91 protein-coding genes and 2 pseudogenes (2 of these 93 running past the window's edge) are annotated in these 114,946 nt (G+C 73.0%); 46 read left to right on the plus strand and 47 right to left on the minus strand.

What is annotated here, in order from left to right; genetic code table 11:
* Window positions 1-1,030, plus strand: partial view of an MFS transporter gene (locus AB0O07_RS09200; protein ID WP_365629396.1) — the 3' portion only. Its footprint begins 242 nt before the window's first position; the window shows 1,030 of its 1,272 coding nt (coding positions 243-1,272); the start codon falls outside the window, past its left edge; its stop codon occupies window positions 1,028-1,030.
* 141 nt (window positions 1,031-1,171) lie between these two features.
* Here AB0O07_RS09200 and AB0O07_RS09205 read toward each other — a convergent pair whose 3' ends face one another.
* Window positions 1,172-1,645, minus strand: a complete 474-nt coding sequence (locus tag AB0O07_RS09205; protein ID WP_365629399.1) for a carboxymuconolactone decarboxylase family protein — start codon at window positions 1,643-1,645, stop codon at window positions 1,172-1,174.
* 309 nt (window positions 1,646-1,954) lie between these two features.
* Between AB0O07_RS09205 and AB0O07_RS09210 the strand changes: the two genes are divergently transcribed.
* Together AB0O07_RS09210 and AB0O07_RS09215 are read left to right on the plus strand one after the other, a co-directional pair.
* Entirely contained in the window at window positions 1,955-2,314 is a 360-nt protein-coding gene (locus AB0O07_RS09210) for a hypothetical protein (RefSeq protein WP_365629402.1), read from the plus strand.
* A gap of 26 nt (window positions 2,315-2,340) precedes the next feature.
* Complete coding sequence (locus AB0O07_RS09215) at window positions 2,341-3,084, plus strand: maleylpyruvate isomerase family mycothiol-dependent enzyme (RefSeq protein ID WP_365630315.1); 744 nt, start codon at window positions 2,341-2,343, stop codon at window positions 3,082-3,084.
* A gap of 106 nt (window positions 3,085-3,190) precedes the next feature.
* Here AB0O07_RS09215 and AB0O07_RS09220 read toward each other — a convergent pair whose 3' ends face one another.
* Window positions 3,191-5,647, minus strand: a complete 2,457-nt coding sequence (locus AB0O07_RS09220; protein WP_365629405.1) for an excinuclease ABC subunit UvrA — start codon at window positions 5,645-5,647, stop codon at window positions 3,191-3,193.
* 253 nt (window positions 5,648-5,900) lie between these two features.
* On the opposite strand from AB0O07_RS09220, the gene AB0O07_RS09225 reads away from it, so the two are divergent.
* Window positions 5,901-6,179, plus strand: a complete 279-nt coding sequence (locus AB0O07_RS09225) for a DUF6332 family protein (RefSeq protein WP_365629408.1) — start codon at window positions 5,901-5,903, stop codon at window positions 6,177-6,179.
* Here AB0O07_RS09225 and AB0O07_RS09230 read toward each other — a convergent pair.
* Both AB0O07_RS09230 and AB0O07_RS09235 read right to left on the minus strand, forming a co-directional pair.
* On the minus strand, window positions 6,140-6,805 hold the full coding sequence (locus AB0O07_RS09230; RefSeq protein ID WP_365629411.1) for a response regulator transcription factor: 666 nt from the start codon (window positions 6,803-6,805) through the stop codon (window positions 6,140-6,142). The two genes, AB0O07_RS09225 and AB0O07_RS09230, sit on opposite strands and share 40 nt — an antisense overlap.
* The gene (locus AB0O07_RS09235; protein ID WP_365629414.1) at window positions 6,802-8,118 is read right to left on the minus strand and encodes a sensor histidine kinase; all 1,317 of its coding nucleotides are present in this window, start codon (window positions 8,116-8,118) and stop codon (window positions 6,802-6,804) included. Before AB0O07_RS09235 ends, AB0O07_RS09230 begins: the two co-directional genes overlap by 4 nt.
* A 264-nt stretch (window positions 8,119-8,382) precedes the next feature.
* Between AB0O07_RS09235 and AB0O07_RS09240 the strand changes: the two genes are divergently transcribed.
* A complete protein-coding gene (locus AB0O07_RS09240) occupies window positions 8,383-8,958 on the plus strand; it encodes a DinB family protein (protein ID WP_365629417.1) in 576 nt (191 codons plus the stop codon).
* A gap of 142 nt (window positions 8,959-9,100) precedes the next feature.
* Here the strand turns inward: AB0O07_RS09240 and AB0O07_RS09245 are convergent, their stop codons facing one another.
* On the minus strand, window positions 9,101-10,474 hold the full coding sequence (locus tag AB0O07_RS09245) for a geranylgeranyl reductase family protein (protein ID WP_365629420.1): 1,374 nt from the start codon (window positions 10,472-10,474) through the stop codon (window positions 9,101-9,103).
* Window positions 10,475-10,591: 117 nt separating this feature from the next.
* Between AB0O07_RS09245 and AB0O07_RS09250 the strand changes: the two genes are divergently transcribed.
* Window positions 10,592-11,971 (plus strand): dipeptidase, encoded by a 1,380-nt coding sequence (locus AB0O07_RS09250; RefSeq protein ID WP_365629423.1) that lies wholly within the window; start codon window positions 10,592-10,594, stop codon window positions 11,969-11,971.
* A 291-nt stretch (window positions 11,972-12,262) separates the two neighbouring features.
* Here the strand turns inward: AB0O07_RS09250 and AB0O07_RS09255 are convergent, their stop codons facing one another.
* The gene (locus AB0O07_RS09255) at window positions 12,263-13,303 is read right to left on the minus strand and encodes an NUDIX domain-containing protein (RefSeq protein ID WP_365629426.1); all 1,041 of its coding nucleotides are present in this window, start codon (window positions 13,301-13,303) and stop codon (window positions 12,263-12,265) included.
* Window positions 13,304-13,527: 224 nt separating this feature from the next.
* Here AB0O07_RS09255 and AB0O07_RS09260 point away from each other — a divergent pair, with 224 nt between their 5' ends.
* Window positions 13,528-13,728, plus strand: coding sequence for a hypothetical protein (locus AB0O07_RS09260; RefSeq protein ID WP_365630318.1), 201 nt, complete (start codon window positions 13,528-13,530; stop codon window positions 13,726-13,728).
* Between the two features lie 107 nt (window positions 13,729-13,835).
* Entirely contained in the window at window positions 13,836-14,300 is a 465-nt protein-coding gene (locus AB0O07_RS09265) for a hypothetical protein (RefSeq protein WP_365629429.1), read from the plus strand.
* Between the two features lie 36 nt (window positions 14,301-14,336).
* On the opposite strand, the gene AB0O07_RS09270 is transcribed toward AB0O07_RS09265, so the two are convergent.
* Window positions 14,337-15,296, minus strand: coding sequence for an ROK family protein (locus tag AB0O07_RS09270; RefSeq protein WP_365629432.1), 960 nt, complete (start codon window positions 15,294-15,296; stop codon window positions 14,337-14,339).
* A gap of 351 nt (window positions 15,297-15,647) precedes the next feature.
* Here AB0O07_RS09270 and AB0O07_RS09275 point away from each other — a divergent pair, with 351 nt between their 5' ends.
* Window positions 15,648-16,640, plus strand: a complete 993-nt coding sequence (locus AB0O07_RS09275) for a LacI family DNA-binding transcriptional regulator (protein WP_365630321.1) — start codon at window positions 15,648-15,650, stop codon at window positions 16,638-16,640.
* A 25-nt stretch (window positions 16,641-16,665) separates the two neighbouring features.
* Here AB0O07_RS09275 and AB0O07_RS09280 read toward each other — a convergent pair whose 3' ends face one another.
* The 4 genes from AB0O07_RS09280 to AB0O07_RS09295 form a co-directional block, all read right to left on the minus strand.
* A complete protein-coding gene (locus AB0O07_RS09280; protein ID WP_365629435.1) occupies window positions 16,666-17,949 on the minus strand; it encodes an aldolase in 1,284 nt (427 codons plus the stop codon).
* 218 nt (window positions 17,950-18,167) lie between these two features.
* Window positions 18,168-19,130, minus strand: coding sequence for an electron transfer flavoprotein subunit alpha/FixB family protein (locus tag AB0O07_RS09285; RefSeq protein WP_365629438.1), 963 nt, complete (start codon window positions 19,128-19,130; stop codon window positions 18,168-18,170).
* A gap of 289 nt (window positions 19,131-19,419) precedes the next feature.
* Window positions 19,420-20,214, minus strand: a complete 795-nt coding sequence (locus AB0O07_RS09290) for an electron transfer flavoprotein subunit beta/FixA family protein (protein WP_365629441.1) — start codon at window positions 20,212-20,214, stop codon at window positions 19,420-19,422.
* 244 nt (window positions 20,215-20,458) lie between these two features.
* A complete protein-coding gene (locus tag AB0O07_RS09295; protein WP_365629444.1) occupies window positions 20,459-21,016 on the minus strand; it encodes a flavin reductase family protein in 558 nt (185 codons plus the stop codon).
* A gap of 471 nt (window positions 21,017-21,487) precedes the next feature.
* Between AB0O07_RS09295 and AB0O07_RS09300 the strand changes: the two genes are divergently transcribed.
* Window positions 21,488-22,216, plus strand: a complete 729-nt coding sequence (locus AB0O07_RS09300) for a lysophospholipid acyltransferase family protein (protein ID WP_365629447.1) — start codon at window positions 21,488-21,490, stop codon at window positions 22,214-22,216.
* Window positions 22,217-22,355: 139 nt separating this feature from the next.
* Here the strand turns inward: AB0O07_RS09300 and AB0O07_RS09305 are convergent, their stop codons facing one another.
* Genes AB0O07_RS09305 through AB0O07_RS09315 form a run of 3 tightly spaced genes read right to left on the minus strand, consistent with a single transcriptional unit; the run spans window position 22,356 to window position 25,731 of the window.
* Entirely contained in the window at window positions 22,356-23,423 is a 1,068-nt protein-coding gene (locus tag AB0O07_RS09305) for a low specificity L-threonine aldolase (RefSeq protein ID WP_365629450.1), read from the minus strand.
* Between the two features lie 8 nt (window positions 23,424-23,431).
* On the minus strand, window positions 23,432-24,250 hold the full coding sequence (locus AB0O07_RS09310) for an SDR family oxidoreductase (RefSeq protein WP_365629453.1): 819 nt from the start codon (window positions 24,248-24,250) through the stop codon (window positions 23,432-23,434).
* Between the two features lie 26 nt (window positions 24,251-24,276).
* On the minus strand, window positions 24,277-25,731 hold the full coding sequence (locus AB0O07_RS09315; protein WP_365629456.1) for a DUF6421 family protein: 1,455 nt from the start codon (window positions 25,729-25,731) through the stop codon (window positions 24,277-24,279).
* Between the two features lie 289 nt (window positions 25,732-26,020).
* Here AB0O07_RS09315 and AB0O07_RS09320 point away from each other — a divergent pair, with 289 nt between their 5' ends.
* On the plus strand, window positions 26,021-26,671 hold the full coding sequence (locus AB0O07_RS09320; RefSeq protein WP_365629459.1) for a glycerophosphodiester phosphodiesterase family protein: 651 nt from the start codon (window positions 26,021-26,023) through the stop codon (window positions 26,669-26,671).
* Window positions 26,672-26,737: 66 nt separating this feature from the next.
* Here the strand turns inward: AB0O07_RS09320 and AB0O07_RS09325 are convergent, their stop codons facing one another.
* Complete coding sequence (locus AB0O07_RS09325) at window positions 26,738-27,316, minus strand: N-acetyltransferase (RefSeq protein WP_365629462.1); 579 nt, start codon at window positions 27,314-27,316, stop codon at window positions 26,738-26,740.
* 131 nt (window positions 27,317-27,447) lie between these two features.
* Here AB0O07_RS09325 and AB0O07_RS09330 point away from each other — a divergent pair, with 131 nt between their 5' ends.
* The 6 genes from AB0O07_RS09330 to AB0O07_RS09355 all read left to right on the plus strand — a co-directional run bounded on the left by AB0O07_RS09330 (window position 27,448) and on the right by AB0O07_RS09355 (window position 32,512).
* Window positions 27,448-28,134 (plus strand): ThuA domain-containing protein, encoded by a 687-nt coding sequence (locus tag AB0O07_RS09330; protein WP_365629465.1) that lies wholly within the window; start codon window positions 27,448-27,450, stop codon window positions 28,132-28,134.
* Window positions 28,119-29,210 carry a Gfo/Idh/MocA family oxidoreductase gene (locus AB0O07_RS09335; RefSeq protein WP_365629468.1) on the plus strand — a complete coding sequence of 364 codons (1,092 nt, stop codon included), beginning with the start codon at window positions 28,119-28,121 and terminating at the stop codon, window positions 29,208-29,210. Before AB0O07_RS09330 ends, AB0O07_RS09335 begins: the two co-directional genes overlap by 16 nt.
* 93 nt (window positions 29,211-29,303) lie before the next feature.
* The gene (locus AB0O07_RS09340) at window positions 29,304-29,954 is read left to right on the plus strand and encodes a DUF5134 domain-containing protein (RefSeq protein ID WP_365629471.1); all 651 of its coding nucleotides are present in this window, start codon (window positions 29,304-29,306) and stop codon (window positions 29,952-29,954) included.
* Between the two features lie 116 nt (window positions 29,955-30,070).
* On the plus strand, window positions 30,071-31,006 hold the full coding sequence (locus tag AB0O07_RS09345) for a M56 family metallopeptidase (RefSeq protein ID WP_365629474.1): 936 nt from the start codon (window positions 30,071-30,073) through the stop codon (window positions 31,004-31,006).
* Window positions 31,007-31,152: 146 nt separating this feature from the next.
* Window positions 31,153-31,782: a phosphatase PAP2 family protein gene (locus AB0O07_RS09350; protein ID WP_365630324.1), complete on the plus strand. Its 630-nt coding sequence runs from the start codon at window positions 31,153-31,155 to the stop codon at window positions 31,780-31,782.
* A 19-nt stretch (window positions 31,783-31,801) separates the two neighbouring features.
* Window positions 31,802-32,512 carry an HAD-IA family hydrolase gene (locus tag AB0O07_RS09355; RefSeq protein WP_365629477.1) on the plus strand — a complete coding sequence of 237 codons (711 nt, stop codon included), beginning with the start codon at window positions 31,802-31,804 and terminating at the stop codon, window positions 32,510-32,512.
* Between the two features lie 99 nt (window positions 32,513-32,611).
* On the opposite strand, the gene AB0O07_RS09360 is transcribed toward AB0O07_RS09355, so the two are convergent.
* Window positions 32,612-33,511: a UTP--glucose-1-phosphate uridylyltransferase gene (locus AB0O07_RS09360; RefSeq protein WP_365629480.1), complete on the minus strand. Its 900-nt coding sequence runs from the start codon at window positions 33,509-33,511 to the stop codon at window positions 32,612-32,614.
* 180 nt (window positions 33,512-33,691) lie between these two features.
* Between AB0O07_RS09360 and AB0O07_RS09365 the strand changes: the two genes are divergently transcribed.
* Entirely contained in the window at window positions 33,692-34,291 is a 600-nt protein-coding gene (locus AB0O07_RS09365; RefSeq protein WP_365629483.1) for an isochorismatase family protein, read from the plus strand.
* A 27-nt stretch (window positions 34,292-34,318) separates the two neighbouring features.
* On the opposite strand, the gene AB0O07_RS09370 is transcribed toward AB0O07_RS09365, so the two are convergent.
* Window positions 34,319-34,891 carry a TetR family transcriptional regulator gene (locus tag AB0O07_RS09370; protein WP_365629486.1) on the minus strand — a complete coding sequence of 191 codons (573 nt, stop codon included), beginning with the start codon at window positions 34,889-34,891 and terminating at the stop codon, window positions 34,319-34,321.
* Window positions 34,892-34,986: 95 nt separating this feature from the next.
* Between AB0O07_RS09370 and AB0O07_RS09375 the strand changes: the two genes are divergently transcribed.
* The 6 genes from AB0O07_RS09375 to AB0O07_RS09400 all read left to right on the plus strand — a co-directional run bounded on the left by AB0O07_RS09375 (window position 34,987) and on the right by AB0O07_RS09400 (window position 41,775).
* Window positions 34,987-35,883 (plus strand): SDR family oxidoreductase, encoded by an 897-nt coding sequence (locus tag AB0O07_RS09375; protein ID WP_365629489.1) that lies wholly within the window; start codon window positions 34,987-34,989, stop codon window positions 35,881-35,883.
* A 238-nt stretch (window positions 35,884-36,121) separates the two neighbouring features.
* A complete protein-coding gene (locus tag AB0O07_RS09380) occupies window positions 36,122-36,835 on the plus strand; it encodes an FCD domain-containing protein (RefSeq protein ID WP_365629492.1) in 714 nt (237 codons plus the stop codon).
* A 490-nt stretch (window positions 36,836-37,325) separates the two neighbouring features.
* A complete protein-coding gene (locus AB0O07_RS09385; protein WP_365629495.1) occupies window positions 37,326-38,201 on the plus strand; it encodes an NAD(P)-dependent oxidoreductase in 876 nt (291 codons plus the stop codon).
* Between the two features lie 13 nt (window positions 38,202-38,214).
* Complete coding sequence (locus AB0O07_RS09390; protein ID WP_365629498.1) at window positions 38,215-39,612, plus strand: MFS transporter; 1,398 nt, start codon at window positions 38,215-38,217, stop codon at window positions 39,610-39,612.
* A gap of 154 nt (window positions 39,613-39,766) precedes the next feature.
* Window positions 39,767-40,786 (plus strand): transketolase, encoded by a 1,020-nt coding sequence (locus tag AB0O07_RS09395; protein ID WP_365629501.1) that lies wholly within the window; start codon window positions 39,767-39,769, stop codon window positions 40,784-40,786.
* Window positions 40,783-41,775, plus strand: coding sequence for a transketolase C-terminal domain-containing protein (locus AB0O07_RS09400; protein ID WP_365629504.1), 993 nt, complete (start codon window positions 40,783-40,785; stop codon window positions 41,773-41,775). The genes AB0O07_RS09395 and AB0O07_RS09400 overlap by 4 nt, the downstream gene beginning before the upstream one ends.
* Before the next feature lie 75 nt (window positions 41,776-41,850).
* Here AB0O07_RS09400 and AB0O07_RS09405 read toward each other — a convergent pair whose 3' ends face one another.
* Both AB0O07_RS09405 and AB0O07_RS09410 read right to left on the minus strand, forming a co-directional pair.
* A complete protein-coding gene (locus tag AB0O07_RS09405; protein WP_365630327.1) occupies window positions 41,851-43,767 on the minus strand; it encodes a cellulase family glycosylhydrolase in 1,917 nt (638 codons plus the stop codon).
* A gap of 223 nt (window positions 43,768-43,990) precedes the next feature.
* Entirely contained in the window at window positions 43,991-44,587 is a 597-nt protein-coding gene (locus AB0O07_RS09410) for a rhodanese-like domain-containing protein (protein WP_365629507.1), read from the minus strand.
* Between the two features lie 82 nt (window positions 44,588-44,669).
* On the opposite strand from AB0O07_RS09410, the gene AB0O07_RS09415 reads away from it, so the two are divergent.
* A complete protein-coding gene (locus tag AB0O07_RS09415) occupies window positions 44,670-44,951 on the plus strand; it encodes a metal-sensitive transcriptional regulator (RefSeq protein WP_365629510.1) in 282 nt (93 codons plus the stop codon).
* Window positions 44,952-45,040: 89 nt separating this feature from the next.
* On the opposite strand, the gene AB0O07_RS09420 is transcribed toward AB0O07_RS09415, so the two are convergent.
* From AB0O07_RS09420 to AB0O07_RS09480, 13 genes and pseudogenes are all read right to left on the minus strand, one after another.
* Entirely contained in the window at window positions 45,041-46,000 is a 960-nt protein-coding gene (locus AB0O07_RS09420; RefSeq protein WP_365629513.1) for a sulfite exporter TauE/SafE family protein, read from the minus strand.
* Window positions 45,997-46,392, minus strand: coding sequence for a rhodanese-like domain-containing protein (locus tag AB0O07_RS09425; RefSeq protein ID WP_365630330.1), 396 nt, complete (start codon window positions 46,390-46,392; stop codon window positions 45,997-45,999). Before AB0O07_RS09425 ends, AB0O07_RS09420 begins: the two co-directional genes overlap by 4 nt.
* Before the next feature lie 51 nt (window positions 46,393-46,443).
* Window positions 46,444-47,793 (minus strand): annotated as a pseudogene (locus AB0O07_RS09430) (MBL fold metallo-hydrolase); the annotation flags it as partial.
* A gap of 209 nt (window positions 47,794-48,002) precedes the next feature.
* Window positions 48,003-51,575, minus strand: a complete 3,573-nt coding sequence (car, locus tag AB0O07_RS09435; RefSeq protein WP_365629516.1) for a carboxylic acid reductase — start codon at window positions 51,573-51,575, stop codon at window positions 48,003-48,005.
* Window positions 51,490-53,190 (minus strand): carbamoyltransferase N-terminal domain-containing protein, encoded by a 1,701-nt coding sequence (locus tag AB0O07_RS09440; RefSeq protein WP_365629519.1) that lies wholly within the window; start codon window positions 53,188-53,190, stop codon window positions 51,490-51,492. The genes car and AB0O07_RS09440 overlap by 86 nt, the downstream gene beginning before the upstream one ends.
* Before the next feature lie 15 nt (window positions 53,191-53,205).
* Window positions 53,206-54,444: a cytochrome P450 gene (locus tag AB0O07_RS09445; RefSeq protein ID WP_365629522.1), complete on the minus strand. Its 1,239-nt coding sequence runs from the start codon at window positions 54,442-54,444 to the stop codon at window positions 53,206-53,208.
* A 27-nt stretch (window positions 54,445-54,471) separates the two neighbouring features.
* Window positions 54,472-55,866: a 3-deoxy-7-phosphoheptulonate synthase class II gene (locus tag AB0O07_RS09450; RefSeq protein ID WP_365629525.1), complete on the minus strand. Its 1,395-nt coding sequence runs from the start codon at window positions 55,864-55,866 to the stop codon at window positions 54,472-54,474.
* A gap of 40 nt (window positions 55,867-55,906) precedes the next feature.
* A complete protein-coding gene (locus AB0O07_RS09455) occupies window positions 55,907-56,836 on the minus strand; it encodes a diiron oxygenase (RefSeq protein WP_365629528.1) in 930 nt (309 codons plus the stop codon).
* Entirely contained in the window at window positions 56,833-59,001 is a 2,169-nt protein-coding gene (gene pabB, locus AB0O07_RS09460; protein WP_365630333.1) for an aminodeoxychorismate synthase component I, read from the minus strand. Before pabB ends, AB0O07_RS09455 begins: the two co-directional genes overlap by 4 nt.
* Complete coding sequence (locus tag AB0O07_RS09465) at window positions 59,001-59,849, minus strand: arylamine N-acetyltransferase (protein ID WP_365629530.1); 849 nt, start codon at window positions 59,847-59,849, stop codon at window positions 59,001-59,003. The genes pabB and AB0O07_RS09465 overlap by 1 nt, the downstream gene beginning before the upstream one ends.
* Window positions 59,846-60,742, minus strand: a complete 897-nt coding sequence (locus tag AB0O07_RS09470; protein WP_365629533.1) for a UbiA family prenyltransferase — start codon at window positions 60,740-60,742, stop codon at window positions 59,846-59,848. Before AB0O07_RS09470 ends, AB0O07_RS09465 begins: the two co-directional genes overlap by 4 nt.
* Before the next feature lie 10 nt (window positions 60,743-60,752).
* A complete protein-coding gene (locus AB0O07_RS09475; protein WP_365629536.1) occupies window positions 60,753-61,907 on the minus strand; it encodes a cytochrome P450 in 1,155 nt (384 codons plus the stop codon).
* 14 nt (window positions 61,908-61,921) lie between these two features.
* Window positions 61,922-63,004 carry a polyprenyl synthetase family protein gene (locus AB0O07_RS09480; protein WP_365629539.1) on the minus strand — a complete coding sequence of 361 codons (1,083 nt, stop codon included), beginning with the start codon at window positions 63,002-63,004 and terminating at the stop codon, window positions 61,922-61,924.
* Between the two features lie 377 nt (window positions 63,005-63,381).
* On the opposite strand from AB0O07_RS09480, the gene AB0O07_RS09485 reads away from it, so the two are divergent.
* A complete protein-coding gene (locus AB0O07_RS09485; RefSeq protein WP_365629542.1) occupies window positions 63,382-64,641 on the plus strand; it encodes a cytochrome P450 in 1,260 nt (419 codons plus the stop codon).
* 214 nt (window positions 64,642-64,855) lie between these two features.
* On the opposite strand, the gene AB0O07_RS09490 is transcribed toward AB0O07_RS09485, so the two are convergent.
* Window positions 64,856-65,686 (minus strand): methyltransferase domain-containing protein, encoded by an 831-nt coding sequence (locus AB0O07_RS09490; protein ID WP_365629545.1) that lies wholly within the window; start codon window positions 65,684-65,686, stop codon window positions 64,856-64,858.
* Window positions 65,687-65,783: 97 nt separating this feature from the next.
* Entirely contained in the window at window positions 65,784-66,653 is an 870-nt protein-coding gene (locus AB0O07_RS09495) for a methyltransferase domain-containing protein (RefSeq protein ID WP_365629548.1), read from the minus strand.
* 314 nt (window positions 66,654-66,967) lie between these two features.
* Between AB0O07_RS09495 and ispH the strand changes: the two genes are divergently transcribed.
* The 3 genes from ispH (at window position 66,968) to ispG (ending at window position 70,945) form a co-directional block, all read left to right on the plus strand.
* Complete coding sequence (ispH, locus tag AB0O07_RS09500) at window positions 66,968-67,918, plus strand: 4-hydroxy-3-methylbut-2-enyl diphosphate reductase (protein ID WP_365629551.1); 951 nt, start codon at window positions 66,968-66,970, stop codon at window positions 67,916-67,918.
* Window positions 67,919-67,985: 67 nt separating this feature from the next.
* Window positions 67,986-69,806 (plus strand): 1-deoxy-D-xylulose-5-phosphate synthase, encoded by a 1,821-nt coding sequence (locus AB0O07_RS09505; RefSeq protein WP_365629554.1) that lies wholly within the window; start codon window positions 67,986-67,988, stop codon window positions 69,804-69,806.
* A complete protein-coding gene (gene ispG, locus AB0O07_RS09510) occupies window positions 69,803-70,945 on the plus strand; it encodes a flavodoxin-dependent (E)-4-hydroxy-3-methylbut-2-enyl-diphosphate synthase (protein WP_365629557.1) in 1,143 nt (380 codons plus the stop codon). The genes AB0O07_RS09505 and ispG overlap by 4 nt, the downstream gene beginning before the upstream one ends.
* Window positions 70,946-71,049: 104 nt before the next feature.
* Here the strand turns inward: ispG and AB0O07_RS09515 are convergent, their stop codons facing one another.
* Entirely contained in the window at window positions 71,050-71,334 is a 285-nt protein-coding gene (locus tag AB0O07_RS09515) for a LuxR C-terminal-related transcriptional regulator (protein WP_365629560.1), read from the minus strand.
* A 218-nt stretch (window positions 71,335-71,552) separates the two neighbouring features.
* On the opposite strand from AB0O07_RS09515, the gene AB0O07_RS09520 reads away from it, so the two are divergent.
* Window positions 71,553-71,888 (plus strand): hypothetical protein, encoded by a 336-nt coding sequence (locus tag AB0O07_RS09520; protein WP_365629563.1) that lies wholly within the window; start codon window positions 71,553-71,555, stop codon window positions 71,886-71,888.
* A gap of 85 nt (window positions 71,889-71,973) precedes the next feature.
* Here the strand turns inward: AB0O07_RS09520 and AB0O07_RS09525 are convergent, their stop codons facing one another.
* Together AB0O07_RS09525 and AB0O07_RS09530 are read right to left on the minus strand one after the other, a co-directional pair.
* Window positions 71,974-73,143: an MFS transporter gene (locus AB0O07_RS09525; RefSeq protein ID WP_365630336.1), complete on the minus strand. Its 1,170-nt coding sequence runs from the start codon at window positions 73,141-73,143 to the stop codon at window positions 71,974-71,976.
* A gap of 172 nt (window positions 73,144-73,315) precedes the next feature.
* Window positions 73,316-74,275, minus strand: coding sequence for a helix-turn-helix domain-containing protein (locus tag AB0O07_RS09530; RefSeq protein ID WP_365629566.1), 960 nt, complete (start codon window positions 74,273-74,275; stop codon window positions 73,316-73,318).
* A gap of 573 nt (window positions 74,276-74,848) precedes the next feature.
* Here AB0O07_RS09530 and AB0O07_RS09535 point away from each other — a divergent pair.
* Window positions 74,849-75,490: a helix-turn-helix domain-containing protein gene (locus AB0O07_RS09535; protein ID WP_365629569.1), complete on the plus strand. Its 642-nt coding sequence runs from the start codon at window positions 74,849-74,851 to the stop codon at window positions 75,488-75,490.
* Window positions 75,491-75,508: 18 nt separating this feature from the next.
* On the opposite strand, the gene AB0O07_RS09540 is transcribed toward AB0O07_RS09535, so the two are convergent.
* The gene (locus AB0O07_RS09540) at window positions 75,509-77,005 is read right to left on the minus strand and encodes a hypothetical protein (protein ID WP_365629572.1); all 1,497 of its coding nucleotides are present in this window, start codon (window positions 77,003-77,005) and stop codon (window positions 75,509-75,511) included.
* 180 nt (window positions 77,006-77,185) lie between these two features.
* Between AB0O07_RS09540 and AB0O07_RS09545 the strand changes: the two genes are divergently transcribed.
* Entirely contained in the window at window positions 77,186-77,848 is a 663-nt protein-coding gene (locus tag AB0O07_RS09545) for a DUF305 domain-containing protein (RefSeq protein WP_365630339.1), read from the plus strand.
* Between the two features lie 45 nt (window positions 77,849-77,893).
* Here the strand turns inward: AB0O07_RS09545 and AB0O07_RS09550 are convergent, their stop codons facing one another.
* Together AB0O07_RS09550 and AB0O07_RS09555 are read right to left on the minus strand one after the other, a co-directional pair.
* Window positions 77,894-78,691: a DUF6214 family protein gene (locus AB0O07_RS09550; RefSeq protein WP_365629575.1), complete on the minus strand. Its 798-nt coding sequence runs from the start codon at window positions 78,689-78,691 to the stop codon at window positions 77,894-77,896.
* A 71-nt stretch (window positions 78,692-78,762) separates the two neighbouring features.
* Window positions 78,763-79,116 carry a helix-turn-helix domain-containing protein gene (locus tag AB0O07_RS09555; RefSeq protein WP_365629578.1) on the minus strand — a complete coding sequence of 118 codons (354 nt, stop codon included), beginning with the start codon at window positions 79,114-79,116 and terminating at the stop codon, window positions 78,763-78,765.
* A gap of 146 nt (window positions 79,117-79,262) precedes the next feature.
* Between AB0O07_RS09555 and AB0O07_RS09560 the strand changes: the two genes are divergently transcribed.
* From AB0O07_RS09560 to AB0O07_RS09575, 4 genes are all read left to right on the plus strand, one after another.
* Window positions 79,263-80,342 carry an NADH:flavin oxidoreductase/NADH oxidase gene (locus AB0O07_RS09560; protein WP_365629581.1) on the plus strand — a complete coding sequence of 360 codons (1,080 nt, stop codon included), beginning with the start codon at window positions 79,263-79,265 and terminating at the stop codon, window positions 80,340-80,342.
* Between the two features lie 143 nt (window positions 80,343-80,485).
* Complete coding sequence (locus AB0O07_RS09565) at window positions 80,486-81,163, plus strand: uracil-DNA glycosylase (protein ID WP_365629584.1); 678 nt, start codon at window positions 80,486-80,488, stop codon at window positions 81,161-81,163.
* A 46-nt stretch (window positions 81,164-81,209) separates the two neighbouring features.
* On the plus strand, window positions 81,210-82,190 hold the full coding sequence (locus AB0O07_RS09570) for a BadF/BadG/BcrA/BcrD ATPase family protein (RefSeq protein ID WP_365629587.1): 981 nt from the start codon (window positions 81,210-81,212) through the stop codon (window positions 82,188-82,190).
* A gap of 95 nt (window positions 82,191-82,285) precedes the next feature.
* Window positions 82,286-83,209 carry a hypothetical protein gene (locus AB0O07_RS09575; protein ID WP_365629590.1) on the plus strand — a complete coding sequence of 308 codons (924 nt, stop codon included), beginning with the start codon at window positions 82,286-82,288 and terminating at the stop codon, window positions 83,207-83,209.
* A gap of 76 nt (window positions 83,210-83,285) precedes the next feature.
* Here AB0O07_RS09575 and AB0O07_RS09580 read toward each other — a convergent pair whose 3' ends face one another.
* On the minus strand, window positions 83,286-84,434 hold the full coding sequence (locus AB0O07_RS09580; RefSeq protein ID WP_365629593.1) for a lactonase family protein: 1,149 nt from the start codon (window positions 84,432-84,434) through the stop codon (window positions 83,286-83,288).
* A complete protein-coding gene (locus AB0O07_RS09585; RefSeq protein WP_365629596.1) occupies window positions 84,431-86,014 on the minus strand; it encodes a ricin-type beta-trefoil lectin domain protein in 1,584 nt (527 codons plus the stop codon). The genes AB0O07_RS09580 and AB0O07_RS09585 overlap by 4 nt, the downstream gene beginning before the upstream one ends.
* 381 nt (window positions 86,015-86,395) lie before the next feature.
* Here AB0O07_RS09585 and AB0O07_RS09590 point away from each other — a divergent pair, with 381 nt between their 5' ends.
* From AB0O07_RS09590 to AB0O07_RS09610, 5 genes are all read left to right on the plus strand, one after another.
* Window positions 86,396-87,325, plus strand: coding sequence for a sterol desaturase family protein (locus tag AB0O07_RS09590; protein WP_365629599.1), 930 nt, complete (start codon window positions 86,396-86,398; stop codon window positions 87,323-87,325).
* A gap of 215 nt (window positions 87,326-87,540) precedes the next feature.
* Window positions 87,541-97,056, plus strand: a complete 9,516-nt coding sequence (locus tag AB0O07_RS09595) for an amino acid adenylation domain-containing protein (protein WP_365629602.1) — start codon at window positions 87,541-87,543, stop codon at window positions 97,054-97,056.
* Complete coding sequence (locus AB0O07_RS09600) at window positions 97,046-98,713, plus strand: NAD(P)/FAD-dependent oxidoreductase (protein ID WP_365629604.1); 1,668 nt, start codon at window positions 97,046-97,048, stop codon at window positions 98,711-98,713. Before AB0O07_RS09595 ends, AB0O07_RS09600 begins: the two co-directional genes overlap by 11 nt.
* Window positions 98,714-98,871: 158 nt before the next feature.
* Entirely contained in the window at window positions 98,872-100,509 is a 1,638-nt protein-coding gene (locus tag AB0O07_RS09605; protein WP_365630342.1) for an NAD(P)/FAD-dependent oxidoreductase, read from the plus strand.
* 87 nt (window positions 100,510-100,596) lie between these two features.
* The gene (locus tag AB0O07_RS09610; protein WP_365629607.1) at window positions 100,597-101,826 is read left to right on the plus strand and encodes a cytochrome P450; all 1,230 of its coding nucleotides are present in this window, start codon (window positions 100,597-100,599) and stop codon (window positions 101,824-101,826) included.
* Between the two features lie 45 nt (window positions 101,827-101,871).
* Here AB0O07_RS09610 and AB0O07_RS09615 read toward each other — a convergent pair whose 3' ends face one another.
* From AB0O07_RS09615 to AB0O07_RS09635, 5 genes are all read right to left on the minus strand, one after another.
* Window positions 101,872-103,263 carry an MFS transporter gene (locus AB0O07_RS09615; protein ID WP_365630345.1) on the minus strand — a complete coding sequence of 464 codons (1,392 nt, stop codon included), beginning with the start codon at window positions 103,261-103,263 and terminating at the stop codon, window positions 101,872-101,874.
* Between the two features lie 45 nt (window positions 103,264-103,308).
* Window positions 103,309-104,229, minus strand: a complete 921-nt coding sequence (locus AB0O07_RS09620) for an amidohydrolase family protein (protein WP_365629610.1) — start codon at window positions 104,227-104,229, stop codon at window positions 103,309-103,311.
* Between the two features lie 185 nt (window positions 104,230-104,414).
* Window positions 104,415-105,098, minus strand: a complete 684-nt coding sequence (ligK, locus tag AB0O07_RS09625; RefSeq protein WP_365629613.1) for a 4-carboxy-4-hydroxy-2-oxoadipate aldolase/oxaloacetate decarboxylase — start codon at window positions 105,096-105,098, stop codon at window positions 104,415-104,417.
* Window positions 105,099-105,125: 27 nt separating this feature from the next.
* On the minus strand, window positions 105,126-106,151 hold the full coding sequence (locus AB0O07_RS09630) for an amidohydrolase family protein (RefSeq protein ID WP_365629616.1): 1,026 nt from the start codon (window positions 106,149-106,151) through the stop codon (window positions 105,126-105,128).
* A complete protein-coding gene (locus AB0O07_RS09635) occupies window positions 106,148-107,596 on the minus strand; it encodes a 4-oxalomesaconate tautomerase (RefSeq protein WP_365629619.1) in 1,449 nt (482 codons plus the stop codon). Before AB0O07_RS09635 ends, AB0O07_RS09630 begins: the two co-directional genes overlap by 4 nt.
* 238 nt (window positions 107,597-107,834) lie before the next feature.
* Between AB0O07_RS09635 and AB0O07_RS09640 the strand changes: the two genes are divergently transcribed.
* The 5 genes and pseudogenes from AB0O07_RS09640 to AB0O07_RS09660 form a co-directional block, all read left to right on the plus strand.
* The gene (locus AB0O07_RS09640; RefSeq protein ID WP_365629622.1) at window positions 107,835-108,557 is read left to right on the plus strand and encodes a GntR family transcriptional regulator; all 723 of its coding nucleotides are present in this window, start codon (window positions 107,835-107,837) and stop codon (window positions 108,555-108,557) included.
* A 110-nt stretch (window positions 108,558-108,667) separates the two neighbouring features.
* Window positions 108,668-110,161 (plus strand): CoA transferase, encoded by a 1,494-nt coding sequence (locus AB0O07_RS09645; RefSeq protein WP_365629625.1) that lies wholly within the window; start codon window positions 108,668-108,670, stop codon window positions 110,159-110,161.
* Window positions 110,162-110,451: 290 nt separating this feature from the next.
* Window positions 110,452-112,455 carry a beta-N-acetylglucosaminidase domain-containing protein gene (locus AB0O07_RS09650; RefSeq protein WP_365629628.1) on the plus strand — a complete coding sequence of 668 codons (2,004 nt, stop codon included), beginning with the start codon at window positions 110,452-110,454 and terminating at the stop codon, window positions 112,453-112,455.
* A gap of 180 nt (window positions 112,456-112,635) precedes the next feature.
* A complete protein-coding gene (locus AB0O07_RS09655) occupies window positions 112,636-113,748 on the plus strand; it encodes a LacI family DNA-binding transcriptional regulator (protein WP_365629631.1) in 1,113 nt (370 codons plus the stop codon).
* Between the two features lie 11 nt (window positions 113,749-113,759).
* Window positions 113,760-114,946 (plus strand): annotated as a pseudogene (locus AB0O07_RS09660) (sugar ABC transporter ATP-binding protein) (its annotated part continues 292 nt past the right edge of the window); the annotation flags it as partial.

The raw sequence follows: 114,946 nt of genomic DNA on the forward strand, positions 1-114,946 counted from the left end.
GACCATGGTCTTCACGGGCCGGCTCTGCGGCCGGTTCGGCAGCCACCGGGTGACGGTGGCCTGCGGGGTGCTGCTCTCGCTCACCGTGATACCGCCCCCGCACACCCACTCGGCCCTCGCCCTGGGGCTGACACTTATCCCCTTTGGCATGTTTTACGGCGGTTTGAATGTCGCGATGAACAGCGCCGCCGTCGATCTGGTGGCCGTTCTGCGCCGCCCCATCCTGCCCGGCTTCCATGCCGCGTTCAGCCTCGGCGGCATGGCCGGCGCGGGGCTCGGCGGGCTCCTCGCAGGCCGCCTCTCCCCCGCCGTCCACCTGGCGCTGCTCGCCGCCCTCGGCCTGCTGGTCAGCGCGGTGGCGGGGCGGGCGCTGCTCCGTATCCCGCCGCCCGTGCCCGGTCCTGGGGCCGCCCCCGAGGCGCCCCGGGGGGCCGCTCAGGGGTCCGCCCGGGACCGTACCGACGCCATCGCCGACCGGTCCCGGCGGAACCGGCGGCTGGTCCTCCTCTTCGGTGTGATCGCCCTCTGCACGGCATACGGCGAGGGGGCGATGGCCGACTGGGGCGCACTCCATCTCAGCCAGGACCTCGGCGCCTCCCCCGGGGTGGCGGCGGCCGGTTACGCGCTCTTCGCCCTCACCATGACGGCCGGGCGGCTCTCCGGCACCGCCCTGCTGGAACGGTTCGGCCAGACCCGCGCCCTGGTCCTGGGCGGCACCCTCGCCGCGTTCGGCGCGCTGCTCGGCGCGCTCGCGCCCACCGTCTGGCTCATCCTGACCGGCTTCGCCGTGGCGGGGCTCGGTCTCGCCAACATCTTCCCCGTCGCCGTGGGCCGGGCGGGCGCGCTGGCCGGAGCGGGCGGGGTCGCCGCCGCCTCCACCCTCGGGTACGGGGGCCTGCTGCTGGGCCCGCCCGCCATCGGCTTCCTCGCCGACTGGTTCTCGCTCCCGCTCGCGCTGACCACGGTGGCGCTGCTCGCCGGGGCTGCCGCCCTCATCGGCCACGCGGCCCGCGCCGCCGGTCCGGAGTAGGCCCGGCCGCCGGTCCGGTACGCGGCCACCGCACCGACGAGGGGTATCCGGTCCGGACCGGATACCCCTCGTCGTACCCGTGTGCCCCGTTACGCGTACGCGTGCACCCCCGTTACCCGCGTACGCGTACGGACGGCGCCGTCATCCGTGCATGCCGACCTCGTAGTGGCCGGCCGGCTGCCGGGTCATGACGTTGCCCCGGTTGAAGGCGTTGATCACGGCGATGCAGGAGACCAGGGCGACGAGCTGCTCCTCGTCGTAGTGCTTGGCGGCGTTCGCCCATGCCTCGTCCGTGACCCCGCCGGCCGCGTCCGCGAGCCGGGTGCCCTGCTCCGCCAGCTCCAGCGCCGCGCGCTCGGCCTCGGTGAAGACGGTGGCCTCGCGCCAGGCCGCGACCAGATGGAGACGTACCGCGGTCTCACCCGCGGCGGCGGCCTCCTTGGTGTGCATGTCGAGGCAGCCGGAGCAGCCGTTGAGCTGGCTCGCGCGGATCTTCACCAGCTCCTGGGTGGCGAGCGGCAGCGAGGACTCGGCGAGCGCCGTGCCCGCCGCGATGATGTGCTTCCAGACCTTGGCGGCGACGGGGCTGCCGAACATGTTCAAACGGGCGTCCATGGTGACACTCCTCAATGGTTCTCATCGATCGCTGGTTTCTCGTCGATCGCTGGTTTCTCGTCGACCGGTTCTCGTGGCCCGCATCCCGGTGGATGCCTGCACCCCTACGACGGAGCGACCACCCCGGGATGTGACATCGGGCCGGAAAAGATTCCGGGGCAGCGAGAAAGAGGGGCACGGGGCGGGGAGAACAGGCAGCGCGGGATGAGTAGGGGTACTCAGGCACGGGCGTTCGGGCTGGCCCACTCTGGAGTCAGACAGCACGGCACCCCGCCCACCGGCGGGGGCCCCAACTCCAGGGAGAACATGATGGTTTCACGACGACTGGCCCTTCTCGCGGACCTCGCCTTCAAGAACCGCGCGTCCCAGGTCTATCTCGCCCTCGTCGCCGTGGCGGTCGTGTTCGTCACCGTGGTCACGCTCTCCGCCCAGCAGCAGGGGGACGCCTCGCTCGCCGGGGTGTGGCTGGGCCTCCTCGCCGCCCCGACCGTCTTCCTCTTCTTCTCCGTCGGCGAGCTGGTGGGCGAGGACTTCGCCACCTCCATCGGGTTCCTCGTCCCCGCGCTGCTCATCTCGTACCTGATCCAGTCGATCGCGCTGGGCGCCTTCGCCCGGCTGCTGAAGCGCGCCCCGAAGGCCACCTCCGAGGGACACCCCGGCAAGGCCTGACTGGCACAATGACCGTCATGACGACCATGACGATCGCGGAGCATCTGCGCCAACTGGCCGACGAGGGCGCCCTCCTGGGCGAGGCTGCGGCCAAGGCGGACCCCGGTGCCGAGGTCCCCACCTGCCCCGACTGGCGAGTGCGCGACCTGCTGGGGCACATCGGCCGGGTGCACCGCTGGGCGACGCGGACGATCACGGAGGGCGCCGCCCAGCCGGCCCCCTTCCCGGCCGAGCCGGAGCTCGCCGGGGACGCGCTGGTGGAGTGGTACCGCGAGGGCCACGAGGGGCTGGTCACGGCCCTGCGCACAGCCCCCGCCGACCTGGCGTGCTGGACCTTCTTCCCCACGCCGGACCCGCTCGCCTTCTGGGCGAGGCGTCAGGCACACGAGACCGCCGTCCACCGCGCGGACGCCGAGTCCGCGCTCGGCGGCGGCCTCTCGCCGGTGGAGACCGGCTTCGCGGCGGACGGGATCGACGAACTGCTCCGCCTCTTCCACGGCCGGGACCGCAGCCGCCTCCGCTCGCCGGAGCCGCGGGTGCTGCGCGTACGGGCCACCGACACGGACGACGTCTGGACCGTACGGATCTCCGCCGACCCGGCGGTCACCGTCCGTACCACGGCGGCCGCCGAGGCCCCGGCCGACGGCGAGCTGAGCGGCCCGGCCGGGACGCTCTATCTGGCCCTGTGGAACCGGCTCCCGCTGGACACCCTCACCGCCACGGGCGACCCGGAGCTGGTCCGCCTCTGGCGCGAGACCTCCGGCGTCTGACCCGCGTCACGCGGGGCCGTACGTCATCCGCGTACGGCCCCACATCCGGGTACGGCCCCACATCCGCGTACGGCCTCCTCCGTACCGCGCGCCGCTCCTCCCGTCGCTACCCGCCGACGTACGCCGCCAGATGCTCGGCCGTGAGGGTGGAGCGGGCCGCGACCAGGTCGGCCGGGGTGCCCTCGAAGACGATCCGGCCGCCGTCGTGGCCGGCGCCGGGGCCGAGGTCGATGATCCAGTCGGCGTGGGCCATGACCGCCTGATGGTGCTCGACCACGATGACCGACTTGCCGGAGTCCACCAGCCGGTCGAGGAGCCCGAGGAGCTGCTCCACATCGGCGAGGTGCAGCCCCGTGGTCGGCTCGTCCAGAAGGTAGACGCCGCCCTTCTCGCCCATGTGCGTGGCCAGCTTGAGCCGCTGCCGCTCGCCGCCCGAGAGCGTGGTGAGCGGCTGGCCGAGGCCGAGATAGCCGAGGCCGACATCGGCGAGCCGGCCGAGGATGGCGTGGGCGGCCGGGATACGGGCCTCGCCCGCGCCGAAGAACTCCTCGGCCTTCGTCACCGGCATGGCCAGCACCTCGCTGATGTTCCGGCCGCCGAGCCGGTACTCCAGCACGGAGGCCTCGAACCGCTTCCCCTCGCACTCCTCGCAGGTGGTGGCGACACCCGCCATCGTCGCCAGGTCGGTGTAGATGACCCCGGCGCCGTTGCACTGCGGGCAGGCGCCCGCCGAGTTGGCGCTGAACAGGCCCGGCTTCACCCCGTTGGCCTTGGCGAACGCCTTGCGGATCGGGTCGAGCAGCCCGGTGTACGTGGCCGGGTTGCTCCGCCGCGAGCCGCGGATGGCGCCCTGTCCGACCGACACCACCCCGGCGGACGCCGGCACCGAGCCGTGCACGAGGGAGCTCTTGCCGGAGCCGGCGACCCCGGTGACGACGGTCAGCACCCCGAGCGGGATGTCGACGTCGACGTCGCGCAGGTTGTGGGTGGCGGCGCCGCGGATCTCCAGGGCGCCGGTGGGCTTCCGTACGGTCTCCTTGAGGACGGCCCGGTCGTCCAGATGGCGCCCGGTGAGGGTGTCCCCCGCGCGCAGCCCCTCGACGGTGCCCTCGAAGCAGACGGTGCCGCCCGCCGTACCGGCGCCGGGGCCGAGGTCCACGACATGGTCGGCGATGGCGATCGTCTCCGGCTTGTGCTCCACGACGAGCACCGTGTTGCCCTTGTCGCGCAGGCGCAGCAGCAGGTCGTTCATGCGCTGGATGTCGTGGGGGTGCAGACCCGTGGTGGGCTCGTCGAAGACGTAGGTGATATCGGTGAGCGAGGAGCCGAGGTGCCGGATCATCTTGACGCGCTGCGCCTCACCGCCGGAGAGCGTGCCGGCCGGCCGGTCGAGGGCGAGATAGCCGAGGCCGATCTCGACGAACGAGTCGAGGGTGGCGGCGAGGTTCGCGATCAGCGGGGCCACGGACGGGTCGTCGACGGAGCGCACCCAGACGGCGAGGTCGCTGATCTGCAGGGCGCAGGCGTCGGCGATGCTGACCCCGTCGATACGGGAGGAGCGGGCCGCCGCGGTCAGCCGGGTGCCCTCGCAGTCGGGGCAGTCGGTGAAGGTGACGGCCCGGTCGACGAACGCCCGGATGTGCGGCTGCATCGCCTCCCGGTCCTTGGACAGGAAGGACTTCTGGACGCGCGGGATCAGCCCCTCGTAGGTGAGGTTGATGCCGTTGACCTTCACCTTGGTCGGCTCGCGGTGCAGGAGGTCGTGGAGCTCGGTCGCGGAGTACTCCCGGATCGGCTTGTCCGGGTCGAGGAAGCCCGACTCGGTGAAGATCCGGAGGGTCCAGTGGCCGTCGACCTTGTAGCCGGGGATGGTGATCGCGCCCTCGGCGAGCGACTTGGAGTCGTCGTAGAGCTGGGTGAGGTCGATGTCGGAGACCGTGCCCCGGCCCTCGCAGCGCGGGCACATGCCGCCGGTGACCGAGAAGGTCTTCCGCTCGGCCTTGGCGTTGCCGCGCTCGACGGTGATGGCGCCGCTGGCGCGGACCGTGGGGACGTTGAAGGAGTACGCCTTGGGCGAGCCGATGTGCGGGGTGCCGAGCCGGCTGAAGAGGATGCGCAGCATCGCGTTGGCGTCGGTGGCGGTGCCGACCGTGGAGCGCGGGTCGGCGCCCATCCGCTGCTGGTCGACGATGATCGCGGGGGTCAGCCCCTCCAGGACGTCGACCTCGGGGCGGCCCAGCGAAGGCATGAAGCCCTGCACGAAGGCGCTGTACGTCTCGTTGATCAGCCGCTGCGACTCGGCGGCGATGGTGTGGAAGACCAGGGAGCTCTTCCCCGAGCCGGAGACGCCGGTGAAGACCGTCAGCCGGCGCTTGGGTATCTCGACGGTGATGTCCTGGAGGTTGTTCTCCCGCGCGCCGTGCACCCGGATCAGGTCATGGCTGTCGGCGGCATGCGACGCGGACGCCTCGGGGGCCGCCGGGTCGGAGGTCCCGGGGACCTCGGAGGCCGTTCCCCGGGTACCCCCGGCTCTTCGCCGGACCGGTCCTGTGGCCGTGCTCATCGTGTCGTCTCTCCATCCGGGTGTCCGCGCGGGCCCTGCTCCGCCGGTCGCGGGGGCGCGACCGCGGGACCGCGCTGCTGTCTCCGCTCGTTTCCGCGACCGATCATAGGCAGATCGCAGAGATCACCCATAGGCCCGGTTCCTTCCGATACGACCACTTCTCTCCGTCATGCGGCGATCGCACGATGTGACGGAGGGCGTGACGGACGGCGTGCCTTGCCGCGGGGATACGGCCCGGGGCAGACTCAGGGCCATGGGGACACGCAGCGGGGCGGAACGGGACGCCATCACCGTCGAGATCGTCTTCGCCGCGGTGACGGGGGTCGTCGCGGCGGCGCTGGTGTTCGGCGCCATCGCCGGCGCGGGGTGGTATCTGGGGCTTCCCCCGGTGGTGACCCGGATCGCGGGGGTCGTGGCGGGCCTCGTCTTCGTGGCGCGAGTCGTCCAGGTACTGCGGCGCTTCACTCCGGGAGCACCGGGCGGAGCCGCCGCTCAGCCGAGCCATCCCGGCCGTACCAGGCCGGACTCGTAGGCGAGGACGACCAGTTGGGCGCGGTCGCGGGCGCCCAGTTTCACCATCGTGCGGCTCACATGGGTCTTGGCGGTGAGCGGGCTGACGACCAGTCTGCGGGCGATCTCCTCGTTGGAGAGGCCGATGCCGACCAGGGCCATCACCTCCCGCTCCCGGTCGGTGAGTTCGCTCAGCCGGGCCGCGTCCGTGGGGGTCTTGGAGCGGGTCGCGAACTCGGCGATCAGCCGGCGGGTCACCCCCGGGGAGAGCAGCGCGTCGCCGCCCACCACGGCCCTGATCGCGCGGATCAGCTCCTCCGGTTCGGTGTCCTTGACCAGAAAGCCCGAGGCGCCGGAGCGGAGTGCCTCGAAGACGTACTCGTCCAGTTCGAAGGTGGTCAGCATGACCACCTTGACCTGGTCGCACCGGGCGTCCTCGGTGATCCTGCGGGTCGCGGCGAGGCCGTCGAGGCGGGGCATCCGGATGTCCATCAGCACGACGTCGGGGGCGACTTCGCGGACCTGGGCGAGCGCCTCCTCGCCGTCCGCCGCCTCGCCCGCCACCTCGATGTCCGGCTGGGCGTCGAGGAGCGCGCGGAACCCGGCCCGTACGAGCGACTGGTCGTCGGCGAGCAGGACCCGGATCATGGTGTCTCCTCGGTCGTCAGGGGCAGTGCGGCCCGCACCCGGAATCCGCCGTCGGGGAGCGGCCCGGCCTCGATGGTGCCACCGAGGCCGGCGGCCCGCTCTCCCATCCCCACCAGCCCGTTGCCACTGCCGCCCGCGTCCCCGCCGGTCGCCGGGCCCGGGTCGTCGACCAGCAGGTCGAGCCGTCCGGCCGCGTATCCGACGCGTACGGTCGCGGTGCGCGCCCCGGAGTGGCGCACCACGTTGGTCAGGGCCTCCTGGACGATGCGGAACGCGGCGAGGTCGGCGCCGGGCGGGAGCGGGGCCGGGGTGCCCGTGCGCCGGATCTCGACGGCGAGCCCGGCGGACGCGGCCTGCTCGGCGAGTTCGGACAGGCGGTCCAGGCCGGGCGCGGGGGCGCGGGGCGCGTCGCCGGGGGTCCGCAGGGTGTCGAGGACCTGCCGTACCTCGCCCAGCGCCTCCTTGCTCGCCGCCTTGACGGTGGTGAGCGCGGAGCGGGCCTGCTCGGGGTCGGTGTCGAGGAGGGCGAGCCCCATGCCCGCCTGGACGTTGATGACGGAGAGGGAGTGGGCGAGGACGTCGTGGAGTTCGCGGGCGATCCGCAGCCGCTCCTCGTCCCGCCTGCGCCGCTCGGCGGCGGCCCGCTCGGCACCGCGCCGGGCCCACTGCTCACGCCGTACGCGGGCGAGTTCGGCCCCCGCGCAGAGCGCCAGCACGAACGCGGAGATGACCAGCTCCTGCCCCCAGGGCGCGGCGTGGTCGCCGGGCGGCGGCAGCCAGCGGTAGAGCCAGTGCCCGATGAGCAGATGGCCGAGCCAGAGGAGGCCCACGGCCCACCAGGCCGCCTTGCGGTGGCCCGCGGCGATCGCGGCGAAGCAGGCGACCGCGACGAGCAGGAAGACCGGCCCGTACGCGTACCCGCCGGCGAGATAGCCGAGCACGGCCGCCGAGACGCCGGCGACAGCGACCACGGGGTGGCGGTGGCGGATCAGCAGCAGGGCGCCGCCGACGATCAGCGGCAGCCGGCCGAGGAGGTCCAGCGGGACGCGTTCGGGCTGCTGGCGGGCGGCGAAGGCGGTGCCGACGAGGACGAAGACGGTGAGCAGCACGGTCGACGCCCACGGCAGCCGCCCGCTCTCCCCCTCCCCCGCGCCGGTGAACCGGGGCGGCCGTTCCCCCTGCCCGCCCCACCCCTGCCCCCAGGGCGCGTGCGCCCCGTCCCAGGGCCAGGGATGCCCCTGCCACGCCCCGCCCCGCCGGCAGGGGAAGGCGCCACCCCGGAACCGGCCCCGCCGGCCGTGCTGCTCGTCCATACCGGCCACGCTAGACGGCGGGGCCCGCTCCGGTCGTCCGCCGGACGTGGTGATCACCGGTACTCCCCGGGGAGTACGGGGCGGGGCGGCGGGGCCGCGCGGGGCGCTGAGGTCTTCCGGATGTCACCCGTCCTGCCCGGAGTAGCGGTCATCCCCTGTCCGCCATGCCTGCGAAGGTCGTTCCCGTAAGGCCGTACGGGACCCGCAGGGGCTCCCCACGGCCTTACGGGAACCACCGGCAGACACCCCGAAAGGCTGATCACCATGACCACCGCCGACACCTCCACCGCCGCCGGCATCGAGCGGACCGAACTCCTGGCCGCCCTGGCCACCGCGCGCGCCGCGCTGACCCGCACGGTGCTCGGGCTCACCGACGAGCAGGCCGCGGCGTCCCCGACGGTGAGCACGCTCTGTCTGGGCGGGCTGGTCAAGCATGTCGCGGCCATGGAGGACACCTGGATGCGCCTGGTCACCGAGGGCCCGTCCGCGATGCGCTACGACCTGCCCGACGGCGTCACCTGGGCCGATCTCGCGGCCGGCACCGCCCGGGAGCTCCCCCGGTGGGCGGTCGACCACGAGGCGCGCTTCCGGATGGCGCCGGGCGAGACGCTCGCCGGGATCCTCGCGGATTACGAGAGGACGGCGGCGAGGACCGAACAGGTCGTCGCCGCCGCACCCGACCTGTCGGCGACGCGCCCGCTCCCGGACGCCCCCTGGAACGAACCGGGCGCGGTGCTCAGCGTGCGCGGTGTGCTGGCCCACCTGATCGCGGAGACCGCGCAGCACGCCGGCCACGCGGACATCCTCCGCGAAACCCTGGACGGCCGGAAGGCGAACTGACGGACCGGCCGGTACGGGGCTCAGTCCCGGGACCCCGGCCGGTACGCGCCTCGGTCCCGGGACCCCCGGCCGGTACAGGCTTCAGTTCCGGGACCCCCGGCCCGTACAGGCCCCAGTCCCGGGACCCCGGCCGGTACGGGCCTCAGTCGCGGGACCCCCGGGCGTCCCGGGTGTCCGCTTCCGGGACGTTCGCCGGGTCCGGCTGCTCCGGGGGGTGTTCCGGGGTTCCGGGGCCGGCCGGGGTGCCCGACTGGCGGCGGTCGAGGACGTCCAGGGCGCGGCGGGCCAGCGGGCGGTTCCGTACGATGCCCGCCAGGGTCGTGGAGCCCCGGGTGATGTCCGCGAACGCGTTCCACGCCGGGCGCAGGCCGGTGACGGCCGCGTGCAGCACCCCCGGTCTCCGCTCGAAGATCGCGAGGATGCGCCGCCCGACGCTCATCTCCACGCCCAGGCCCGCCTTGATGGCGAACGCGTAGTTGAGCGCCTGGCGGCGGGCGTCCACCGCGTCGTGCGCCTCGGCGATCCGCACCGCCCACTCCCCCGCGAGCCGCCCCGACCGCAGCGCGAAGGAGATGCCCTCCCGCGTCCACGGCTCCAGCAGGCCCGCCGCGTCGCCGCAGACCAGCACCCGGCCACGGGAGAGCGGGGAGTCCTCGCTGCGGCAGCGGGTGAGATGGCCGGAGGAGACCGAGGGTTCGAACCCGGCGAGCCCGAGCCGGGCGATGAAGTCCTCCAGATACCGCTTGGTCGCCGCGCCCTCGCCGCGCGCCGAGATCACCCCGACGGTGAGCGTGTCGCCCTTGGGGAAGACCCAGCCGTAACTGCCGGGCAGCGGACCCCAGTCGATCAGCACCCGGCCCGCCCAGTCCTCGGCGACGGTCGGGGGTACCGGTATCTCGGCCTCCAGGCCGAGGTCCACCTGGGCCATCTTCACGCCGACATGCGCGCCTATCCGGCTGGCGCTGCCGTCAGCGCCGACGACGGCGCGGGCAAGCAGCGTCTCGCCGTCGGAGAGGACGACCGCGACGGTACGGCGGTCGGGCACGGCGGGACCGTGCTGCTCGACCCGGGCGACGGTGGCGCCGGTCCGCACCACCGCCCCGGCCTTCTGCGCGTGCTCCACCAGACTCGCGTCGAACTCCGGCCGGTTGATGAGCCCGAAGAGCATCCGCTTGGAGCGGCGGGTACGGGTCATCCGCCCGTTGAGGGAGAACGTCACCGCGTGCACCCGGTCCTTGAACGGCAGCTCGAAGCCGGGTGGCAGCGCGTCCCTGGAGGGCCCGATGATCCCGCCGCCACAGGTCTTGTACCGGGGCAACTCGGCTTTCTCCAGCAGCAGCACCCGACGGCCCGCGACCGCCGCCGCGTACGCCGCGGAGGCTCCCGCGGGCCCTGCGCCGACCACGACGACATCCCACACCGGCTCGTCGTGCACGCTTCCGGCGTCTGCGTTCTCGCTGCTCACGATGTGCTTCTGCTCCTGATCCGCCCGGTCACCCCTGCTGTTCCACCGCATCCTACGGCGCTGGCGGGCCGGACCCGTTGTGGGAGGATCACAACGGCTTCACCCATCCGCCCGACGCGCGACGCGCGCCGGCCCCCCGGCCCACCGGAACCCACCAGGAGCGTCCCCATGACCGCGCATCCGACGACCGAGCATCCGATCGCCCGGACCGTGGCGTCCCTCATGCCCCGCGCCCGTACGGAACTCGCCGAGCTGGTCGCCTTCCGCTCGGTCGCCGACCCCTCCGTCGAGCCGAGGAGCGAGTGCGAGGCCGCGGCGGCCTGGGTGGCGGGGGCGCTGCGCGCCGAGGGGTTCCAGGATGTCGCGGTCCTCGAAACCCCGGACGGCACCGAGTCCGTGTACGGCCTGCTGCCGGGCCCGGAGGGCGCGCCGACGGTGCTGCTGTACGCGCACTACGACGTCCAGCCGGTCGGCGACGAAAGCGCCTGGCTGACCCCGCCGTTCGAGCTGACCGAGCGGGACGGCCGCTGGTTCGGGCGCGGCGCCGCCGACTGCAAGGGCGGCGTCCTGATGCACCTGCTCGCGCTGCGCGCGCTGAAGGAGAACGGCGGGGTGCCGGTGACCGTCAAGGTCGTCGTGGAGGGTTCGGAGGAGCAGGGCACCGGCGGGCTGGAACGGTACGCCGAGGCCCACCCCGGACTGCTCGCCGCCGACGCGGTGGTGATCGGCGACGCGGGCAACTTCCGGACCGGGCTGCCCACGGTGACGGCGACCCTGCGCGGGATGACGCTGCTGCGCGTACGGGTCGACACGCTCGAAGGCAACCTGCACTCGGGGCAGTTCGGCGGTGCGGCGCCCGACGCGCTCGCCGCGCTGATCAGGGTGCTCGACTCGCTGCGCGCCGAGGACGGCTCGACCACGGTGGACGGGCTGGCCGACGGGGCGGCGTGGGAGGGGCTGGAGTATCCGGAGGAGGACTTCCGGCGGGACGCCAAGGTGCTCGACGGGGTCGGGCTGATCGGCCATGGCCCGGTGGCGGACCGGGTCTGGGCGCGCCCGGCGGTGACGGTCATCGGCATCGACTGCCCGCCGGTGGTCGGCGCGACGCCGTCGGTGCAGGCGAGCGCGCGGGCGACGGTGAGCCTGCGGGTGCCGCCGGGCCAGGACGCGGAGGCGGCCACCGATGCGCTGACGGCGCATCTGACGGCGCGTACGCCGTGGGGCGCGCGGGTCGAGGTGGAGCAGATCGGCCAGGGCCAGCCCTTCCGCGCGGACACCTCGGGCCCGGCGTACACCGCCATGTCCGACGCGCTCCGGGTGGCGTACCCCGGCCAGGAGATGCAGACCGCGGGCCAGGGCGGCTCCATCCCCCTCTGCAACACCCTGGGCACGCTCTACCCGGAGGCGGAGATCCTCCTGATCGGCCTGAGCGAACCGGCGGCGCAGATCCACGCGGTGAACGAGAGCGTCTCCCCCGACGAGCTGGAGCGCCTGTCGGTGGCGGAGGCGCACTTCCTGCTCAACTACGCGGCCACCGAGCGCGGCTGAGGCACGGGCGCGACCGGGGGCCGCGCCGGGGGGCGAGCGGGGGCCGCGCCAGGGCGCGGCCGGGTACGAGACGGGCGCGGCCCGGGTGCGGGACGGGCACGGCCCGGGTGCGGGACGGGCGCGGCCCGAGTACGGGACAAGCACCGGCCCGGGTGCGGGATAGGCACGGGACGAGCGCGGCCGAGTACGGGACGGGCACGGCCCCGGGTGCGGGACGGGCACGGCCCGAGTACGGGACGAGCACGGGACGGGCCCGGGACGGGCGCCGGTCGAGCGCGGCCCCGGGCCCGGTCAGCCGACCGGGACGCCGTCCTCCAGGTTGAGCACCGCGCCGCGTTCGCGGGCCCGCAGGGCCCAGCGCAGCCGGGCGTAGCGTACGGGGGGCAGGAGCCGGGACGCCTCTTCCTCGTCCACGAAGCGCCAGGCCCGTAGCTCCGGCCCCGGCAGGAGCAGCCGGCCGGCCTCCTCCGCGGGGAGGGGCCCGCCGTCGAAGAGCAGCCGCAGCCCTCCGTACCCCGGAGGGCGCGGCGGTTCCCAGTCGACGACCAGCAGTTTGGGAACGCCGCGGAGTTCTATGCCGATCTCCTCCGCGACCTCGCGTATCCCCGCGCGGGCGGGCGCCTCGCCGCGCTCCACGACACCGCCGGGGAACTCCCACCCCGGCTTGTAGGTGGGGTCCACCAGCAGCACCCGGCCCCGCTCGTCGAAGAGGAGCACCCCGGCCGCGACGGTCTCGGCGGTCGGCTCGGGGGTCTGGACGATCTCGCAGACGCCCGCCACCCCGTCCCGTACCGCCTCGGCCAGCCGCTCGGCCGTCTCACGGGCGGTCAGCGTCGTGTTGTCGATGGGGTGCGCGTCCCCGGCGAGCCACCCCAGCCGCGCCGCCCGGTAGGGCTCGATCTGCTCGACGCACCACCGGCGGTTGCGCTCGTTGACCTCGGGATCGTCCGCGACGTCCTCGCGTGCGGCGATACGCCCGCGAAGTATCGTTTCGTCTGTTGTCAGCAGTACATGCCGTACGGCGATCCTGCGCGCGGCCAGGCCACCGAAGATCTCGTCCCGGTACTCCTGGCGCAGCAGTGTCATGGGAACCACCAGCGCCCCGCCCACCTCGGCCAGCAGCGCCGCCGCCGTCTCGACCACCAGGCGCCGCCAGATCGGCAGGTCCTGGAAGTCGCTCACCTCCGCGAGCTTCTTCTGCGGGAGCAGGCGCGCCACTTCCCCGCTGATCAGCTCGGGGTCGTAGAGCGTGCAGTCCGGGATCAGATCGACCAGTTCGCGCGCCGTACTGGTCTTGCCCGCTCCGAACGCACCGTTCAGCCAGACAATCACGGTTCCCCCTCTTCCGTAGAGCCTGGGCCTTCCGTAGAGCCTGGACGTGAACGCCGAAGCCCCCTGTGGACTGCCCGCAACACCCTGCCACGGAAACACCGTGCGGGATCAGAGCGCCGCTCCGGCCAACCGGTCGTGACCGAGCCGTGTCCCGCCGGGCCGTGACACCGGGCCCCGGCGCGTCGTTGGGAGACGCATGGGAGAGGAGTGAGGCGATGCGGACAGTGGGAACACGGACCGTCCTGGAGAGGTTTCCCGCGGGCGGGCCGCGCGGGAGCCGGCCGGCGGAGGAGTTCGCGCGGGCGCGGCGGGACGAGGGGACGCCTGCGGAGGTGGTGATGGACCTCGAAGCGGATGCTTTCCTGGTCGTCGTGCCACGCCAGGCGGGCCAGTTACGTCAGGCGGCCGACCCCGGCCGCTCCTGACCCGCCGGCTCCGGGGCGGGAGCCGCCGGTTCCGGCCGCATCCGCCCCACCACCACCGCCATCCCCGCCGGCCCCTCGGCCCCGTACGACAGGGAGAGCCCCCGCCCATGCGCAGCACCACCGCACCGGCCACACCGCCCGGGCCGTCCGGGCCGTCCCCATCGCCCGCACCGGCCGCGCCGCCGCCCGCCCGGTCCGGCACCCTGGCCGACGCCCTCTCGCTCGGCCTGGTCCTGGCCCTCGCCGGGGCCGCCGTGCCGCTGGGCGCCACCCCCGCCGCGGCGGACAGCAACGCCTGTACGCACCACTTCTCGGGGCCGCAGATCTGCGTACGGCTGGAGGGGAACGGCGCCCGGAACTCCGTCACCGGGATCTGGACCAACCCGCCGGAGGACGTCCGGTCCCGCGCGGTGTCGCTGCTGCGCGACGGGCGGGTGATCGACACGGCGACGGCGACCCGGTCCGGCAGGGCGCTCACCTACACCTGGCCGGCCGGGAACACCGGGAGCGGCACGGAGTTGTGCGTACGGTTCCGGGGCAGCCAGCGCCTCGCCTGCCAGACCACCCGCTGAGGACGCGCCCGGCGGGCCCCGGGCCCACCGCCCCCGTCAGCCCCCCACCGCCGCCGCGGTGCCGTCCCGCCGCCCCAGCAGCGCCGCGGCGGCGGCGCCCACCAGGCCGGCGTCGCGGCCGGTGAGCGCGGGGGCGATGGTGAGGCGCTGGACGAAGGAGAGCGTCGCGTACGCGCGGAGCGAGCGGCGCAGCGGTGCGAAGAGGACCTCGCCCGCGCCCGCGACCCCGCCGCCGATGACCGCGATCCGGATCTCGGTGAGCGTGGCGGTGGCCGCGATCCCGGCGGCCAGCGCCTGCGCGGCCCGTTCGAAGGAGGCGCGGGCGACCGGGTGCCCGGCGCGGGCGGCGGCGGCCACCGCGGCGGCCGAACGGTCCCCGTCCTGCCCCGGCAGCCAGCCGCCCTCCAGCGCCCTGCGGGCGATGTTGGGGCCGCTGGCGATCCGCTCCACGCAGCCGCGCGCACCGCACGGGCAGGGGTCGCCGTCCAGATCCACACTGATGTGACCGATGTGGCCCGCGTTGCCGGTGGGCCCCGGGTGGAGCTTGCCGCCCAGCACCAGTCCGCCGCCGACGCCCGTGGAGACCACCATGCAGAGCGCGTCGTCGTAGCCGCGCGCGGCGCCCTGCCAGTGCTCGGCCGCGGTGATCGCGACCCCGTCGCCGACCAGTGTCACCGGCAGCCCACCGGTAGCCGTACGGACCCGTTCGACCAGCGGGAACCCGCGCCAGCCGGGGACGTTGACCGGGCTGACGGTGCCGGCGGAGGCGTCCACCGGTCCCGCGCTGCCGATGCCGAGCGCGGTCGCCGTCGCCCAGAGCGGCGAGGCGGCCACCTCGGCCAGGACCTCCTCGACGGCACGCATCACGCTCTCGGCGTCCTCGCCCGCCGGGGTCGGGCGCTGGGCGCGTACGAGGATTCTGCCGTCGCCGTCCACCAGCGCACCGGCGATCTTGGTACCGCCGATGTCGAGTGCGGCGACGGTCTCGGTATGCATCGGTGTGGGATCTCCTGGATGTGGGGCCGCCCCGGAGGAGCGGCACGGCCGGCTGACGGACAAGGAACGAAAGAACGAGAACGAAGGGACGCGGGAACATCGGACCGCGGGAACGGCGGGCCAGGGGAACGAAGGACCGGTGGAACAGTGGCCGGCGACAATGATCGCGGCTCCGCGGAACAGTCTCCATTCCCCTGACAACGTTGTCCAGGGCCTATGCTCGTCCGCACGGCCCGGGCGGCGCACGTCGGTGCCCCGGGGCGACCCGCCGACCGTACGACGACAGGACAGCGCACTGTGGCCGATTCCGCCCGCCGCCCCGACCCCCGCCGCTACGGAAACCGGCCCACGATGAAGGACGTGGCGGCACGGGCCGGGGTGGGGCTCAAGACCGTCTCCCGCGTGGTCAACAGCGAGCCGGGGGTCACGGCCGACACCGAGCGGCGGGTGCAGGAGGCCATCGAAGCGCTGGGGTTCCGCCGCAACGATTCGGCACGGGTGCTGCGCAAGGGCCGTACGGCGAGCATCGGCCTGGTCCTGGAGGACCTGGCCGACCCCTTCTACGGCCCCCTGAACCGCGCCGTGGAGGAGGTCGCCCGGGCCCATGGCGCGCTGCTCATCAACGGCTCCAGCGCGGAGGACCCGGAGCGCGAGCAGGAGCTGGTGCTGGCGCTCTGCGCGCGCCGGGTGGACGGGCTGATCGTGATCCCGGCCGGGGACGACCACCGCTATCTGGAGCCGGAGATAAAGGCCGGGGTGGCCACCGTCTTCGTGGACCGCCCGGCCGGCCGGATCGACGCGGACGCGGTGCTCTCCGACAGCTTCGGCGGCGCCCGCTCGGGCACCGCCCACCTCGTCGCGCACGGCCACCGCAGGATCGGCTTCATCGGCGACCAGCCCGCGATCCACACGGCCGCCGAGCGGCTGCGCGGCTACCGCACCGCGCTCGCGGAGGGCGGGCTGACCGTCGACGACCGGTGGATCTCCCTCGGCAGCACGGAGCCGCACCGGGTCGAGGAGGCGGTCCTCGCGATGCTCGGCGGCCCGGCGCCGGTCACCGCGATCTTCAGCGGGAACAACCGGGTCACGGTGACGGTGGTACGGGTCCTCGCGGCCCACCACCGCCCGGTCGCCCTGGTCGGATTCGACGACATCGAACTCGCCGACCTCCTGGAACCGGGCCTCACGGTCGTCGCCCAGGACGCCGCCACCCTGGGCCGCACCGCCGCCGAACGCCTCTTCCACCGCCTCGACGGCGCCGCCGAAGCCCCCTCCCAGGTCGTCCTGGGAACCCGTCTGATCCCGCGCGGCTCCGGCGAGATCCCCCCGCCGGCGGACGGGTAGCCCCGCCGGGCCCAGGACCACCGGGTCAGCCGCGCGGCGCCGTGAAGCTCTCCAGGTCGGCCCGGGTCAGGCCGGTGAGGCGGGTGACCTCGGTGGGGTCGAGGGCGCCGCAGTCGAGGCCGCGGAGGAGGTGGCCGCTGAGGGCCTTGGCGGTGGCGGGTTCGTCCATGACGGAGCCGGCTGTCCTGGCGACGTACGCGGCGAGGCGGGCGGCGGCCGGCTCCAGGCCCTCGCGGTAGAAGGCGTACACGGCGGCGTACCGGGTCGGCAGATGGCCCGGGTGCATGTCCCAGCCCTGGTAGTAGGCGCGGGCGAGGGCGCGCCGGGTGAGGCCGTAGTGGAGCCGCCAGGCCTCGTGGACCTGGGGGGTGGAGCCGACCGGGAGGACGTTGGTGGAGCCGTCGCTGACCCGGACCCCGGTCCCGGCGGCGGCGACCTGCATCACGGCCTTGGCGTGGTCGGCGGCCGGGTGGTCACTGGCCTGGTAGGCGGCGCTGACGCCGACGCAGGCGCTGTAGTCGAAGGTGCCGTAGTGGAGCCCGGTGGCCCGGCCGCCCGCGGCGTCGATCATGCGGGCCACGGTGGCGGTGCCGTCGGGGGCGAGAATGGCCTGGCTGGTCTCGATCTGGATCTCGAAGCCGATCCGGCCCGGCGCAAGCCCGTACACCCGCTCGAACTCCCCGGCCAGGGAGGCCATCGCGGCGACCTGCTCGGCGTAGGTGACCTTGGGCAGCGTCAGGACGAGCCCGTCGGGGAGACCGCCGCCGGTCATCAGTCCGCTGAGGAAGATGTCCAGGGTCCGGATGGCGCGGTCGCGCACGGCCGCCTCCAGGCACTTCATCCGGATGCCGGTGTACGGGGCCGACGTGCCCGGCGTGCCGCCCGAGTACGTCTCCTGGACGATCCTGGCCGCCCGGGCGGCGGCCTCGTCCTCCTCCTCGTCGGAGTGGGGGCCGTAGCCGTCCTCGAAGTCGATCCGCAGGTCCTCGACCGGCTCGCGGGTGAGCTTGTCGCGTACGCGCTCGTACACCGGCCCGGCGAGGGCGTCGGGGAGGCCGAGGACCCGGCCCAGCGCGGCGGCGTCGGGGGCGTGTTCGTCGAGGGCGGCGAGGGCCTGGTCGCCCCAGGAGCGCACGGTGCCGGCGGTGTAGGCGTCGGCGGGGACATAGACGGTGTGGACGGGCTGACGGGTGCCCGGGTCGCCGGGGTAGCGCCGGGCCAGCTCGGCGTCGACCCCCGCGAGGGAGGCGCCGACCGCCTCGGTGACCGCCGCCGGGAGGCTCGTGGCGATCTTTTCGTGCTGGCCCATGCCCACACCCTTCCCCTTTCCGCTCATTTTCCGCTGAGCGGAATAAACAATCCGTCGCCGGAGGTTAAGCCGCGCTTCCGAGCCGCGTCAACGCCGGACCGGCCGGGCCCGGCGGGGCCCGGCGCCCGGTCCGGCGGGGCCCGGTCGCGCCGGGAACGGCGCGGGGCCGCGCGGTGGGGTCCACCGCGCGGCCCCGGGGCGTACCGGAGGGACGGCGCTCAGCCCTTACGGGCCTTGATCTCCTCGGTGAGCTGTGGGACGACCTCGAAGAGGTCGCCGACCACGCCGTAGTCGACCAGGTCGAAGATGGGCGCCTCGGCGTCCTTGTTGACGGCCACGATGGTCTTGGAGGTCTGCATGCCGGCCCGGTGCTGGATGGCGCCGGAGATCCCGGAGGCGATGTAGAGCTGCGGGGAGACCGACTTGCCGGTCTGGCCGACCTGGTGCGAGTGCGGGTACCAGCCCGCGTCGACGGCGGCGCGGGAGGCGCCGACGGCCGCGCCGAGGGAGTCGGCGAGGGCCTCGATGATCGCGAAGTTCTCGGCGCCGTTGACGCCCCGGCCGCCGGAGACCACGATCGCGGCCTCGGTCAGCTCCGGGCGCCCCGTCGACTCGCGGGGGGTGCGGGAGACGACCTTGGTCCCGGTGGCGGTGGCGCCGAAGGTCACGGCGAGCGGTTCGACGGTGCCCGCGGCGGGCGCGGCCTCGACCGGGGCCGAGTTGGGCTTCACGGTGATCACCGGGGTGCCCTGGGAGACCCGGGTCCTCGTGGTGTACGCGGCGGCGAAGACCGACTGGGTGGCGACCGGGCCGTTCTCCCCGGCCTCCAGGTCGACGGCGTCGGTGAGGATCCCGGAGCCGATACGGACCGCGAGGCGCGCGGCGATCTCCTTGGCCTCGGCGGAGGACGGCAGGAGGACGGCGGCGGGCGCGACGGCGTCGTACGCGGCCTGGAGCGCGTCGACCTTCGGGACGACGAGGTACTCGGCGAACTCGGGGGCGTCGGCGGTGAGCACCTTCACCGCGCCGTGCTCGGCGAGGACGGCGGCGGTGGCGTCGGCGCCCTCCCCGAGCGCGACGGCGACGGGCTCGCCGATCCGGCGGGCGAGCGTGAGCAGTTCCAGGGTGGGCTTGCGGACGGCGCCGGCCACGTGGTCGACGTAGACGAGAACTTCAGCCATGGGATGTGCACTCCTGCGGATGCGAGGGATCGGGGCGGGTTCGTGGACGGAGCGGGGCGGGACGGGGCATGGCCACGGGATTCCGGCCCCCGGGGCCCCGGAGCCGACGGCCGGTCGGCCGGCCCGACGGCCGGTGAACGGAGCCAGGGGGCGGAAGCCGGAGCGGAGGCCCGGGCCAGGGAGCCAGGCCCGAGCCGTGCCCAGGAGCCGAGGGCCAGGACCGGAGCCGGAGCGGAGGCCGAGGACCGGAGCCGGGCCGGGGACCGGAGCCGGGACCAGGCCGGGGGTGTCAGATGAACTTCTGCTCCGCGAGGTAGGCCGCGAGTTGGCGGCCGCCCTCGCCCTCGTCCTTGACGATCGTCCCCGCGGTGCGCGCCGGGCGTTCGGCCGCCGAGTCGACCGCGGTCCAGGCGCCTTCGAGGCCGACCTCGTCCGCGTCGATCTCCAGGTCCTCCAGGTCCCAGGACTGGACCGGCTTCTTCTTCGCCGCCATGATCCCCTTGAAGGAGGGGTAACGGGCCTCGCCCGACTGGTCGGTCACCGAGACGACCGCGGGAAGCGCCGCCTCCAGCGTCTCGGAGGCGGTGTCGCCGTCCCGGCGCCCGGTCACCGTGGAGCCCTCGACCTTCACCTCGGAGACCAGGGTGACCTGCGGGACGCCCAGCCGCTCGGCGAGCAGCGCGGGCAGTACGCCCATCGTGCCGTCGGTGGAGGCCATGCCGCAGACGACCAGGTCGTAACCGGCCTTCTCGATCGCCTTCGACAGCACCAGGGAGGTGCCGAGGGCGTCCGTGCCGTGCAGGTCGTCGTCCTCGACGTGGATCGCCTTGTGCGCGCCCATCGACAGGGCCTTGCGGAGCGCGTCCTTGGCGTCCTCGGGGCCGACCGTCAGTACGGTGATCTCCGCGTCGCCGTCGCCGTCGTGATCGTCGGCGATCTGGAGGGCCTGCTCGACCGCGTACTCGTCCAGCTCCGACAGGAGACCGTCCACGTCGTCGCGGTCGACGGTCAGATCCTCGGCGAAGTGCCGGTCACCGGTGGCGTCGGGCACGTACTTCACACAGACAACGATCCTCAGGCTCACGCCGGCTCTCCTACCGCATCGTCTTCTCTGGCTGCTCTGCTGCACGCAGCATAGGCGCCCTGCCGGGCTCTTTCCGGTCGGGAAGGACCGGAGCCACGGAGTTGATATTACTCATCAGTACATCGAGAGCGTGCCCACTGAGCAAGCGCTTGGAACTGTGATCTGGCCAACGCCCGTACGGGTACGGGGCCTCCTCCGTCGGGCGGAGCCTCCATCGCGCGGGCCCTCCGTCGCGCAGGACCCCTCAGTCGCGCAGGGCGTTGAAGCGTCCCTGGTGGTACAGGAGCGGGCGGCCCGCGCCCGAGGGGTCGCCCGCGACGGCCTGGGCGACGACGAGGCGGTGGTCGGCGGCGGGGACCCGGGCGACCACCCGGCAGACCAGCCAGGCCAGTACGCCGTCGAGCAGCGGCACCCCCTCGGGGCCCGGGCGCCACGCGGTGGGCGGGGCGAAGCGGTCGGCGCCGCTCCGTGCGAACGTCGCGGCCAGCTCGGCCTGGTGCTCGCCGAGTATGTGGACGCCGACATACCGGGCCTCGGCGATGACCGGCCAGCTCGACGAGGTGACGCCCACGCCGAAGGAGACCAACGGGGGCTCGGCGGCGACGGAGTTGAGCGAGGTGGCGGTGAACCCCACGGGGCGCTCGCCCCGGGCGGTGATGACCGCGACGCCCGCGGCGTGCCGCCGGAAGACGGAGCGGAGCAGATCGGGGGAGGCGAGGCGGTGGCGGATGCCGGGGTGAGTGTCAGGGTGGGTGCCGGGCTGGAAATCGGGCTGGGTGCCGAGGTCGGGGGCTGCCGTCATGGCGAGGGCCTTCCACGAGAGGGGCGAACGGGTCCGGGGAGCTCAGGGAGTCGTGGGTACTCAGTGAGCCGGACAGCGCGCGCTCGCGTTGCGGGCCAGATCGACATCGGCCCGCCCGTGGAGAAGGAGTTCCTGGGGCACTTCGTCAGAGTGACGATTGGTGACATGCTCAGTCAAGTACGCCGGGCACCGGTACGCGGCGGCCCCGGAGCCCCGTCGCGGGACTTCGAGGGGCCGCGGGGGAACCCGCGCCCCGTTCCCGCGCGTTCTCCCCGGTGGGCCCGGCACTCCGCCCGGATCCCCGGTGTTCATGGTGGCGTCACGACGACGTGACGAGAATCTCGCTCTCCGCGTACACCAGGACTGGCCACACGGCGTCTGATACGGCAACATCGGCGCAATGCCGAAAACCTACGGCTGCGTAACTTCCGTCGGGAGAACCTCCCCGGAACAGAGAAGGGTCCTCCCCTGATGGCAGAGCTCGTCTATCGGCCGGTCATCGGCGCCGCCCGCACGATGTTCAAGGCGCTGGACCTGAAGATCGACACGCAGGGTGCCGAGCACATCCCGCGCACCGGTGGCGCCGTGCTCGTGAGCAACCACATCAGCTACCTGGACTTCATCTTCTCGGGTCTCGCGGCGCTCCCCCAGAAGCGGCTGGTGCGCTTCATGGCGAAGGACTCCGTCTTCAAGCACAAGATCTCGGGCCCGCTGATGCGCGGCATGAAGCACATCCCGGTGGACCGCGAGAACGGCGGCCAGGCGTACGCGCAGGCGCTCGCCTCGCTGCGGGCCGGCGAGATCATCGGGGTCTTCCCCGAGGCGACGATCTCGCAGTCCTTCACGCTGAAGAGCTTCAAGTCGGGCGCGGCGCGGATGGCGCAGGAGGCGGGCGTTCCGCTGATCCCGATGGCGCTCTGGGGCACCCAGCGGCTCTGGACCAAGGGCAGGCCCCGGAACTTCCGGCGCAGCCACATCCCGGTGACGATCCGGGTCGGTGAGCAGATCGAGGCGGCGGCGGACCAGTACGCGGGCGCGATCACCCGGCGGGTGCGCGAGCGGGCGCAGGAGCTGCTGGAGGCGGCGCAGCGGGCGTATCCGGTACGCCCCAAGGACGCGACCGACACCTGGTGGGTCCCGGCCCATCTGGGCGGTACGGCCCCCACCCCGGCCGAGGCGCGCGCGGCCGAGGCCCGCTGAGCCACCGGCGGGGACGGCCGGGAACGCCAGGGAGGAAACGTCACTGCGGAAGCGGTGGCGGACCCTGGCGTGAGCGAACGCAGGCGGTGGACGGTCGAGGGGCGCCGCCCGGAGGGAGACCCCGGGCGGCGCCCCTCCGTCAGGCCGCCATCTCCTCCTTGAGCGCCAGCACGAACGCGTCGACGTCGTCCTCCGTCGTGTCGAAGGAGCACATCCAGCGGACGTCCCCGGCCTTCTCGTCCCAGAAGTAGAACCGGAACCGCCGCTGGAGCCGCACGCTCACCTCCCGCGGCAGCCGGGCGAAGACCGCGTTGGCCTGGACCGGGTGGAGGATCTCCACCCCGTCGACCGTACGGACCCCGGCCGCGAGGCGCTGGGCCATGGTGTTGGCGTGCCGGGCGTTGCGGAGCCACAGGTCGCCCGCGAGCAGCGCCTCCAACTGGGCCGAGACGAAGCGCATCTTGGAGGGGAGCTGCATCGACAGCTTCCGCAGGTGTTTCATGGCGCGCGCGGCGTCCGGGTCGAGGACGACGACCGCCTCGCCGAAGAGCATGCCGTTCTTGGTGCCCCCGTACGAAAGCACGTCCACGCCCGCGGTGTTGGTGAAGCTCCGCATCGGGACGTCCAGCGAAGCGGCGGCGTTGGCGATCCGCGCGCCGTCGAGATGGACCTTCATGCCGAGCCCGTGGGCGTGCGCGCAGAGTTCGCGGATCTCGGCGGGCGTGTAGACGGTGCCCAGTTCGGTGTTCTGGGTGATCGACACGACCTGCGGCATGGCCCGGTGCTCGTCGTCCCAGCCGTACGCCTCCCGGTCGATCAGCTCGGGGGTGAGCTTGCCGTCCGGCGTCGGTACGGAGAGCAGTTTGAGCCCGGCGACCCGCTCGGGGGCGCCGCCCTCGTCCACGTTGATATGGGCGGAGTCGGCGCAGATCACGGCGCCCCAGCGGTCGGTGAGCGCCTGGAGCGCGACGACATTGGCCCCGGTCCCGTTGAAGACGGGGAAGGCCTGGGCCGTCGGGCCGAAGTGGCTGTGCATGACCCGCTGGAGGTGGTCGGTGTAGGCGTCCTCGCCATAGGCGACCTGGTGGCCGCCGTTGGCGACGGCGAGCGCCGCCAGGATCTCGGGGTGGGCGCCCGCGTAGTTGTCGCTGGCGAAGCCGCGCACCTCGGGGTCGTGGTGACGGCGCGTGTCCGTCGTACGGGACATACGGGACCTCATGGTCCTGGGGTCAGCCACAGGCGGTTTCCGTTCACTTCCCCGGCGGGCTTCTCCCAGACCCCGGCGATGGCCTCGGCCAGCTCCGTGACGTCCGTGAAGCCCGCGAACTTGGCGTTCGGGCGCTCGGCGCGGAGCGCGTCGTGCACCAGCGCCCTGACCACCAGGATGGCGGCGGCGGCCCGGGGCCCGTCCTCGCCGCCCGCCTTGCGGAAGTCGTCGGCGAGGGCGAGCGTCCAGGCCTCGGCGGCGGCCTTGGCGGCGGCGTACGCGGCGTTGCCGGCCGTCGGCTTGGCCGCGCCCGCCGCGCTGATCAGCAGATACCGGCCCCGGTCGCTGCGGAGCAGCCCGGCGTGGAAGGCGAGCGAGGTGTGCTGGACGGTACGGACGAGGAGCTTCTCCAGCACCTCCCAGTCGGCCGGGTCGGTCTCGGCGAAGGTGGCGCTGCCGCGCCAGCCGCCGACGAGATGGACCAGGCCGTCGATCCGGCCGTACTCCTGCTCGGTCCTGGCGGCCCAGGCGCGGGCGGCGTCGAGGTCGAAGAGATCGACGGTGTCGCCGGTGACGGTGGCCCCGCCGTGCGCGTACCGGGCGGCGTCCACCGCCTCGGCGAGCCGCGCCGGGTCGGCGTCGGCGGCGACGACGGTCGCGCCCGCCTCGGCGAGCCGGAGCAGCGTCGCCCGCCCCGCCGGGCCCGCCGCGCCGGCCACGGCGACGACGGCGCCCTCCAGTGCCCCGCCCCGGCCGCCGCCGGGGTCCCGCACCGCAGGTGCTTCCGTGTCCGCTCCGGGGTGGTCCGCTCCGGCGTTCTCCGCCATGGGCCCCGCCTCCTGCCTCGGCGCGCTCACGCCGCCGTCCGGTCGGTCGTCTCCGCGCCGTCCCCGGCCGCCGCACCCGGCGCCGACCCGCGGATCCCCTTGGTCGAGGCGATCACGTTCTTGAGCTTCTTGGCAAGCGCCTCGTAGAACATGCTGAGCGGAAACTCGTCGGGCAGCACGTCGTCCACGAGCTTGCGGGGCGGCTGGGTGAGGTCGAGGGCGTCCGGGCCCTTGGCCCAGCGGGAGCCGGGGTGCGGGGCGAGGTAGGTGGCGACCAGGTCGTACGCGGCGAACCAGTGGACCAGTTTCGGGCGGTCGATGCCGGCCCGGTAGAGGTCCTCGATCTCGCCGCAGAGCTGGTTGGTGATCCGGGGGGCCCGCTCCCAGTCGATGTGGAGGGTGTTGTCGGTCCACCGCACCACGTCGTGCCGGTGCAGATACGCGAAGAGGAGCTGGCCGCCGAGTCCGTCGTAGTTGCGCTCGCGCGCGCCGGTGACGGGGAAGCGGAACATCCGGTCGAAGAGGACGGCGAACTGGACGTCGCGGCCCTGCGGGAACCCGTCCTCCGCCAGCCGTACGGCCTCGCGGAAGGCGGTGAGGTCGCAGCGGAGCTCCTCCAGGCCGTACATCCAGAACGGCTGGCGCTGCTTGATCATGAAGGGGTCGAAGGGCAGGTCGCCATGGCTGTGGGTGCGGTCGTGGATCATGTCCCAGAGGACGAAAGCCTGCTGGCAGCGGTCCTGGTCGGCGACGAGCGCGCGGAGGTCGTCGGGGAGTTCGACGCCGAGGGTGGTGACGGCCGCGTCGATGACCCGGCGGAAGCGGGCGGCCTCGCGGTCGCAGAAGATGCCGCCCCAGGTGAACCGCTCGGGCACCTCGCGCACGGCGATGGTCTCGGGGAAGAAGACCGCCGAGTTGGTGTCGTACCCGGCGGTGAAGTCCTCGAAGGTGATGCCGCAGAAGAGCGGGTTGTCGTAGCGGGTGCGCTCCAGTTCGGCCAGCCACTCCGGCCAGACCATGCGGAACACGACCGCTTCGAGGTTCCGGTCCGGGTTGCCGTTCTGGGTGTACATCGCGAAGACGGCGAGGTGCTGGCGGCCGTCGGCTCGGTCGGCCGCCGGCCGGAAGGCGAGCAGGGAGTCGAGGAAGTCGGGGACGGCGAAGCCGCCGTCGGCCCAGGCCCGCAGGTCGGCGACGAGCGCGGTGTGGTACGCGGCGTCGTGCGGGAGGAGCGGGGCGAGCCCCTCGACCGCGTCGACGACCCGGCCGAGCGCCGTCTCGGCGTCGGTACGGGCCGGGGCGCCCTCGGCGTCGAAGTCGATCGAGCCGTCCGCCGACTGCCAGACCCTGATCTCCTCGACCGCGCGCTTGAGCCGGGGCCAGGCGGGGTGGTCGGTGACGCGGTCGGTCACGGGGGCGGCCGTACGGTCGGCGCCGGTTACGGCGGGCCCCGCACCGTCCTGCGCAAGAATTTCCGTCATGTCACTTCCTCCACCGGAGATCTTCGCGTCAGCCCACCGTATAGGTGTCTTGATCTCCGATACAAGCAGAGATCACACAAATCCTCCTGTTGAACCCCATGGTCACCGGTATTTTTCCGGCGCTTTCCGGACTGGACGCCTGTATTCGGCGTATCGCCGGGATCGTCACCCGCTCCGGGGACGGCGGGGGCGCCAGGGCGGGCGATCCGCCCTAGGCTGCCGCGCGGGAGCCGCTGTCGACGAAAGTGGGATTGCCTTGACTTTCCAGATCATCGGTCATCGCGGAGTGATGGGTGTCGAGCCGGAGAACACCCTGCGCTCCTTCACACACGCCGAGCGGGCCGGTATGGACGCCATCGAGCTGGATCTCCATCTGAGCAAGGACGGCGCGCTCGTCGTCATGCACGACCCGGACGTGGACCGGACGACCGACGGAACCGGCGCCATCGCCGAGCGGACCCTCGCCGAGCTGCGGGAACTGGACGCGGGGGACGGTGAGCGGATCCCGGTCTTCGAGGAGGTGCTGGACGCCGTACGGTCGCCGATCCAGGCCGAGATCAAGGATGTGGCGGCGGCCCGCGCGCTGGCCCGGGTGATGACGGAGCGCGGTCTCGTCGGGCGGGTGGAGGTCTCGTCCTTCCACGACGAGGCGATCGCCGAGATCGCCGCGCTGGTACCGGGGGTACGGACGGTGCTCATCGCGAGCCGCTGGGAGGCGGACGTGGTGGACCGGGCGGAGGCCGTGGGCGCGGCCTCGCTCGCGCTCGGTCTGCGCCGGCTCACCCTGGAGGTGGTGGAGCGGGCGCACGAACGGGGCATCGGTGTGATCGGCTGGCTGGTGAACACGCAGGGGCAGCTCCGGCTGGCGCGCGCCTTCGAGCTGGACGCCGTGACCACCGACCTCCCGGAGATCCGGCGGACCGGGCGGTTCACGGCCTGAGGCGAGCGGTCCGGGCGGGCCCGGCGATCTGGGCGAGCCGGGCGGTCCGGGCCCGGCGTCCCGGGGTCAGGCCGTCGGGTCCGCCGGGTCCGCCGGGTCCGTCAGGTCCTTGACCAGCAGTTCGAACTCCAGGTCGTCCCGGCGCGGGATGCCGAAGCGTTCGTCGCCGTACGGGAAGGGGGACCGCTTTCCCGTACGGCGGTAGCCGCGCCGCTCGTACCAGGCGATCAGGTCCTCGCGCTGCACGATCACCGTCATGCGCATCTCCTGGACGCCCCAGGCCGTGCGGGCGGTGCGCTCGGCCTCCGCGATGACCGCCCGGCCGAGCCCGCCGCCCTGGGCGCCCGGGGCCACCGCGAACATGCTGAAGAAGGCCGCCTCGCCCCGGTGTTCGACCTGGCAGCAGGCGATCAGCGCGCCGTCCCGCTCGACGGCGAGCAGCCTGCTCGTGGGGGACTCGATCGCCGCGAGCACCCCTTCGGGGTCCGTCCGCTGCCCGTCCAGGAGGTCCGCCTCGGTGGTCCACCCGGCGCGGCTGCTCTCGCCCCGGTACGCCGACTCGACGAGCGCCACCAGGGCCTCGGTGTCGGCGGGGGTGGCGTCGCGGTAGGCGGGTGGGCGGGCGGGGCTCGGCGCGGTGTCCATGGTGCGCGGTCTCCTCGAAGACGGCGGTGACGGGGCCCGAGCAGCCTAACGCGGGTCCGGAGGGGTACGTACGTACCGCCGGTCGCCCGATACCGAAGGGCGGGCGCGCATACCGAGGGGAGTGCGACACGGTGACATCCGAGACATCCGGCGGGGCCGGGGGCTCCGGGGCGCGGCGGGCGCTGGTGGTGCGCGGCGGCTGGGAGGGGCACCGCCCCGTGGAGACCACGGAGCTGTTCCTGCCCTTCCTCCGCGCCCACGGCTACGAGGTACGGACCTCGGCCACCCTCGACGTCTACGCCGACGCCGAACTGCTCGCCGCCACCGATCTGGTGGTCCAGTGCTGGACGATGGGCGAGATCACCCCGGAGCAGAGCGCGGGGCTCGCCGCCGCCGTACGGGCCGGGACCGGGCTGGCCGGATGGCACGGCGGGATCGTCGACTCCTTCCGGGGGGACCTGGGCTACCACCTGCTGACCGGCGGCCAGTTCCTCATGCACCCGGAGGGCTTCCTCGACCACGAGGTCACCCCGGTCGCGGCCCGCGCGGACCATCCGGTGATCGCGGGCCTGGGCCCGTTCCGGGTGTGTACGGAGAAGTACTGGGTGGCCACCGACCCGCTGGTCGACGTGGTGGCCACGGTCGGGTTCGCGGCGGACGAGGAGCGGTCCACGCCGGTCACCGTGCCCGCCGTGTGGACCAGGAGCTGGGGCGCCGGCCGGGTCTTCGTCTCCACCATCGGCCACAAGCCGGACGACTTCGACGTGCCCGAGGTGCGGACCCTCACCGAGAGGGGGCTGCTGTGGGCGAGCCGCTGAGGATCGGCATGGTGGGCGCGGGCACGATCAGCGGCGCCTATCTGGAGACCCTGGCACGGCTGCGGAACGTGGCCCTGACCGCCGTCACCGACCTCGATCCGGGACGGGCCGCCTCGGTGGCGGCCCGGGTGCCGGGGGCGGTCGCGGTCGGCTCGGTCGCCGAGCTGGTGGCCAGGAACGACGTCGACGCCGTGCTCAATCTGACGGTGCCGGCGGCGCATGCCGAGGTCGCGCTGGCGGCGCTGGCGGCGGGCAAGCATGTCTACGGAGAGAAGCCGTTCACGACGACACGGGAGGAGGCGGACGCGCTGCTCGCCGCCGCTTCCGGGGGCGGTGGGGGCGGGCTCCGGCTCGGCTGCGCGCCGGACACCGTGCTGGGCACCGGCGTCCAGACGGCGCGCAAGGCGGTGGACGACGGGCTGATCGGGGTGCCGGTCGCCGCGACGGCCTTCATGACCACGGCGGGACACGAACGCTGGCACCCCGCGCCCGAGTTCTACTACCGGCCGGGCGGCGGGCCGCTGCTCGACATGGGCCCGTACTACCTCTCCGCCCTGGTCCATCTCCTCGGCCCGGTCACCGAGGTGACCGGCGCGGCCTCCCGGCCCCGCGCCGAGCGCGAGATCGGTGGCGGGCCCCGGGCGGGCGAGCGGTTCGGGGTGGAGGTGGACACCCATGTCAGCGGGGTGCTCCGGCACGCCGGCGGGGCGCTCACCACCCTGCTGATGAGCTTCGACGTCCATGCGGCCCGGCTGCCGCGCATCGAGGTCCACGGCACGGGCGGCTCCCTCTCCGTACCGGACCCGAACCACTTCGAGGGCCCCGTGGAGTTCCACGGCCCCGAGGGCGGCTGGGAGCCGCTGCCGGTCTCGGCGGGATACCCGGGGGCCGGACGCGGTACGGGGCTCGCGGATCTGGCGACGGCGCTCGCGGAGGGGCGCCCGCACCGGGCCTCCGCCGAGGTGGCGCGCCATGTGCTCGATGTGATGCTGACGCTCCTCGACGCGGCGCGGGAGGGCCGGGCGCTGCCGGTGGCGAGCGGGTGCGAACGCCCGGAGCCGGTGGCCTTGGCGTAGCCGAGCGCCCCCCGTGTTCCTCTGCGCGGGTCTGCGCACCCCGGCGTGCGGGGCATCACTCCGGCGACAGCGCCGATCGGGGGAGGTGCCGGGGTGCACGGACCGGCGACGGCCGGCTGGCTGCTCGTGGCGCTCTGCGCGACGGCCGGCGGGTACTGCCTGCTCCGGCTGGGCCGGCCGGGTCCCGGGGGCGGGACCGCACGCTCCCGCGACGGGGACCGGCACGGCGCGGTGGGCGGCGAGGCGCTGATGGCGTTCGGGATGGCCGCGATGGCGGTGCCCGCGTCGGTGGTGACCCCGCCGAGCTGGGTCTGGCCGGTGTACGGGGCGGTCTTCGGCGGGGCCGCCGTACGGGTACTGGTAGCGGCCCGGGGACCGGTGCGCCGCGTGCGTGCGGCGCACCGGTCGCACCATCTGGTGGGCCTGCTGACGATGGTCTACATGGCGGGAGCGATGGCCGCCGCCGCGTGGCCCGCGCCCGGCGGACCGCACGCGGGCCACGGGGCGGCCGGGGTGCCGGTGGTCACCGGGGCGCTGCTGGTCTATTACGCGGGGTATGTGCTGGGGGCGGGGGCCCGGCTGCTGCCGCCGCCCGTTCCGGAGGGTCCGGTGGCCGCCGGGGCCATCTCGGGTGCGGGACAGCGGAGTTGGGGGCCGGCCGGCTGGGCGGACCGTACCGAGCTGGTGCCCGCCTGCCGGCTGGCGATGGGGCTCGGGATGCTGGCGATGCTGCTCACGCTCTGATTTCGGCGGGTTCACCCCCTTCGCGGAGCGGCCGCCTCCGCATCGAAACGTGTCGTGGGTCACTTTGCCGGCCCAAGTGATATCCGCGGGCGGCGCGCCCCTCATACCCTGGGGCCATGATGGTCTCCCTGGCGCTGCTGCTGCTCGGTGTGCTGGCCGCAGTGGTCGCGCCGCGGATCCTCTCGCGCGCCGAATGGCCCGAGCGGGAGCCGGTGGTGGCGCTCTGGGTCTGGCAGTGCGTGGTCGCGGCGGTGCTGCTCTGCTTCGCGCTCTCGATGGTCTTCAGCGCGGCGAGTGCCTGGCTGGCGGTGAGGGGCCATGTCTTCGCGCCCGCGCCCCGGGGGGTCGTGGAGGCGTACGCCTTCGGAACCGGCCGGCCCTGGTCCGGGGTGCTGGCGGTGCTGCTGGCGGGCGGCGGGGTGTGGACGGCGGCGATGCTCACCCGGGAGGTCCACCGGGCCCGCCGCAGGCGCCGCCAGGCTCGCAGGGAACTGCTCGTACGGGCCCCGGTGCTGCCCGGTGAGGAGCGCGGGGCGGAGCCGCTGGTGGTGCTGGAGGGCGAGCGGCCCGGCGCCTGGTGGCTGCCCGGGGCGGCGCCCCAACTGGTCATCACCACGGCCGCGTTGCGCCGCCTGAAGGGGCGTCAGCTCGATGCCGTACTCGCCCATGAGCAGGGGCACGCGCGGGCCAGGCACGACTGGCTGCTGCACTGCTCGGGGGCGTTGGCCAACGGCTTCCCGCAGGTGCCGGTCTTCGCGGCGTTCCGTGACGAGATGCACCGGCTGGTCGAGCTGGCGGCGGACGATGTCGCTTCGCGGCGGTTCGGCCGGCTGACGATCGCGCTCGCGCTGGTCGAACTCAACGAGGAACGGGGGGTGTTCGGCCCGGGGACGGCTCCGGACGCGCAGGTGCCGCAGCGGGTGAACCGGCTGCTGACGCCGGTCCCCCGGCTGACGGCGGCGCGCCGGCTGCGGCTGACGGCGGCCGGGGCGCTGGTCCCGGTGGTGCCGCTGCTGATCGCCTTCGGTCCGGCGCTGCCCGCGCTGCGTTGACCCGCGCCACGCGGGTCGGGCGCCGGACGCCCGGCCGGGTCGGCAAGGATTCCCGTATGACGCCGTCTCCGCCTCAGGGCCCCGGGGCCCCCGCCGCCCCCGCCCCTTCCCCTGCCCCCTCCCCCGCTCCCGCCCGCCGGTTCACGATGGAGCGGACGGCCGTGGCGCTGACCGCCGCCGCGGTGGTGGTGACGCTGCTGGTGGCCGTACGGTGGGGGCCGCTGATGGCGTTCGACCGTACCGTCGCGGAGGGGCTGCACCGGCAGGCGGTGGGCGACACCGGGCTCACCCGGGTCAACCGGGTGTTCACCGACTGGGTCTGGGATCCCTGGACGATGCGGCTGGTGACGGCGGTGGCCGTGGTCGCGCTGTGGTGGCGCCGTGAACGGCTGCTCGCGGTATGGGTGATCGCCACGAGCGCGCTGGGCACCGGACTGTCGCAGGGGCTGAAGTGGGCGGTGGGGCGCCCGCGTCCGCACTGGCCCGATCCGGTCGCCACCGCCCCGTACGGCGCTTACCCCTCGGGGCACGCGCTGACCGCCACCGTCACCTGCGGGCTGGTGGTGTGGCTGGTGTGGCGCCGGAGCACGGCGCGGTGGGCCCGGGGTACGGCGGTGGCCGTCGCCGTGGTGTCGGTCGTCGGCGTGGGGTTCACCCGGATGTGGCTGGGGGTGCACTGGAGTTCGGATGTCCTGGGCGGCTGGCTGCTCGGTGCCGCGCTGGTCACTCTCTCGATCTCGCTGTTCAGGCGCGTGACCTTGTCCCGGACGCCATAACGCGGGAAGGATCGGGTACATGACCTTCAAGGGTGTGCTCTTCGATTTCTCCGGAACCCTTTTCCGTGTCGAGTCCGCGAGTTCCTGGCTCCGCGCCGTGCTCGACGAGGCGGGTGTCGCCGTATCACCCGTCGAGGTGCGGCGGTACGCGATGCGGCTGGCCGTGGCGGGGGCGCTGCCCGGCGGGTCCTCCCCGCAGGAGGTGCCGCCGGATCTGACCGAGCTCTGGGCGACCCGCGACGAGAGCGCCGCGCACCACCGGGCCGCGTACACCGGGCTGGCCCGGCAGGTGGAACTCCCCGGGCCCGACCTGTACGAGGCGCTGTACGACCGTCATATGACCCCGGACGCCTGGCGCCCGTACGCGGACGCGGCCGAGGTGCTCTCCGCGCTGCGGCGCGGCGGGACCGGGATCGCCGTGGTGAGCAACATCGGGTGGGATCTGCGGCCGGTCTTCCGCGCGCACGGCCTGGACGCGTTCGTGGACGCGTATGTGCTCAGCTACGAGCACGGCATCCAGAAGCCCGACGCCCGGCTCTTCCGGATCGCCTGCGAGAAGCTGGGGCAGGATCCGCACGATGTCCTGATGGTCGGCGACGACCGGAGCGCGGACGGCGGCGCGGCGGAGCTGGGGTGCTCGGTCCATTTCGTGGACCACCTCCCGGTGGAGGAGCGCCCGGCGGGGCTGCGCCCGGTGATCGGCCTGGCGGGCGCGGGTCCGCTGCCGTAAGGGCCCTGACGGCCGGGGCGAACGGGTGCGGCGGGGGCATGTCCGGTGGTACGGCGTGCCCCCGCCGTCGCGGGTCTCCGGGGGCCCGGGTCCGGGGGGTCAGCTCTCGTCGAGGTCCCGGGCGAGCTGGCGGAGCAGCGGGCCGTACTCGGGGTGGGCGAGGGCCGAGGCGAACTGGGCGACCAGGTAGTCGGCGGGGTTGCCGGTGTCGTACCAGCGGCCCTGGATGACCTGGGCGTAGACGGCGCGGGTGGCGGCGTAGGCGTTGACCGCGTCGGTCAGATAGACCTCGCCGGTGCGGTGCTCGTACCAGCGTGCGGTCTGTTCGCGCAGCTCGTCGATGATGCCGGGGGTGATGACATAGCCGCCGATCGCGGCGAACGCCGAGGGCGCGTCGACCGGCTTCGGCTTCTCGACCAGGCCGGTGATGCGCAGCAGGCCGTTCTCGAAGTCCTCCTTGACGACGGGAACCCCGTACCGCTGGGAGTCCGCGGGCTCCATCGGGAGCACGGCGAGCACCGGGCAGCGGGTCGCCTCGTACGCGCGGATGAGCTGCTGCGCGCGGGGGACCTCGGCGACGAAGACGTCGTCGGGCCAGAGGACGAGCATGGGCTCGTCGCCGAAGTTCCGGGCGGCGTTGAGAACGGGGGTGCCGTTGCCGTACGGGCCGTGCTGGTCCAGATAGGTGATGTGGCCCTGCCTGGCCAGCTCGGCGACCTCCTCCACGGCGTCCGCGTAGGCGGTCTTGCCGTCGGCCCTGAGCTGGTCCACCAGGGCGGGGTTGGGCCGGAAGTGGTCCTGGATCAGGGACTTGCCGCCGGAGACGACGATGGTGATGTCGGTGATCCCGGACGCCACCAGCTCACGCACGGTGTGCTCGATCACCGGCTTGTCGCCGACCGGCAGCATCTCCTTCGGGGTCGCCTTGGTCAGCGGCAGCAGGCGCGAGCCCAGCCCGGCGGCGGGGATCACGGCCCTGCGGATCATCGAAGCGCTCATCGGTTCGCACTCTCCTGTTCGGAACGGGTCCGGAGACAGTCAACCAGGAGCGGACGGCCGGGGAGCGGGGTGGGCGGGCGGTCGGGTGAATGAGCGGAACCCGCCGCTCTCCCGCACGGCGGGAAGGGCACCCATGGGTCCCGGGGTCCCGTGCGGGGACCCCATGAGGAAGGAGCGGCCATGGGTTCGGCGTTGATCGTCGTCGATGTACAGAAGGACTTCTGCGAGGGCGGCAGCGTCCCGGTGAAGGGCGGCGCCGACCGGGCCGCCGCCATCGCCGGGCTCGTCCGCGACCGCGCCGGGAACGGTTATACGCGGGTGGTCGCGACCCGGGACCACCACTACGACCCCGGGCCGCACTTCTCCGACCACCCGGACTTCCAGGACTCCTTCCCGGTGCACTGCGTGGCGGGCACCGAGGGGAGCGAGTTCCACCCGGCCTTCGCCCCGGTCACCGGGGCCGGGGAGGGCGCGGTCGACGAGGTGTTCTACAAGGGGGCGCACTCCGCCTCCAAGAGCGGCTTCGAGGGCGCCACGGAGGACGGCACCGGGCTGGCCGAGTGGCTGCGCGCGCAGCAGGTGACGGACGTGGACATCGTGGGCATCGCCACCGACCACTGTGTGAAGGCCACCGCCCTGGACGCGGTACGGGCGGGCTTCGCCGCGCGGGTCCTGCTCGACTACACGGCGGGGGTGGCCGCCGCCTCCACCGGCCGGGCCCTGGCCGAACTGCGGGCGGCGGGCGTGACGCTGACCGGGGAGCCGGTCGTCCTGGCGTGAGGCGGGGGGGGCGGCGGCCCCGGCGGGTCATCGCGTGCCGTGGGCCATCGCTGTCAGGTCGTCCAGCACCTCGCGGGCCAGGGCGAGGAAGGTGCGCTCCTCGCCCTCGGCGATCCACTGCTGGAAGGCCGCGCCGAACACCGTCAGCGTGGTCTCCCCGGCGAGCCCGGCGGTCGTCCCGGGGACGCCCCGGGCGCGGAGGGCGGCGGCGACGGACCGGGCGAGGCGGGCCAGCTTCAGCAGCTCGCGTTCCTGGAGCGCGGGGTTGGCGGCGATGACCGTCTGGCGCTGCCTGGAGTGCTCGCGCTGGTCGGCCGGGAAGAAGTCCGCCGCCGTGACCAGCGCGGACTCGACCATCGCCAGGGGTGAGGCGTCCGGCGGCGCCGCGGCCACCCCGTCCAGGAGGGAGCGTTCGAGGAGTTCCTGACCGCCGAAGAGGACTTCGCGCTTGTCGGCGAAGTGGCGGAAGAACGTGCGTTCCGTGAGGCCCACCGCCTGGGCGATGTCCGCCGCCGTCGTCCGCTCGTACCCCCGGCTGACGAAGAGCTCCATCGCCGCCGACCGCAGCCGCTCCCGCGCCCCGGGCTCCCATCGCACCATGCCGCCACTCTATCGATGACAGTCACAGACATCAGCAGTACAGTTACGGCAGTCACTGACATCAGTGACTGACATCAGTCAAGGAGAGCCTCGTCATGCGCGTATTTGTCACCGGAGCATCCGGCTGGATCGGCTCCGCCACCGTCGACGACCTGCTCGCCGCGGGCCATGAGGTGGTGGGGCTCGCCCGCTCCGACGCCTCGGCCGCCGCGCTCGCCGCGCGCGGCGCCCAGGTCCGCCGGGGCGATCTGGACGACCTCGACGGCCTCGCGGCGGGCGCCGCCGACGCCGACGGCGTCATCCACCTCGCCAACAAGCACGACTTCGTCCACCCCGGCGTCTCCGACCGGGCCGAGCGGGCCGCCGTACAGACCCTCGGCGACGCCCTCGCCGGATCCGGCCGCCCCTTGCTCGTGGCAGCCGGGCTCGCCGGGCTGGCCGAGGGGAGGATCGCGGACGAGGAGGACAGGTCGCCGTTCGACGGTCCCGACTCGCCCCGGGGCGGCAGCGAGAACCTGGCCCTGGAGTACGCCGGGCACGGCGTCCACCCGGTGGCGCTGCGGTTCGCGCCGACCGTGCACGGCGCGGGCGACCACGGCTTCATCGCGCTGCTGGTCGCGACCGCCCGCGAGAAGGGGGTCGCCGGATATGTGGGCGACGGCGCCAACCGCTGGCCGGCGGTCCACCGTACGGACGCCGCCCAGGCCGTCCGGCTGGCGCTGGAGAAGGCACCGGCGGGGACCCGGATCCACGCGGTGAGCGAGGAGGGCGTCCCGGCCCGGGAGATCGCCGGGGCCATCGGGCGCGGGCTCGGCCTCCCCACGGTCTCGATCGCACCGGAGGACGCGGAAGCGCACTTCGGCTTCCTCGGCCGCTTCTTCGCCGCCGACATGCCCGCCTCCAACGCCCGCACCCGGCAGCTCCTCGGCTGGGCGCCCGGCGGCCCGACCCTCCTGGAGGACCTGGACGCCGGGGCGTACTTCCGCGCCTGAGGTACGGCGCAAGGGGAGAACGGCCCAGGGGGCCGGTGCCGCGCGGCGGCGCCGGCCCCCTGCGGTTACCCGCCGGACGGTGCGGCGGAGGATGCGCCGGGCGGTGCGACAGGCGATGCGACGGGCGGCGCGACGGGCGATGCGCCGAAGAAAAGTCGTACCAATGTCTTGTCCGTCCGGGCAACATGCCCTTAACTTTCTCGCATTGGTCAAACCAATCCACGAGGAGGTGGATCACATGGGTATGGACCCGGCGCGGCTGGTGCAGGAACTGGCGGGGCTCGCCGCCGCGGAGAGCGGCACCGACCGGCTGCGGCTGCCGACCGAGCGGGAGCTGGTCGAACGGCTCGACATCAGCCGGGGCGCCCTGCGCGAACAGCTCTCGATGCTGGAGGCGCTGGGGTTCCTCGACCGCACCCAGGGGCGCGGCTCGTATCTGCGGGTCCCGGACGCGACCTTCGTCCAGCTCTACTTCGACCTCTCCGAGCAACTCGGCCATCTCCGCCAGGACCAGTTCCGCGGCGCCCGGGAGATGCTGGAGCTCTCGCTGGCCGAGGCCGCGGCGCGGCGCGCCGACGCGGACGACGTCGACCGGCTGCGGGAACTCACCGACGAGATGGTCGCCGCCACCGCCGAGGGGGACGACACCCGGGCGCTGGAGGCGGACCTCGAATTCCATCGCAGGCTCTGCCTGATCGTCGACAACCCCGTCTTCAACCTGATGCACGAGGCCCTGGGCCATGTGCTCCGCAGCGATATGGAGGTACGGCGGTTCGCGGTGGCCCAACTGCCGCTCCCGCCCGGGGAGAACAGGATCATCGACACCGTGCACTACGGCATCGTGGACGCGCTGCACGCCCGGGACGGCGCCGCCGCCCGGGAGGCCATGCGCCGCCACTTCACCGTCTTCGCCCGGCTGACCGGCGAACCCCGGCCCGCGTCGGAGAGCTGACCCGGAGCGGTTCCGGGGCCCGGCGCCGGATCCCCGTTGTCGGACCGCAGCGTCCGGCTTCGGCGTCGGACTTCGGCGTCGGAGGCCCACCCGGCCCGGACCGACGCCCTCGCCGACGCCTACGCCCTCGCCGGACCACCGGCTCCTGCCGGGCACCGTCCCCCTTCTGCCCTCCCCCCTTTCTGTCACGCCCTTCTTGTCACGCCCTTCTTGTCACGCCCTCCCGCCCTGGTCCCCGGTCGCCCACCCCGCGCCCCCGGGAGCAGGCTCCGGGGCCACCGCCCCGCCGCCGGGTGCGCTCCACGCCGTACCCCTGTCACCGCCGGCCGGGCCGTCCGCCCGCGCCCCTCCGTCCGTACCCCCGCGCCCGCGTGTGCCGTACGGGACGGGACGGGACGGCCCCGAACACGTCACCGCCTCACCGTCTCGACGCCGCCGCCCGCGCCCCTCCGGGGACGCGTCCGCGCCGGCCCTGCCGAAATGAGTACGTATGCCTTCCCTGGTCTTCGTCGGCGTGGGCGCCATCGGTCTGCCGATGGCCACCCGTCTGCTGGCCGCCGGACACACCGTGACCGGCGTCGATCCCCTGCCCGCCGCCCGCGAACGGGCCCGCGCCGCCGGTCTCGCCACCGCCGCCCGCTATGCCGAGGCCCCGGCCGCCGACGTCACCGTGGTGATGGTCGCGACCCCGGAGCAGCTCGCCGCCCTGGTGGACGAGGCGCTGGCGGCCGGGGTCGCCGGCGGGTGCTGGGTGGTGATGTCCACCGTCGGCCCGGACGCCGTACGCGCCGAGGGCGCCCGGCTCGGCGCGGCCGGGGTACGGGTGGTGGACGTGCCCGTCACCGGCGGGGTGGCCCGGGCCCGTACCGGCGAGCTGACGCTCTTCGCCGCCGGGGCGCCGGAGGACCTCACGGCGGTACGGGACGTACTCGACCCGCTCGGCACCGTACGGGAGGTGGGGGCCGGGCTCGGGGACGGGCAGGCCGTCAAGGTCGTCAACCAGCATCTCTGCTCGGTCCATCTGGCCGCGGCGGGCGAGGCGCTGGCGCTGGCCGAGCGGCTGGGGCTCCGGCCCGAGGACGTGCTGCCGCTGGTCGAGGGCGGCGCCGCGGGTTCCTGGATGCTCTCCGACCGGGGTCCGCGGATGCTGCTCGGCACCGATGTGGAGGTGACCAGCACCGTCGGGATCTTCGTCAAGGACAGCGGCCTCGTCGAGGCCGCCGCCCGGGCCTCGGCGGCCGAGACCCCGCTGCTCGACGCGGCCCGCCGCCGCTTCCTGCTCGCCGCCGAGGCGGGCCTGACCGACCGCGACGACTCCCGTGTCGTCGAGACCTTCCGCGCGGCGCCCGGCGCCCACCACGGCTGAGGAGACGGACGCCATGAACGACCACGACAGAAACACCGGCACCGGCGGAAACACCGGCACTGACGGAGACTCCGGAGACACCGGGAAGGCGGGCGGGGCCGGGGGTTCCGCTCCGGTGGGCGGCGAGGCCACCAAGGTCTCCGTCGCCTCGATGATCGGCAGCGCCGTCGAGAGCTACGACTTCTTCATCTACGGCACCGCGTCCGCCGCCTACTTCGGCTCGGCCTTCTTCCACGCCGACAACGAACTCGTCGGCGTTCTCGCCTCCTTCGCCACCCTCGCCGTCGGCTTCTTCTTCCGTCCCCTGGGCGGCTATCTCGCCGGGCACTACGGCGACCGGCTCGGCCGCAAGACCGTCCTGAACTGGTCGCTCGCGGTGATGGGGCTGGCCACCGTGCTCGTCGGGGTGCTCCCCACGTACGCGCAGGCCGGTGTGATCGCCCCGGTCCTGCTGATCCTGCTCCGTATCGTCCAGGGCATCGGCTTCGGCGCGGAGTGGGGCGGGGCCGTGCTGATGGCGGTCGAGCACGCGCCGCCGCGCCGCCGCGGGTTCTTCGGGGCCGTACCGCAGATCGGCATCCCGGCCGGGCTGCTCCTCGCCAACGGGGTCTTCCTCGCCAGTGACGCGCTGTTCACCGGCGACCTGGTGTGGCGGGTGCCGTTCCTGCTCTCCGTGGTGATGGTGGCGGTGGGGCTCTTCATCCGGCTGCGGGTGGCGGAGTCCCCCGAGTTCACCGAGATGCGCGAGAGCGGACGGATCCGCAAGTCGCCCGCGCTGGACGTACTGCGCCGCGAATGGCGCACCATCCTCCGGATCATGACGCTCCGGCTGGCGGAGACCGGCGGCTACTACATCACCACCAGCTTCGTGCTCTCGTACGTCGTCCTCGCGGACATCGCGCCCAGCGGTGAGGTGCTGACCGGGACCATCGTCGGCTCGGCGCTGGGGCTGCTGAGCCACCCGCTGTTCGGCGCGCTGTCGGACCGGATCGGCCGCCGGGCGGTCTTCCTCTTCGGTTCGGTCTTCACGATCGCCTTCGGGGTGCCGCTCTTCCTGCTGGTCAACACCGGTGCGACCGTGATGATCGTCTGTGCGGTGTCGCTGGCGCTGCTGCTCAGCCATGACCCCATCTTCGCCGTCGAGTCGTCCTGGTTCTCCGAGCAGTTCCCGCCCGAGGTGCGCTCGTCCGGTATCTCGCTCGGCTACAACATGGCCTCCCTGGTGGCCGGGGCGCTGCCGTTCGCCGCGACCGGGCTGTACGGGTGGATCGGCTGGGCCGGTCCCGCGGCGCTGCTGGTCCTGCTCGGGGTGGTCTCGACGGTGGCGGGTCTGCTGAGCGCGGAGACCGCGCCGGCCCTCGCCGGGGAGCGGGCCCCGGCCCCGGCGCCCGCCCCGGCCCGGGTGGGGTGAGGCCGTGTCCGCGCCGCCCGCCGCCCGGCCACCACCGGCCGGCCCCGGCCCCGTACCCCCTGCCGAGGGGGCGTCTCCCGCCCTCTCCCCTGCTCCAGGCAGACCGAACGATCTCAGGCACACCCGCGGGTGTGCGGGAAGCGCGGACACCACCATGACGACAGAGACACCCCCCGCCGCACCGGAGGGGACGACCGGCGCCCGGGTGCGGCGCGTCCAGGAGGGCGCGCACCGGATGCGCCATCACATCCTGACCATGGGCGAGGCCCAGGGACAGGGGTATGTGGGCCAGGCCCTGGGCGTGGCGGACATGCTGGCCGTCACCTATCTCGACCAGATGCGGCTGCGGCCCGAGGACCCGGAGTGGGCGGGGCGGGACCGTTTCCTCCTCTCCACCGGGCATTACGCCATCGCCCTGTACGCGGCGCTCGCCGAGGCGGGCACCCTGCCGGTGGCCGAGCTGGAGACGTACGGCACGGACGCGTCGCGGCTGCCGATGTCGGGGATGGCCTCGTACACCCCGGGCATGGAGATCTCCGGCGGTTCGCTGGGGCACGGGCTCCCGGTGGCGGTGGGGGTCGCGCTCGGCCTGCGCCACCAGGGCCGGGGCGAGCGGGTGTTCACCTTCGTCTCCGACGGGGAGCTGGACGAGGGCTCCACCTGGGAGGCGGCCATGGGCGCCGCCCACCACCGGCTGGGCCTGCTGACCGTCATGGTGGACATCAACGCGCTCCAGGCCGACGGCCACACCGACGACGTGCTCCGGATCGAGCCCGTCGAGGAGAAGTGGCGGGCGTGCGGCTGGTTCACCCGGCGGGTGGACGGCAACGACGTGGCGGCGCTGCTCGACGCGTTCGACGCGGTCGCGGAGCGGGCGCGGCCGGAGGGCCCGCCGTCGGTGATCCTCTGCGACACGCGGATCGGGCGGGGCGTGCCGCTGCTGGAGACGCGGGAGAAGGCGCACTTCATGCGGATCGACGCGGACGAGTGGGGGGTGTGCCGGACGCAGCTCGACACGTACCGGGGGCGGTACGAGGGGGCCGCCGGTGCCGCCATCGGCGCCGGTGCCGCTGCCACCGCCGAGGGCGCCACCGGCGCCGTACCGGAGACCGCACAGACCGTACAGGCCGCGCAGGAAGCCGTACCGGAACAGGAAGGGGCCCCGGCCCGATGAGCACCACCGCCTCCCCGAAGCGCGCCACCACCTCGGCGATGATCGCCTCGTTCGCCGATCCGGGGCAGCGCACCACCCCCGCGCCCTTCGGCCATGCCCTGGCGGCGCTCGCCGAGCGGGACCCGAGGGTCGTCGGGCTCACCGCCGACCTCGGCAAGTACACCGATATGCACGTGTTCGCCCAGGCGCACCCGGGCCGCTTCTACCAGATGGGCATGGCCGAGCAGTTGCTGCTGGGCGCGGCGGCCGGGATGGCGGAGACCGGTCTGGTGCCGTTCGCTTCCACGTACTCGGTCTTCGCGACGCGGCGGGCGTACGACTTCCTCTGCCTGGACATCGCCGAGCCCGGCCTCAACGTCAATGTGGTCGGCGGGCTGCCGGGGCTGACCACCGGGTACGGGCCGAGCCACCAGGCCACCGAGGATGTCGCGATCCTGCGCGGTATGCCGGGGCTGACCATCGTGGACCCCTGCGACGCGGTCGACATCGAGCAGGCCGTACCACAGCTCGCGGCGCACGAGGGGCCCACGTATCTGCGGCTGCTGCGGGGCAGGGTGCCACGGGTCCTGGACGAGTACGACTACACCTTCCGGCTCGGCGAGGCGGCGGTGGTGCGCGGCGGGGCGGATGTGGTGCTGGTCTCCAGCGGGCTGATGACGATGCGGGCGCTCCAGGCGGCGGAGCGGCTGGCGGAGCACCGGGTGGACGCGGCGGTGGTGCACACGCCGACGCTGAAGCCGTTCGACGAGCGGACGGTCCTGCGGGAGCTGGCGGGCGACCGTCTCGCGCTGACGCTGGAGAACCACACGGTGATCGGCGGCCTCTTCGAGACGGTGGCCTCGGCGGTGGTACGGCAGGGGCTGGGCATCCAGGTCACCCCGGTCGCCCTCCCGGACGCCTTCCTCGCCGCGGGCGCCCTGCCCACCCTCCACGACCGCTACGGCCTCGCCACGGACCGCGTCGTGGAGACGGTCCTGGCCGCGCTCTGACCCCGCGCCCCGGCGTGTGACGGTGCCCCCCTCCCGGGCCGGGAGGGGGGCGCCGCCGCACCGGGGCGAGACGGGTCAGGTCACGCTGCGGCAGAGGAGGGCGGCGGGGCCGGGGTTGCTGCCGAGGCGGGTGGTGTAGGCGATGCCCGCGGCGTACTCGCCGTCGGCGCACTGGCCCTTGTAGTCGTACGCCGCGAAGTCGCCGCCCCGCGCGCCGGCGGGGCGGTTGTCGGAGCGGTCGAACCAGACCGTACGGCCGGAGCCGCCGAGGGCGGTGCGGGCCGGGGCGCAGAGGGCCGCCGCCGTCCGGCCGCCCCGGTGGGCGTAGCCGATGAGGAACTGGCCTGCGGGGCACTGGAGTTTGGTGTAGCCGGAGGCCCAGTCGCCGCCCTGCGGGACATGGCGCTCGTCGGTGACGACGGTGTGCGCGCCGTCGGGGGCGCGCAGCTCGCCGGTGGTGACATCGGTGCAGAGTCCGCGTCCTGAGGTGTGGCCCAGGCCGGCCAGCCGGAGCCCGTCGGGGCAGACGGCCTTGGAGGCGCCGGGGGCCCAGTCGCCGGTGGCGCGGGTGCGCAGGGACGCGACATGGTCGCCGTGGTCGGTGGCGAGCTGGCGCCAGACGGGAGGTGCGGCGACGGGTCCGGTGGCGGACGGCGCGGACATCAGACGGTGCCAGCCGGTGGCGCGCCAGTCGGCCTGGTCGAGGAGGCCGGAGCGGCGGCCGTCGGGGGCGTAGCGGAGCAGGGACCAGTCGTCGTGGCCTTCCCAGCCGACGAGGGGCCAGTAGGCGAAGTCCGCGTCGTGGTCGGCGAAGTAGTCGGTGATGTTGCCGAACCAGGTGCGGGCGGCGGCCCCCGTCTCGTTGGCGCCAGCGCCGAACTCGCTGATCCACACGGGGGCGGTGAAGTGCTGCCCGCTCTCCTCGGCGACGTAGAAGGCCTCGTCGTGGAGGGTCCGGAAGAGCTCCTCGCGGGTGAGGTCCTGGTAGCGGGGGTCGCTGGTCTCGCCGATGCCGGTGGCGCCGCTGTGGCGGGAGCCGGTGTAGCCGTAGAAGTGGGCGGAGTAGACGAGCTTGCCGGAGGCCACCAGGGTGTGGGAGAGGGTGCGTACGGGGGTGAGCTGGGGGCGCCCGTGCGGGAGCCCGTCCACGGGGAGGCCCGTCCAGTTGATGCCCTCGATGACGATCAGCAGGTCGGGGTCGGCCTCGGTGAGGATGCGGTCCCCGGCGAGCTGGGCGGCGGCGTACCAGTCATTGCTGTCGCCCCGGCCCCAGTTGGGGTCGTTCAGGGTGTCCCGGCGCACCTCGTTGTAGAGGTCGGCGCCGACGACGCGGGGGTCGGCCGCGTAGCGGCGGGCCATGAACACCCAGTCGTCGGCCCACCGCTGAGTGGTCTGGCTGCTGTTCCACCGTTCGTTGCCGTCGATGCCGCAGCACCAACGGGAGGTGTTGGTGTGGTTGTTGAGGATGACGGCGAAGTCCGCGCCGGTCAGTGCGGCGACGACGGCGTCGAAGACCTGGAGCGGTGTCCTGCCGCGCAGCTCCGGGTTGGCGGCGACGGCGGCGTCCGGTACCGGGGTGGTGGTGTGGATCATCTCGTTCGAGAACGAGAGCCGGATGCTGTTGATGCCGAGGGCGCGGAAGTCGGCCATGAGGTCGGGCAGGGCGGCCCGGTCGAGGCCGAGGGGGATGCCGGAGGAGTTCTGCCCGGCGTGGTGGTTGGCGGGGTCGGCGGTGCTGCCACTGCCGTTCCAGGACCCTTGCGCGCCGTCCCAGTTGGCCGACTTCAGCCGGAACCGGTCGCCGTCGGCGTCCACGACGTACCGTCCCCGCGTCGACAGCGGCGGCTGCCACTCCCCCGCCACGGTGCCGGCCACCGCCCCCGGGTCCGTGGACGGCTCGGGCGCGGCGGTGGCGGCCCCGGGCAGCGCGCCCATCAGCAGCACCGCCGATGCCGCCACTGTCAGGTACTTGACAAATCCGGATATCGGCATCGGCATTCGGCCCTCTGTGAGTGAGCGCGGGAGCAACCTCCGCCGGATATTACCCACCGGTCGCCCCCGCCGCTGCGGTTGTGCGGACACTCGTGTGCGGACACCGCCCGCCGGAACGGCGTCGGGGTGCCGGGCCCTGGTCCGGGGCCGGCACCCTGGCGCCTGGCCGGGCGGTTGGCCCGGCGGTTGGCCCGGCCGGACCAAATTGCTGGTCAGGGGGTGGTCAGACGCTGGTCGGGTCCAGGGCGGCGAGCGTGGCCGCCAGGTCGGTGGGCTGCGGCCGGTTGAAGGGCAGCTTGCCGAGGAGTACGGCCATGCCGCAGGTGTTGGTCACGGCGGAGAAGACGAGGCCCCCGGCGATGGCCACGGAGAGCCAGCGCGCCGCGCCCCAGACCTCCCCGGCCAGCAGCCCGGCCAGCACGAGGGATCCGGCGGCGAGCCTGACCTGACGCTCCATGGCCCACGGGGTACGGGTCCGGGGGCCGGTGTCCGCGGGGCGGTGGGTGGCGTGACCGGCCCGGGTCCACGCGGTGGTGCCCCCGGTGAGCGTGGCGGCGGCGATGCCCTGGCCGGCCAGGCGTCGGCAGGCGGTGTCCGAACGGGCCCCCGAGGCACAGACCAGGAGGAGATCGCCCCGGCCCGCGGCGGTCCGCAGGGCGGGCAGGGCGGTGCCGACATGGTCGAGGGGGATGTTGTACGCGCCGGGGAGGTGCCCGGTGGCGTACTCGCCGGGGGTGCGCACATCGATGACGGTCAGCCGGTCCAGGCGGGCATGGGCCTGGTCGGCGGTGAGGGCGGTGGTGGGGGCGGTGGGCGTCATGGGGAATTTCCCCTTCCTGGTTAAGGTTGCCCTTGCGATGGATGCGATACCCAAGGGGGTATCTCGAAAGGGAGTGTGGGTCATGGAACTGGCGATGGCGGCCGAGGAACTGAAGACGGTGGTCAACCGGCTGCGCCGGGCCCAGGGTCAGATCGCCGGTGTGATCAGGATGATCGAGGAGGGGAGGGACTGCGAGGAGGTGGTGACCCAGCTCGCTGCGGCCTCCCGGGCGCTGGACCGGGCGGGTTTCGCGATCATCGCCACCGGGCTCGAACACTGTCTGACGGACGAGGACATGGCCGCGTCCGGCGACCGGGAACAGATGCGCGCCCGGCTGGAGAAGCTGTTCCTCTCGCTGGCCTGAGCCCCCGGGGCGCGGGGCGGCCGGAGCGGGGCGCGGTGGCGTCGTATCACCGTTCACCGTGAGGTCCGCCGGATCCACCGCACGGCCCGTCAGATGACGGCGTCGAGCAGCATGAAAGCGGCCACGGCCAGCAGGGTGACGGCGAAGAGGCGCCGGAGCAGGGGCCCGGTGACCTTCGCCGCGAGGCGTCTGCCGTCCCAGGCGCCCAGGATCGCCGCCCCGGCGAAGGGGGCGACCACCGCCCAGTCGACGGTGGTGGCGGTGTTCCCCCGGGCGGCCAGGGAGGCGAGCGAGTTCGCCGAGATGACCAGCAGGCTGGTGCCGACGGCGGCCCGCGTCTCGAAGGCCACCACGGTGACGAGGGCCGGCACGGCGAGGAAACCTCCGCCGACCCCGAGCAGCCCGGTGAGGGCACCCAGCCCCGCCCCCGCGCCCGCCACCTTGACGGACCCCGCCTCACGGACCACCGGGCGGTCGCCCACTTCGGCGGCCTCGCGGCCGGCCGCTCCGTCGACCGTTCCGGTGGCCGTTCCGGCGACCGCTCCGGTGACCGTTCCGCTGACCGCTTCGGCGACCGCTCCGCCAGCCGCTTCGGTGGCCACTCCGGCCTCTTCGTCGCCAGCCGCTTCGGTGGCTTCGGCGGCCGCTTCGGCAACCGTTCCGGCGGCCGCTCCGGCGGCCGCCCCCGTGCGGTCGGGGCGGAGCATCGCCCCGGCGGCGAGGGCGGCGACCAGTGCGAACGCCGTCGTCAGCACGGGCTGCGGCAGCCGGGAAGCGGCGGCTCCGGCCGCGGCGGCGGGGAGCAGTCCGGCGGCGGCGAAGAGGGCGCCCGCGCGCCAGCGGACGTTCCCCGCGCGGGCGTGGGTGTACAGGGCGGTCAGCGAGGTGGCGGTGACGATGAGCAGGGCCGCGGTGGTGGCGGCGGCCGGGGTGAAGCCGAGCAGGTAGACCAGCGCGGGCACCGCAAGAACGCTGCCGCCCCCGCCGAGCGCACCGAGCGCGAGTCCGACCACGGCCCCGGAGATCAGGGCCAGGATCAGCGCGCTCACGCTATGACACCGCCGCCGCCATGCTCGTCGGAACCGTCCTGCCCGGCCACCACCGGAAGCCCCGCCTCCGCCCAGGCCGCCATGCCGCCCTCGACATCGGTGGCCTCGACGCCGCGTCCGAAGAGCAGCCACGCGGCCTGCTCGGAACGCCGGCCCGAGCGGCAGATCGCGGTCACCGGCCTGCCCAGCGCGGCGGCCGGGAGCGGCGCCCCGGCCGTCAGCCGGGAGAGCGGCAGGTGGAGGGCGCCGGGGGCATGCCCGGCCTCCCACTCCGGGGCCTCCCGGACATCGAGCAGGGCCACTTCCCCCTGACCGGCCGACCGGTGCGCCTGTTCGACGCGCAGGCGGTCGGGGCCGCCGTGCGGGGAGGAGAACTCCGTGCGGGCGCTCATTCCCGGGGCGCCCGGCCGGGCGTCCGGGGCGGCGGCCTCGGAGCGGGTACGGGTCAGCCCCGCCCCGGTGGCGGCGTCGAAGCCGTCGTCGACGGCGACCACGTCCCGCCCCGACGCGGCGAGCAGGGACGCCGCGATCGCCGCGCGCATCCCACCGGCACAGTGCACCCACACCACCCCGTCCGGCACCTCACCGGCACGGCCGCGCAGTTCGTGGAGCGGGATATGGACCGAGCCTTCGATCCAGGCGCCCGCGCGCTCCGCGTCCCTCCGTACATCCAGGACGACCGGGTCCTCGCCGCGCCCACGCGCCCCGGCGAGAGCGGCGAAGTCCGCACGCGGGAAGGAGGCGAGCCGCTCGCCCTCCCCGATCCAGCCGCCCGGCTCCCCCGTGGCGGCGGCGGCCGGACGGTCGATGCCCACCCGGGCCAGCTCCCGCTGCGCCCGGGCGATCTCCTCCGCCGTACCGGCGAGCAGGGTGACCGGCCTGCCCCACGGCATCAGCCAGGCCAGATAGGTGGCGAGCCGGCCCTCCCCCTCGAAGTTGAACGAACCCGCCACATGCCCCTCGGCGAAAGCCACCCGGCTCCGCAGATCCACCACCCACTCCCCCGCCGCCAGCCGCTCGGCGATCTCCCCGGCATCCGCGCGCCGGGGCGGCGTCAGGTCGAGCGGCGCGGGACCGGCGGCATTGGCGGGCGCCATGTGCGCGTAATACGCGGGCACATCCGTCAGCCCCGCCAGCAGCCGCCGCACGAAGGTGTCCACGTCCAGGGTGAGCGCGTCGTTGGTGGCGCGCTCCCGCCCGATGGTCGTCGCGTCCCCCTCGGCCTGCGAGGAGGAACAGAAGCTGCCGAAGCCGTGGGTGGGCAGCACCGGTACGGCGTCGTCCAGTTCATCGGCGAGCCGGTGCGCCGAGGCGTGCTGCGCGCGGGCCAGCCGCTCGGTCAGCCGGGGCTCGACCAGGTCGGGGCGACCGACCGAGCCGATCAGCAGCGACCCGCCGGTGAACGCCGCCACCTCGCGCCCGCCCTCCGCCAGGACATACGCGGTGTGGTGCGGGGTGTGCCCGGGGGTGGCCAGCGCACGGAGCACCACCCCCTCGTCCACCGCGAATGTGTCACCGTCGGCGGCCGGGGTACGGGCGAACGCGACCCGCGCCCCGGCCGGCACCAGGTAGCGCGCGCCGGTGACCCGGGCCAGCTCCAGGCCGCCGGTGATGTAGTCGTTGTGCAGGTGTGTCTCGGCGACGAACGCGATACGCACCCCGCGCCGGGCCGCCGCCGCGATGACCCGGTCGATGTCGCGCGGCGGGTCGACGACCACCGCCGTACGGGGTCCGCCGGCCAGATAACTGCGGTTTCCCAGGCCCTCGGTCTCCAGGGTGTCCACGAAGAACACGGTTCACTGCCCCTCTCGAACGATGTACCCGATGATGTACCCCGGGGGGTATCGGGTTTCCTCACCCTAACAGAGATACCCAGGGGGGTATTCCGAACGGAGCGGGCACCCGTACGCGGAAGCCCCCCGCCGACCGCGCGAGGGGGCGCACGGTCGGCGGGGGGCTCGGGGCTGCTGCGTACCGCGCCCGGAGAAGGGGCGGTGGCCGCTCAGGCCGCCATCAGGCGCCGCAGCTCCGTCGCATACGCGCGGATGAGGGCGGGGGACAGCCGTGGCACGTCGCCGTCCGGGCCGATACCGGCCGCCCGGACGGCCGCCCGGAAGCGGGCCGACGGGACGTCGGAGCCGGGCACCGCCTCCTCCGGTTCGCGGAAGGCCCCCAGCAGGGGGAGGATCGAGTACCGGCGCCGCGCCTCGGGCAGGTTGCGCAGGGCGGCCTCGGCGCGGACGAGCCAGTCGCCGTACCCCGCGATCCGCTCGACACCGTGGCCGTCCGCGATCAGCCACTCCACGAAGGTGTCGAGCGAGACGCCGTCGTCGTGCGGGTTCACCAGGTTGAAGGTCCGGTACCCGGAGGTGTGCCGGCCCAGGGCGACGACCGACTCGGCGGTGAAGTCGACGGGCAGGCCGTCGTAGTGGGCCCGTGGCGGCTCGCCGCCGCCGGTCCGGTAGAAGGAGTCCGGGGCCACGCCCGTCGCGAGGAGGGTGAAGAGCAGCCGGCTGAACATGTCGTGGACGTTGAGCTGCCCGGCGTACCGGCGGTGCGCGAGGATCATGGTGGAGCGGAACACCGTCACCGGCAGCGCGCACAGGTCGTACGCCTCCCGCAGCAGCACCTCCCCCGCCCACTTGCTCGTCGTGTACCCGCCCGCGTAGCCGCCGTCGGCGGGCCGGCCCGGGAGCGCGGCGCGCACATCGCTCTCCTCGTCGAGCGGGTCTCCGGCGCGGGAGCGGGAGACGGCCACGCTGGAGAGGTACGTGAACGGCTTGAGCCGCCCGGTCAGGGAGAGCCGGATCAGCTCGGCGGTGCCGAGGACATTGGCGTCGAACAGGTGACGGTACGGCAGCACATGGTTGACCAGGGCGCCCGCGTGGACGACGAGGTCCACCTCGCCGGCCAGCCGTTCCCAGGTCGCCTCGTCCAGGCCCAGTCGCGGTTCGGCGATGTCCCCCGCCAGGACTTCCAGGTGCTCCGCCGCCAGCTCTTCGAAAGCGCCCGGCAGTTCGGGGTCCTCGCTGCCGAAGGCGGCGGCGAGCCGTGCCCCGGCGGCCGCCGGGTCCTTCCCCCGGACCACCACGGTCAGCCTGCCGCCGAGCGGGGCCAGCCGCCGGAGCCACTCCAGGGTGAGGAAGCGCCCCAGATAGCCGCTCGCGCCGGTCAGCAGAACGTGGCGCGGCTCCCCGGCGGGGCGCGGGAGGCTCCGGGCGCCGTCGAGCGTCGCCTGGTCGATGAACCGGCCCAGGGTGAGGTCCTTGGCGTGGATCTCGGTGGCGTCCTCGCCGTGCACCGAAGCGAAGTCGGGGCGCGGCGCCGAGGCGGTGCGTCCGGCCTCGACATAGGCGGCCACCTGCCGCAGGTCGTGCGCGGGGCTGATGATGACGTCGACCGGCACCCGGACCCCGAAGGTGTCGTCCAGCAGGTTCGAGAGCGACACGGCGGAGAGCGAGTCGCCGCCCAGCTCACGGAAGTGCGCTGCGGGGCTCACCTCCGCCGTCGAGCCCGCCAGCAGCGCCCGCGCGGCCCGCTGGACCGTCTCCAGCACCGGCCGGTCGCCGCCGGTGCGGCGCAGGTCGAGGAGTTCCCGGCTCTCGCGGGCCGCGATCTCCTCGTACATCCGCTCCAGTCGCTCGCCGTAACGCTCCACGAGCTGGGGCCGGAGCAGCTTCCGCTGGTCCGAGAGGAGGCCGTTGGCCTGGCTGAACGGCTCGGGCTCGACCAGCAGCCCTCTGGGGAGTTCGTAGGAGTTCAGGCCCGCGTCCTTCGCGGTCCGCCGGAGCGACCGGCCCAGCAGCTCTTCGAGCCCCTGCGGGTCGTCCCCGTACCGGCGCAGGGCCTCGGGGGTGGGGACGACGACGGCGAGCAGGTGGGAGCGCTCGCTGTTGCCGTAGAGGAAGATCTGCCGCACCGGCGGTGCCGCGAAGACCGATTCCAGCCGGGAGACCGCCACGTACTCGCCCTGGGAGAGCTTCAGGAGGCCCTTGCGGCGGTCCAGGACGGCGATACGGCGTGGTCCGAGCTCCGCGACGATGTCGCCGGTCCGGTAGTAGCCGTCCTCGTCGAAGAGTTCGGCCGTCAGGTCGGGGCGCCGGTAGTAGCCGGGGATGCCGTCGGCCTTCAGCAGGAGTTCGCCGCGCGGGTGGGGGGTGTCGGTGCGGAAGCAGCCGAGTTCGGGCACGTCGGCCAGCTTGTAGTCGGTCACCGGCGGGGAGAGCAGCGTGCCGTTGAAGGCGATGCCGGGGACCTCCGTGGAGCCGTACGCGTTGTTCAGGGGGACGCCGAGAAGTGCCTCGGTGAACTCGGTCAGGGCGGCGGAGAGCGGCGCGGAGCCGCAGCTCGCCGAGGCGACACGCCCGCCGAGGACCTCGTCACGGAGCCGCTCGCGCACCGCTGCCGAGGCCCGCTCGGGGTCCTCTCCGGCGGAGATCCTCCGGTCCGTCTCGCTCTGGTGGAGCTGGTGGAGCATCTCGCACACGCGCGGCACGAGATACAGCTCGGTGGGGCGGACGAGGGCGAGGTCGTCGAAGAAGGTCGACAGGTCGCTGCCCGCCGTGAAGTAGCTGGTGCCGCCGCGTGCCATGACGTTCGTCAGCAGGAAGTGGCCCGCGAAGTGGCTGAGCGGCGTGTAGTTGATGGTGGCCAGGGTGCGGCCGGTCCGCTCCGTCCGGTCCTCCCACATCACCCGGGCGAGCCGTTCGGTGTACATCGCGCCCTTCGGCGTGCCCGTGCTCCCCGAGGTGTAGATGAGCGTCGCGAGGGGGTCCTCGTCGTCCCCGGGAACGTACAGCGGCGCCTCGGGCAGCTCCGCGCCCCGGTCGAGGACGGCCGTCAGGGTGACGACCTCCACGTCCCGTCCGGCCTCGGCCAGGCGGTCGCGGGCGGCGGCGCACCGCTCGGCCTGGTCCTCGGCGTCCGGGTGGTGGTCGAAGACGAGCAGCCGCCGGACCGAGGGCGTCCGCAGGGCCAGCTCGGTTGCGACGGAGAGCCGCTCGACGCCGGCGGCGAGGAGGGACGGCCCGGTCTCCGCCAGGACGGCGGCCAGTTGTCCGGTCGACGCGCTGAGCTGCAACGGGACGTTGACGACGCCGAGACAGCCGCAGGCCAGGTCCAGGGTGGCGTAGTCCCGGCTGGTGAAGCCGAGGAGAGCCACCCGGTCGCCCGCGGCGAGCGGGCTGACCGGGTGGTGGTGCCATTCGTTCGCCACCGCGCGGATACGGCTCCACAACTGCCGGTAGGTGGTCGTCTCGTAGCGCGGCAGCAGGCGGACCGAGACGCGCCCGGTCCCCGCGTCCCGTAGGTACTCCCGCGCGCGCTCTCCGACGGCGGGCCGGTCCTGGAAGCGCTCGAAGACATCTGCCATGAGGTGGGCGAGTCGCACTGTGATCTCCGCGTCGCATAGGTGGCGTACCGGTACGGGGACAGCCGTACCGGTACGGGGACAGGCGGGCCGGTCCGGGAACGGTCCGCCTGCCGGTCGGTCACTCCCCCGGGCCGGGGTTCGTATAAAGCTTCCCCTCGGACCAGATGTAACGCGTCCGGCCCCATCGGGCCGCCGAAGCGACATCGGGGAAGAAGCCCCGTCCCTCAAGGTTCGCGCTCGTGTTGCAGAGCACGGGCACTCCGCTGATCTCCGCGTAGGCGGCGAGGATCCGGGCGGTGTCGGTGTCCTGGGCCGCCGCGATGGTCTGGAGCCGGGCGGTGCCGTCCAGGTGCACGACGGCCGGGACGCGCTCGGCCCAGCCGGGGCGCATCCGGTGCTCGAAGATCATGTACGGGTCCGGTGTGCCGGGGGCGAAGACCTCCGGCGCGCGGTCCTCCAGGCAGATGGGGGCGACGGGCCGGTACGGGGCCCGCTTCTTGATGTCGTTGAGCCGGTCCTTCATCCGGAGGTCGGTCGCGGGCGCCAGGATGCTCCGGTTGCCCAGGGCGCGCGGGCCCAGCTCCGCCCGGCCGGAGAGGACGACCACCGGTTCGCCCTCGGTGTGCAGCAGGGCGGCCAGCTCCCGTTCGTCGCAGGGCCGTTCGCGCCATCCGCCGGGCAGGGTGCCGGTGGTGATCCGGGGTCCGCTGTGGACATCCCACTCCAGGGCCGTCCTGCCGCGCCGGAACATCTCGCAGGCCGCGGTCCCGATCGCCGCCCCCGCGTCGTTGGGAAAGGGCGGGACGAAGACCTCCTCGAAGACCCCACTGGCCCGGATCGCGGTGTTCCACTTGATGTTGAGCGCGCAGCCGCCGCCGAGCACCAGGCGGTGGCCGCCGGCCGGGAAGCGGCTCCGTACCGCCGTGGTGAGCCGGGTGAGCAGGTGGTGGCCGAGGTAGCCCTGGTAGGTGGCGATGATGTCGGCGTTGGACAGCCCCGGCATCAGCTCGTCCCGGTTCGCGGCGACCTTGTCGCCCAGCACTCCCACCCGGTCGACGGAGATGTCGCGGTATTCGGCCATGAGGTCGTCGAGAACGGCGAAGGCCCCGGTCTCGACCCGGCCCTTGGCCGCGTACGCCATGGCCTTCCCCGCGACGGAGAGGTGGCGGCGGATGTACGTGTCCGACGTGACGTCGTCGGTGTCGAGCAGATACGGCTCGAACCGCGAGCAGAAGGCCGCGAAGCTGCCGCCGAAGACGGGCATCAGGGCCTCGACGAAGGTCACCTCACGGGTCGCCGCCCGTATGTGGTAGAGGCGCGGCGTGATGAGGCCGTCCCAGACCAGGACGAACGCGTCCTCGCCCCGGGCGGCGAAGGGGCTCGAACAGTACGTGCCGATGAGGTGGTTGGCGACATGGGTGTAGCCGGCGTACTCCCCGAGGCCGAGGCCGTGGCCGTGGCCGTGGCCGTGGCCGTCGAAGGTGTGGCGTTGCAGCGGCCCGTCGTCGCCGGGCGTCTCCAGGTACGGTGCCACCCGGAGCGCCACCGGCAGGCCGCCGGAGTTCACGGTGACGGCGGGCTCCCCCGCGGCGTTCTCCGTGTACCAGCCGTCGACCACGAACTGGTCGATGTCGGCGGGTGCCAGGCCCTCCGCGGCGAGGATCCCGGTCACCCGTTCCAGGTCTCCGAGGGAGCTGTAGCGCTCGCCGTTGTCCAGCTTCTCGATCTCGTAGCTGAAGAGGAGGCGGCCGTCTTCGATGACGGCGACCCCGCCGTCGTGCGATGCCTTGATCCCGCAGATGAGCATGTGGTCAGCCATACCTTTCTGGCCGCGCTAGCGGCGGTTCAGCCGTACCGGCAGTGAGTGGAGCCCGCGGATGATCGTGCTGTTGCGCCACCGCGGTTCCCCGGGGTCGGCCGCGAGCCTCATCGCGGGGAACGCGTCGAGCAGGGCGCCGAACGCCGCCCGTACCTCCACCCGGGCGAGCGGCGCGCCGAGGCAGTGGTGGATGCCGTGTCCGAAGGCGAGGTGGCCACCGTCGGCGGGCCTGCGGACGTCCAGCACGTGCGGGTTCGCGAAGCGCCGCGGATCACGGTTGGCGGAGGCGATCGACAGCAGGACGAAGTCGCCGGCCGGGATCTCGGCGTCGCCGATGGTCAGGGGCTCCGTGGCACACCGGAAGGAGGCGTGCTTCAGGGGGCTCTCCAGCCGCAGGAACTCCTCGACCGCGCCGGGGAGGAGGGAGCGGTCGGCGCGGAGCGCCTCCCACTGGTCCAGGTTCCGCATCAGATGGAGGGTGCCGTTGCCCAGGGCGTTGAGTGTGGTCTCGAAGCCGGCGACGAACAGCAGATAGGCGGTCGAGACCAGTTCGACGCCGGTGAGCCGGTTGTCGACGTCGTGGGCCGAGACGACGGCGGAGAGCACGTCGTCGGTGGGGACGCGGCGTTTGCGCTCGATGAGTTCGCCGAGGTAGGCGACGACCTCGGTCGTGGCGGTGGCGGCCGCTTCGGGGGAGTCGCCGGAGACGAGCGCCTCGGACCAGGACTTGAAGTTCTCCTGCTCCTCGACGGGTACCCCCAGCAACTGGCAGATCACCCGGATCGGCAGCGGGAACGCGAAGGCGTCCAGCAGGTCGACCGTGTCCTCGTCCGCGAGGGAGTCGATCAGTCCGGCGGTGATCCGGTCGATCTCCGGCCGGAGCGCTTCGACGGCGCGGCTGGTGAACGCCTTGTTCACGAGCTTGCGCATCCGGGTGTGGTCCGGCGGGTCGGAGTTGAGCATGTGGCTGGCGATGGCGGGTGAGAAGCCGGCCCGCCGGTCGCCGTCCGGCTCGTTCTGCGCGAACAGCCCGTCCATGCGGTGGAGATCGGTGCTCAGCCGGGGGTCCGCCAGTGCGGAGCGCACCGCGTCGTAGCCGATGACGAGCCAGACGGGCAGTCCGCCGCAGACGGGGACTCCGGGGGGCATCATCACCCGGTGCGCCGGGCCTTCGGCACCGAGCTTCGCGTACACCGCGTAGGGGTCCTGCACGAACGTGTCGTCGAGTTCGAGCGGGGCGGGGTTCTGGTCCATGGGCGCTTCCTCGGAGTGGTGGTGGTGTCACGCGCCGGACGGGGCGGGCGGGGCGGGCGCGTCGCCGCGCCGGGCGGCGAACATCTCGGCGGCCAGGAAGGCCAGGTCGAGCGCCTGGCCCCGGTTGAGGCGCGGGTCGCACGCCGACTCGTATCTGCGGTGCAGGTCGCCGAAGCCCAGTCCGGCGCCGCCGCCGACGCACTCGGTCACATCCGCGCCGGTCAGCTCCACATGGAGTCCGCCGGCGTGGGTGCCGAGCGCCCGGTGCACCTCGAAGAAGCCGGCGAGTTCGGCGAGGATGTCCCCGAACCGTCTGGTCTTCTGCCCGCCGGGCGCCTCGAAGGTGTTGCCGTGCATCGGGTCGCACACCCACACCACCGGCGCGCCGGTGGCCGTGACCTTCTCCACGAGCTCCGGCAGCAGATACCGCACGCGGTGCGCCCCCATCCGTACGATGAACGTCAGCCGGCCCGGCCGCCGTTCGGGGTCGAGGCGGTCGACGAGGGCCAGCGCCTCTCCGGGGGTGGCGGTGGGGCCCAGTTTCACCGCGATCGGGTTGTCGACGGTCGCGAAGTAGGCGACATGGGCGCCGTCGAGCCGGCGGGTGCGGTCGCCGATCCAGAGCAGGTGGCCGCTCCCCGCGTACCGCCGGCCGGAGCGCGGGTCGCGGCGGGTCAGGGCGGCCTCGTAGTCGAGCAGCAGTCCCTCGTGGCCGGCGAACACCTCGGTGGTGGGCGCCGGAGCGCCGCCGCCGTACGTGCTGTCGGTGCCGCGGGTGCCGTCGCGGGGGAGCGCCCGGCCGATCCGGTCGGCGAGGGCGCCGTACCGTTCACCGGCCGGCGAGTCCGCGACGAAGTCCAGGGTCTCCTGGTGGAGTTGGCGTGGCCCGGGGCCGCCGTGCGCGTAGCCGCGCAGGAGGTCCAGGGTGGTGCGGGACGCGTCGTACATCCGGAGCAGCCGGGCCGGGTCGGGGCGTCGTTCGGCCGGGCTGAAGCCGATGCCGTTCACCGCGTCGCCCCGGTAGGCCGGGAGGGTGCGGCCGTCGACGGTCTCGGTCGGCCGGGAGCGGGGCTTCGCGTACTGCCCGGCCATCCGGCCCACCGTGACCACCGGCAGCTCCGACGCGTACGCCAGGATCATGGCCATCTGCCGCAGGAGGCGCAGGGTGGAGTGGACCGCCGGCGCCGAGAGGTGGTCGAACCGTTCGGCGCAGTCGCCGCCCTGGAGCAGGAGGGCCTTGCCCTCCGCCGCCCGGGCGAGCCGTGCGGTGAGCGTGTCGCTCTCCTCGGGCGCGACCAGCGGGGGCAGGGCCGCCAGCCGGTCCGTCACGGCGCCGAGTTCGGCCGGTCCCGGCCACTCCGGCCGCTGGTGGGCGACGAGTCTCCGCCAGTGCGCGGCGGCTTCGCCGGTGAGGGTCACCATGGTCTCCGTCCGCTTCTCGTGGCTCGACGGCGCGGGGCCGTCAGCGCCGGACCATCTCGACAAGGCCGTGGTCGATGCCGAGGTCGTCGAGGAGCAGCCGGAGCGGTCCGGTGTCCCGCGCGGGCACGGGCCGGGACGCGGCCCACTCCCTCAGTTCGCCGGTGCCGATCTCCAAGCCGCCCTGGGCCGCCACGGTCACCCAGGGGTCGAGGTCGGCGGCGCGGAACGCGGCGAGCCCGGTGACGAGTGCTTCGCGGAACATCCGCCGCTGTGCGGCGTCCAGGTTCCGGTAGAGCGAGCCGCACAGCTCGCGGAAGACCACGGCGTGTCCGCTCTCGTCCCGCCGGTGCAGATCGGTGGTGATCCGGTTCATCGGCTGGATGTCCTGGGCGGTGGCGAGCGCGGAGAGGAAGCCGCTGATCGTGGTCTCGGCGGCGAGGGAGAACGCGATGTCGACGATGTCGCGGTCGAACCCGGAGAGCCCGGCGCGGACCGCGTCCCGTCCCTGGACGACCGACCAGACGCCCGGCGCGAACCGCAGGTCCGCCAGGTCGCGGCGCCTGCGGGTGACGCCGACGGCGTTGTGGCACATCAGGATGTGGTAGTGCTCGTCGATGATCGTCTGGTGCAGCGCGTCGACGGCGATGTCGTCGCGGCGGACGGGGATCCGGTCCTGGAGCATCAGCCGGCAGGCCGGCAGGATGATCTCGTCCTCGACCGCCGCGGTCTTCGCGTTGTACGAGATCCACGCGGCGGAGAGGATACGGCCACGGGCCTCCCGGTCGAGCCGGTCGGCGCCCGGCAGGTGCAGTACCGGGACGAGGTGTTCGGGGAAGTCCGGCAGGGCCGCGTCGAAGTGGCCGTCGAGGTCGAGTTCGTCCTTCTTGACGGCCACCCGCTTCCCCCAGCGGAGTGTCAACTGGGTCAGCAGGTCGCGCTCGTACTCGGGTACGTCACGTGCCGTGGTCATCGGGAGACCTCCTTCACGGCCGGCGCGCGCCAGGCGCGGAGCGACGCCGCCGCCTTGAGCAGCATCTCCTCGTACTCTTCGTACGGGTCGGAGTCGAGCACGATCGCCCCGCCGGCCCCGATGGTCAGCCGGTCGCCGACGCGGACGGCGGTGCGGATCACGATGCTGAGGTCGGTGCCGCCGGAGAGGCCGAAGTAGCCGAGGGCGCCGGAGTAGATGCCCCGGGCCTCCGTCTCCAGTCGGTCGATGATCTCCATGGTGCGCAGCTTCGGCGCCCCGGTCATCGACCCGCCGGGGAAGCACCGGCGGGCGCACTCGACCGCGCCGACCCCGTCCTTGAGCCGGCCGCGCACCGTGGAGACCAGTTGGTGCACGGTCTCGTAGCTCTCGACGGCGAGGTACGGGTCGACCTCGATGGAGCCCACCTCGCAGACCCGGCCCAGGTCGTTCCGGAGCAGGTCGACGATCATCAGGTTCTCGGCCTGGGTCTTGGCGCTCGAAGCGAGGGTGGCGGCCAGTTCGGCGTCGCGCACCGGGTCGGCGTCGCGCGGGGCCGTGCCCTTGATCGGCTTGCTGGTGACCGTACGGTCCCGCTCGACGCGGAGGAACCGCTCGGGCGAGGAGCCGAAGACCGTGATGTCGCCGAGGCGCAGGAGCGCGGCGTACGGTGCCGGATTGGTCCGGCGCAGCCGCAGATAGAAGGAGGTGTCGTCGTCGTGGAACGGCAGGTGCAGGGTGTTGGTCAGGCAGATCTCGTAGCTCTCGCCCCGGTTCAACTGCCGCCGGCACTCCGCGATGTCCGCCAGGTACTGGCTCCGGTCGCGGCCGAGGTACTCCTCCGCCCGTGGCGGCGGTGCGGGGGCGGGTTCGGCCGGGGCGGGTTCGGCCGGGGCGGCGCCGGTGGCCGGATGCATATCCGTCAGGAGCGCGGAGGTCCGTGCCACCCACTCCCGCGCGTCGTCCCGGGTCCTCTCGTCGTGGACGGCCACCAGGTAGGTCACGCCCTCCTGATGGTCGACGGCGATGACCCGGTCGGCGAACATCCAGACGGCGTCCGGTGTTTCGGCGGTGTGGCGGGCGGTGGCGCCGCTCTCGGCCTTGAGTTCGTAGCCGAAGTAGCCGACATAGCCGCCGGTCAGGTCGAAGGGGAGGTCCGTGTCGGGGACGCGCCGTGCGCGCAGGCGCTCTTCGAGGATGCCGAAGACGTCGCCGGTGACATGGTGGACGCCGTCGGCGTCGCGTACCTCCACCGTCCCGCTGCCGGTGCGGTAGGTCAGGAGCTCGCTGAGCGGTCCTGACATGTCGCCGAGGAACGAGAACCGGGAAAGTCCCTTCTCCACCCGGCTGCTGTCCAGCCAGAAGCAGTACGGAACGGTGTCGAAGAGCTTGAGGAAGACGGCCTCGGAGTCGACGGCGCCCGGCACGGCCGTACTGATGATCCCCACTCCCCCGGCGCCCCGGGCTCCTCCGGCCGCGCGGGGCGACTCGTCGGACCGTACGGCAGCGGTGTGGGTACGCGCGTGGGGGTCCGCCCGGGGGACGGTGCCGTTGACGGTCCCGACGGCGGCCGGCCGTTGTCCGGGCCGCGCCCGGCGGGTCAGTTCGGCGAAGTTCCGCAGGATCTCCCGCCCGTACTGGGAGGCGATCGACTCGGGGTGGAACTGCACGCCCCACTGCGGCAGATCGCGGTGGCGCAGCGCCATGAGCACACCGTCGTCCGCCCACGCGGTGGCGACGAGTTCCTCGGGCAGGGGTTCGCGTACGCAGAGCGAGTGGTAGCGGACCGCGACGAATTCGCGGGGCACGCCGGCGAAGAGCGGATCCCCGTCGTGGGAGACCTTGGCGAGGTGTCCGTGCCGGGGTTCGGGCGCGGCGACCACCGGCGCTCCGGTCAGGTGCGCGATCATCTGGTGGCCGAAGCAGACGCCCAGCACGGGCAGGGTGGTGTCGCGCAGCAGATCGCCGACGAGGCCGGCGTCGCGGGGGTTCTGCGGCCGTCCGGGGCCCGGGGAGACCACGATGTTGTCGAAGTCCGCCAGCCGGAGCCCGGAGAGCGCCGGGTCGTCGTTGACCATGACGACGGGCTCCTCGCCGTTGATGCCGGCGATCAGTTGGTACAGGTTGAAGGTGTACGAGTCGTAGTTGTCCAGCAGCAGAGTTCGCATCATGGGCCGCCCAAGACTTTCCGGAGCGCCTGGATGTCGTCCGGTTCCATGGTGATCCCGAAGATCTCCTCGGGAGCGGAGAGCGCCTCGTCCGCGTCGAGTTCCCGGACGGCCGCGGGCTCCCCGGGACGTATTTCCGTGAGAGTGGTGCCGACGAGGAGGTGCCGCACGTCGGGCCGGATGCGCTGGAGGACCATCCGGTGGTTGAACGGCGAGCGCGGATGGGTGAGGCAGAAGTGGTGGAGGAGTTCGAAGTCCGACGGATAGCGCGCATCCGTGGTGAAGCCGTAGAGCTCCGCCGCTCCCTCCGGCCGCAGGAAGCGCAGGACGTGTTCCCCGGTCGGCTCCCGTACGAGGTCGAAGGGCCAGTCGCCGTCGAGCCGCGCGTGCTCCGCGAGCCGGACCGGTTCGTGCGGCCCGTACGCCCCGAAACTCACGTCGTGGAGCCAGCGTTCGCCGTCGAGTTCCACGCAGAGGGCCACGTGCAGGGCGGGTCCGAACCTGCTCCCGGTGCGGATCCGCGTCCGGCCGGCGAACGCCGTGAAGGTGAACCCGATGCGGTCCAGCACGGCCGCTGTCAGCACGACCTGCTCCAGGCACCAGCCGCCGCGGCCCCGCCGTACCAGCTTCTCCTGGACGCTCGCCAGGTCCAGCGGGACCACCGTGCGCCCGAGCACCGCGTCGAGGTTCTCGAAGGCGATCGCGTCGACATGGGCGGTGTGCAGGCCCCGCAGGGTGGCGAGGTCCGGGGCCACGTCACCCCGGTAACCCACCCGGGCCAGGTAGGCGTCCAGGTCGACGCCGCTCCCCTGCCACATCCCGTCCGTCACACGGAGTCCGTCCGTCATGTGAGCCGCCCGGCGATCACGGCCGCGAGAACGATCCAGCCGAAGTAGGTGTTGGCGACAAAGGCGTCCCAGCACGCTTTCGGGTCGTCCAGGTCCACCCGTACGAGCAGAGCCGAGAGATAGGCCCCGGCGACCGCCACGACCGGGTAGAACGCCCATCCGATCGATGTCTGGGCGCCGGCCCACACCACGCCGCCGACGCTCAGCGCGATGAACACCGCCAGCCAGGCCTTGGTGGCCTCGCCGAAGAGCAGGGCGGAGGACTTGACGCCGATGTTCCGGTCGTACTCCTTGTCCTGATGGGAGTAGATCGCGTCGTGGATCAGGGTCCAGAAGGCCCCGCCGGCGTACAGGCCGTACACCGCGAGCGGGTAGTCGACGCTCCCCGTCACCGCCGTCCAGCCGATCAGTACGTAGACGCTCATCACCAGCGCCAGGAACGCCGAGGGCCAGAAGAAGACGCGCTTCATATACGGGTACGCGACGATCAGCGGGTACGAGGCGGCGACGACCAGGGCCGTCTCCCTGTTCGCGACCGCCAGGACCAGCAGGGCGGCCACGCCCTGTGCGGCGGCGAACAGGAGCGCGTTCCCGACGCCGATGGCCCCCGAGGCGACGGGGCGGGAGACGGTACGGGCGACCCGGGCGTCGACCTCCCTGTCGACCACGTCGTTGACCGCGCAGGCCGCGCCGCGCACCAGTACCGCGGCGAGGGCGACCGCCACCACCGTCAGCGGGCCGGGTCGCTGCCCGGGGGCGAGGGCGACGGCCCACAGCCCCGGCAGCAGGTAGAGCACGTACCCCGTGGGCCTGTCCAGCCGCATCAGCAGGAGATAGGAGCGGACCGTGTCCGGGCTCTTCGTGACGACGCCCGTGGATATCTTGTGCAGCATCAGGATCCAATCACCATGTCACCGGAAGTTGGATCAACCCGCCGATCAGCGTGTTGTGGCGCAGTTCCAGCTCCTCCGCACCGACAGCCAGACGCAGGGCCGGGAAGCGCGCGACGAGCTGGGTGAGCACCACCTGGAGCTGGATCCGGGCCAGCGTCGCGCCGACGCAGGAGTAGGCGCCGTGCCCGAACGCGAGGCTGTCCGTGGTGTCGCGGGTGAGGTCGACCCGGCCGGAGTCGGCGAAGACGGTCTCGTCGTGGTTGGCCGCGATGGTGTTCAGCAGCACGAAGTCGCCGGTACGGATGGCGGTCCCGTCGATCTCGAAGTCCGTCAGCGCGTACCGGGGCATGCCGCCGTTGTGCGGGTTCGGCATCGACCTCCGCAGGGTCTCCTCGACCGCGCCGGGAACGAGGCCCGGGTCGTGTACGAGCGCCCGCCACTGCCCGGGGTCGGCCAGCAGCAGTGACACACAGGTGCCGATCCGGGCCACCGTGGTCTCGTAACCGCCGAACAGCAGCAGCGCCGTCACCCCGAGGACCTCGTTGTCGGTGACCCCCTCGGTGGCGCAGATCCGGGAGATCGCGTCGTCGCCGGGGTTCTTCCGTTTGTCGGCGACCAGTTGTCCGCAGTAGCCGAACAACTCGGCCAGCCCCTGCCGGGCCCTGGCCGGGTCCCCGACACTGGCGGCGTCCTGGGTCCAGCCGCCGAACCGGTCCTTGTCCTCCTGGGGCACGCCCAGCCACTCGCACATCACCTGGATCGGCAGCGACAGCGCCACCGCCTGGCGCAGGTCCACCGGTGGCCGCTGCCCGGCCATCCGGTCCAGGAGCTGCCCGGTCGCCTGCTCGACATAGGGCCGCAGCGCCCGCATCCGCTCGGGTGAGAAGTGCGGTTCCAGCAGCGCGCGCAGCCGGGCGTGGTCGGTGGCCAGGCCGCCCAGCAGGCCGGCGAGCAACGCCGACCCGCGGTCCTTCGCCGCAGCCTCCGGGTCGGGGTGGGAGCGGCCGAGCCGGTCGTCGTCGAGCAGCCGTTTCACCCAGGCGTGCCCGGTGACCAGCCATGCCTCCTCGCCCTCGGCGGTGCGCACGCGGTGGACCGCGCCCCGGGACTGGAGTGCGCGCAGCCCGGGCGCGAGTCGCAGCACATGCGTCTGCTCGAAAGGCAATTGAGCTGGGGTACTCACTGACGGCCTCCGCCGGAATCGAGGTTCTGACCACCTTGCCGGGGACGATCACGGTGGACGATGCGGTCGAACAGCGCGGTCAGTCCGGCGGCCGCGGCCGGGGTGAGCTCGGCTCGTGCGAGGTGCTCCAGAGCCGTGTCCAGATGCCCCCGGGAGGTCCGCTCGGCGGTGTGCCGGCCGCCGGTCTCCTCGACGAGGCCGGCCATCTCCTGGAGGTGCGCCGCCGTGGTGCCGTCGGACTCCCAGAGCAGGCGCAGCCGTTCGCCGGCCGGGGTGCCGGTGGACAGGGCCGCCAGCACCGGGAAGGACGGGTTGCGCCGCAGGATGTCGCTCCGTACGGGCTTGCCGGTCACGGCGGGGTCGCCCCAGATGTCCTCGACATCGTTGAGGATCTGGAAGGCGAGGCCCAGATGGCGGCCCGCGCTCCGCAGGGCGGCCCGGACGTGCTGCGGGCTGCCCGCCCGGAGCGCGGGTGTCACGAGGGCGCACTCCAGCAGTGCGGAGGTCTTCTCCGTCACGATCCGGTCGTACGCGGCGGTGCCGGTGTCCGGGCCCAGCCGGACGGTGAGTTCGCGCGCCTGGCCCGCGAGGACCAGCCCGAGGGCTTCGGCGAAGAGGCCGGCGATCTCCGTGTGGCCGGGGCCTTCGTCGTCCACGACCATCCGCAGCGCCAGGGCCTGGAGCGCGTCCCCGGCCAGGATGGCCTGTCCGGCGCCGAACACCTTCCAGGCGGCCGGGCGGCCGCGCCGCAGTTCGTCCGCGTCGATGATGTCGTCGTGGATCAGGGTCGAGTTGTGCAGCAGCTCCAGCGCCGCCGCCTGGCACCGGATGTCCTCCGGCCGCAGGCCGACCCCGTCGGCCGCCGCCGCCATGAGGCCGGCGCGGGTCAGCTTGCCGTTCTGCGCGCCGCTGGGGCCGCCGTGTTCGTCGACGAAGCCGAGGTGGTACGAGCAGATCCGGGCCAGGGTCGGCTCCAGCGCGGCGACCCGCTCCCGTACGACGGGCAGGACCGCCGACCGCACCGCACTCGGCGACAGGAGCGTCCGGCGCCCGGCCGACGAGGTGTCGAGTGTGCTCATCAGGATTCTCCTCCGGTCGCACGCCTTCCCGATTTCTGTCCCGCTCCGAGCCGCGCACTGGTATTCCGTGAATTCGACCACCGAATACAGAAAAATATCTCCGCATTGAGCATTGAATATGCTGCGTCGACTTCAACTGCGACTGCCGCCGACGCGCCATCGGAACCTGGAGCGATGTTCCGGAATTGCGTGATCGTTCCGACCGCCATCCTGGATCGAGCGCCACCGCCGTGTCAACGACGGTGGCGCGGGCATCTCCGACTTTAGGAAAAACCCCAAAGAACACGGTGCGGGGCCCGGATCCGGCCGCTCTGCGGAATGATGGTTCACCGCACCGATCGGCGCCGGGAATGGTTCACTGAAGTCTGAGAGGCGACATGTCTATATCGGCCGATTCCGAGCAACTGCGTGAAGGCAGGCCGTTCGACCCGTATGGCGCACATCGCGACGACCCGTACGCGTTCCTGGCCGGTCTGGAGGGCGCGGAGCCGGTGTTCTACGCCCCGCTGCTCGGCGCGTGGTGCGTCACCCGGCGCGAGGACATGGTCGCGGTGCTGCGGGACGACCGGAGCTTCTCGGCGCGCGACCACAACCCCCGTCCCGCGGTCGAGCTGCCGGAGGACGTGAGCCGGATGTTCCGCACCTGGCGCGGCGTCGACGCCGTGGCCGTCGGCTCGCTCGACCCGCCCGAGCACGCCAAGGTCAGGGAGGTGCTCAACGCCGGGTTCACCCCGGCCAGGGTCAGGGACTTCGAACCGACGATCCGTACGATCGCCACCGCCCACGCCGAGCGTTTCGCCGCCGCCGAGGAGTCCGACCTCATCTCGGGGTTCGCCGTTCCGTACGCCCTGGAGGTGATCTGCCGGCGGCTCGGGATCCCGGACGAGTACCTCGACCGCTGCCGCACCTGGTCCGAGCAGCGCATCGAGCTGATGATGGTGCGGAGCGACGTCGACCCCGAGCTGCTGCGGGAACACGCCCGTGGGCTGATGGAGTTCGGGGCCTTCGCCCGTTCGCTCGTACGGGAGCGGCTCGCCTCGCCGCGGGACGACCTGATCAGCGAGCTGCTCCACGAGGGCAGGGCGGGCCATACGCTCACCGCCGACGAGGTCTCCGTCCAGGTCCCCACGCTGATCTTCGCCGGGCACATGACCTGCGCCGAGGCGCTGGGGACGATCTTCTTCCAGCAGCTCGGGTCTCCCGGCGGCTGGGCCGAGGTCGTCGACGGGAAGGTCGGCACCCGGGAGCTGGTCGAGGAGGGGCTGCGGTTCGACAGTCCGCTGGCGGGCATGTACCGGACCGCGCTCCGTGATGTCGTGGTCGGCGGCGTTCCGCTGGCCGAGGGGAGCCGGCTGCTGCTGCTGTACGGAGCGGCCGGCCGGGACAGCCGCTCCCACGCCTGCCCGGCGGCGTTCGCGCCGGGCAGCGGGTCCGCCGCCCATCTCGCGTTCGGGCACGGCATCCACTTCTGCCTCGGCGCCGGATTCGCCCGCGCTGAGCTGGAGATCGCGGTCCAGGCTGTCGCCGCCAGGATGCCGGGGCTGAGGCTGGCACCGGGGCTTCCGCCGCGTCACCGGCCGGTCTTTCCGCTCCGGGCGCTGACCGAGTTGCGGGTCCGGCACCGGGCCGACGACTAGGGCCTGGCCGCGACAGGCCGGAACGGCCCGCCAGTTCGCCTGGCGGGCCGTTCCCGCGTGCCGGACGGTTTCCCACGTACCGGACGGGTCCCGCCTGGCCACGTGCCGGACGGGTCCCGCCTGCCGGACGGACGGATGACGGGCCGGACGGCCGAGGGGCCTGCCGGCCGCCCATGGCGACCGGCAGGCCCCTCGCCGGGGACGGCTCACGCGGTCAGGCGCGGACCGCCGTCAGATAGACGTAGCCGCTCTCCGGGGTGGCAGCGGAGAGCCGCATGAAGTCGATGAGCGAGCCGGCCTGTTCCTCGCCGACCAGCGCGGCCAGCTTGTCGCGGACGGTCTCCACCGCGTCGGCCATGCGATCGAGGGTGCGGCCGACGTTGTCGCTGATGTCGCGGATCTCCACGTCGACGAAGCCGTTGGCGGCCAGCGCCGTACGGTACTCGTCGATCGTGCCCAGCGAGCGCACCGCGTAGTTCGCGCAGATGTGGTCCAGGACCGCGCGGCCCTCCGGGCTGACCGGGCCGCGTTCGATGACATCGGCGACGGCGAGCCGGCCGCCGGGGCGCAGGACACGGGCGGCCTCGGCGAGCACCTGGCCCCGGTCGGGCATGTGCCACATCGACTCGAACGCCCAGGCGGCGTCGAACGAGCCGTCGGGGAAGGGCATGTCCATCGCGTCCGCGAACTGGAACGTGGCCCGGTCGGCGAGCCCGGCCTCGGCCGTGAGTTCATTGGCCTTCGCCACCTGGACATGGCTGACGGAGATGCCCACGACATCCACGTCACAGGCGCGGACCAGCCGCAGCGCGGGATGGCCGATGCCGCAGCCGATGTCCAGGACGCGTTGGCCGGGACGGGCGGCGATGCCCGAGATCATCAGGTCGGTCAGGCGGTCGGTGGCTTCCTCGACGGAGCTGTCGTCGGCGTCGTTCTCCCAGTATCCGTAGTGTTTGTTGGGGCCCCACGCTGAACCGTAGATCTGGCCGATCCCGTCGTACACGGTGGCGACATCGCCAGGAGCGGGAAACTGCTCGACCGTCATGAGGAACTCCGTATCGTCGTGAAGGTGGCGGGAAGGACGGCCGCCGGGGCCGTCGGGTGGTGCGGGGGCCCCGGGAATCCGCCCGTGCGTTCTCCGCTCACTTCAGTTCGAAGCGCAGGAATCCCAGCCGGAGCCCGCCCGCTCCCCATTCGGTGCCGAGCGCCTGGTTCGCCAGCAGGGATATCCTGAGCTGCCTGCGCTCGACCGGCGAAAGGCCGGTGTCGCTCTCCAGTACCGCCTTCGTCCAGGCGGCGCTCTCCTCCCAGAACGGCAGGGTCTCCGCCGTGGCGTCGACGTCGTCGACCAGCTCGAAACCCGCGGCCTGCGCGGCTTCCGCGTAGTCACGTACCGAGGCCGGCTTCGTGTAGAAGTATTCGGCCCACACATCGGCCCCGTGCGGGCGGGTGGTGAACACTTCCTCGACGCACACACTGGCGCCGGGACGGAGCACGCGCGACAGCCGCTCGAACCACTGGGGGCGGTTGAAATATCCGCTGCTCTCGATGGCCACCGCCGCGTCGTAGGGGCCGTCCAAGGGGAGGTGCATGGCGTCGCAGACCACGGTGCGGACCTGCTCGCCCACGCCGGCCTCCCGCGCGAACCCCTCGACGATCGGGGCGTGTTCCGGCGCGTTGGTGACGGACGTGACATCGGCGCCGTACTCCTGCGCCCAGAAGAGCGAGCCGCCGCCGAGACCGCACCCGACATCCAGGATCCGCCCGGACAGCCGGTGTTCGGCGCCCCAGATCTTGGCCGCGTACCGCAGCAGACCCTCCTGGTGGGTCCTGATGCTGCGGCGAATGTCGTCCGCCGTCGCGTCCTCGACATTCAGCGGCGTTTTGGCGGAGGGATAGTGACCTACGTGGTAGTGAATCCTGGGGCCGGGCCCGTATTTACGAACAAGCCTGGCCGTTTTGCCGTCGTAGTACTGGCCGACTATGCGCACCTCGTCCTGAGGCTCCAGCACTGCCCGAGGGGAACTCGCGATTTCTTCCAGATTTGACACAGTCACTCCTCCACAGCTCGGATGCCGGCAACGCGGTTCGACGAGCTTAAATTGAGTGGCAGCTATTGGACGCCATCCTGGGGGGACGCCTCCGGCCGTGTCAACGAAACGGCGTGGGGCATCGTCGGCTTTAGGAAAAACCCCAAAGAAGACGGCTCCGGGGCCCGGATCCGGCTGCCCTGCGGAATGATGGCTGCCGGGCGGCAGCACGGCCGTATTCGACTCCGGCCATTAAGCAGGCCCACACGGACGTCTTGGCACGGAACGGAGTGGGAATGGGTAGCGGTAAGCAGGTCCTGCTGGCCGAGCCGCGCAGTTTGTGTGCCGGTGTACGCCGGGCGATAGCCATCATCGATCTCGCGCTGGAACAGCACGGCGCGCCGGTCTACGTCCGCAAGGAGATCGTGCACAACCACTATGTGGTGCGCGAGTTCCAGCGCCGGGGTGTCCGGTTCGTCGACTCCGAGCAGGAGGTGCCGGAGGGCGCGGTCTGTGTCTTCTCCGCGCACGGGGTCTCCCCGGAGGTGCGGCGGAACGCGGACGCCCGCGGTCTCGACGTGCTCGACGCGACCTGTCCCCTGGTGGCCAAGGTGCACCAGGAGGCTCTCCGGTTCGCCCGCGACGGGCGGACGCTGCTGCTGATCGGGCACGCGGACCACGAGGAGGTCGAGGGCACCTACGGGCACGCCCCCGACCGGACGGTCATCGTCGAGACGGTCGCCGACGCGGAGGCACTGGACCTGCCCGCCGACGCGCCGGTCGCCTTCCTCACCCAGACCACGCTCTCGGTGGACGAGACCAGGGACATCATCGCCGTGCTCCGGCGCCGGTTCACCGACCTGCGCGGGCCCGCCGCCGACGACATCTGTTACGCCAGCCAGAACCGCCAGGACGGCATCAGGGCCATCGTGGACCGGTGCGATCTGGTGCTGGTGGTCGGTTCGGTCAACTCCAGCAACTCGATCCGGATGGTCGAGGTGGCGCGCCGGCTCGGCGGTCGGGCCGAACTGGTCCCGGACGTGGGCCACTTGGACCCCGCGTGGCTGGCCGGTGTGCGTACGGTCGGCGTGAGCGCCGGAGCGAGCGCGCCGGAGATCCTCGTCGACGAGCTGCTCGGCCGGCTCGCCGAACTGGGGTACGCGGACACGTCCGTGGCGCGGGTGGCGACCGAGGACATCGTGTTCTCCCCGCCCTCGCGGCTGACCGGAGCGGCGGACGCGCGGTGACCGGCCGGGACCGATCGCGAGGGCGGCCCCGGCCGCCCGCCCCACCCGGTGAGGAGCGCTGTTCGGGATGACGCTGCTGAAGACCGTGGGCGACCCGGCGCGGCTCCGTGAGCTGACCGCCGGGGAACTCCGCGAACTCGCGGGGGAGATCCGCGCGTTCCTGATCGAACGGGTCTCCGCCGCCGGCGGACACCTCGGGCCCAACCTGGGCGTGGTCGAGCTGACCATCGCACTCCACACGGTGTTCGAGTCCCCCCGGGACCGGCTGCTCTGGGACACCGGACACCAGTCGTACGTACATAAGATCCTCACGGGTCGTCAGGACGGCTTCGACCGGCTGCGGAAGGCGGGCGGGGTCTCCGGCTACCCGAGCCGGGAGGAGTCCGAGCACGACCTGGTGGAGAACTCGCACGCGTCCACCGCGCTCTCCTACGCGGACGGGCTGGCCAGGGCCGACGCCCATCTCGGGGTACGCGACCGGGCGACGGTCGCGGTCATCGGTGACGGCGCGATGACCGGCGGCATGGCCTGGGAGGCGCTCAACAACATCGCGGGCGGCCCGGAACGGCCGCTCGTCATCGTGCTCAACGACAACCGGCGCTCATACGCGCCGACCGTCGGCGGGTTCGCCGAGCACCTGTCCGGGCTGCGCGCCGGGCACGGGGCCGGTGTGTTCGGGGAACTCGGGCTCGGCTATCTGGGTCCCGTCGACGGTCACGACCTCCCCGCCGTCCAGGACGCCCTGCGCCAGGCGGTGGCGCTGGGCGGCCCGGTGGTGGTGCATGTGATCACCGCCAAGGGCAGGGGATACCGGCACACCGAGGCCAACGACCTCGACCTCGGCCATGCCGTCAAACCGATGGATCCACGGACCGGGCGGGCGCTGAAGGCCTCGCCCCCGTCGTTCACCTCGGTGTTCGGCGAGAAGCTGGTCGAACTGGCCGAGCGGCGCGACGACCTCGTGGCGGTCACGGCCGCGATGGCGGAGCCGACCGGGCTCCTGCCCCTGCAACGCAGGTATCCGCACCGGGTGATCGATGTCGGCATCGCCGAGCAGCACGCGGTGACGATGGCCGCCGGGCTCTCCCTGGGCGGCGTGCACCCGGTGGTGGCCATCTACTCCACGTTCGTCAACCGCGCGCTCGACCAGCTCCTCATGGATGTCGCACTGCACCGCCGCCCGGTGACCTTCGTCCTCGACCGGTCCGGGGTGACCGGCGACGACGGTCCGAGCCACAACGGCATGTGGGACCTGTCGGTGCTCCAGGTGGTGCCGGGGCTGCGGATCGCGGCGCCACGGGACGGCACCCGGCTGGCCGAGCTGCTGGCCGAGGCGGTGGCCTGGCGCGAGGGTCCGACCCTGCTGCGCTTCCCCAAGGGCCCCGCCGGCGCGGACCTCCCCGCCGTCGCCGCGTTCAACGGGCTCGATGTGCTGCGCCGGGCCGGCTCGCTGGATGTGCTGATCGTCGCGGTGGGCGCGCTGGCCGGGCTCGCGCTCACCGTCGCCGACGCGTTACGGGCCCGGGGCGCCGGGGTGACGGTGGTGGACCCGAGGTGGGTCACCCCGGTCAACCCCGCGCTGGCCGATCTGGCCCGCCGCCACCGGCTCGCGATCACGGTGGAGGACAACAGCCGGGCGGGCGGGGTCGGTTCGGCGATCGCGCAGACGCTGCGGGACGCCGGGGTACGGACCCCGCTGCGCGAGTTCGGCATCCCGAGGCGGTTCCTCGGCCAGGGCACCAGGGCCGAGGTGCTCGCCGCCTGCGGGCTGACCGCGCGGAGCGTCACCGGGGCCGTGGAGGAGCTGCTGGCCGGCCTCGACTCCGTACCGACGGCGGACATGGACGCCCCCGGCACCTGGCCGGTCCACTCAGGGGAGGAACTGTGACGACCGTCGATCTGGGCATGCCCTCGCCGCGCGAGGAGAGGCCACCGCGTTCGGTGGCCACCCGGCGGACCTCTCGCCGGATCATGGTGGGTCCGGTGCCGGTCGGCGGTGACGCGCCGGTGTCGGTCCAGTCGATGACCACCACGTCCACCGCCGACGTCAACGCCACGCTCCAGCAGATCGCCGAACTCACCGCGGCGGGGTGCGAGATCGTACGGGTCGCCGTGCCGACGGCGGACGACGCGGCGGCGCTGCCGGTGATCGCCCGCAAGTCGGGCATCCCGGTGATCGCCGACATCCACTTCCAGCCGAAGTACGTCTTCGCCGCGATCGACGCCGGCTGTGCGGCGGTACGGGTCAACCCCGGCAACATCCGCCGGTTCGACGACCAGGTCGGCGCGATCGCCCGGGCCGCCGGGGACGCGGGCGTCCCGATCCGGATCGGGGTGAACGCCGGGTCGCTGGACAGGCGGTTGCTGCGCAAGCACGGCGGGGTCACCCCGGAGGCGCTGGTGGAGTCGGCGCTGTGGGAGTGCTCGTTGTTCGAGGAGCACGGCTACACCGATCTGAAGATCTCGGTGAAGCACAACGACCCGGTGGTGATGATCGAGGCGTACCGCGAGCTCGCCGCCCGGTGCGACTACCCGCTGCACCTCGGGGTGACGGAGGCGGGCCCCCGGTTCCAGGGCACCGTCAAGTCCGCGGTCGCGTTCGGCGCCCTGCTCGCGGAGGGCATCGGCGACACCATACGGGTCTCGCTCTCCGCGCCGCCGGTCGAGGAGGTCAAGGTCGGTACGCAGATCCTGGAGTCGCTCGGGCTGCGGCCACGGGGGCTGGACATCGTGTCGTGTCCGTCCTGCGGCCGGGCCCAGGTCGATGTGCACACCCTCGCCGAGCGGGTCACCGCTGCGCTCGAAGGGTTCCCGGTGCCGTTGCGGGTGGCGGTGATGGGCTGTGTCGTCAACGGGCCGGGCGAGGCACGCGAGGCCGATCTCGGTGTCGCGGCGGGCAACGGCAAGGGCCAGATCTTCGTCAAGGGCGAGGTGATCCGCACGGTCCCGGAGTCGCGGATCGTGGAGACCCTGCTGGCCGAGGCCGTGCGTATCGCCGAGGAAAGGGGTGTGGACATCGAAGGATGAACGGCCGGAAGAGACAGAGTGAACGCCAGGGAAACACAACAGGGAAAGCGGTTCGCATATGACCGTACGGATACGGATGACGCTCTCTCCCGAAGCGCCGGGCGTCAATCCACGGTTTCAACCGCTATGCGCGGGGGCCACGCATCGGTCCGCAGAATGCGGAGGACGAACGCCCTGGAAACCAGCGAGACGCGATTCGGCGCCTCCAGTTTGCCGGACATGACACGGACGTGATAGTCGATGGTCTTCGAGCTGAGGTGCAGCTCTCTCGAAAGCCGCCCGCTGGACGAGCCGGCCGCGACCCCCTCCAGGATCCTGGCCTGGACCGAGCTGAGAACGCAGCTTCCGGCCGGCGGGGACGCCTCGCAGTCGTTCTGATCATTGCCCATGACACCCATCCATTCCGTACAGCCGACCAGGCCGGGACCGTAACCGGATAAATACAGAGCGAGAAGTGCTCGGGCACGAGCCTAGGCGGCGCTCTCACTTTTTGTCACCGGCACACCGTCGCACCCCATGAACTTCCGTCCGCCTCGGAATTCCCTCCAGATTTTTCGGAATTCCGGGCTTGTCCGTGTCCGCAGTGGAACAGCTTCGAGGAACGGCCGTGACGAACTTCGCCCGTGATATCAGCACCGCGGCCCCGGCAGAACCGGACGCCCTGATCCGGACTCTGTACGAGGACCTGAGCAGACTGCCGGCCAGCGCCCAGCTCGACGCGACGCTCTGTCTGCTGGAGGCGGCGACGCTGATGCTGCCGACGCTTCCCCCGGCGCGCGGCAGGCCCGCCGACGCCGAGCTCGACGACATCCGCGCGGCCATGCGCGCCGCGTCGCTCTCGGTGCGCAGCTACCTGTGGCGCACCGGTGCCAACGGTCCGGTGGACCCTCCGGTGGACCGGAAGCGAGTCAGGGAGCGGGACCGGGCACGAGACCTGGAGTGAGACGGAAGCGGGAACGGACGGGCCGCCCCTTCTCGTGGCGGCCCGTCCGTTCCCGTACTGTTCCCGCGTCTTCCCCGGCGGCCGGCTACGCGCCGCTGAGACTCGCGTCCGGGTCCAGGGCGCGCCGCGCGGGAAGGCCGGGGCGGCCGCCGCGCAGGTCGGGCAGGAAGGTCATGGCGATCGCCGCGCAGGCCATGAACCCCGCGCAGACCAGCAGGCCGGCCCCGAACCCGGCGCTGCCGGCCAGCACGCCCAGGGTGAGCGGGGCGAAGGCGGAGACGCCGCGCCCGATGTTGTAGCTGAATCCGGCGCCGGTCGTCCGGACCCTGGTCGGGAACAACTCCCCCATGTACACCCCGAAGACGCCCGCGTAGGCGGCGAAGAAGGCGAACATCGGCCCCAGCCACAGCAGGGTCGTGCGGTCGGCGGCGACCACGTAGAGCGGCAGGGTGAGCGCCACCCCGGCCAGTGAGAGCACCAGTGCGTGCTTGCCGCCGATCCGGTCGGCGATCAGCCCGAAGACGTTGTAGCCGACGAACATCCCGAGGTTGAGCACCATCATGAACATCGCGACCGTCGTGGCCGGGACGCCCTTGTCCGCCTGCAAGTAGGTCGGCAGCCAGGTGGACGCGCCCCACGCCCCGAACATCGCGAATGTCGCCACGGTCGCGGCGAGCAGGGTCCTCCGGCGCAGTTCCGGGGCGAAGATCTCGGTCACCTTCACCGGTGTGGGCTTCTGCTCGGCCCACTCGGCCGACTCCCGGAAGAAGACGCCGACGATGACCAGCGGGACCACCACGCCCGCCCCGCCGATGAGGAACAGCAGGCGCCAGTCCGGCAGCAGAGCGCCCGCCAGCCATGCGGCGATCACCCCGCCGACCGGGAACGAGCTGAGCACGAAGGCGACGGCCCGCCCCCGTTGCGCGGCCGGCCAGGTCTCGACCACATAGGCCGACACCACTCCCCAGACCCCGCCGAGGCCCAGCCCCGCCACGAAACGGAGCACCAGGAAGAGCGTGAAACCCTGCACCAGCGGGATCGCCGAGGTGAACACGCCGAACACCGCGAGCGAGAGCATCAGCGCCCGCTTACGGCCGTAGTTGTCGGCGAGCCAGCCGACCGTCACGCTGCTCACGCCGATCCCGAGCAGTGTCGCCGTGGCGAGCAGGCCGCCCTGGGTCGCCGTGAGTCCGAGATCGGCGCGGATCACGGGCAGGGTGAAGGACAGCAGCAGGATTTCCAGCGCGTCGAACATGTAGGCCACGAATGAGCCGGTGAGCACAACCCATCTGTTGGAGCCACTCAAGCGAACCAGTCCATTCAGCTCTAGCGTTTCTCCGCTCGGGAGACGAATGCTAGGTACTCACGCGGGGTTCATCGCGGGCCGGCCCGGATTTTCCGCATTTCGCGGAGGACCGTCCGAGAATTCACGGGACCAGGCCACCGGTGGCCCCGGCCTCATGGACCGGGGAGCCGTGCACGGCCTCCGCGATCATCGCCGCCGTCAGCATCTGCGCGCCCCTGCCGCTGGTCGGGTCGTAGCCGGTGATGTCCTCTATCCGCCGCAGGCGGTAGTCGAGCGTGCTGCGGTGGATGAACAGGCCGCGGGCCGCCTTGTTCCTGCTGTAGTCGGCGTCGATGAAGGCGGTCAGCGTCTCCCACAGGACCTTGTGCGCCCGCAGCGGCCTGATCACCGCGGCCAGGTCGGTCCGCACCTTCTCGTGGCGGGTGACCGCGTACTCGACCAGGACGTCCGAGATCGTGTAGGCGCCGCTCGGGCGCAGCCCCGCCACCACCAGTCTCAGAACGTACGAGGCCTCGTTGAACCCGTCGAAGAGGCGGGCCCTTTCCCGTTCGGCGGTCGCGAGCCAGCCCCTGCCGCCGAGCCACCGGGTCAGCCTTGTCACCGGGTGTTCGCCGCTGTCCGCACCGGCCGCCGGGATGAAGAGCACGACATTGCCGTCCCGGTGCGTCAGCAGCGTGTTCTCCCCCGCCACCGCGCGCAGCGCCGCCACCTCGTCGCCGGGCTCCGCGAGCCTCACCACCGCGATCAGATAGCGCGGCGTGAGTCCTTCGAACACCTCCGCAGGCAGCGGATGACCGTCGGCGAGGTCACCCGCCAGATCGCGCGGGACATCCGCGGTTTTCCGCTGGTATCCGTCGAGGAAGTCCTGGAGCAGCGGGCCTCCGGCGCGTGCGATGGCGGCGAGCCTCGGATCTCCCGCCGCCGCCTTGGTCAGCAGCTCGACCAGCTCGTCCGGTTCGTTGCCGGTCCATTCCTGCCCCGCGGCCCGCACTTTCGCCCTGAAGTCGGCGACCCTGTCCTCCTCCGGTACCGAGCGGAGCACCTCGTCCGGAGATAACGACCTGCCTGCCATTTCGGTCATTTCTCGATTCATCTTCCGGAATAGTTCGGTTCGCATCAGCCAGTTTTCGGCCAGGAAGGACAAATCGATCCGACACCGGGAGGATCAACCAAAGCCAGCATTAACGCCGGAGAAAATTCTCTCGTCGGAGTAGTGTGGGGGTTCGGCACGGCACTCTCCGTCCATGTCTATGAGGCTCATCGGAGCACGACGAGCCACTCCGACTCGGAGACCTTAACACGGCCGCTTGAACCCGTGGGAGATTACCGGCCAGTTACGGTCTCTTTATGTCGTACATCGGCTTCTTTTCCTTGGAATTTCCATACCCCTTGACCGGCAGCAGGCATATTCCAAACGGGCTGCCCGATGCCCGAATGAAGGACAGGGCACGCCCGGTCACACATCGCCGACCCTATAGCTGTTTATTGCAGGCTTGCGTAACCGGGGAATACATAAAAAGAACCACCGGCCTTGGACGATCCCCCGCGTCGCCCAAGGCCGGTGGCCGTCCCCCCTTCGGCGGGCCCTCGCGGGGCCGTTCGGGGGGACGTCGCGATTATACTGGCTGGGAGCCAGTCAACGCAGGAGTCGAGCATGTCCCCCCGGAGCCAGTCCGCCAACGAAGAGCTGCGCCGGCGCTCCCGGGAGCGGTTGCTGCAGGCCACGGTGGAGCTGGTCGCCGAGCGCGGTTACGAGGCCACGAAGCTCTCGGACATCGCCGACCGGGCCGGTTCCGCGCGCGGGCTCGTGTCGTACTACTTCCCGGGGAAGCGGCAGCTCCTCCAGTCGGCCGTGCACCGGCTGATGCACCGCACGCTCGCCGCCGCGCTGGAGCGCGAGCCCGCCACCGAGGACGGGGCCGAGCTGCTGGCGCGGGCCATCGACGCGATCCTCGGGCTGAGCGTGGAGAGCCCCGTCCTGATGCGGACGCACATGGCCGGGATCCTTCAGGCCGAGGGGTTCGTCCAATGCCCCGAGCAGCGGCGGCTGGCGGCGCTGCTCCGCGAGACGGTACGGCGGTACGGTTCCGCCGACCCCGATGCGGACTACCGGATGCTGCGCGCCCTGCTGATGGGCGCGGTCTTCGCGGCGCTGATCCCGGGGGCGCCGATGCCGCTGCCCCGGCTGAGGGCCGAGTTGTTCGAGCGGTACGGGCTGGCGTGGGAGCTGGGGGTTCCGCCGGGCGCGCGACCGCCCGGCGGAACCCCCGTGGGGAGCGCCCCGCCGGCTCCGTGACTCCGTGGCCCGTACGGCTCAGTGACGGAAGTCCGCGAAGTAGTCGGGCTGCGTCTGGACGTTCAGTTCGTCCATCCGTACCTTCTTCGCCGGGTCGGTGAGCCGGTCGTCGAGCCTGAGCACGTCGAGCCCCTTGACCAGGTCGTTCGAGTAGATGTGGCCGTTGTAGTAGTAGGCGGACCAGGAGCCGCCGCCGATCAGCGTGTCGGCCGAGAGCGGGCCGCGCTCGAAGTACGCGATCTCCTTCGGCTTGGCGGAGTCGGTGAAGTCCCAGACGGAGACACCGCCCTGGTACCAGGCCTGGACCATGATGTCGCGGCCCTTGACCGGGATCAGCGAGCCGTTGTGGGCGACGCAGTTCTCGGTGTCCGCCTGGTGACGGGGGATCTTGTAGTAGCTGCGGAAGACCAGCTTGCGCTGGTCGCCCTTGCCGACGATGTCGTAGATGCCGTCGGCGCCCCGGTCGGGTCCGATCTTCTCGTTGCAGGTGGCCGCGCCGCCGCCGCCCAGCTCGTCGGTGAAGACGACCTTGTCCGCCTTCTGGTTGAAGGTGGCGGAGTGCCAGAACGCGAAGTTGACGTTGTCCTGGACCTGGTCGATGACGCGGGGCCGCTCCGGGTTCTTGATGTCCATCAGGATGCCGTCGCCCATGCAGGCGCCGGCCGCCAGGTCCTTCGAGGGCAGCACGGTGATGTCGTGGCAGCCGCTGGTCGCCGAGACACCCGGGTTGGTGGGGCCGCCCGGGTTGCCGCCGTCGGGGAAGAGCACCTGGAACTTGAGGAGTTCGGCCTTCTCCGGGGCCTTGCGCGGCACCTTGACGATGGAGATGCCGTCGTGCGGCGGCTGGCAGTCGGGGAAGGTCGGGCTGGGCCCGTACGACGAGACGTAGATGTAGACGTCCTTCGCCTTCGGCACCAGCGTGTGCGTGTGCGACCCGCACGCGGTCTCCACCGCCGCGACGTACTTGGGGTTGCGCTTGTCGCTGATGTCGAAGACCTTCATGCCCTCCCAGGACTCCTTGATCGTCGCCGACTGCGGGACGCTGTTGCAGGAGTTGTCGCTGCGGGAGGAGTCGGTGGAGAGGAAGAGCAGGTTCCCGGAGACCGATATGTCGTTCTGCGATCCGGGGCAGAGAACCTGTGCGACGGTCTTCGGGGACTTCGGATTGCTGATGTCGAAGATCCGGAAGCCGTCGTAGTTCCCCGCGAAGGCGTACTTGCCCTGGAAGGCGATATCCGAGTTGGTGCCGGTGAGCTGATCCTTCGGCACATTGGCCAGATGGCTGATGGTGGGGCTGTGGACGATCTCGTCCACGCCGGGGATCTCCCCCTGCGCGATGGCCGCCTTCACCTCCGCCGCCTGACTGCCGGAGATCTTCTCCGTCGCCGGGGCGTCCCCGGGTCCCGGGGTGGCGAGCGCCGGCCCTGCGGTCAGCAGCGTCGCGAAGAGCCCGGCCGCGGCTGCCGCCACGCCCAGCCGTCTCCGCCGCACGCGGGTGGTGTGCAACGAGGTCACTGCGTCCTCCCTTGTATCCGTCCCGAGTTGAAGGGGACTCGGACTTCGGCAGTATCGTCCTTCCCATGTACATATCAACAGACGGCAACAGAGACGTAATGAAAGTTTTTGATCACCTGCACGCGGAAGCGTGTTAGGAACGTGTTCAGTCCTGCCCGTGTGTCGTAGGAGGTCGTCGTGTTGATCCGCCGTCGGAATCCGCGTTCCCGCCGCTCCGCCGTGGCCGTCGCGGTCGTCGCGGTCGTCGCCGTACTCGCCCTGGGCGCCTGTGACACGACGGACGACCAGGCCCCGAAGGCCGAAGCGGAGCCCGGCCCCAGCGTGCTGGCGCCCGGGAAACCGGGGGAACCGGCCCGGACGCTCTCCCCCGACGAGGTCAAGCGGGCCACCCCCGACTCCACCCCCAACGCGGCCGACTTCAGCTACGCCCAGATGATGATCGTCCACCACGGCCAGGCCCTGGAGATGACCGCGCTGGTCGCGGAACGCGCCTCCTCGACCCAGGTGAAGCGGCTCGCGGCACGGATCTCCGCCGCGCAGGGACCGGAGATCGAGGCCATGGAGGCGTGGCTGAAGAACCATGGCGGGGCGGAGAACGCGCACGGCCATGACCATGCGGCGATGCCCGGCATGGCGACCGACGCCCAGCTCAAGGAGTTGGCCGCGGCGAAGGGCGAGGCGTTCGACGACCTGTTCCTCAAGCTGATGATCACGCACCATCAGGGCGCGGTCACCATGGCCACCGAGGCGGTCGCCGAGGGCAACAACATCGTGATCGGCGAGATGGCCAACGACGTCATCGCCCAGCAGAGCGTCGAGATCAACCGGATGCGCGCGCTGTGACCCCCGAACCGGGCCCGCCCCGGGGCCGCATGACGCCCCGTACGGTCAGCGGCGGTGGTGACGGGGGCTGAGATGCCCGTCGTCGCGCGCCCCCGCGATCAACCGGAGCGCCTTGCGCCGGCTGAATCCGGTGACGGACATGACGGCGAGCACCGGGTCCTGGCCCGCGCCCTGGGCGGCCCGGTAGATCGCGGCGATCCCCCGCCGGGCCGCGCCACCACGCGGCGGTGCGGCGGTACGGGCCCGGTGGCGCCCCGATACGGACGGCGCCGGGCCGGGGGTGGCGGCGGCGGTGGCGCTGTCACCGGCGCCGGCGTCGTCCGGCGGCGCACCGGCGGCCGACGGGGTTCCGGGCCCGGGAGCCGCCGCGGGCCGGGGCTCAGGGTCGGCCTCGCGGTCGGCCTCGCGGTCGGCCTCGGGGGCGGCCTCGCGGTCGGCCTCGGGCTCGGGCTCGGTGGCCGGCTGCGGTACGGGCGGCCGGTGTTCCCCGGCGACGACCTGGCAGGCACTGCGCAGGGGCGCCTCGATCGCCTCGGCCAGCGCCGCGAGACCCGTGACCGGGAGGGGCGGATCGGCCTGGGCGTCCTCGATGGCGACGCGTCCGTCCCGTACCACGGCGAGCACATCGAGCCGGGCGCCGTCCTCGAACGTCAGCCGGACATCGACCCAGGGCGACCGGAGCTGGTGGCGCGCGGGGCGGTCGGTGGTGCCGGTGGTGTCGGGGCCGCCCCCGGAATCCCCCGTGGCGGTCACCGAGCCGTGGCCCTGTACTTCCCATGCGGGCCACGCGCTGCCGTCGTGGTGCGGGGGCTCCTGGGCGGGCATCACTCTGTGTTCCGACACGTTCACAACTTAATCAGGCAATCCGCCCCTATGGTCGGGACGCGCACGCGCGGGCCCGTACGGCACCCCGTTCAGCGGACCAGGGCGCCGAGCCGGGCCTCCTGCGCCGCCGCCGCACCGAGGATCCGGTCGAGCAGGCCGGGGAAGAGCGTGTCCAGGTCCCGCCGGCGCAGCACGTTCATCTTGGCGGTGCCCCGGTAGACCTGGCGGATCACCCCGTTCTCGCGGAGCACCCGGAAGTGGTGGGTGACGGTCGACTTCGCGACGGGCAGGCAGAAGTCCGAGCAGGAGAGTTCGTCACCGGCGGCCAGGTCGCGGACGATCCCCATCCGCAGCGGGTCGGCGAGCGCGTGGAGCACCCTCTCCAGACGGATCTCCTCGCACGGCGGGTGGGCGAGTTCGCGGGTGCCGGTCTCGGCGGTCACGGCGGCTCCAGGTGATTCAGAACGTGCGTCCAGAATACGAGACCCTCTTAGTTTGACATTTCCCGTACTACGAAGAGTACCGTACTAGCCAGGGCCGGTCTCCCCCGTACCGGCCCTCCGTGACGTCCTGCTGATGGGAGCCTTCCGTGAGCGCGCTGTTCGAGCCCTACACACTCAGATCCCTGACCATCCCGAACCGGGTCTGGATGGCGCCCATGTGCCAGTACAGCGCGCCGGTCTCGGGGCCGGAGACGGGGGTGCCCGGCGACTGGCACCTCGCCCATCTCGCTGCGCGCGCCGCCGGCGGGACCGGGCTGATCGTCGCCGAGGCCACCGCCGTGAGCCCGGAGGGCCGGATCACCCCCGCCGACCTGGGGATCTGGAACGACGCCCAGGTGGAGGGGTTCCGCCGGATCACCCGCTTCCTCGCCGAGCAGGGCACCATCAGCGCCCTCCAGATCGGCCATGCGGGCCGCAAGGCGAGCACCGGCCGGCCGTGGCAGGGCGGCGCCCCGCTCGGCGCCGACGAGGGCGGCTGGCAGCCGCTCGGGCCGAGCCCGGTGGCCTTCGACGACCGCCACCCGGTCCCCACCGAGCTGACCGTGGAGCGGATCGACGAGATCGTCGGCCAGTTCGCCGCGGCGGCCCGGCGCGCCCGGGAGGCCGGGTTCCAGGTGGTGGAGGTGCACGGGGCGCACGGTTATCTGATCGGCGAGTTCCTCTCACCGCACAGCAACCGGCGGACGGACGCCTACGGCGGCTCCTTCGAGAACCGCACACGGCTCGCCCTGCGGGTCGTGGACGCCGTACGCGCCGAATGGCCCGACGAGCTGCCGGTCTTCTTCCGGATCTCCGCCACCGAGTGGCTGGACGAGGGCGGCTGGACCCCGGACGACACGGTGCGCTTCGCGGACGAGCTGCTGGCGCACGGCGTGGATCTGCTCGACGTGTCCAGCGGCGGCAACGCCTCCGGGGTGCGCATCCCGGCCGCCCCCGGCTACCAGGTGCCGTTCGCGGCCCGGGTCAAGGCGGAGACCCGGCTTCCGGTGGCGGCGGTCGGTCTGATCACCGGGGCCGAGCAGGCGGAGAAGATCCTCTCCAACGGGGAGGCCGATGCCGTGCTGCTCGGCCGGGAGCTGCTGCGCGACCCGGTCTGGGCCCGCCGCGCCGCCGTCGAACTGGGCGGTTCGGTGGCCACACCGGCGCCGTACCACCGCGCCTTCTGAGGAACGGAGCCGCCCCGGGAGCCGCCGGGAAGTCGCCGGGGAGCCGTCCATGGCCCGTCGGACGGCGCGCCCCCGGCGGGCGCTCCCGGCACTTCCCGGGTACGTGCGGTGCCACACCCTGTGCACCAGTAGAGTGACGCCCCGTGGCACCAAGACCGTTGAACGAGATCGTCGAGCCCGGCTGGGCGGACGCCCTGGCCCCCGCCGCCGGACAGATCGCGCGGATGGGCGACTTCCTGCGGGCCGAGATCGGCGCCGGGCGCACCTATCTGCCCGCCGGGCCCCACGTCCTCCGCGCCTTCCAGCAACCCTTCGACGAGGTACGGGTCCTGATCGTCGGTCAGGACCCGTACCCGACGCCGGGGCACGCGGTGGGGCTGAGCTTCTCGGTGGCGCCCGAGGTGCGCCCCGTACCGGGGAGCCTGGACAACATCTTCCGCGAGATGCATACGGATCTGGGCCACCCGCGCCCGTCCAGCGGGGACCTGACCCCGTGGACCCGGCAGGGGGTGCTGCTGCTCAACAGGGCGCTCACCACCGCGCCCCGCAAACCCGCCGCGCACCGTGGCAAGGGGTGGGAGGAGGTGACGGAGCAGGCCATCCGCGCCCTGGTCGCCCGGGGGAAGCCCCTGGTGTCGATCCTGTGGGGGCGGGACGCCCGTAACCTCCGTCCGCTGCTCGGCGACTGTCCGGCGATCGAGTCGGCGCACCCCTCCCCCATGTCGGCGGACCGGGGCTTCTTCGGCTCGCGGCCGTTCAGCCGCGCCAATGACCTGCTGGTACGCCAGGGGGCGCAGCCGGTCGACTGGCAACTGCCGTGACGCGCGGGGCATCCAGGGTGGTCCCGCTCGCGCGCGCGGGGCGCGCGTGAGCTGGGTCGTCGGGGTCGACTCCGGCGGCTCGGGGGTGCGGTACGCGCTCGGCACCGCCGCCCCGGACGGCACGGTCACCCGTATCGCCGCCGCGGCCGACGCCGAGCCGGTGCCCACCGGCCCCGGCGGGATCGACCCGGAGCGCTTCCTCGCCCGACTCGTGCCCGCCGTACGGGGGTTGCTCGCCGAGGCGGGCGCCGGTGCGCCGGTCGCCCTCGCGGTCGGCGCCGCCGGGATGGGGTCCCTCGGGGACGGGCTGCGCGCCACCCTGCCCGGGGCGCTCGCGGAGGCACTGGGGGTACGGCGCCTCGCGCTCGCCGCCGACGCCGTCACGGCGTACGCGGGCGCACTCGGCCAGCGGCCCGGCGCCGTGATCGCCGCGGGGACCGGGATGATCGCCGTGGGCGCGACGCCGGAGGGGTGGCGGCGCGCGGACGGCTGGGGGCATCTCCTCGGGGACTGCGGTGGCGGCGCCTGGATCGGCCGCGCCGGGCTGGAGGCCGCCCTGCGCGCGTACGACGGACGACGGGGCGGTTCGGCCGCGCTGCTCGCCGCCGCCGAGACGATTTTCGGCCCGGCGGAGGGTTTTCCCGAGGCGCTCTACCCGCGCCCCGACCGGCCCGCCGTACTCGCCTCGTTCGCCCCCGAGGTGGGCAGGCTCGCGGCCGGGGACCCGGTCGCGCGGGCGGTGCTCGTACGGGCGGCTGAGCACATCGCGGACGCCGCCTGCGCGGTCTGCCCCCCATCGGGTGAATGTGAAGTCGCCCTCACCGGCGGTCTGTTCAAGCTCGGCGAACCACTCGTCGGCCCGGTGCTCGCCGCGCTCGGGGAGCGTGTCCCGCACGCCACGACCGTACCCGCGGCGACGGATCCGCTGGGTGGGGCGCTGATCGTCGCGGCGGCGCTCGCCACCGGCTCGCTCCGGCTGCCGCGCGATCCGAAGCTGCTGAACGTCTCGGCAGACCAGGACAGATGAGCTGAAAATTACCTAACGGATATATGGGGGCAGATGGCGCGCAGCCGCCCCCTCCCCGAACAGTCGCGCCCACAAAACCAGTAGCATTCGACGCCATGAGCACCCCCACTGGGCCCGCATCCGGCCTGCCTGTACGAATGCCGCGACCCCGCCAGTCGGGGCGTCACCGCCGTCCCGAACCGGTCGCGGCCCCCGAAGGCGCGCCCGCGCTGGTTCTCGCCGTGCCCGGCACGGTCTCGGGCGAGGTCCGCGGGCTGGCCGAAGAGGTCGTCAGCATCGCCCGTTCCGAGCTGCCCGGTCTCGACGCCTACATCGGTTACCTGGACGGGGACGAGACGGGCGAGTACCCGACGCTCCAGGCCGTGCTGGCCGGGAACGCGGCGCTGCGCGCGGAGCGGTACGAGCTGGCCAAGGCCGCCGGGCGCGAGGTCGCCGAGCCCGAGGGGCCGACCGCCGTGGTCGTACCGCTGCTGGCGGGCCCGGAGAGCGCGCTGCTCGGGCGGGCGCGCGAGGCGGTGACGGAGAGCGGCACGGTCGCCGAGCTGACCGATGTCCTCGGTCCGCACCCGCTGCTCGCCGAGGGGCTGCACGTACGGCTCTCGGAGGCCGGTCTGGCCCGCGCCGACCGCGCCAGGCTCTTCACGGTCGCCACGGCGGCCGACGGGATCATCCTGGCCACGGTGGGCGGCGAGGAGGCGGTGCAGACCGCCGGGATCACCGGGATGCTGCTGGCCGCGCGGCTCGCGGTGCCGGTGATGGCCGCCGCGCTCGACACCGAGGGCTCGGTCGCCGCGATCGCCGCGCAGCTCCGTGACGCGGGCTCGACGCAGCTCGCGCTCGCGCCGTACCTGGTCGGTCCCGAACTGCCCGCCGGGCTGCTCGACGCGGCCGTCAAGGAGGCCGACTGCGCGACGGCGGAGCCGCTGGGCGCGTACCCGGCCATCGGCAAGCTGGTGCTCTCGAAGTACGCCACCACGCTGGGGATCACCCCGCAGCCGCAGGGCACGTCCGCGCACTGACCGCGTCGCGGGGGCGCGCCGGGGGTGGCGCCGGCGGATGCGGGTGCGGTCCTGCCGACGCGCGGGCGGGTGCGGGTCAGCCGAAGAGCACGCGGGAGGCTGCGGGGGCCGGCAGCGCACCGGCCGGGGCCGGGATCCCGGTGGCCGGGTCGAGGTCGAACCAGGTGACATCGCCGGAGCGCTCGTTCGCCACGTACAGCCTCCGTCCTGTCGGGCCGAGGACCAGATCGCGCGGCCACCGCCCGCCGCACGCCACGGTGGTGACGGGTTCCGGGTGCTCGTACGTGGGGTCGAGGGCGAGGACGGTGAGGGTGTCGCCGCCCCGGCTTGCGACCCAGAGGAACCGTCCGTCCGGCGCCACCACCACCTCGGAGGGGTAGCTCCTGCCGGGCGCCGGGTCCGCGCCGCCGGGGTGCACGGAGTCGCCGGGGTGCGCCGAGTCGCCGGGGTGTACGGGGTGTACGGGTACCTCGCCGACCGGTTCCAGTACGCCGTGGACCGGATCCCAGCGGCAGACGGTGAGGACCGGCGCCAGCTCGCCCAGGACATAGACATGACGGCCCGCCGGGTGGCAGACCAGGTGGCGGGGGCCGGTGCCAGGGCGCAGCGCGGTCTCGCGGTACGGGACCAGTGCGCCGGCCCGGGGGTCGAGCGCGCAGACCCGTACGGAGTCGGTGCCCAGGTCGACGACGAGGAGGTGGCGTCCGCCGGGGGCGGCGACCACCTGGTGGGCGTGCGGGCCGCTCTGGCGGTCGGGGTCCGGGCCCGCCCCCGTGTTCCGGAGCACCCCGGTGACCGGGCCGGGGCGCCCGTCGGGGCCGAGGGGCAGGACGGAGACGGTGCCGGACCCGTAGTTGGCGGTGAGCAGGTGCCGTCCGGCGACGGTGAGATGGGTGGGGCCCGCGCCGTGGACCGGGACGGGGTCTCCGAGCGGCTGGAGTGCGCCGGACCGCGCGCCGCTCTCCGCGCCGGTGCCGCCCGGCGCGGGCAGGGGCGCGCGGAAGGCCGCCACGGCGCCCTCGTCGGTCTCGGAGACGGCGTACACCACGGTGCGGTCGGGCGAGAGCGCGAGATACGAGGGGTCCGCCACGGTGTCCGTCGCCCCGCGCGCCGTGAGCGCCCCGGTGGTGGCGTCCACGTCGGCGGCGATGATGCCGAGACCGCCCGCCGAAGTGAACGACCCGATGAAGACCCGTCCGCCGCCGCCCCCGACCTCGCCGCTCACCCTGTGCGCCCTCCCGCTTCCCGTCCCCGTACCGCCATGTCACGTGCCGCCATGTCACGTACCGCCCTGTCACGTGCCGTCATGTCACCTGACGGCGTGTTCCGCGCCGGCGCCCGGCCGACCGTAGCAGGAGGGACGGGGCGGGGCGCGGGCCCGGTGCGCGCTTCCGGGTGGTTCGGGCCGGTGCGGGTCCAGCGCACCTCCGGGCGGTACGGGGTGCAGCGGGCCAGGTGGAGCCGGGGGTGGCGGGTGAGCAGGTCGTCCTGGGCGAGGCAGGCGCCGGCGGCGGCGAACCGGCCGCGCGGGTCGTGGGTCCAGCGCTGGGCGGGCGAGCCGTCGCAGGGGGCCAGGGCGGGGGCGGCGGTGCCGCCGTACGGGGCGGTGAGGCACCGCCCGCCCGCCGCCGGGCGGAGCGTACCGCCGGTGTACGTCCACGACTGGGCCCGGGTGCCGGCGCAGGGGGCGGTGGCGGCGGTGTTCCCGCGCGCCGTGAGGCAGAGTTCGACGGTGCGGGCGGCGCGGGTGGTGGCGATGGCCGACATGATCTCGCCGGGGCGGGGGGCGCGGGACGTTCTCCGGTATTCCTTGTGGACCCAGTTCCGGTAGCCGCCGCCGTACGGGAGAACGGCGGGGCATTCCCTCGGTACGCATCCGGTGTGCCGGTAATAGGCCGCGAATACCGCTCCTTTCTCGGCTGTCTGCTCCGGGGTCAGATTGGCGGGCAGGAGGGACAGGGTGTATCCGAGGTACGGCGTCACGGGCGGCGGGTCGGTCGCGGCATGGGCGGCCTTGCGGAAATAGCGTGCCGCCACCGCGTGATCGCTGTGGTCGCTGTGACCGGCGGTGCGTGAACCGCGCTGTCCGAAGGAGGAGTTGTCGTAGTCGAGCGTGCGGACGTGCACGGCTCTCTCCCGGCCGGTTTCCTTCCTGACGGTTCTCTTCCCGACGGTTCTCTCCCCTTCGATCAGCCGGGTCAGGGTGGCCAGCAATGCGCTTTCCGTGTAGGGCCTTGTGCCGTCCACCGGACGCAGGGTGGTGATGTCGCCGCGGAAGAGCCTGAGCAGGCTCTGGTGGTGGTAGGTGGTGGTGCCGCCGCCCCGGGGGAGCCCGTCCGGCAGCCGGAGGAAGGTGAGCCGGATGTCCGGCCTCTCGGTGAGGGCGTACGAGAGGAGCCGCCGGCCCGCACGCACGGTGTCGTCCCGGGACCAGGTGTCCTTCGTGCCCGCCATTTTCGCGTAGGCGGCCCGGATTCCGTCCTCGCGGCTCTTCACGTAGTAGCTCTTCGCGAAGGGGTGCCCGGCGTCCCCCGCGGTGAGATAGACGGTGCGGACGGGGCATCCCGCGCGCACGGTCCGCTGGATCTCGGGGTTGACGAAGAGGAGGTCGTCGTCCTGGTGGGCGACGCCGACCAGGAGCCGCTCGCAGTTCTCTCCCCTGGGGTCCGGGGGCGGGGCGGCGAGGGTGCCGAGGGCCGCGCAGAGGGCGAGGAGGGAGACCGCCCACAGGGGGCGCCGTGGATTTCCCCGGACGCGTGGTCTTCCCCGGACGCCTGGTTTTCCCCGTACGTCGGAATTCCCCATGTGCCGCTCCGCCGCCTTTCGCGCGCCCGCCGTACCCGTCTGTCACGCCGTACCGCCGTACCGCCGTACCGCCGAGATTTTTCAGCACCCGGGGCGGCGGGCCGGCGCGACGCGCAGGGCGGGGGCCTCGGGGGGGCGCGTTCGGGCGCCCATGGCTCGCTGTAAGGCCATTCATGCAGGAAGGAGGGGTGCGCCGGGGTTACGCCGGGGGCGTGTGCCGGAGGCGCGTGGGACCGATGAGCCCCCGCGCGCCGATCAGACGATATTGCCGATCGTAGTTGATCCACCTCATGCTGTTACATGACCCTTGGCGGGCGAAGTGCCAGGGGAACGTGCTGCCCGATCCTGCCCAACTCCCCTACGACGTGCGGAAGGTGTGACATGTTCGGTTCGACCGTGCGTACCACGGACAGGTCCTGGCCCTGGGCCCCTCCGCGCGCCGTGGTGAGGGCGCTGCTCTCGCGTGGCTGTCACCCCCTGCTGCTGCTGTCGGTCGGTGTGGTCTATGCCGCGACCGTGCGGTACGGCTGGGACACCGGCCGGGTCACGTTCACCTTCACGCTCGCGATCATCTGCTGGCTCGCGGTACTGGAGCGGCTGATCCCGTACGAGCGGAGCTGGCACCCCAGCGCCCGGGAGTGGCGGTGGTACGGGGTGTATTTCGTGATCACGACGGTGGGCGGCACGCTGGGCCAGTCGGCGGTGGTGGTCGCCGCCGGCGCGCTGGCGACGGACGATCCCCGGCTGCCGCTCTGGGCGGAGATGCCCCTCGCGCTGCTGCTCGGCTCGCTGGCCGGGTACGGCGTACACCGGCTGAGCCACACCAACCGGTGGCTGTGGCGGCTGCACGGCGTGCACCACGTCCCGGAGAAGGTGAACGTCGCCAACAACGGGGTCAATCACATCGCCGATGTCTTCATCTCCCAGGCGGTCGTCCAGTTCCCCCTGGCGCTGGTCGGTTTCTCGGAGCGGGCCGTCTTCGGTGTGGGCCTGTTCGTGGTGGCCCAGGGGTACTTCGTGCACGCCAACATCGATGTCCGCCTGGGCCGGCTGAACCATGTGCTCGTCGGGCCCGAGCAGCACCGGCTGCACCACAGCACGGTGCTGACCGAGGCCGGGCACTTCGGTTCCGACCTCTCCGTCTGGGACCGGGTGTTCGGCAGCTTCACCTGGCGACCAGGGCGCGCGCCGGTCGCGGTCGGCCTGGTCGACCCAGGGTCCTTCCCGGCGACCGGCGCGTTCCTCGCCACCCTGGTCCACCCGGTCCACCCGGTGCGCCGGCCGACGGACACGGGCGGCTCCCCAGACTGACCCGTCTCTCCGTACCGTCCGCACCCACCCTTCCCAGCAACACGCCCGCACCACCGCACGGTCCGGCCCGGCCCGCACCCGGCCCGGTACACACCCGTGTTCCCCGCACCAGCGTGTCTCCTCCCCTGCCCGTCCCCGCCGGTCCCGCCGGCCGCGGCACGGAGGCGCGCCTTCCCTCCGCGCATATACGCGTGTTGACCACTCAAGGAACAGACATGGCTGAACCGCTCCGCACCACGCCTCCCGAGAAGATCGCCATCATCGGGATCGGCTGCCGCTTCCCCGGCGGCGCCGGTGACCACCGTGCCTTCTGGCAGAACCTGCTGGACGGGAAAGACTGCATCAGACCGACACCGCGCGACCGGTACGACGTGACGACCCTCGGCAGCCGGGACAAGGCCAAGCCGGGCCGGCTGGTCGGCGGCAGGGGCGGTTATATCGACGGCTTCGACGAGTTCGACCCGGCCTTCTTCGGCATCAGCCCGCGCGAGGCGGAGCATATGGACCCGCAGCAGCGGAAGTTGCTGGAGGTGTCGTGGGAGGCGCTGGAGGACGGCGGGCAGAAGCCGGGTGAGCTGGCCGGGAGCGATGTCGGTGTGTTCATCGGCGCTTTCACCCTCGACTACAAGATCGTGCAGTTCGCCGACCTCCGCTTCGACACCCTGGCCGCGCACACGGCGACCGGCACGATGATGACGATGGTGTCGAACCGGATCTCGCACTGCTTCGACTTCCGCGGGCCCAGTCTGTCGATCGACACGGCGTGCAGTTCGTCCCTGGTCTCGGTGCATCTGGCCTGTGAGAGTCTGCGCCGGGGCGAGTCCTCCCTGGCGCTGGCGGGCGGCACCCTGCTCCATCTCACCCCGCAGTACACGATCGCCGAGACCAAGGGCGGCTTCCTCTCGCCGGAGGGCCGCTCCCGTACCTTCGACGCGGGCGCCGACGGCTATGTCCGTGCCGAGGGCGTCGGGGTCGTGGCGCTGAAGCGGCTGTCGGACGCGGTCCGCGACGGGGACCCGGTCCACGCCGTGGTGACGGCCAGCGGGGTCAACCAGGACGGCCGGACCAACGGCATCACCGTGCCCAGCGCCGACGCCCAGGTCAGCCTGATCGAACGGGTCTGCACGGAGGCGCGGATCGCGCCGGGCAGCCTCCAGTACGTCGAGGCCCATGGCACCTCCACGCCGGTCGGCGACCCCATCGAGGCCGCCGCGCTCGCCCGGGCGCTGGCGGTGGGCCGGGAGCCGGGCGCCGCCTGCTATGTCGGCTCGGTCAAGACGAACATCGGGCACACCGAGTCGGCGGCCGGGATCGCCGGGCTCATCAAGACCGCGCTCAGCATCGAGCACCGTACGATCGCGCCCCATATCAATCTGGAGCGGGTCAACCCGGCGATCGACCTGGAGGCCGCCCCGTTCACCATCCCGACGCGGGTCACGCGGTGGCCCGCGCACGAGGGCCCGGCGCGGGCCGGGGTCAACTCCTTCGGCTTCGGCGGGACCAACGCGCATGTGCTGCTGGAGGAGGCGCCCCCGGTCGTGGTCCGGGAGGCCGCCGGTGAGCGGCCCCGGTGCACGGTGCTGCCGCTCTCCGCGCGGGACGCGTCCGCGCTGCCCGGGTTCGCCGAGGAGATCCACCGCGAGGTGACGGCCACCACCGCCGAGGGCGCGCCCGCCGTCTCCCTCGCCGACCTCGGGCACACTCTCGCCCACCGACGCCAGCACCATGACGCCCGGCTCTCCGTGGTGCACACCTCGCGCGAGGAGCTGGCCGAGGCGCTGGCCGCGCACGCCCGGGGCGAGGCCCACCCCCGGGTGGTCACCGGGCGCCGGCGCGACCCCGAACACCGCCGGCTCGCCTGGGTGTTCACCGGGATGGGCCCCCAGTGGTGGGGCATGGGCCGTGAGCTCTTCGCCACCCAGCCCGTCTACCGGGAGGCCGTCGAGCGGGTCGACCGGGAGATCGCGGAGCTCGCCGGCTGGTCCCTGGTCGAGGAGATGGGCGCGGACGCCACCGCCTCGCGGATGGCCGAGACCTGGCTCGCCCAGCCCGCCAACTTCGCCGTGCAGATCGGCCTCGCCGCCCTCTGGCGCGCCCACGGGGTGCGTCCGGACGCGATCGTCGGCCACAGCACGGGCGAGGCGGCGGCGTTCTACGAGGCCGGGGTCTACTCCCTCCGTGACGCCGTCCGGGTCATCGTGCACCGCAGCCGTCTCCAGCAGCGGCTGGTGGGGACGGGGACGATGCTCGCCGTGGGGCTCTCCGAGGAGGAGGCGGAGCGCCGGATCCGGCCGTACGCGGACCAGGTGTCCGTCGCCGCCGTCAACAGTCCGACCGCGCTCACCCTCGCGGGGGATGAGGCGGCGCTGACCGCGCTCGCCGAGCGGCTCCAGGCCGACCAGGTCTTCGCGCGCTTCCTCTCCGTCAAGGTGCCGTACCACAGCGCCGCGATGGAGCGGATCAAGGACGAACTCCTCGACTCCCTCTCCGGGATCGAGCCGCGCCCGGCACAGGTTCCGCTCCAGCTGACCGGGCGGGAGGGGCGGGCGCACGGGACGGAGCTCGACGCCGAGTACTGGTGGAGCAATGTCCGGGACAGTGTGCGCTTCCGTCCCGCCGTCGAGCGGCTGGCCGACGACGGGGTACGGGTCTTCCTGGAGATCGGCCCGCACCCCGTGCTCGCCCACTCGGTCAGGGAGTGCCTGGAGGACCGTCCCTTCGAGCCGGGCGCCGAGGTGGTGACGGTGCCCTCCATCCGCCGGGAGGAGGACGAGCCGGCCCGCTTCGCCACCTCGCTCGCCGCCCTGCACAACCTGGGCACCGAGATCGCCTGGGAGGTGCTCCAGCCCGGCGGCCGGACCGTACCGCTGCCGCGCTACCCGTGGAAGCGCGACCGGTACTGGACGGAGCCCCGGCCCGTGGCGCAGGTGCGGCTCGGGGAGGTGGACCATCCGCTGCTCGGCCGCCGGCTCGCCACCACGGAGCCGGTGTGGGAGGCGGAGCTCGATGTGGAGCGCGCCCCGTATCTGGCGGACCACCGGATCCAGGGGCGGGCGCTCTTCCCCGCCGCCGGCTATCTCGAAATGGCCGCCCAGGCGGTACGGAAACTCACCGGCGACCGGCGGGCCGCGTTCGGCTCGGTCGAGTTCCGCAAGGCGCTCTTCCTGCCGGACGACACCGCGCGGACCGTACAGTTCGCGTACGCGCCGGAGAGCGCCGCCTTCACCATCGGGACCGGTTCGGGACCCGGCGAGGAGCGTGCCGTCCACGCGAGCGGGGTGGCCCTGACGGGGCACCGGGCCTGGCCGGCCGCACGGCTGGAGCTCGAAGCGCTCCGGGCCCGTGGGCGGCGCCGGCTCGACGGGGCGGAGTGCTACGCCACGCTGGGCGGTCTCGGCTACCACTACGGGCCGGCGTTCCAGGGCATCGCCGAGGTGTGGACCGGGCGCGGCGAGGCGCTGGCCCGGATCCGGCCGCCGGAGGCGATCGGGGAGGGCGCTGCGGACCACCATCTCCACCCGGTCCTGCTCGACTCCTGCTTCCAGGCTCTGCTGGCCGCGGGGCTCGCGGACGGTACGGCGCTCGGCGGCGCTCCGGGGGCGGAGGGGGCCGACGGCTCGACCGGGATCCTGCTGCCGCTCTCCATCGAGGAGGTGCGCACGGAGGAGATCGGCGACCGGCCGCTCTGGGTGCACGCCACCGTGGTGCGGCGGGCGGCCGGGGAACTCGTCGGGGACATCGCGCTGTACGGGGAGGAGGGCACCCCGCTGGGGCATATCGGCGGGTTCCGGGCCGCCGATGTCGAGAAGGCGTCGACCAGCGTGGGGCTCGCCACGATCGACACCTGGCTCGCGGAGCCGAGCTGGGCCGAGAGCCCGGCCGGCGGCGGGCCGCTCGACACCATCACGGCGGGCCGCTGGCTGCTCTTCGCCGACGCGCCCGGCGGGGTCGCGGACGCGCTGGCGGAGCTGGTCACCGCGCGCGGGGGCCGCTGCCATCTGGTGCGCCCGGGGGACGCGTACGCCACCGGGCCCGACCTGGGGATGTCCACGGTGGTGCCGGGGTGCGCCGAGGATCTGCGCCGGTTACTCGCCGAGCTGGCCGGGGCGACCGGCGGCGCGGACCCGGGAAGCGCGGACTCCGGCGGCGCGGGCGCCGGGGGGCTCGACACGATCGTCCATCTGTGGAACCTGGATCTGCCGGCGCTGGCGGAGAGCGAGCGCTCCCGGCTGGCCGAGCACAGCACGCTCGGGGCGTACTCGCTGATCGCGCTCGCCCAGGCGCTCCACGAGGATCCGGGGCAACTCGCCTCCCCCGCCGCCCTGCACATCGTCACGCGGGGGACGCAGGCCGCCGGCGACGGGGACCGGGTGGAGCCGCTGGGCGCGCCCGCCTGGGGCATCGGCCGGGTCCTGCGCCACCAGGAGCTGACCGCGCACCGGGGCGCGCTGATCGACCTGGCGCCGGAGTGCGCCGGGGGCCGGGCGGAGGAGGCCCGGGCGGTGCTGGACGAGGTGGTGCGCACGGCCGCGCGGCCGGGGCCCGACGAGGACGAGGTCGCGGTGCGCGACGGGCGCCGTCTCATCTGCCGGCTCACCCGCCCCCAGGACCTCACGCGCCCCCTGGCGCCCCGGCTCCGTCCGGACGGCGCCTATCTGGTCACCGGCGCGTTCGGCGCGCTGGGCCGGCTGCTCTGCCGCTTCCTGGTGCGGCGCGGGGCGCGCCATCTCATCCTGGTGGGCCGCACCCCGCTGCCCGGCCGGGCCGTCTGGCGCGGGCTCGACCCGGAGTCGGCGGCGGGCCGGGGCGCCGCGTTCGTGAAGGAGCTGGAGGCGCTGGGCGCCCATCCGGTCCACGCCTGCCTGGACATCGCCGACGAAGGGGCGCTGGCGGCGTGGCTGGCCGGGTACCGGGCCGAGGACGGTCTGCCCGTACGCGGGGTGTTCCATCTGGCCGGGCATGTGCGGGACACCCTGGTCCCGGCGATGGACCGGGACGCGTTCGACTCCGTACTCGCGCCGAAGGCGGCCGGGGCGTGGCTGCTCCACCGGGAGCTGCGCGCGGAGCCGCTGGACCACTTCGTGCTCTTCGCCTCCATCGCCTCGCTGCTCACCACGGCCGGCCAGGCCAACTACGCGGCGGGCAACGCCTTCCTGGACGCGCTGGCGCACCACCGCCGCGCGCTGGGGCTGCCCGCGCTCTCGGTGGACTGGGGCCCGTGGGCGACCGGCATGATCGAGGAGCTGGGGCTCGTACGGCACTACCGCACCAGCCGGGGCATGAGTTCGCTCTCCCCCGACGCCGGGATGTCCGTTCTGGAACGGGTCCTGGGCCAGGACCGCGCCCAACTGCTGGTGGCCACGGTGGTCGACTGGAAGACCTTCCTCGCCTGGTATCCGTCACCGCCGCCGCTCGTCACGGAGCTGGCGGCGGCGGCCGAGAGCGGGACGGAGGCCGGGGAGCGGAGCAGCTTCCTCGACCTGTTCCGTACGGCGGACGAGGCGGGGCGGGCCGAGCTGGTCGCCGAGCGCTTCTCCGCGGTGGCCTCGACGGTGCTGCGGGTGCCCACCGACCGGATCGACGGGACGAGCAGTCTGGCCGCCCTGGGGCTGGACTCGCTGCTGGCGATGGAGCTGCGGGCCCGGGTGCTCGCCGAGACGGGGGTGGCGCTGCCGCTGGTGGCGCTGCTCAGCGGCGCGCCCGCCGCCGAGCTGGGCGAGCAGTTGCACCAGGCCGCCGCGGTGCTGGTCGCCGAGGAGGCCGAAGGGGCCGGCTCGGGCGCCGAGGTGGAGGTCCACGAGGACGCGTTCCGCCATCCGCTGACGCAGAACCAGAAGGCCCTGTGGTTCCTCAAGCAGCTCAACCCGGAGGGGTTCGCGTACAACATCGGGGGCGCCGTCGAGATCAGGACGAGGATCGAGCCGGAGCGGATGTTCGCGGCGTTCCGGCTGCTGGTGGCGCGCCATCCGATGCTGCGGGCCAACTTCACCCTGGAGGACGGCCGGCCCGTCCAGCGGATCTCGGAGCGGAACGAGCCGGATGTGGCGCTCTTCGATGTGCGGGGCCGGGCCTGGGAGGACATCCACGAGATGATCGTCCGGGAGTACCGGCGTCCGTACGATCTGGAGTGCGACCCGCTGGTGCGGTTCCGGCTCTTCCAGCGCGGCCCTGACCGGTGGATCGTGATGAAGGCCGTCCACCACATCATCTCGGACGCGATCTCCACCTTCACCTTCATCGAGGAGCTGCTGGCGCTCCACGACGGACTCTGCCGGGGCAGGGCGGTGGAGCTGCCGCCGGTGCCCGCGCGGTACCTGGACTTCCTCAACCGGCAGAACCGGTTCCTGGCCTCGCCGGACGCGCGGCGGATGCTGGAGTACTGGCGGGGCGCGCTGCCCGCCGAGGTGCCGGCGCTGGATCTGCCCACCGACCGGCCGCGCCCCGCGGTGCAGACCCACAACGGGGCTTCGGAGTTCTTCGTCCTGGACGGGGATCTCAGCGCGCGGGTGCACGCGCTGGCGCGTGAGCACGATGTGACGGTGTTCATGGTGCTGCTGAGCGCCTACTACGTGCTGCTCCACCGGTATTCGGGCCAGGACCACATCGTGGTGGGGTCGCCGGTGACGGGGCGTACGGACGAGGAGTTCTCCTCCGTCTACGGGTACTTCGTCAACCCGCTGCCGCTGTACGCGGATCTGTCGGGCACCCCGTCGGTGGCGGCGCTGCTCGCGCAGGTCCGGCAGGTGGTGCTGGGCGGGCTGGACAACCAGGAGTATCCGTTCGTGCTGCTCGTCGAGGAGCTGGGGCTCCAGCACGACCCGAGCCGGTCGGCGGTCTTCCAGGCGATGTTCATCCTGCTGGCCCACCAGGTGGCGAGCGAGCAGTACGGCTACCGGCTGGAGTACATCGAACTGCCGGAGGAGGAGGGCCAGTTCGACCTGACGCTGTCGGCGTACGAGGAGGAGTCGGAGGGGCGGTTCCACTGCGTCCTGAAGTACAACACCGATATCTTCCTGCCGGAGACGGTGGCGCGGATGGCCGCCCACTACACCCAGGTCCTGGACGCCCTCACGACGGTGCCGGCCGAGGAGCCGGTGGCCCGGCTCGATCTGCTGGGCGCCCGGGAGCGGGGCCGGATCCTCGACGCGGCCGGTGCGCGGGGCCGGGCCCTGCCGCACGAGGTGCCCGTGCCCCGGCTGATCGCCGAGGCGGCGGCGCGGACCCCGGAGGCGGTCGCGGTCGCCGTACCGTCGGAGTCGGCGGGGACCCGGCGGCTCACCTACGGTGCCCTGGACTCCGGGGCTCGGCGGCTGGCCCGGCGGCTGCGGGCGCGCGGCGTCGGGGACGGCGATGTGGTGGCGGTCTGCCTCGGCAAGTCGCCGGAGCTGATCGTCTCCCTGCTCGGGGTCTGGTACGCGGGCGCCGCCTATCTGCCGCTCGACCCGGGGCACCCCACCGACCGGCTGGTGCTGATGGCCCGGAACGCCGGGGCGGTGCTGGTGGTGACCGGGGAAGAGGACCGGGAGCGGTTCGCCGGGCTGGATGTCGCGGTGGCGGGCGAGGGCGCTCCGGAGGAGGCGGGGGCGGCCGAGGCGGCCGGGTTCCCGGTCTCCCTGGACGCGCCCGCGTATGTCATCCACACCTCGGGGTCGACGGGCCGGCCGAAGGCGGTCCGGGTGGGCCACCGGGCGCTGGCGGCCGTCCAGGCGGCCTGGTACGAGGAGTACGGTCTGGGCGCGGCGCCCGGGACGCATCTCCAGATGGCGGGTGTGTCGTTCGACGTCTTCACCGGGGATCTCGTCCGGGGGCTCTGCTCGGGCGGCCGGCTGGTGCTGATCGGCCGGGATCTGCTGCTCAACACGGCCCGGCTGTACGGGACGATGGCCGAGGAGGGCGTCGACTGCGCGGAGTTCGTCCCCGCGGTGGCCCGCGCCCTGATGGAGCACTGCGCGCGGGGCGGCCACCGGCTGGACTTCATGCGGCTGGTGATCGTCGGCTCCGACGCCTGGAAGGTCGAGGAGTACGAGCGGCTGCGCGCCCTGTGCTCCCCGGAGACCCGTGTCATCAACTCGTACGGCCTGACGGAGGCGGCCGTGGACAGCGCGTACTTCGAGGGGCCGACGGACGGGCTGGCGCCCAATCAGCTCGTGCCGATCGGCCGGCCGCTGCCCAACTGCTCGCTGCACATCCTCGACGACCACCGGGATCTGGTGCCGCCCGGGGTGACCGGGGAGCTGTGGGTCGGCGGCGCCGGGCTGGCGCTGGGGTACGCGGGCGATCCCGCCCAGACCGACGAACGCTTCGTGGAGCTGACGCTGGGGCGCGGCCCCGGGGCGGCCCCGGAGCGGCTGTACCGGACGGGCGATCTGGCCCGGCGGGACGCGCGGGGGCTGATCCATCTGCTCGGCCGGGCGGACGCCCAGCTCAAGGTGCGCGGGCACCGGATCGAGCCCGGGGAGATCGAATCGCTGCTGGTCGCCCTGGACGGGGTGAGCCAGGCGGTGGTCACGGTCCGGATGGACGCGCGGGAGGAGCCGCTCCTCTGCGCGTACTACGTCCCGACGGCCGGAGAGCCCGGGGCGGCCGGGGAGCCGGGCGGGGTGCGGGGTGGGCCCGGGGCGGGTGAGCTGCGGCGCCATCTCGCCACCCGGCTGCCCACCTATCTGATCCCGGCGCACTTCACGGCGGTCGCGGCGCTGCCGCTCACCGCGAACGGCAAGGTCGATCTGGCGGCGCTGCCCGAGCCGGCCGCCGAGTCGGGGGCGGAGGCGCACGAGCCGCCGGTGACGCTCTACGAGCAGCGGATGGCGGCCCACTGGGAGACTCTGCTCTCCCTCGGCGAGGTGGGGCTGCGCAGCGACTTCTTCGCGGCGGGCGGCAGTTCCATCAAGCTGATCGAGCTGATCCACCGGCTCCAGGCCGAGTTCAACATCACCGTGCCGGTCAGTCTGCTCTTCAAGGTGACGACGCTGCACGGGATGGCACGCACCGTGGAGTCGATCATCACCGGGGAGATCTCCGGCGGCGGCCCGTATCTGACGTTCAACACCGGCCGGGGGGAGACGCTCTTCTGCTTCCCGCCGGCGGGCGGGCACGGCCTGGTCTACCGCAGGTTCGCGGAGCATCTGCCCCACCATGAACTGGTCGCGTTCAACCATGTCGACGGCGACGACAAGGTGGTCCGGTACGCGGACCTCATCGAGTCGCTCCGTCCCGAGGGCCCCTGCCCGCTCTTCGGCTACTCGCTCGGCGGCAACCTCGCCTTCGAGGTGGCCAAGGAGCTGGAGGCGCGGGGCCGCGCCGTCCCGCATGTGGTGATCATGGACTCGTACCGGATCATGGAGGCCCACGCGCTCGCGGACGAGCACATCGAGGCGTTCGAGCACGAGCTGCGCGGCCATCTCCACCGGCACACCGGTTCGACGGAGGTCGCCGACGCGACGCTCGCGCAGGCCAGGGAGTATCTGGACTTCTGCGGCCGGACCCCGAACACCGGCACGGTCTCCGGGACCGTCAGTGTGATCTCCGACGAGCGGAAGGCCTCGTTCTACGCGGCGGGGCAGCGCGGCACCTGGCACGGCAGCTCGACCGGCCGTACGGAGCTGCTGCGCGGCCACGGGACGCACGCGGAGATGCTGGACGACACCTATCTGGCGCGGAACGCCGGACTCACCCTCGCCGTCATGACCGGAGTCACCGACCTCGCCGGAGCTGAGTCCCATGTCGCGTGAGAACCGTCCGGTCTGGCAGCGGCGGGAGCGGGCGCCGGGCGACCGGCCCCGGGTCATCGTGATCGGCGCCGGCATCGGCGGCCTCTCCACCGGGTGTTACGCGCAGATGAGCGGCGCCGAGACCCGGATCTTCGAGCGGCATGTCCTGCCGGGCGGCTGCTGCACGGCGTGGTCCCGGCAGGGGTATGTCTTCGACTACTGCATCGAGTGGCTGACCGGCACCGGCCGGGGCAACCACGCCAGTCAGGTGTGGCGGGAGCTGGGCGCCCTCGACGGGAAGACCATCGCGAACTTCGAGATGTTCAACACCGTCATGGACGAGCACGGCAGGTCGGTGACGTTCTACAACGACCCCGACCGGCTGGAGGCGCATCTCCTGGAGATCTCACCCGCCGACGCCCGGCCCATCCGCGCCTTCTGCCGCGATCTGCGGCGCTTCATCGCCGTCAACCACTATCCGTTCCTCACCCCGCCGCCCCTCCAGTCCCTCGGCGAGAAGCTCGCCACCCTGCGGGTCGTCCTCCCGGACTTCCTGCTCTTCTGGCGGACGGCGGCGACCCGGATGGAGTCGTTCACCGAGCGGTTCCAGGACCCGCTGCTGCGCCGGGCGTTCCCGTTCATCTTCTTCCAGGACCACGAGGACTTCCCGCTGCTGCCGTACCTGTTCAACATGGCGAGCGCCCACCATCTCAACGCGGGCTTCCCGCAGGGCGGTTCGCTCGGGCTGGCGCGCTCGGTGGAGGAGCGGTACACCTCGCTCGGCGGGCGGGTCGACTACCGGGCGCGGGTGGAGCGGATCCTGATCGAGGACGGCCGGGCGGTCGGGGTGGAGCTGCGCGGCGGGCAGCGCCATTACGCGGACCATGTGGTGGCCGCCTGCGACGGGCTCACCACGGTGAAGAAGCTGCTCGGCGGGGCGTACTCCAGCCCCAAGGTGGAGCTGCTCTTCGACCGGATGATGGAGCGCGAGGAGCTGCTCTATCCGGGGGTGGTCTCCGCGTTCGTCGGCCTCAAGGGCGAGTTCGGGGAGGGCGAGCGGCACAGCACCACGTATCTGCTCTCCGACGAGGACAGCGCGGCGCTGCCGAGTGTGCGCCAGAACAGCATGGTCGTCCAGCTCAGGTCGCGGTACTCGGACGGCTTCGCGCCGCCCGGCCACTCGGTGGTGCACTGCACGTACTTCAGCGACTACGGGTACTGGAAGGAGCTGCGCCGTACCGACCGCAAGGGGTACTGGGCGCGGAAGCAGGAGGTCGCCGACTTCGTCCGGGGTTTCCTGGAGCGGCACCATCCGGGCATCGGTCCCGCCATCGAGGTCATCGATGTGGCCTCGCCGGTGACCACCGAGCGGTACACGGGGGTGTCGGGCGGCTCGATCCTGGGGTGGAAGTCCTTCACCGACGCGGACGACGTGATCACGGGCCTGATCAACAAGGACCGGCTGCGGCTGCCGGGGCTGGACGGCTTCTCGCTGGCCGGCCAGTGGTTCGGCGGCGGCAGCCTGATCCGGGCCGCGGCGAGCGGGCGCTTCGTCACCCAGTACCTCTGCCGGGAGCTGGGCCTGGAGTTCCGGGCCTGGGAGAGCGAGGCGACGGAGCCCTGGCACCCGGGGAAGCTGGGCAAGCTGCCGCAGCTCGAACAGCGGGGGGTGCGGTGAGCGCGCCCACGGTCCGCGGGGACCACGCGGCCGGCGGCCGGGACCACGTATCCGATGGCCGGGACCGCGTGCGCGATGGCCGGGCCACCGCAGAGAACAGACCACGAGAACTCCGAGGAGAGCACGGTATGGCGCCTGGCCGCCCCCGCAGAAAATCCATGATCATCATCGGTGGGGGTCTCGGCGGCCTCTCCACCGGGTGCTACGCGCAGATGAACGGCTACAGCAGCCAGGTCTTCGAGATGCACGAGATCCCCGGCGGCTGCTGCACCGGCTGGGGGCGCGGCGACTTCACCTTCGACTGCTGCATCAGCTGGCTGCTGGGCAACGGGCCCGGCAACGAGATGCACCAGATCTGGCTGGAGCTGGGCGCCCTCCAGGGCAAGGAGATGCGCCACTTCGACGTCTTCAACATCGTGCGCGGCCAGGACGGCCGGGCGGTCTACTTCTACTCCGACCCGGACCGGCTCGAAGCCCATCTGCTCGACCTCTCGCCGGGCGACGCCCGCCCCATCCGGGCGTTCTGCGCCGGGCTGCGCAAGTTCCGTACGGCCCTGCCCGCCTATCCGTTCCTCAAGCCGGTCGCGCTGATGGGCCGGTGGGAGCGGTGGCGCATGCTGGCCGGCTTCGTCCCGTACTTCAACCTCTTCCGTACCTCGATGTCGGAGCTGATGGCGGAGTACTCGGCCCGGTTCAAGGACCCGCTGCTGCGCGAGGCGTTCAACTACATCCTGTACGAGAAGCAGCCCAACTTCCCCGTGCTGCCCTTCTACTTCCAGATGGCCTCGCAGGCGAACCAGTCGGCGGGGGTGCCGGAGGGCGGCTCGCTCGGGCTCGCCCGCTCCATCGCCGACCGTTACCAGCGGCTGGGCGGCGAGGTCACGTACAACGCGAAGGTGGAGCGGATCCTGGTCGAGAACGACCGGGCGGTGGGGGTACGGCTGGTGGACGGGCGGGAGCACCGCGCGGACATCGTCGTCTCGGCGTGCGACGGCCCTACCACCGTGCTGGACTTCCTCGAAGGGCGGTACCTCGACGACGAGTACCGGAAGCTGTTCACCAAGACCATCGAGGAGCCGGGGATGGTCTTCCCCGGCTATGTCAGTGTGTTCCTGGGGGTGCGCCGCGCCTTCCCCGAGGGGGAGCCCACCACCACCCATCTGCTGGACGAGTCCACCGCTTCCCAGTTGCTGGGCATCCGCCATCCGAGCCTCAACATCCAGTTCCGCAACAAGTTCTACCCCGAGCTGTCGCCCCCGGACACGACGGTCATCTACGCGACGTACTTCTCCGACATCGCGCCCTGGCGCGAACTGAGCGAGGGGCCGGAGCAGTTCTCCCGGCTGCGGCGCGGCGGCGAGCTGCACACCCTGCCGGTGCGCCGCGGCCGCCCGTACTCCGCCGCGAAGCGCCGGGTGCGGGACACGGTCATCGACTTCCTGGAGGAGCGCCATCCGGGGCTGCGGGACTCCATCGCGGTACGGGACACCTGCACCCCCCTCACCCAGGTCCGGTACACGGGCAACTACGACGGCACCTTCCTCGGCTGGCAGCCCTTCGTGGAGAGCGGCGAGACGATGGAGGAGCTGGTCAAGAAGCACGGCCCCGCCCTGCCGGGGCTGGAGAACTTCTATCTCTCCGGGGTCTGGGCCACCACGGGCGGTCTGATCAGGGCCGCCGCGGCGGGGCGGCAGGTCATGCAGTTCATCTGCCGGGACGACGGGGTCGGCTTCACGGCCTCGGTCGACGAGACGGCGCCACCCCCCACCCATGTCGTCGTGCCGGTGGGGCCGTAGTCCCACCGGCCCCCGAGCACCCGTCCCCCCACGTACGACCGCGTACGACCGCGTACGACCACGCCAGGAAAGGCGGAACCACCCCCCATGTCACCCCAGCAGGAACAGCACGCCCCGCGCTGCCCCGCACCGCTCGACTATCCCTTCTGGACCACCGAGGGGCTGGATCTGCACCCGGACTACCGGCCGTTGCGGGACCGTCCGCTCGCCCGGGTGCGCCTCCCCTACGGCGAGGAGTCCTGGCTCGCCACCCGCCACGAGGATGTCCGCGCTGTCCTCTCCGATCCCCGCTTCAGCCTCGCCGAGGCGGTACGCCGCGACGCGCCCCGGATCGGGAAGATGCCCCGCACCGGGGGCGGCCTCATCGCCACCGACGCCCCGGTGCACACCCGGATGCGCGCCCTGCTGAGCCGGGAGTTCACCGCGCGCAGGATCGAGCGGCTGCGCCACCGGGTCGAGGAGATCGCCGACGGTCTGCTCGACCGGATGACGGCGGCCGGGGCGCCCGCGGACCTGATCGACGGCTTCGCCTTCCCGCTGCCGATGACGGTCATCTGCGAGCTGACGGGGGTGCCGCACGACGACCACCCCCATGTGCGGGCCTGGGCCTCCACGGTGACCTCGGGCAACACCACGCCCGAGGCGATCCGGGAGGCCGCCGGCGGCTTCTTCGCCCTGATGCACGGCTGGGTGGCGGCCCGCCGCAGGGAGCCGGCGGACGATCTGCTCTCCCTGCTGATCCGGGCGTGCGACCAGGACGGGACGATCACCGAGGAGGAGCTGCTCGGCCTCTTCAACGAGCTCCTGATCGGCGGGTTCGTCACCACGACCAACCAGATCGGCAACTTCTTCTCGCTGCTGCTCCTCCCCCACGAGGGCGACGAGGCGCCGATGGACCGGCTCCGCGCCGACCCCGCCCTGATCCCGAAGGCCGTCGAGGAACTGCTGCGGTACGTACCGCTGCTGAACGGTCTGGTGCTGCCCCGGTACGCGCTGGAGGACGTCGAGCTGGGCGGGGTGGTGGTCCGGGCGGGCGAGCCCGTCATCGTCTCCCCGTCGGCCGCCAACCGGGACCCGGAGATCTTCCCGGAACCGGACCGGGTGGTGCTCGACCGGCCCGCCAACACCCATCTCAGCTTCGGGCACGGCGCCCACTACTGCCTGGGCGCGCATCTGGCCCGGCTGGAGCTCCAGGTGACGCTGGAGCGGGTGCTGACGCGCTGGCCCGGACTGCGGCTCGCGGTGGAGGTGGACCAGCTCCGCTGGCGCAGGAAGGAGTTCTTCAGCGGGCTGCACGAGCTGCCGGTCGCCTGGTGAGCCCGTCGGCCGCCCCCGAACAGCCGCCCGCCGCCGGGCCGCCCGTCAGTGGGCGGCCGGTTCGGGGGCGGGTGCGGCGGCCAGCCGGGCGGCCCGGGTCCGGGGGCCGAAGACGGCGAGGGTGACCGCGCCGAGGATCCAGGAGCCGGCGATGAAGAAGAACACGCTCTGGTAGCCGGTGTGGTTGTAGAGCCCGGCGATGGCCAGCGGGCCCACCGCGTTCGACAGCCGGCCGAGCCCGTAGGAGACACCGGTGCCGAGCGACCGGCCGCGCGTGTCGAAGAGTTCGGGCGAGTAGGCGTACGCGAGCGCCGTGTAGCCGCGTTCGAAGAGGTTCACCAGGAAGCCGAAGACCACGATGAGGAACGGGTTGAAGGTGAGCCCGTAGAGCAGTCCGCAGAGCGCGATGACCGAGCCGAAGACGACCAGACACCACTTGCGTTCGAAGCGGTCGGTGACGAGGGCGGCGAGGAAGGAGCCGAGCGGGGCGCCGACCGTGGTGAGCGCGATGTAGAAGATCGACTTCTCCACGCTGAACCCCTCCTTGGCGAGCAGGGAGGGGGCCCAACTGGAGTACCCGAAGAAGCCGATGGTCTGGGTGACCCACACGACCGTGAGCAGCAGGGTGGGCATGAGGTACTTCTTCTGGAGCAGCAGGCTCAGCGGGGCCTTGGCGATGGGGGCGAGGTCGGCGGGGGCGGCGGGGGCGGGCAGCGGGCCCTTCTCGGCCTCGACCCGGGCCTCGATCTCCCGCAGGATCGCGTCGGCCCTGGCGTGGTCGCCCTGGCTCTCGTACCAGCGGGGCGATTCCTTGAGGTGCCGGGCGAAGTAGAGGAAGAGGATGCCGAAGGAGCCCCAGAGGTAGACCAGCCGCCAGGACCAGTCGTTGAGCGGGACGACCGCGCTGGCGATCAGGTTGGTGACCGGTGTGCCGCAGATGCCGATGACGATGGCGTACGCCTGGTACTTGCCGCGCACGGCGGCCGGGTAGAGCTCGCTGACGTAGATGACGGCGACGACGGTCATCGCGGAGAGCCCGGCGGAGGTGAGGACACGGAGCACCCCGAGGGAGACGATGTCCCAGGCGAAGACCGAGGCGAAGGAGAAGAGCGCGAAGAACCCGGTGGTGAGGGTGAGGGTGCGTTTGCGGCCCCAGCGGTCGGCCATCCAGGAGGCGACGACCGAGCCGATGAACATGCCGACGAACGACAGCGAGGTCACATAGGCGATGTGGTTGACCGTGACGCCCCACAGGGTGATCAGCCGGGGGGCGGTGACGGCGAAGGTGTTGATGTCGGCGAACTCGAAGAAGTACGCGAACGAGACGGCGACCAGGGTGACCTTGTGGAACCGGGAGACCGGCAGCCGGTCGAGCCGGTTGGCGGCGTTGGAGTGCCGGTCGGCGGTGTGTGCGTCGGTGTGCGAGTGGTCGTGCATGGCGGGGCCCTTGCTGCTGGAAGGGAGGGGTTCGGGGGACACCGGTCAGACACCTTCACCGGGCCAGTAGAGCCGTGTCGGGTTGGCGACCAGCAGTTTCCGCTGGTGTTCCGGGGTGGTGGCGACCAGCGGGATGTGGTCGACGAGGAGGCCGTCGTCGGGCATATGGCCGGTGAGGTTGGGGTGGGGCCAGTCGGTGCCCCACAGGACCCGGTCGGGGAACTCCTCTACGGTGCGGCGGGAGAAGGGCACGACGTCGGTGTAGGCGTGCCGCTCGCCGTCGAGGGCGGCGGGTCCGGTGACGGTGAGCCGCTCCGGGCAGGAGACCTTGACCCAGACGTCGTTGCGGTCGACGAAGCGGAGGAAGCGGCTGAACTCGGGGCCGCTCGCGGGGCGGGTGACGTCGGGGCGGCCCATGTGGTCGATGACCAGCGGGGTGGGCAGCGAGGCGAAGAAGGTCTCCAGTTCGGGCAGGTCGGCGCCCTCGAAGTAGAGGACGACATGCCAGCCGAGGGGGGCGATCCGGGCGGCGATGGCGGCGAGGTCGTCCCGGGGCGCCGCGTCGACCAGCCGCTTGAGGAAGTTGAAGCGCACCCCGCGCACCCCGGCCTCGTGGAGCCGGCGCAGTTCGGCGTCGGTGACATCGGGCCGTACGGTGGCGACGCCGCGCGCCCGTCCGCCGGCGGCGCGGACCGCGTCGGCCATGGCGGTGTTGTCGGCGCCGTGGCAGGTGGCCTGGACGATGACGGCACGCTCGACACCGAGATGGCCGTGGAGCGCGAAGAGCTGCACGCGGCTCGCGTCGCACGGGGTGTACTTGCGCTCGGGGGCGAAGGGGTAGGCGGCCTGCGGTCCGAAGACATGGCAGTGGGTGTCGACGGTGCCGGGCGGCAGGGCGAAGGCGGGCCGGGACGGGTCTGCGTACCAGTCCAGCCAGCCGGGGGTCTTGGGGCTGAGGGTGGTCATGGGGCGGCTCTCCTGTGGTGGTGCGGGGGGGCGCGTACACGGCGTACGGGCGGCGCGTCGGTCCGTACGGGCGTGGGAGTGTCTACCGGCGTAGAAGCGTGTACGGCGCAGGAGTGTGTACGGCGTTGGAGTGTGTACGGGCGCGGGCGGGGCGCTCTGCGGGCGTGTCGCCGGTGGAGCGCCCCTCAGTCGACGTAGCGGAGCCCGGCGGCTTCCAGCGGTGCGCGCATCGCGTACATGTCGAGGCCGAGTTCCCCGGCGGCGAACCGGGCGCGCTTCTCCGCCTCCCGCTCCTCCCGTACCCGGGCCGCCTCGGCCACCTCCCCGGCGCGTCCGGCCGGGACGACCACGACCCCGTCGGCGTCGGCGACCACCACGTCCCCGGGGTGGACCAGGGCGTTGGCGCAGACGACCGGCACATTGACGGAGCCGAGGGTGGCCTTGACGGTGCCCTTGGCGTGGACGGCCCGGCTGAAGACGGGGAAGTCCATCCGCTCCAGCTCGGCGATGTCCCGGCAGCCGCCGTCGATGACGAGGCCGCCGCACCCCCGGGCGCGCAGCGAGGTGGCGAGGAGTTCGCCGAAGAACCCGTCCTCGGACTCGGTGGTGCACGCGGCGACCAGGACATCGCCGGGGCGCACCTGTTCGGCGGCGACATGCAGCATCCAGTTGTCGCCGGGCTGGAGCAGTACGGTGACGGCGGTGCCGGCGAGGCGGGCGCCGGGGTAGACGGGGCGGAGGTAGGGGCGCATGAGTCCGGTGCGGCCCAGGGCCTCGTGGAGGGTGCTGACGCCGAAGGGGGCGAGCGCGTCGGCCTCCGCCCGGGGCGCGCGGGTGATGGTGCGGTGGACGACTCCGAGTTCGTACATGGTGTCGCGGGCTCCTCGCGGGTGCGGTCAGCGTCCCTGCCGGGTGAGCAGGGCGTCGAGACGGGGGTAGACGGTGCGTGCGGTGTGTTCCTGGACGGCGGCGAGGTCCGTGGCGGAGAGTCCGGCCGCCTCGACATAGCGGCGGGTGTCGTCGAAGTGGTGGCCGGTGCGCGGGTCGACGGCACGGACGGCGCCGATCATCTCCGAGGCGAAGAGGACGCTGCGGGTGGGGACGACGTCCAGCAGGAGGTCGATGCCCGGCTGGTGGTAGACGCAGGTGTCGAAGAAGACGTTGTTCATCAGGTGCTCCTCCAGCGGCGGCTTCCCCAGCGCCATCGCCAGGCCCCGGAAGCGTCCCCAGTGGTAGGGGACGGCGCCGCCGCCGTGCGGGACGACCAGGCGCAGGGTGGGGAAGTCGGCGAACAGGTCGCCCTGGAGGAGCTGCATGAACGCGGTGGTGTCGGCGTTGAGGTAGTGGGCGCCGGTGGTGTGGAAGGCGGGGTTGCAGCTCGTGCTGACATGGACCATGGCGGGGATGTCGTACGCGACGAGCTGCTCGTAGAGGGGGTACCAGGAGCGGTCGGTGAGCGGCGGGGCGCTCCAGTGGCCGCCCGAGGGGTCGGGGTTGATGTTGACGGCGACGGCCCCCAGCTCCTCGACGGCACGGGTGAGTTCGGGCAGGCAGGTGGCCGGGTCCACACCGGGTGACTGGGGGAGCATCGCGGCGGGCGCGAAGCGTTCCGGGTAGAGGCGGCTGACGCGGTGGCAGAGGTCGTTGCAGATCTCGGCCCACCGGGACGAGGTGGTGAAGTCGCCGATGTGGTGGGCCATGAAGGAGGCCCGGGGCGAGAACACCGTGAGGTCGATGCCGCGTTCGTCCATCAGCCGCAGTTGGTTGCCCTCCAGGCTCTCGCGCAGTTCGTCGTCGCCGATCCGGGGCCCTGCCGGGTCCGGGGCGGCGGCGGGGGTGCCGAGCGCGGCGATCTGGGCGTCGCGCCAGGCGCCGAGGGCGGGCGGGGCGGTGGTGAAGTGGCCGTGGATGTCGATGATCATGCGGGGTCCTTCTCGGGTTCCTTCTCGGTGGTACGGGCGCGGCCGGGGGCCGCCGCGTCGGGGACCAGCACCTCGCCGGCCATGATCAGCCGCGCGGTGCGGACCAGGGCCGATTTCGTGACGCGGGGGGTGCCGTGGCTCCGGTCGAGTCCGAGGGCGACGGCGAACGAGCCGGCCGGGTGCTCGACGGAGACGGTGAGGTCGGTGGGGGCGTCGGCGCCTGCGCCGGCGGTGTGTTCGGCGGTGTGTTCCGCGCTGGGTCCTGCGGTGTGTTCGGCGCCGGGTCCTGCGGTGTGTTCTCCGCCGGGTCCGGCGGTGTCAGCGGCCGGGAGGCGCGCCGTACGGTGGGCGACGGTGCCGTCCAGGACGCAGGCGGTGGCGGCGGTGACGGCCGCGAGGACGCCGATCGACGCGTGGCACACATGCGGGATGAAGCTGCGGGTGGTGAGGGTGCCGCCGTGCGCGGGCGGGGCGATCAGGGTCATCTTCGGATAGTTGCGGTCGCCGACGTCGCCCAGGCCCATCAGTTCACCGCAGACCAGGCGCAGTGCTTCGAGGCGCCTCTTCAGCTCCGTATCGGCGTTGAGTTCGGCGACGCTCTCGTATCCGGTACGGCCGAGATCGGCGGCGGCGACGAGGACGAGCGGCATGCCGTTGTCGATACAGGTGACGTCGACGGTGCCGACGCCGTCGGCGGTGACCCGGTCGCGGGTGTTCCCGGTGGGCAGCAGGGAGCGGCAGACGGACCCGGCGGTGTCGAGGAAGCCGATCGTGACGGGGGACGCGGTGCCGGGCACCCCGTCGATCCGGGTGTCGCCCGCGTACGCCACATACCGGCCCGAGGGGCCCTCGGGGGTGCGGACGGTGATCTCGGCGACCATCGAGGTGTTGAGGGTGAGCACCCGCGCCGTGGTCGTCTCCCCCTGGGGGGCGAGCAGCCCGGATTCGAGGGCGAAGGGGACCACGGCGGCGAGCATGTTGCCGCAGTTGGCCGTGGTGTCGATGGTGTCGCCGTCGGGCTGGGCCTGGGCGAAGAGGAACTCCAGGTCGGCGTCGGGCCGCGTGCTCGGTCCGACGACGCCGGCCTTGCTGGTCAGCGGCGTGGCACCGCCGAGGCCGTCGATCTGGCGGGGGTCGGGGGAGCCGAGCGCGGCGAGCAGGACGCGGTCGCGTGCGGCGGGGTCCTCGGGGAGGTCGGCGGCGCGGAAGAAGGGCCCGCGCGAGGTGCCGCCCCGCAGGAACCAGCAGGGAACGGCGGTCTGACCGCCGGGTCCGGCAGATCCCGTAGGTCCGGCGGATCCGGCGGATCCGCGGGCTCCACGGGATCTGCCGGACCCGCCGGATCCGCCGGACGGTCCGGGGCGCGCTCCGTCCGTGGGTGACACGGTCACGGCCGCCACGGCCGCCACGGCCGCCACGGCTGTCGCGGGCTGCTCCGTCGCCATCGCTTCCCCTCTGCTCTGTCCGCTCCGGGTGTCCGGATCCGCGTACGCCGTGGGTGCGGCGCCGCGTCTTCGGGGGACAACCTAACCGTCGACCAAATTGTTGACCATATGATTGACGAAAGAATTTTCGGCATGATCGGCAGGACGGGCGGCGCGACTAGACTGGCGCGGACGCCGGAAGAGCGGGACGTCAGCGGGTCGGCAGGGTCGTCGGAGTCGTCAAGGGGAGCGGTTACAGGTGACGCAGCAGCGGGCTACGGGGCAGGCGGGACGCGGCACGGTGAGTGCCGGGATTCGGCGGGCGCTCGCCTCCGGGGACATGGTGCCGGGCCAGCGCCTCATCGAGCAGGAGCTGTCCGACACCTTCCACGCCACGCGCAGCTCCGTACGCGAGGCGTTGCAGGACCTCGCCGCCGAGGGCCTGGTGGAGCTGATCCCCCGGCGGGGCGCCCGGGTCCGGGTGGTCACGGTCGAGGAGGCGATCCAGATCACCGAGTGCCGTGCCGCCCTGGAGGGCCTGTGCGCCCGCCGGGCGGCGGAGCTCGCCACCGAGGAGGAGCGGGAGAGGCTGCGGGAGATCGGCGTCCGGATGCGCGAGGCGGTCGACGGGGGCGCGCTCGACACGTACTCCCTCCTCAACCGGAGGCTCCACGAGACCATCGCGGACATCAGCGGCCAGAAGGTGGCGGAGGGGCTGCTGGACCGGCTCAACGCGCAGATGGTCCGCCATCAGTTCCGGCTCTCACTCCGTCCCGGCCGCCCCGGCCGCTCGCTCCCGCAGCACCTGGACATCATCGAGGCGATCCGGGCCGGCGACGGACCCGCCGCGGAGGCCGCCGCCCGCGCCCATCTGGAGAGCGTCACCACGGAGCTGCGCGCCACGCCGGAGCGTACGGAACCGGCCGCCGGGACGGCCCGGCCCGCCGCCGGCCAGGCCCTCATGGACCCGGCGGCACGGTAGCCCGCAGCGCGGCCGTCGTCGTGGCCCCCGACGCCTGTCCCGCGCCCCTCGGCGCGGGACAGGCGGGCCCGGTGCCCCGCCGGCGGGCCCCGGCACGGGACAATGGCTGTATGACACAGGGAAACGACGCGGCGACGGCCCACGCGTGGGCGGCGATCGGCGGCCGGGACGGGCTCGCGGAGTCCGTGACATACGAGGGCGCGGGCCCGGTGCTGGCGGCGCGGCTGCCGGTACGGGAGCTGGCGCGGGCCACCGTGGGCGCCTGTTCGCTGGCCGCCTCGGAGCTGCTGGCGCTCCGTCGCGGCGTCCCTCTTCCGGCGGTACGGGTACGGGAGGGGGCGGTCGCCACGGCGTTCGTCAGCGAGCGGCATCTGCGGATCGACGGGCGGGTGCCGACGGCGTTCGCGCCGCTCTCCGGGTTCTGGCGGACGGCCGACGGCTGGGTGCGCACCCACGCCAACTACCCGCACCACCGGGCGCGGCTGCTCGGCGCGCTCGAACTGCGGGACGCGGGCGACGCCCCCGCGACCGCCCGGCGGCTCGCGGCCGAACTGGCGACGCGCGAGGCCCACGAGGTCCAGGAGACGGTGTACGCGGCGGGCGGCCTGGCGGTGGCGGTCGCCCCCGCGCCCCGCTCCGTCGGCGACTCCCCCGACTCCTCCGACGCCTCCGACGCCCCCAACTCCCCCGACACTCCCGGCTCCCCCGGCGCTCCCGGCGCGGGCACACCGCCGCTCGTCGAGCTCCTGCCGGGCGGTGCGAGCGGCCCTGCGGGGACCCTGGAGCCGGCCGCGCTGCCCGCCGAGGGGATCCGGGTACTGGACCTCACCCGGGTGATCTCGGGCCCGGTCGCCACCCGCACCCTGGCGCTGCTGGGCGCGGATGTGCTGCGGGTGGACTCGCCGCGTCTGCCGGAGCAGGCGGACGCGCACACCGACACGGGCCCGGGGAAGCGTTCGGCCCTGCTGGATCTCTCGGCCCCCGCCGACCGGGAGGTCTTCGAGGAGTTGCTGGCCACCGCCGATGTGGTGGTGAGCGGCTACCGGCCCGGCGCGCTGGACCCGTACGGACTCGCCCCCGAGGCGCTGTTCGCCCGGCGCCCCGGGCTGATCGTGGCCCAGCTCTGCGCCTGGGGCTGGTCCGGGCCGTGGTCCACGCGGCGCGGCTTCGACAGTCTGGTGCAGGCGGCGAGCGGGATCGCGGCGTACGAGGCGAAGGACGGCGAGGGGGAGGACGGCGAGGGGGAGGACGACGGCACGGAGGGCGGCGGCGTGCCGGGCGCGCTGCCCGCGCAGGCGCTCGACCACGGTACGGGGTATCTGATCGCGGGCGGGATCCTGCGCGCCCTGACGGAGCGTCAGCACACCGGCGAGGGAAGGCTGTTGCGCTACTCCCTGGCGGGCACCGCGTCCTGGCTGCTGCACGGGGTGCGCCCCGCCCCCGTGGAGGGCGGCCCGTACGAACCGGCCCCCTGGCTCACCGAGACCCCGTCGGCGTACGGCCCGCTCCGCCACGCCCTCTCCCCGGTGCACTACGAGGGCGCCCCCGTCACCTGGCGCCACCCGCCGACCCGTTGGGGCACGGACCTGCCGAAATGGGCCTGACACACCTGCCCGGGGCGGACCTGGCACGCGAGCCGGACCGGACCTGACACGCCTGCCGGGGCAGGCCGGCCCGGCGGACGCGCCCGCCCGGAGGGCACCGGCCCGGGGTGGCGGGGTGCCGCCCCGGGCGGGACCGGGCGTCTTGACACCGGCCGGTTCCGATGGTGGTCTACACCAATCGGTCACCGGCCGGTGATCGAGTCCAGATCCCGCTTGGAGTTGCCGTGCTCCGTTGGTCCCGAAGGCACCACCTCCGAAACCCCCTTCTCGGCCTCCCTCTTCTCGGCGCCATGGCACTGACCCTCACCACCCTGATTCCGCTCACCTCCTCCCCGTCCGCCCTCTCAGCGGCCTCGTCCGCCGTCCCCGTCGGCGCCGCCACCCCGGCGGAGGCGCTGCCGGTGGTCACCCCGACGCCCCAGCGGATGACCGGCGCGGGGCGGTCCCTGCGCGTGCCGGACCGGGTGCGGCTCGCCGTCGCGCCGGGCGCGGACGGGGCCGGGCTCGCCGTGGTCAGGGCGGCGCTCTCCGCCGCCGGGGCCCGGCACATCGACGAGACACCGCTGACGGACGCCACCCCGGTCGCGGACCGGGGTGCCCCCGCGACGGGCTCCGGCCGCTCCGACGGGCTGACCGTCGTGGTGGGTCCGGTCGCGGACCGGCCGGTGGCGCGGGCGCTGCGCGCGGCGGGCGGGAGCGTGCCCGGCACGCTGGTCGCGGAGGGGTACTCGCTCGCCTCCACCGCGAACGGCGGGCGCGCCGGCGGGACCGTCGTCCTCGCCGGCAACGACGCGGACGGCGGCTACTACGCGGCCCAGACCTTCCGGCAGTTGGTGGCGCCCGAGCGCCGTGCCATCGCGGCCGTGTCGATCACGGACCACCCCCTGATGGCGCTGCGCGGATCCATCGAGGGCTTCTACGGCGCGCCCTGGTCGCACGCCGACCGGCTCGACCAACTCGCCTTCTACGGCGCGGTCAAGGCCAACACGTACATCTACGCGCCCAAGGACGACCCGTATCTGCGGGAGAGCTGGCGCGAGCCCTATCCGGCCGAGAAGCTGGCCGAGTTGCGCGAGCTGATCGAGACCGCCACCGCCCACCACGTCGACTTCACCTACGCCATCTCCCCCGGCCTGTCGGTCTGTTACAGCGATCCGGCCGATGTGAAGGCGCTGGAGGAGAAGCTCGGGTCGCTCTACGAAGCGGGCGCGCGCAGCTTCTATGTCGCGCTGGACGACATCAGCTACACGAGCTGGAACTGCGCTGCCGACCAGGCGGGTTACGGCGCACCGGGGCGCGCGGCGGCCGGCCGGGCGCAGGCCGGGCTGCTCAACACACTGCAACGCGGCTTCATCGCGACACACCCCGGCGCCAACCCGCTGCAAATGGTGCCGACCGAGTACTCCGACATGGCCGACTCCCCGTACAAGACGGTGCTGCGCGAGGAGCTCGACCCACGCGTGGTCGTGCAGTGGACGGGCAACGACGTCGTCCCGCCCTCTATCAGCGTGGCCGACGCGCGGGCCGCCTCGGCGGTCTGGGGCCGCAAGGTGTTCCTCTGGGACAACTACCCGGTCAACGACTACGGGCAGACCACGGGCCGGCTCCTGATGGCCCCGTACGACCGGCGTGAGCCGGGCCTGCACGAGGAGTTGAGCGGCATCGTCCTCAACCCGATGAACCAGGCGGCGGCGAGCAAGGTCGCTCTCTTCGGCGGGGCGTCGTTCGCCTGGAACGACCAGGATTACGACGCCGACCGGACCTGGCGGGCGGCGGCGGACTTCCTGGCGGGCGGCGACCGTACGACGGCGGAGGCGCTGCTGGCCTTCTTCGACACCCAGCATCTCGCGCCGACGTTCGGCCCGGAGAACTGGCAGCCCCAGGCGCCCGCGCTCCGTGCCGCGCTGGACGGTTTCCGCACCGTATGGACCACCGGTTCGGCCGCCGAGCGGCAGGCCGCGCTGCGGACCCTCGCCGCCCGCGCGACGCTGCTCGCGGAGGCTCCGGAGCGGATCAGGAGCGGGGTGGCGGACGAGGGGTTCCTGCGGGAGACGGCGCCCTGGCTGACCGCGCTCGACCTGTGGGGCGACGCGTTCGAGGCCACGGTGGAGGGGCTGCGGGCGCAGCTCGCCGGCGGCAGCGGGGCGAGCGCCTTCGCACAGGCGGCGGAGCTGGCCGGACAGGCTTCGGCAGTGCGGACGATCCCGGGGACGACCAGGCCGCAGGGGACGATCAAGGTGGCGGACGGGGTGCTGGACACCTTCATCCGGCAGGCGCCGGAGCTGCGCGACTGACCGGCCCGCCGACTGCCCCGCCCAGGGGGTGCGGGCTTCCGGTCGCCTCATGGGGACCGGAAGCCCGCACCCCGCTTTCATCACGATCCGGTTTCGGGATACCCCCCGCCTCTTGCCTTCTCTGCGTGAAATCGATTCCAATCCTTCGTGTAATCGATTCCACAGAGAGGTGGACCGACGATGGCGGCCATCAAGGACGTCGCGGCCGAGGCAGGTGTCTCCGCCGCCACGGTCTCCCGGGTGCTCAACGGCCATCCGTCCGTGAGCCCGGCTGCCCGGGCCCGGGTGCTCGCCGCGGTCGACACGCTCGGCTACCGCCCCAACGCGCTCGCCCGCTCCCTGCGGACCGACGAGACCCGCACCCTCGGCCTGGTCATCAGCGATGTCCTCAACCCGTACTTCACCTCGCTGGCCCGCGCCGTCGAGGAGGAGGCGCGGGCCCTCGGCTACAGCGTGGTCATCGGGAACGCCGACGAGCGCCCCGAACTCCAGGACCACCACATCCGTACGCTGCTGGACCGCAGGATCGACGGGCTGCTCCTCTCCCCCGCCGGGCCCGGCGCCGAGCTGATCCGGGACGCGACGGACGCCGGTACGCCGGTGGTCTTCGTGGACCGGTGGATCCCGGGCGTGGACGTGCCGGTGGTACGGGCGGACGGGCGCGCCGCCGTCGCGGAACTCGTCGCCCATCTGCTCGCCCTCGGCCACCGCAGGCCGGCGATCATCGCGGGCCCGGCGGCCACCACCACCGGCAGCGAGCGGGTCGAGGCGTTCCGGGCGGCGCTCGCCGGGCACGGGGTGGAGCTGCCCGACGCGTACATCGGCCAGGGCGACTTCCAGGCGGAGAGCGGGCGCCGGGCCGCCGAGCGCTTTCTGCGGCTGCCGGAGCCGCCGGACGCCGTCTTCGCCGCGGACAACCTGATGGCGCTCGGCGCGCTCGACGCGTTCCGGGCCCGGGGGCTGCGGGTGCCGGAGGACATCGCGCTGGCCGCGTTCGACGACATCCCCTGGTTCGTCCACACCGACCCGCCGATCACCGCGATCGCGCAGCCGACCGAGGAGCTGGGGCGGGCCGCCGTCCGGGCGCTGGCCGCGCGGATCGCGGGGCGGGCGGCGCCGTCCGTGACGCTCCCCGCCCGGCTGGTGGTACGCCGCTCCTGCGGCGCGCCCCTCCTGCCCGCACAGCCCGGAGCCGTACCTCCCGGAGCCGTACCTCCCGGTCCCGTACCGCCGGAACCGCCGGCCCCGTCCCCCTCCGCCCCGGCGGAACCGAACCCCTCAGCACGATCGTGAAGGAGCGACCCGTGAGTGACCCGGACGAGTTGCTGCGCGTCGAAGGGATACGCAAGACCTTCCCCGGCGTGGTCGCGCTCGACAGCGTCGACTTCGACCTGCGCCGCGGTGAGGTCCATGTCCTCCTCGGCGAGAACGGCGCCGGCAAGTCCACCCTGATCAAGATGGTCTCGGGCGCCTACCGGCCGGACAGCGGACGGATTCTGGTGGGCGGTGAGGAGGTACGGATCCACGGCGCGCAGGACGCGGAGCGGCTCGGTATCGCCACCATCTACCAGGAGTTCAATCTCGTCCCCGATCTGACGGTGGCCGAGAACATCTTCCTGGGGCGCCAGCCGCGCCGCTTCGGCCTGGTCGACCGCAAGAAGATGGAGGCCGAAGCGGCCCGGCTGCTGGAGCGGGTCGGGGTGACCACGCCGCCCGACACCAAGGTCCGTGAACTGGGCATCGCCCGGCTCCAGATGGTGGAGATCGCGAAGGCGCTGAGCCTGGACGCGCGCGTGCTGGTGATGGACGAGCCGACCGCCGTGCTCACCTCCGAGGAGGTCGAGAAGCTCTTCCGGATCGTGCGCGCCCTGCGCGAGGACGGGGTGGGCATCGTCTTCATCACCCACCACCTGGAGGAGATCGCCGCGCTCGGCGACCGGGTCACCGTGCTGCGCGACGGCCGCAGTGTGGGACAGGTGCCCGCGTCGACGCCGGAGGACGAACTCGTCCGGCTGATGGTCGGCCGCTCCATCGACCAGCAGTACCCGCGCGAGCCGGCCGAGCCGGGCGACGCGCTGCTCCGGGTCGACGGGCTGACCCGGCACGGCGCCTTCCACGACGTGGGGTTCGAGGTGCGGGCCGGTGAGGTCGTCGGGATCGCGGGGCTGGTGGGAGCGGGCCGTACCGAGGTGGTACGGGCGGTGTTCGGCGCCGACCCGTACGACACCGGCACCGTGACGGCCGGCGGGGCCCCGCTGCCCCGGGCCGACATCGGCGCGGCGATGGCCGCCGGGATCGGCCTCGTGCCCGAGGACCGTAAGGGCCAGGGCCTGCTGCTCGACGCCTCCGTGGCGGAGAACCTCGGCCTGGTCACCCTGCGCACCGCGACCCGGGGCGGGCTGGTGGACCGCAAGGCCCAGCACACCGCCGCCGACCGGGTGGCCGGGCAGCTCGGGGTGCGGATGTCCGGGCTCGGCCAGCGGGTGGGCAC

This window comes from Streptomyces sp. NPDC093085 (assembly GCF_040683935.1).
In the GTDB taxonomy this organism is placed as follows: domain Bacteria; phylum Actinomycetota; class Actinomycetes; order Streptomycetales; family Streptomycetaceae; genus Streptomyces.

Bases quoted from the DNA above. Each gene is read 5' to 3' on its own strand.
- AB0O07_RS09400 (WP_365629504.1), top strand. From the start codon at position 40,783: ATGAGCACCACCGCCTCCCCGAAGCGCGCCACCACCTCGGCGATGATC.
- ispH (WP_365629551.1), top strand. From the start codon at position 66,968: ATGGGTAGCGGTAAGCAGGTCCTGCTGGCCGAGCCGCGCAGTTTGTGT.
- AB0O07_RS09620 (WP_365629610.1), bottom strand. From the start codon at position 104,229: ATGACCACCCTCAGCCCCAAGACCCCCGGCTGGCTGGACTGGTACGCA.
- AB0O07_RS09220 (WP_365629405.1), bottom strand. From the start codon at position 5,647: ATGAGCACGGCCACAGGACCGGTCCGGCGAAGAGCCGGGGGTACCCGG.
- AB0O07_RS09230 (WP_365629411.1), bottom strand. From the start codon at position 6,805: ATGATCCGGGTCCTGCTCGCCGACGACCAGTCGCTCGTACGGGCCGGG.
- AB0O07_RS09445 (WP_365629522.1), bottom strand. From the start codon at position 54,444: ATGGACCAGAACCCCGCCCCGCTCGAACTCGACGACACGTTCGTGCAG.
- AB0O07_RS09350 (WP_365630324.1), top strand. From the start codon at position 31,153: ATGGAGCGGACGGCCGTGGCGCTGACCGCCGCCGCGGTGGTGGTGACG.
- car (WP_365629516.1), bottom strand. From the start codon at position 51,575: ATGTCGCTTCGGCGGCCCGATGGGGCCGGACGCGTTACATCTGGTCCG.
- AB0O07_RS09205 (WP_365629399.1), bottom strand. From the start codon at position 1,645: ATGGACGCCCGTTTGAACATGTTCGGCAGCCCCGTCGCCGCCAAGGTC.
- AB0O07_RS09605 (WP_365630342.1), top strand. From the start codon at position 98,872: ATGATCATCATCGGTGGGGGTCTCGGCGGCCTCTCCACCGGGTGCTAC.
- AB0O07_RS09415 (WP_365629510.1), top strand. From the start codon at position 44,670: ATGGAACTGGCGATGGCGGCCGAGGAACTGAAGACGGTGGTCAACCGG.
- AB0O07_RS09215 (WP_365630315.1), top strand. From the start codon at position 2,341: ATGACGATCGCGGAGCATCTGCGCCAACTGGCCGACGAGGGCGCCCTC.
- AB0O07_RS09575 (WP_365629590.1), top strand. From the start codon at position 82,286: ATGAGCACCCCCACTGGGCCCGCATCCGGCCTGCCTGTACGAATGCCG.
- AB0O07_RS09245 (WP_365629420.1), bottom strand. From the start codon at position 10,474: ATGCGGTGGAACAGCAGGGGTGACCGGGCGGATCAGGAGCAGAAGCAC.
- AB0O07_RS09270 (WP_365629432.1), bottom strand. From the start codon at position 15,296: ATGCATACCGAGACCGTCGCCGCACTCGACATCGGCGGTACCAAGATC.
- AB0O07_RS09240 (WP_365629417.1), top strand. From the start codon at position 8,383: ATGACCACCGCCGACACCTCCACCGCCGCCGGCATCGAGCGGACCGAA.
- AB0O07_RS09275 (WP_365630321.1), top strand. From the start codon at position 15,648: ATGAAGGACGTGGCGGCACGGGCCGGGGTGGGGCTCAAGACCGTCTCC.
- AB0O07_RS09310 (WP_365629453.1), bottom strand. From the start codon at position 24,250: ATGGCGGAGAACGCCGGAGCGGACCACCCCGGAGCGGACACGGAAGCA.
- AB0O07_RS09345 (WP_365629474.1), top strand. From the start codon at position 30,071: ATGATGGTCTCCCTGGCGCTGCTGCTGCTCGGTGTGCTGGCCGCAGTG.
- AB0O07_RS09405 (WP_365630327.1), bottom strand. From the start codon at position 43,767: ATGCCGATATCCGGATTTGTCAAGTACCTGACAGTGGCGGCATCGGCG.
- AB0O07_RS09210 (WP_365629402.1), top strand. From the start codon at position 1,955: ATGGTTTCACGACGACTGGCCCTTCTCGCGGACCTCGCCTTCAAGAAC.
- AB0O07_RS09590 (WP_365629599.1), top strand. From the start codon at position 86,396: ATGTTCGGTTCGACCGTGCGTACCACGGACAGGTCCTGGCCCTGGGCC.
- AB0O07_RS09300 (WP_365629447.1), top strand. From the start codon at position 21,488: ATGGCAGAGCTCGTCTATCGGCCGGTCATCGGCGCCGCCCGCACGATG.
- AB0O07_RS09375 (WP_365629489.1), top strand. From the start codon at position 34,987: ATGCGCGTATTTGTCACCGGAGCATCCGGCTGGATCGGCTCCGCCACC.
- AB0O07_RS09425 (WP_365630330.1), bottom strand. From the start codon at position 46,392: ATGAGCGCCCGCACGGAGTTCTCCTCCCCGCACGGCGGCCCCGACCGC.
- AB0O07_RS09505 (WP_365629554.1), top strand. From the start codon at position 67,986: ATGACGCTGCTGAAGACCGTGGGCGACCCGGCGCGGCTCCGTGAGCTG.
- AB0O07_RS09320 (WP_365629459.1), top strand. From the start codon at position 26,021: ATGGGTGTCGAGCCGGAGAACACCCTGCGCTCCTTCACACACGCCGAG.
- AB0O07_RS09600 (WP_365629604.1), top strand. From the start codon at position 97,046: ATGTCGCGTGAGAACCGTCCGGTCTGGCAGCGGCGGGAGCGGGCGCCG.
- AB0O07_RS09465 (WP_365629530.1), bottom strand. From the start codon at position 59,849: ATGACGGACGGACTCCGTGTGACGGACGGGATGTGGCAGGGGAGCGGC.
- AB0O07_RS09315 (WP_365629456.1), bottom strand. From the start codon at position 25,731: ATGACGGAAATTCTTGCGCAGGACGGTGCGGGGCCCGCCGTAACCGGC.
- AB0O07_RS09285 (WP_365629438.1), bottom strand. From the start codon at position 19,130: ATGGCTGAAGTTCTCGTCTACGTCGACCACGTGGCCGGCGCCGTCCGC.
- AB0O07_RS09265 (WP_365629429.1), top strand. From the start codon at position 13,836: ATGCGCAGCACCACCGCACCGGCCACACCGCCCGGGCCGTCCGGGCCG.
- AB0O07_RS09530 (WP_365629566.1), bottom strand. From the start codon at position 74,275: ATGACCGAAATGGCAGGCAGGTCGTTATCTCCGGACGAGGTGCTCCGC.
- AB0O07_RS09470 (WP_365629533.1), bottom strand. From the start codon at position 60,742: ATGCTGCACAAGATATCCACGGGCGTCGTCACGAAGAGCCCGGACACG.
- AB0O07_RS09490 (WP_365629545.1), bottom strand. From the start codon at position 65,686: ATGACGGTCGAGCAGTTTCCCGCTCCTGGCGATGTCGCCACCGTGTAC.
- AB0O07_RS09325 (WP_365629462.1), bottom strand. From the start codon at position 27,316: ATGGACACCGCGCCGAGCCCCGCCCGCCCACCCGCCTACCGCGACGCC.
- AB0O07_RS09480 (WP_365629539.1), bottom strand. From the start codon at position 63,004: ATGAGCACACTCGACACCTCGTCGGCCGGGCGCCGGACGCTCCTGTCG.
- AB0O07_RS09615 (WP_365630345.1), bottom strand. From the start codon at position 103,263: ATGCACGACCACTCGCACACCGACGCACACACCGCCGACCGGCACTCC.
- AB0O07_RS09250 (WP_365629423.1), top strand. From the start codon at position 10,592: ATGACCGCGCATCCGACGACCGAGCATCCGATCGCCCGGACCGTGGCG.
- AB0O07_RS09360 (WP_365629480.1), bottom strand. From the start codon at position 33,511: ATGAGCGCTTCGATGATCCGCAGGGCCGTGATCCCCGCCGCCGGGCTG.
- AB0O07_RS09450 (WP_365629525.1), bottom strand. From the start codon at position 55,866: ATGGTGACCCTCACCGGCGAAGCCGCCGCGCACTGGCGGAGACTCGTC.
- AB0O07_RS09235 (WP_365629414.1), bottom strand. From the start codon at position 8,118: ATGGACGAGCAGCACGGCCGGCGGGGCCGGTTCCGGGGTGGCGCCTTC.
- AB0O07_RS09650 (WP_365629628.1), top strand. From the start codon at position 110,452: ATGGCACTGACCCTCACCACCCTGATTCCGCTCACCTCCTCCCCGTCC.
- AB0O07_RS09610 (WP_365629607.1), top strand. From the start codon at position 100,597: ATGTCACCCCAGCAGGAACAGCACGCCCCGCGCTGCCCCGCACCGCTC.
- AB0O07_RS09440 (WP_365629519.1), bottom strand. From the start codon at position 53,190: ATGGCTGACCACATGCTCATCTGCGGGATCAAGGCATCGCACGACGGC.
- AB0O07_RS09630 (WP_365629616.1), bottom strand. From the start codon at position 106,151: ATGATCATCGACATCCACGGCCACTTCACCACCGCCCCGCCCGCCCTC.
- AB0O07_RS09295 (WP_365629444.1), bottom strand. From the start codon at position 21,016: ATGACGGCAGCCCCCGACCTCGGCACCCAGCCCGATTTCCAGCCCGGC.
- AB0O07_RS09595 (WP_365629602.1), top strand. From the start codon at position 87,541: ATGGCTGAACCGCTCCGCACCACGCCTCCCGAGAAGATCGCCATCATC.
- AB0O07_RS09390 (WP_365629498.1), top strand. From the start codon at position 38,215: ATGAACGACCACGACAGAAACACCGGCACCGGCGGAAACACCGGCACT.
- AB0O07_RS09535 (WP_365629569.1), top strand. From the start codon at position 74,849: ATGTCCCCCCGGAGCCAGTCCGCCAACGAAGAGCTGCGCCGGCGCTCC.
- AB0O07_RS09455 (WP_365629528.1), bottom strand. From the start codon at position 56,836: ATGACCACGGCACGTGACGTACCCGAGTACGAGCGCGACCTGCTGACC.
- AB0O07_RS09635 (WP_365629619.1), bottom strand. From the start codon at position 107,596: ATGGCGACGGAGCAGCCCGCGACAGCCGTGGCGGCCGTGGCGGCCGTG.
- ligK (WP_365629613.1), bottom strand. From the start codon at position 105,098: ATGTACGAACTCGGAGTCGTCCACCGCACCATCACCCGCGCGCCCCGG.
- AB0O07_RS09380 (WP_365629492.1), top strand. From the start codon at position 36,122: ATGGGTATGGACCCGGCGCGGCTGGTGCAGGAACTGGCGGGGCTCGCC.
- pabB (WP_365630333.1), bottom strand. From the start codon at position 59,001: ATGCGAACTCTGCTGCTGGACAACTACGACTCGTACACCTTCAACCTG.
- AB0O07_RS09655 (WP_365629631.1), top strand. From the start codon at position 112,636: ATGGCGGCCATCAAGGACGTCGCGGCCGAGGCAGGTGTCTCCGCCGCC.
- AB0O07_RS09355 (WP_365629477.1), top strand. From the start codon at position 31,802: ATGACCTTCAAGGGTGTGCTCTTCGATTTCTCCGGAACCCTTTTCCGT.
- AB0O07_RS09395 (WP_365629501.1), top strand. From the start codon at position 39,767: ATGACGACAGAGACACCCCCCGCCGCACCGGAGGGGACGACCGGCGCC.
- AB0O07_RS09365 (WP_365629483.1), top strand. From the start codon at position 33,692: ATGGGTTCGGCGTTGATCGTCGTCGATGTACAGAAGGACTTCTGCGAG.
- AB0O07_RS09385 (WP_365629495.1), top strand. From the start codon at position 37,326: ATGCCTTCCCTGGTCTTCGTCGGCGTGGGCGCCATCGGTCTGCCGATG.
- AB0O07_RS09525 (WP_365630336.1), bottom strand. From the start codon at position 73,143: ATGTTCGACGCGCTGGAAATCCTGCTGCTGTCCTTCACCCTGCCCGTG.
- AB0O07_RS09585 (WP_365629596.1), bottom strand. From the start codon at position 86,014: ATGGGGAATTCCGACGTACGGGGAAAACCAGGCGTCCGGGGAAGACCA.
- AB0O07_RS09485 (WP_365629542.1), top strand. From the start codon at position 63,382: ATGTCTATATCGGCCGATTCCGAGCAACTGCGTGAAGGCAGGCCGTTC.
- AB0O07_RS09645 (WP_365629625.1), top strand. From the start codon at position 108,668: ATGACACAGGGAAACGACGCGGCGACGGCCCACGCGTGGGCGGCGATC.
- AB0O07_RS09225 (WP_365629408.1), top strand. From the start codon at position 5,901: ATGGGGACACGCAGCGGGGCGGAACGGGACGCCATCACCGTCGAGATC.
- AB0O07_RS09410 (WP_365629507.1), bottom strand. From the start codon at position 44,587: ATGACGCCCACCGCCCCCACCACCGCCCTCACCGCCGACCAGGCCCAT.
- AB0O07_RS09515 (WP_365629560.1), bottom strand. From the start codon at position 71,334: ATGGGCAATGATCAGAACGACTGCGAGGCGTCCCCGCCGGCCGGAAGC.
- AB0O07_RS09280 (WP_365629435.1), bottom strand. From the start codon at position 17,949: ATGGGCCAGCACGAAAAGATCGCCACGAGCCTCCCGGCGGCGGTCACC.
- AB0O07_RS09305 (WP_365629450.1), bottom strand. From the start codon at position 23,423: ATGTCCCGTACGACGGACACGCGCCGTCACCACGACCCCGAGGTGCGC.
- AB0O07_RS09370 (WP_365629486.1), bottom strand. From the start codon at position 34,891: ATGGTGCGATGGGAGCCCGGGGCGCGGGAGCGGCTGCGGTCGGCGGCG.